We start from the raw sequence: 88,850 nt of genomic DNA on the forward strand, positions 1-88,850 counted from the left end.
AGCACGGCGGCAACACGCCTGCCTTCTTTGCTCGCCGCTTATCATCAGAAGTTTCCGCAAGTGGCGCTGTCGCTGGTGACGGCGACTTCCGGAGAAATCATCGACAGCGTGCGTGCCGGACGTCTCGCCGCAGCACTGGTTGATGGCCCGATCGATTTTGACGATATCAATGGCTGTATTTCTTTTCGCGAGCGCATGGTAGTGATTACCCCGCCGGGCGAGTCGCCGCTGGAAGTGCCTGCGGGTCGCAGCGGCCACACCGTTTTTGCATTCCGCCCCAGTTGTTCCTACCGCCAGCGTTTACAGGGCTGGATCAAACACATGAATGTGCCGGTCGCTAACACCCTGGAGATTCAGTCCTATCATTCCATGATGGCCTGTGTCGCCAGCGGTGCGGGTATCGCCATGATCCCGCGCTCTGTGCTGGAACAATTGCCCGGCCACGAGCGGGTAGAAATTCACGAAATGCCGGATGAATTCGCCGATACCGCCACCTGGCTTATCTGGCGCCGGGATGCGTTCAGTCCGAATGTCCGGGCGCTGAAAGAACTGATCATCGAACAGAATGACGGGGTGATCCCGTTACTGAAACATCCGCTCGCCGCAGAACACGATCCGGCGTTGCATCCGACTTATTAACTTAAAATCCGAATAAGTAAAAACACCTGACTGGAGCTAAAAAATGCAAATGATCAAAACACGTGCGGCCGTCGCCTGGGGCCCGAATCAACCTCTGTCCATCGAAGAAGTGGATTTGATGCCGCCGCAAAAAGGCGAAGTGCTGGTGCGTATTGTCGCCACCGGTGTTTGTCATACTGATGCTTACACGCTGTCCGGCAAAGATCCGGAAGGTGTTTTCCCGGCGATCCTCGGCCATGAAGGCGGCGGTGTCGTCGAAGCCGTCGGCGAAGGTGTCACCAGCGTGGCCGTGGGCGACCATGTGATCCCGCTGTACACACCGGAATGTGGCGAGTGTAAGTTCTGTAAATCCGGCAAGACCAACCTGTGTCAGGCGATCCGCACCACACAAGGTAAAGGCCTGATGCCGGACGGCACCACCCGTTTCTTTAAAGACGGCAAGCCGATTTTCCATTACATGGGCACTTCGACCTTCTCCGAATACACTGTGGTGCCTGAAATCTCCCTGGCGAAAATCAATAAAGAAGCGCCGCTGGAAGAAGTGTGTCTGCTCGGTTGTGGCGTGACCACCGGGATGGGCGCGGTCATCAACACCGCTAAAGTGAAAAAAGGCGACACCGTGGCGATCTTCGGTCTCGGCGGGATTGGTCTTTCTGCGATTATCGGCGCGGTGATGGCTGGCGCAGGCCGCATCATCGGTATCGATCTGAACACCAGCAAATTCGATCTGGCGCGTAAACTCGGCGCAACTGATCTGATCAACCCGAAAGATTTCGACAAGCCGATTCAGGACGTGATCGTCGAAATGACCGACGGCGGCGTGGACTTCTCCTTCGAATGTATCGGTAACGTCAATGTGATGCGTTCCGCACTGGAATGCTGCCACAAAGGCTGGGGCGAATCTGTCATCATCGGCGTGGCCGGTGCAGGCGAAGAAATCTCCACCCGCCCCTTCCAGTTGGTGACAGGCCGCGTATGGCGTGGTTCTGCTTTCGGCGGTGTGAAAGGTCGCAGCCAGTTGCCGGGCCTTGTGCAACGTTATCTGGACGGCGAATTCGCCCTGAACGATTTCATTACCCACACCCTGCCGCTGGAAGAAATCAACCAAGCCTTTGACCTGATGCACGAAGGGAAATCTATCCGTACGGTTATTCATTTTAATAAGTAAGGAATGTGTCAATGAGCAGCTCGATTGAACTACTCGAAGAACACCGGATGTTTGGCGGCTGGCAGCAGCGCTACCGCCATACCTCTGAGAGCCTGAATTGCAGCATGACGTTCAGCATTTATCTGCCTCCGGCGCAACACGACGCGCCGCCGCCGGTGCTGTACTGGCTGTCGGGCCTGACCTGTAATGATGAAAACTTCACGATCAAAGCCGGGGCGCAGCGCGTCGCGGCAGAACTCGGTGTGATTCTGGTGATGCCGGATACCAGCCCGCGCGGTGAAGGTGTCGCCAACGACGACGGTTACGATCTCGGTCAGGGCGCCGGTTTTTACCTGAATGCCACGCAGGCGCCATGGGCAGCGCATTACCGGATGTACGATTACCTGCTTGATGAACTGCCTGCGCTGATCAGCGACCATTTCAAGGTCAGCGAACGTCAGTCGATTTTCGGCCACTCAATGGGCGGCCACGGTGCGCTGATGCTGGCGCTGCGTAATCCGCAGCGTTTCTGTTCGGTGTCAGCGTTTGCGCCCATCGTGAATCCGGCTCAGGTGCCGTGGGGACGTAAAGCGTTCAGCGCGTATCTGGGGGATGACGAAAGTCAGTGGCTACAATACGACAGTTGCCACCTGCTGAGTTCATTGCCAGCGGATCAAAAACCGTTCCCGATTTTAGTCGATCAGGGCGATAGCGATCAGTTCCTGGCGGATCAGCTACAACCGGCAAAACTGGCGGAGATCGCCCGACAACGCGGCTGGCCGTTACAACTGCGGGTTCAGCCGGGGTACGATCACAGTTACTTTACGATTGCGTCATTTGTGGAAGATCACCTGAAATTCCATGCGGAGTTTTTGCACTCCCCTTCATGAGTGCAGGTTCCTAAAAATAGAAGCCATCTGCTTCTCCCCTGCGAAGGGGGAGAAGCAAAAATCTCAATTCTTCAATTTCGGATCCAACGCATCCCGTAATCCATCCCCCAGCAAATTAAACGCCAGTACGGTCAGAAAGATTGCCAGGCTCGGGAATATGGCGACGTGCGGTGCCATCACCATGTCGGCGCGGGCTTCGTTGAGCATCGCTCCCCACTCCGGCGTTGGCGGCTGTGCGCCCATGCCCAGGAACGACAGACTGGCGGCGGTGATGATCGAGGTACCAATACGCATGGTGAAATACACCACTATCGATGACAACGTGCCCGGCAGGATGTGGCGGAATAAAATCGTGGCGTCAGAGGCGCCAATGCTGCGCGCCGATTCAATATAGGTTTGCTGTTTGAGTACCAGCGTGTTGCCGCGCACCAGTCGCGCAAAGGCAGGAATGCTGAAAATCGCCACGGCAATAATCACGTTCGACATGCCATTGCCCATCACCGCCACGACGGCAATCGCCAGCAAAATACCGGGGAAAGCAAACAGGACGTCACAGACGCGCATGGTGATGCGATCCCACCAGCCTTCGTAATATCCCGCCAGCAAGCCGAATACCGTGCCGATTGCCGCGCCGAGCACCACAGAAAGGACACCAGCCGTCAGTGAAATCCGTGTACCCATCAGAATACGGCTGAAAATATCACGCCCCAGCGAATCCACACCCAGCCAGTGGATCAGCGACGGGCCTTCGTTCAGACGGTCGTAATCAAAATAATTTTCCGGGTCAAAGGGCACCAGCCACGGCGCAAGAATGGCCGCGGCAATCAGCAGCAGGATAAAAACTCCCGCAATCATCGCAATGTGCTGCCGTCGAAAACGACGCCAGAACGCTTTCCACGGTGTCCTTCCCGCCTGTGGTTGCACAGTTCCCGGCGTGATTACCGGTAAACCCGCGAGTACGGCATTTCGCCGCCAGTTTTTCATGCGCTTACTCACTTGTATCGGATGGAAGGGTTGATGACGGCGTACAGCATGTCCACCAGCAGATTGATGAGGATAAATTCCAGCGAGAACAACAGTACTTCTGCCTGAATCACCGGATAATCGCGCATCTCAACCGAATCGACCAGCAACCGCCCTAACCCCGGCCAGTTGAACACTTTCTCCACGACAATCGAACCGCCGAGCAGGAAGCCAAATTGCAGTCCCATCATAGTCACGACGGGGATCATCGCGTTACGCAGGCCATGTTTGACCACGACCACCGCTTCGTGCACGCCTTTGGCACGCGCAGTACGCATATAATCTTCCTGCATCACTTCGACAAAAGAGGCGCGGGTAAAGCGGGCCATGATCGCCGCCACCGCTGCACCGAGTGTGACAGAAGGGAGAATATAGTGCTGCCAGCTGTCAGCGCCCACCGTCGGCAACCAGCCCAGTTCAACAGAAAAGATTTGCATCAGCAGCATGCCCAGCGCGAAGGCCGGGAAGGAAATACCGGAAACGGCGAGCGCCATGCCCAGTCTGTCCGGCCAGCGGTTACGCCACACGGCGGATACCACGCCAATCACCAGCCCGAAAATCACCGACCACACCATGCTGGTCAGCGTCAGCCAAAAGGTCGGCATAAAGCGCGAACTGATTTCATCAATGACCGGGCGTTTTGAGACCATTGAGTGGCCGAAATCACCGGTCAGCGCATTGCCAAAGAAAGTGAAGAATTGCTGATAAAGCGGTTTATCCAGCCCCAAATCCTGACGCACCAGCGCCACTACGCTGGCATCGGCATCCTGCCCGGCCATCAGCCGCGCCGGATCGCCCGGCAGCAGATGCACAAATAAAAACACCAGCACGGCCACAATCAGCAGTGTCGGGATCAGTCCGAGTAATCGTTTTAAAAAATAATTAAGCATGATTCGCTGTCTGTGATTTCACGGTAGACATCCATGTTCCGGACCCGGAACACACGAGTTCAGGGCACGCACGCTGTGCGCCACGCGCCCTGAAAGCCTCACCGCCTGTTATTTCACATCTGCATCATCAAAACTGAACGCCGTATCGGGCATCACATAGAAGCCGGTCAGACGTTTGTTTTTGGCTGAAACCAGACGTTCAGTGACCAGGAACGCCCACGGCGCATCGCTCCAGATTTGCTTCTGGGCATCAGCGTACAGTTTAGCTTTCTCAGCTTTGTCAGTCGTTTTCAGCGCATCGGTCAAATCTTTATCCACCTGCGCATTGCTGTAGAACGCGGTATTGAACTGCTTCGGTGGCGCGGCCTGTGTGGAGAACAGCGGAGACAACGCCCAGTCTGCTTCACCGGTAGACGCCGACCAGCCGGTGTAGAACATGCGGATGCCCGCCTCTTTCTGCCCCACATTCTCAACCTGCGCAGCACGCTGTGCGGCGTCCATGGCGGTAACCGTCACCTTGATACCGACCTGTGCCAGTTGTTGCTGGGTGAACTGCAACACTTTTTGCGCGGTACTGTTGTTGTGTGAGGACCACAGCGTAGTGGTGAAACCATCCGGGTAACCGGCTTCTTTCAGCAATGCTTTGGCTTTTGCCGGATCATACGGCCACGGTTTAAATTTCGCGGCGTATTCGATGCCCTGCGGCAATGGCCCTTCAGACGGCACAGCATAACCGGCAAACGCCACTTTGATCAGCGCCTGCTTGTTAATCGCGTAGTTAATCGCCTCACGCACTTTCACATTATCGAACGGTTTTTGCGTGACATTGAAACTGATGTAGCGATGCAGAATCGACGGCGCCGTCACCAGATCCAGTTTGGCATTTTTCTCCAATAAGGCTGCCTGTTCGTAAGGCACCGGGAACGCCAGATCCGCTTCGCCGGTTTGCAACATGGCTGCCCGGGTGTTGTTATCAGCCACCGGACGCCAGGTAATGGTGTCGAGTTTCGGCTCGCCTTTTTTCCAGTAACTGTCGAACTTCTTCACTTTCACAAAGTCAGTCTGGTTCCATTGTTCAAGCGTATACGGGCCGGTACCGACCGGATGGAAACCGATGTCTTTGCCGTATTTGGTCAGCGCCGCCGGGGAAATGATCACCGCAGACGGGTGCGCCAGAATGTTGATAAAGGCGGAGAACGGCGCTTTCAGCGTGATTTTCACCGTGGTGTCATCAACGGCTTCAGTGCTGGCGATATTTTTAAACAGGTTATAACGCTTGAGGTGACTGTCCGGGTTACTGGCACGATCAAAGTTGACCTTCACCGCCGCCGCATTGAAATCGGTGCCGTCCTGGAATTTGATGCCCGGATGCAGTTTGATGGTGTAAACCAGACCGTCTTTACTGACGGTATAGCTGTCCGCCAGAACGTTTTCCAGTTTCATATCTTTATCAAAGCCAAACAGCCCCTGATAGAAAGATTTGGCGACCGCCTGCGATAAGGTGTCGTTAGCGTCATACGGATCAAGCGAGGTGAAGTTAGAACCTACGGCGATAACCACGTCTTTTGCCGCCCATGCAGAAGCCGACGCCAGCGAACCGAAAACAGCGGCAGCGAGCACGGCCTGACGGACAACGTTCTTACCTTTAGATTTCTGCTGATTCATGTCAGTTCCTTTTCCTGTCTTACCCGTTTGTCTTACTAAGAATTGACGACTCAAAATAAGCCGCCACAAAAATCAGTAAATACCCGCAATCGTATGTCTGGCGACGAAATGGCCTTCGCCCACCTTCACCAATGGCATCACCACCGGGTCATCGTGCAGCCCGCGGATCGGACTGGGGATTTCATCCACCAGCAGCGCCTGGTCTTTTCGCTTGTGCGCAGGATCGGCGACCGGTACAGCCGCCATCAGTTTGCGGGTGTACGCATGTTGGGGTGTTTCAAATACCGCACGGCGCGAGCCGATTTCCACTATCTGCCCGAGATACATCACCGCCACGCGGTGGCTGATGCGTTCAACAACGGCCATATCGTGAGAAATAAACAAAAATGCCAGACCAAACTCTTTCTGCAAATCCATCAGCAGATTGATGATTTGCGCGCGGATAGACACATCCAGCGCCGAAACCGATTCATCGGCAATCACCACTTTTGGATTAAGGGCCAGCGCACGCGCAATGCAAATTCGCTGCCGCTGGCCGCCGGAAAACTCATGAGGATAGCGCTGCGCGTGTTCCGGCAGCAGTCCGACTTTTTCCAGCAACCACGCCACACGGGCTTCGGCTTCTGCGCCTTTTGCCAGATTGTGAACCAGCAGCGGTTCCATAATGGAATATCCTACCGTCAGGCGCGGATCGAGCGAGGCGTAGGGATCCTGAAAAATAAACTGGATATCACGGCGCAGATGTTGCAGTTCACTGCCGCCGATATCAGTCAGCGTCTGGCCGTTAAAGGTGATGGTGCCCCCCTGACTCTTCACTAGTTTTAGCAGCGAACGGCCGGTGGTGGATTTACCACAGCCTGACTCCCCCACCAGCGCCAGCGTTTCACCGGGATGCAAATCAAAACTGACTTTTTCCACGGCATGAACCCGGCGGGTCACGCGATTGAAAATGCCGCTGCGCAGGTCGAACCGCGTAACCAGATCACGCACCTGTAATATCGGGGGCACGCCTGGCGTCAGGGTGTTTTGAATCAGTTCCGGATCGCTTTCCTGTTGTGTGGGTGCCGGGAAGCGTGCGGGCAGCGGTTTACCCGCCATCGAACCGAGTTTTGGCACCGCCGCCAGCAACGTCTGGGTATAAGGCGCCTGCGGAGAACGGAATATCGCGTTCACTTCCCCCGTTTCCACACTGTTGCCCTGATGCATCACCAGCACACGATCAGCAATTTCGGCCACCACCCCCATGTCATGCGTGATAAAAATCACCCCCATCTGCATCTCTTTTTGCAGCACCCGGATCAGTTGCAGAATTTGCGCCTGAATGGTGACATCCAGCGCCGTGGTCGGTTCGTCGGCAATCAGCAACGCAGGTTTACAGGAGAGTGCCATCGCAATCATCACCCGCTGGCGCATACCGCCGGAAAGCTGATGCGGGTAACTGTCGAGAATATTTCTGGCTTCGGGAATCCGCACCAGATCCAGCATCCGTAATGCTTCCGCACGGGCTGCCCGGTGATCTTTATTTTGGTGCAAGCGGATCGATTCGGCGATTTGCTCCCCCACCGGGAAGACCGGATTGAGCGACGTCATCGGCTCCTGAAAAATCATCGCCATATCCGCGCCGCGCAGGTTACGCATGGCGGGCTGCGTGGCGTTCATCAGATCGACTATCTCACCGTTACGGCGGCGCAACTGCATTTCACCTTGTGAAATCCTCCCGCCGCCCTGTTCCACCAGCCGCATCAGCGCCAGTGAGGTCACTGATTTTCCGGAACCCGATTCGCCAACAATCGCCAGCGTTTCACCGCGTTTTACCTGAAAACTGAGATGACTGACCGCCTGAATGACCTGCCTTTCATGGGCAAACTGCACGCTAAGCTGGCTGACGGCAAGCACGTGTTCGGGCGGCAGAATAAGAGGACCGTTCATCGGGCTGTTCATGAACGGTAAATGCTGACGACGGGCGCATCGCCCACACGGGCGAATCCACGGTACATGCCTTCGCTGTTGAAAGGCAGCACCACATTGCCAAATTTATCCACCGCAATCATCCCGCCGCTTCCCCCCAGGGGCAGCAGTTTTTCCTGCACAACTTTATGTGTGGCCTCTTCCAGTGAAAGGCCGGCGTATTCGATAAGCGCGGCCACATCATAGGCCGCCACCGTACGCATAAACACTTCGCCGGTACCGGTGCTGGAAATCGCCACCGTATTATTGCTGGCGTAACAACCTGCGCCAATAATCGGCGAATCGCCGACGCGTCCGGCCTGTTTGTTGGTCATACCGCCAGTGGATGTGGCTGCCGCCAGATTGCCCAGCGCATCCATCGCCACCGCACCGACGGTACCGAATTTATGTTCAGGATCCAGCGGGTCAGCGTCGTTAAGCGAAGCGCCGTCGTGATCGAGCATGACACCCTGATCAGCGGCGATGGCCCGCTGCAACTGATCGTAACGTTCCTGGGTGAAAAAATAGTCCGCCCCGACCATTTCCTGGCCGTGCTCGCAGGCAAAGGCTTCCGCCCCCGCCCCGGTGAACATCACATGCGGACTGACTTCCAAAATTTTGCGGGCGGTCAGGATCGGATTACGGATATGATTCACGCCACTGATGGCTCCGGCATCGAGCGTCCGGCCATCCATAATGCAGGCGTCTAACTCATGCGTGCCCTGATGGGTAAAAACAGCCCCTTTTCCCGCATTAAATAACGGACACTCTTCGAGCAGACGCACCGCCTCGGTGACCGCATCCAGTGCACTGCCGCCGGAGGCCAGAATAGCCTGTCCGCAGGTGACTATTCTCTCCAGTTCGGCTAAATAAAGTCGTTCTTTTTCAGCGCTCATTGCCGCGCGGGTAATCGCCCCTGCACCACCGTGGATCGCAATAACCGGCCGCTTCTTGTCCGAAACGGAAGCCGCTGAATTATCAGTAGAAAAACTCATTAGCGCTGCACCTTTCGATGTTGTATTTATGTATAGGAAAATGTTGAGCTGTTTTTGACTATATTTAGCCCGCAACAGTATGTAAAGCGGAAATGTCGCACCATCAAAAAGTCGCTAATTGCTTAGATTGTTTAGGAAAAACAAATGCTGCAATTGAATATACCTGCGGGACAAATGACCAAAGAACAGCAATAATAAACGTCTTAACTACGGATAAAAGCATCTCTGGATAAGCTTTCCGCCGCTTTTTTATTTTCTCTTTTTAGGAAATCAGTTTATGGAAACTGTTTATAACCGCCGTCGGATTAATGTGATCTCATGGCTCAGCTATTTCTTTACCGGTGGACTGGTTTCCACTCTGGGCATTGTTATCGGGCCGGTGGCTACTGCATTTAACAAAGATCCGGGCTTTATCGGTCAAATGTTTTCCTTAATGAACATTGGCCTGTTCCTGCCCATTATGATCAGCGGCATTCTGATGCGTAAGTTTGATCTGGGCAAACAACTGATGACCGGCTCTTTCATTTCCGTGCTGGTGTGTATCGCGCTGTTTATCATGCCGTCTATTACACTGTTCGGCGTGGGTGTGTTCCTGATCGGCGCCACGGCGGGCCTGATGATGTCTATCGGCAGCTATCTGGTCGTACGTATTAATGACGATCCGAAAAAACGTTCCGCGAACCTGATCTTTACCGACTTCTTCTTCGCGCTTTCCGGTATGACGCTGTCGCTGGTGCTGGGTTTCCTGTTCAAACATGGCGCAAGCTGGCTGGCGATGTACGGCATCATGGGTGTCCTGAGCCTGCTGATGATTTTACTGTGCGCGGGTCAGAAATTCCCGAATGTTCCGCAACCGGTTAAAAACGAATCGACGCACAACGTGGTGAAAGAGCCATGGGGCATCGCGGTATTCTTCCTGTGTATTGCGCTGTTTGCTTTTGTCTTCACCGAGCTGGTCTTCACGCTGTGGATGCCAAGCTGGCTGCATGAGCACTTCAATATGGAAACGGACCGTGCCGCGATTTACATCACCACCTACTGGATGGTGAAAGCGATTGGCCTGTTCCTGAACCAGTTCACCGTGCGTTTCGTGAAACTGCGTACTTTCCTGCTGATTTCCGTGATTGTCGGCATGGCAAGCCTGGCGGTGCTGACCACCAGCAATTCGCCGACGCTGGTGCTCGTCGCCGTGGGTCTGTTCGGTTTCTGTAACTCAGGAATGTTCTCCGGTCTGATGAGCTACGGCAGCCTGCAGGTGAAAAACTCCCCGCCAACGCTGACCTCTGCGCTGCTGACCACCAGTTCCGTCGGCACGCTGATTTTCGCGTCCTTCTCGTCTTTCATCTACAACGAATACGGTTTGTTCTGGGCGCTGAATATCGCGACCATTTCCTATGCGTTGCTGGTGCTGATGGTGGTACTTGCCGGCCTGAAGAGCAAAGCAGAGAGAATTAACCACGAAGTCAGTGCACACTGAAAACGTTGTTTGAGTAATAAAAATCCGACCGCATTTTTGCGGTCGGATTTTTTGTGTCTATCCGTTCGATAATATATACACACCTCGAAACAATATTATCACCCCCTATTATTTAATCCCCATTATTCATTACGTTAACGCCCACATATTACACATTCATAAACATCTTAAATTAAGCATACCTTAATATACAATTAATAACTTAAAAAATAAATATGCGTAGAATGTCCGCCAGACTCTTTAAAAAATTCTGACGGGACGAAATATAAAATGGGAAATAATCCGGAAAAATGGAAAACTGTAGCACTTAGATTAATAAAGCTGACCCCTCTGGCGATATCTATCTCTCTGGCTAATTACGCGCTTGCAACAGATATTAGTGATAAAGATGAATTTGGCAATGTGACAAATTTACCCGTGTTAGATATCAGCGGAATGGTCCCCTTTGACCTTTCCACCGAAGGGTATCTGGATGGCGTAAATGCAACCACCTGGTCGGAAGGCATCACTTCCAGTATTCCTGCCTTTTATATTCATGATGGTGGCGCACTGACACAGTCAGTTGCGGCACCGGTGACGATCACCACTCAGGGCTCTTTAACTGATGCGATGCTCATTAACCGTGGCGGAAGCGTTGATTTACTCGGACCGCTTATTATCAACACTTACGGCCAAAGTAAAGGCATTATGATGGAAGGAATAGGAACCTCTTTCCTTTCTAAAAATGATGTTACCATAAATACCTATAATAACAGCACCCCCGGATTCACGGTGAATAATAATGCCACCGCGACGATTGCCGGCACTCTGTATATTAATTCAATGCAGAACGGCTCTGATGGTCTGGTTATCCAGAATGGGGCAAAGGGCACAATCAATAAAGTCAATATCACTACTGCGGGTGATTATTCAGAAGGTATTATTTTAAACAACATCAATTCCAGTCTGCACAAGAGGAACGACGTTCTTATCACGGGAAGTGGTAGCACAGTGACCACCCACGGTAAGCATACCAATGCCTTATATGCAGAAGATAACGGATTTATTCTGTTTTCTAATGACGCGATAATTACCACCACGGGCGAGGACTCGCGGGCGATTTATTCCACCCGTAATGCCGGTGTATTAATGAATGGAGGTTCTGCTAATACAGAATATGCAGGCAGTACGGCGATCGAAAGTAATCAAAACAGCTATGTCACCTTAGTGAACACTGACATCCATTCCGCAGGCACGGCGATAAGCTCAAACGACAACTCTGTTATCTCGGTATTCAATGGCAATATCAGCAGCGGCAATACCACCAGCGGCATAGAAATCAGTCATCAGGGCAACGTTAACCTTAACCAGGTCGTGATGGAAAATGCACTGTCGGACCAACCGCTGGTTGACCTGATCACTTCCTACGCCACACCTGATTATGCCTACGGTGGCACACTGGACGTCAAAAACTCCCGGCTTGCGGGTAAAACCCAGGGCGTACACGCCACCGAAGGCGAATGGGCCGTCACACTGGATAACAGTTCCCTGAATGCCGCCGATGCCTTTGTCGTTGCCGGAAGCAACAGCAACCAGATTGCCGACCTTTCGGTCAACGCCAGCAACGGCAGCATCATTAACGGTAACCTTATTGCGCTAAGCGCAGATGAAGACCCGATCGCCAGCCAGCTGACGCTCAATTTGCTTAACTCAACCTGGCAAGGCAGCGCGATGAATGGCACGGAATTTTCTTCTGCTTCTGCCGGTACGATTAATATTGATGCTCAGGACAGTCAGTGGCTGATGACCGATTCCTCGCGCATCGACTCACTCAACATGAATAACGCCAGCGTTCAGTTTTCCGGACAAGGTGATTATAAAACGCTGGAAACGCACAATCTGTCAGGCAAGGGTACGTTCTTTATGAATACGTCGCTGGAGCAGGATGCGCAGGGAAACAGCACTGGCGATCTCATTCATGTTACGGGCAACGCGTCCGGGCAGTTCGGATTACATATCTCTGCGTCGGGTAAGGCAGCACAGACAATTAACGACGGAATACGTGTCGCTCAGATTGATGATGCCAGCCGTCATAATGGCCTGTTCAGTCTGGAAAACAGCGTCAGTATCGGCGCTTACGACTATTATCTTTTTGAAGGAAGCAAGGATGCCACCGGCGATATGAATGACTGGTATCTGCGCGCTGAAATCCCAACACCTGACGCGCCGGTTCCTGATGTCCCAACGCCAGATAATCCGACACCGGATGTTCCTGCGCCTGCCCCGGCTACACCAGACACTTACCGTGGCGAAATCCCCAGTTATATCGCAGCACCTTATCTGAACTTGTATTATGGCATGCGTATTGCTGGCACGCTGCACGAGCGTATGGGCGATACAGAAACCTATGGCAAAGGCTACAACAATCGCGCATGGGCGAGAACCGGCGGAGAACACACTTCCTTCGATGCGGGACGTTTTGGGTACGACAGTGATTACTGGTTCGCGCAATTCGGAACCGACTTATATCAGGATGAACTGAAAAACGGCACACGCGTCCACGCTGGCATCATGGCGACATTGGGCAACCAGAGTACCGACACGCAGGATCAGGTGCGCACGTTGGCGGGGAAAAGTGCGGATGCTGGCTCAGTGCGCAGTGATGCCTACAGCGTTGGCAGCTATTACACCCGATATGCACAAGATGGCGCTTACGTTGACCTTGTCGGCCAGTTCACCTGGTATCGTAACCAGTATGAGAGCCTGCATGATACGAAACAGGACAGCTACGGCGTATTGCTTTCTGCTGAAGCAGGTCAACCCTATGCCGTCAGCACCAACTGGAAAATCGAACCTCAGGGGCAGATCATTTATCAGTATCTGAATTCAGAAGATTTCAGCGATGAAATTTCTGATATCTCTGGCGTTTCTGTCAATCAGGGCACAGCGCGTGCCGGGTTGCGTTTGTTACGCGACCAGGCAGAAGATAAAGCCAGTGAAAAATTCAAACCTTACCTGACCGCCGACGTACTGAGTAATTTCTCGGATTCACCGGATATCAATGTCGGCGGAATCGATGTCAGTACAACGGATTTTTCCGATCAATACTGGCAGACCGGCGCGGGCATGACGGCGCAACTCGCACCGAATACCTCGGTGTATGCTGATGTGAAATACGTCAAAGGGTTTGACGGCGATATGGAAGGCTACGTCGGCCATATTGGGATCCAGGGGCGTTTTTAATTCAGGTCTCTGAATCACACGCATAAAAAAGGGAAGGCATCAAAGCCTTCCCTTTTCTTATTTCGTTGCTGCGTTTAAAGCTGCGGGCAACGCTGCAAACTGTTTAGCCAGGATGTTTCAGGCTGAGCGGCCAGACGACGCGCACGTCCGTGGCGGCGTAAAATCAATCCTTTGTCCTGCATTTCACTCAGATCGCGTCTGATCGTTTCGAGACTTACATCCAGCGATTGTGCCAGTTCGCTTACCTGTAGCACTTCATGTTGTTCAACCAACTGAAGGATGGCCTGATGGCGATTTTTTTTAAGCACCGGTTATTCCTGTTTATATGACAGTTATGTGACGAAGGTCACAAATAACGGTAACTATAATACCTGCGTTACATTGTTAATTTTGGGATCGATCTCAATTTTTCAGGAATCCGCGCAGAATTTTTACGCCTTCGGCGCTTTTTGGTTCGCTGCGTTTCTCTGTCATACTATGCGCATGCTCCATTTCCCTGCCCGGCACCGCTGAAAATACCTGCTACGCCGGGACGAATGACTAAGGATTTTTTATGGAATTCAATACTGCCGGTCTGATCTCACTTGACGAAGCGCTGGATAAAATGCACGACTGTGTACCGCCTAAAACAAGTCAGGAGGCCGAATCCCTGCCACTTGCTGGCGCCGCAGGCCGCATAACCGCCGCACCGGTGCTTTCACCGGTTTTTGTGCCACCTTTTGATAACTCCGCAATGGATGGCTATGCCGTACGTTGCACAGACTTGCACGACGGCGCGGTGTTCCCGGTCGCGGGCAAAGCCTTTGCCGGTGCGCCTTTTCATGGCGAATGGCCTGCCGGAACCTGTATCCGCATCATGACCGGTGCGCCAGTTCCCGCCGGTGCCGATGCAGTAATCATGCAGGAACAGGCTGAAGTTTCAGATGCAGGAGTACGTTTCACTGCAACAGCGCAAAAAGGCCAGAATATCCGCCTGACCGGAGACGACATTAAACAGGGCGACAGCGTGCTGCCTGCCGGTGTACGGCTCGGTGCGGCAGAATTACCGCTGCTGGCCTCACTGGGCGTCACCCACGTCAAGGTCTGGAAACCGCTGAAAGTCGCCGTATTCTCCACCGGCGATGAACTGCAACCGGTGGGAACGCCTTTGCAGGAGGGGCAGATTTACGATACCAACCGTTTCGCTGTGCGCCTGATGCTGGAACAACTGGGCTGTACCGTCCTGGATTTAGGCATTATTCGCGATAATCCCCTGGCGCTGCGTAAAGCCTTCGAAGAAGCCAATGCGTTTGCCGATCTGGTGATTTCCAGCGGTGGCGTATCGGTGGGTGAAGCCGATTACACGAAGCAGATCCTGGATGAACTGGGTGAAATTGGTTTCTGGAAACTTGCCATGAAACCGGGCAAACCTTTTGCTTTCGGTAAACTGGAAAGCAGCTGGTTCTGCGGTTTGCCGGGGAATCCGGTGTCGGCAGCACTGACGTTTTATCAGCTGGTTCAGCCATTTATTGCACAGTTGTCCGGCCATACGGCCTGGCAATTCCCGCCCCGCCTGAAGGCAAAAGCGGTGACACCATTGAAAAAATCCCCCGGACGTCTCGATTTCCAGCGCGGTATTTTCGGCACCAGCGCCGAAGGACAACTGGAAGTGCGCACCACCGGCCATCAGGGTTCGCACGTATTCAGCTCATTCAGCCAGGCCAACTGTTTTATCGTGCTTGAACGCGGGCGCGGTAACGTGGCCGCAGGCGAAATCGTTGAAATCGAACCGTTTAACGCCCTGCTGCGGAGCTGAATATGCCTCAACTGCCGGAACTGACGGACGCTGAAACCCTGCGTTATAACCGCCAGATCGTTCTGAAAGGGTTTGATTTTGACGGCCAGGAACAACTGAAAGCCCGTCATGCGCTGATTGTCGGACTGGGCGGTTTAGGCTGTGCCGCTGCGCAATATCTGGCGGCGGCAGGCACCGGTACGTTAACGCTACTGGATTTCGACACGGTCTCGCTGTCAAACCTGCAACGCCAGACGCTGCATACTGACGCCCGGATCGGCATGTCGAAAGTGGAATCCGCCGCAATGGCGCTGGCGGCAATCAATCCGCACATCGTCATTCATCAGATTAATACACAGGCCAGCGACGACATGCTGCGTGACCTGATCGCCGCCTGCGACGTGGTGGTCGATTGCACCGACAACGTCACCACGCGCAATCAGCTGAACGGTGAATGTTACGCGCAGAAAAAACCGCTGGTTTCCGGGGCCGCCATCCGCATGGAAGGCCAGCTCAGCGTGTTCACTTATCAGCCGCAGGAACCCTGCTACCGCTGCCTGAGCCGGTTATTCGGTGAAAACGCCCTGACCTGTGTGGAAGCCGGTGTGATGGCACCTTTAGTCGGCACCATCGGCAGTTTGCAGGCGATGGAAACCATCAAACTGCTGACAAAATTTGGTGAAACCCCGCGCGGAAAACTGCTGATGTTCGACGCCATGACGTTGCAGTTCCGCGAAATGAAACTGATGAAAGACCCGCATTGTGAAGTGTGTGGGGATTGTTGAATCAGTAAATTCAGACACAAAAAAACCGCCTTTATCGGCGGTTTTCTATTTTTTATGACACCCAAAACAATTCGCAAAATCATTCGCGTTGTATCAAGGCGGCAACTGCACGAATCCCCGGGAGCTTACATCGGTAAGTGACCGGGGTGAGTAAAGGCAGCCAACGCCGAGACAACGTGAAGGATGCAGCGAATTAACTATTGATGCCCTGGCTACGCAGATAATCTTCGTAATTACCCGAGAAATCAATCACGCGGGTCGGCGTCATTTCCAGAATACGGGTTGCCAGCGAGCTGACGAACTCACGGTCGTGGGAAACGAAGATCAGCGTACCTTCATACATTTCCAGCGCCATGTTCAGCGATTCGATGGATTCCATATCAAGGTGGTTGGTTGGTTCATCCATAATCAGGATGTTCGGACGTTGCATCATCAGTTTCCCGAATAACATACGACCTTTTTCACCACCGGAAAGTACTTTCACTTTCTTCTTGATATCGTCCTGACCGAACAGCAGACGGCCTAACACACCGCGTACGGCCTGCTCGTCGTCTTTCTCGGATTTCCACTGGCTCATCCAGTCAAACACGTTCAGGGTGTCATCGAATTCATATTCGTGATCCTGCGCGTAATAACCGATCTTGGCGTTTTCAGACCATTTTACTGAACCGCTTTCCGGTTCATGCTCACCGACCAGCGTTTTCAGCAGCGTTGATTTACCGATACCGTTGGCACCCAGAATCGCGACTTTCTCGCCCACTTCAAGCATCAGGCCGAGATTTTTAAACAGCGGACCGTTGTCGAAACCTTTGGTGATTTTTTCCACTTCCAGCGCATTACGGAACAATTTCTTGTCCTGCTCGAAGCGCATGTAAGGGTTCTGACGGCTGGATGCTTTGATTTCATCAAGCTGAATTTTATCAATCTGACGGGCACGGGAAGTCGCCTGTTTAGATTTGGAGGCGTTCGCGCTGAAGCGGCTGACGAACGATTGCAGTTCAGCAATCTGTGCTTTCTTCTTGGCGTTATTGGCGCTGAGAAGTTCACGAGCCTGCGTCGCCGCCGTCATGTATTCATCGTAGTTGCCCGGATAAACACGCAGTTCGCCATAGTCGAGATCCGCCATGTGCGTACACACCATGTTCAGGAAGTGACGGTCATGGGAAATGATGATCATGGTGCTGTTACGTTCGTTCAGCACCTGCTCCAGCCAGCGAATAGTATCGATGTCCAGGTTGTTCGTCGGTTCGTCGAGCAGCAGGATTTCCGGGTCGGAGAACAGCGCCTGCGCCAGCAAAACACGCAGTTTAAAGCCCGGGGCGATTTCGCTCATCGGGCCATAATGTTGCTCGACAGGGATCCCCACGCCCAGCAGCAATTCACCCGCACGGGATTCTGCGCTGTAGCCGTCCATTTCGCCGTAAGCGACTTCCAGATCAGCCACTTTGTAGCCGTCTTCTTCGCTCATTTCCGCCATCGCGTAAATACGGTCGCGCTCTTCCTTCACTTCCCACAATTCGGTGTGGCCCATGATAACGGTGTCCAGCACGCTGAACTGTTCGAAGGCGAACTGATCCTGGCGTAATTTACCCAGACGCTCATTCGGATCCAGCACAACGTTACCGCCAGAAGGCACTAAGTCGCCACCGAGGATCTTCATGAAAGTGGACTTGCCACAACCGTTCGCGCCAATCAGGCCGTAACGGTTACCGCCGCCAAATTTCACGTTAATATTTTCAAATAACGGCTTGCTGCCGAATTGCATGGTGATGTTGTAAGTACTTAGCACAACGCTCGCTCTTAATTGGGAAATGTGATTTGGCGCGCATTATGCCACAACAGCGCGTCAGGATCGCCTGTAGTTGTGGTCATTTTTCACTCAACAGCTAAAAAAAATGCCTGATGTGCGACTTTTCAGAAAGCAACAAAAACAAAAAACCCGGCCGGAGCCGGGTTTGTCGTACAACCGCTGAAATCAGAAGTTGTAGCCAATCACGCCGTAGTAACCCCAGCCGGTGGACTTCACATCGAAGTTACCGTTACCGAAGTTCAGTTCAGCGCCGTCAGCCCACTGGCCGCCGTTGTGGAAGTAACGCGCCACGAACGAGTAATGCCAGTGTGTGTAGTTCAGCGACAGGATATGGCTGGAGGCGATAGAGTTGTTAGAACGCGCTTTGTTGCCGTTCAGATCACGGAAATCGTCATCACCCAGTGAGGAGCCCCAGTCGAAGTTGGTGAACCCGATATAGCTCAGGTTGCCACCCCACAGTTGCGTCAGAGGAACGAAATATTTCACTTTGAAACGGTAACCGTCCCAGCTGTTTTCATTCGCTGCGCCGTAGTTTTCCCACTGGTATTTCGCATACACGTTCAGAGACAGGCTCATCGGCAAACCGGTGTCGATGTCGGTGCCCAGCCCCATGTACCAGGTATTTTGACGGTTATCGCTGTCCGGGCCCATGTCGTAGATATAGTTGTTCGCGAAGTACCATTCTTTGAACGGACCGAAGCTCAGATCAGTACCGGTCAGCTTATCAATAGAGAAACGCGGTTCGATTTCCATAAACAGCGGAGAACCGTTTTTATCCCAGATACCGGTGTCATTACCGTTACCGGCGCCGAAGGTTTTAGGAATATCGATATAACCGTAGAAATCAAACCAGTCTTTGTGCGCAAACGCTTCATATTCAAGGTAAACATCGTTACGCAGCGTAGGCCCGAAACGGGTATCGGCGCTACCTACAACGTTGACACTTTGGTGCCACCAGTCAGAAACAAATTCGCCCTTGCTATCATCAGCGAGCACGGTCGCGCTGTAGGACAAAGCCATCAAAGCGCCTGCTGCAATAATTTTATTTTTCATATTTTTACCAGAAGCGGGGGGTGGAACAACGCCTTGCCACTTTCAGACGTTGCATAAAACAAACCCTAAAACTGTGATCCGCAACCGATTGCTGCACATAGTGCAAAAAACCTGCAATTACCAGTTACTTCCTACAAGAGTCGACTTTTCTTAGCTAATAAATAGATTTGGTCAAGGTTTGTCAATTTCTGTTTCATTCCGATACATCCCCAATGTGACATTCATCACATTTATCTTTCCGTGCGCTTTTATTCAGTACGGACTGAGGCAAAAAGTTATCGTTGATAAAATGACCATTCGTTATTTGTCATGCTATAATCATGACAAATAACGGTGCGGAGGCACACATCATGAATTCAAAAATTACCGGGCTGTCTTCCAGCTCTGTGCAAGATTCTGCAACGCCGCTTTGGCAATCTGCGGGCCTTCCCGCAAGCAGCGGAATCAGTTTGATAAATGCCATACAAAAGGGATTTCCGGTTGATAGTATCAGCCGTCTTAATACTGAGCTGGGATGGCCAAAAATGGTGTTACTGGAAATCATGGGCATTAACGAACGCAACTATGCCCGGCGTAAAGCCGGGAACGGATTGCTAAAAAGTGAAGAGAGTGAACGTGTGGCGCGACTGGTTCGCATCGTGGATGCCGCAACTGATTTGTTCGAAGGGGATCGTGTCTCGGCGCTCGAATGGTTCACCCGCCCTGCTCCGGCACTGGATGGTTCACGTCCGCTGGAACTGCTGTCTTCTGAAGCGGGTGCTGTGGAAGTCAGCCGCCTGATTGGTCGTCTCCAGCACGGTGTTTTCAGTTGAAGCTGTTTCGTATCGTGCAGACCCGTCATCTGGCGACAGCCTGGTCGGGAGCCGGCGCGCAACTTTATGGCGGTCGCTGGAATCCGCCAGGCAGGCCGGTCGTCTATGTCACCACCAGCATCTCACTGGCTATCCTGGAAATTCTGGTGCATTTGCAAAACAGCATGTTGATGCGTTCCTATACCTTGCTGAGTATTGAGGTGCCAGAGGAACTGCTGGATACGCTGGAAGTTTCAGAGCTTGCCGCCGACTGGCGAAGCGCATCAGTGCCTGACAGCACTCAACGTCAGGGTGACGTCTGGCTTGCAGAAGGTGAATATGTCGGGCTGAAAGTGCCGTCAGTGATTGTGCCGTCGGAATACAACGTATTACTTAATCCGCTACACCCGGCTTTTGCCGATTTACTGAGTTCAGTAGAACGCGAGCCCATGATGTTTGACCCGCGCCTGCAATAAAGCGCGGGTCTGCTCTCTGTCAGGAAATCACTCTGCTTTCCGGTTGCTGCGATAAATGAGTGCCAGTGCGATGATCAGGCAGGGAATAGCCGCAATCCGGTGCCATGACAGCGCGATCTGCGGATTATCCAGCCAGCCGAAATTATCAATCAGCATACCCATTGCCAGTTGTCCGAGGATTACCGCGACCGTTGCCACCGCCGTTCCGACACGGGGTACCGCTGTCACCATCACAATGATGTAAGGCACGCCAAATAATGCGCCCGCGAGTTGCCACTTCGGTACGGTGAGCAAAGTTTGCGGCTGTGGTGTTTGCAAAAACAGCACCAGCACTGCGGTAATGGCAGCCCCGACGCTGAACGTCAGGAATGCGCTTTTCAGTACGCCCACTTTCCCGCCTAACTGCCCGTTCACCGCCGCCTGCATACTCAGCGCGGCACCGGCTACAATGGCCAGTATTATCATCATCAGTTCAGTCATGGTTCAGTCCCAGGCAATCAAAACAAGAGCAGCAACGATAAACAGCAGCGCCAGCAGGCGTTCGCCGCCGACTTTTTTGTGCGGTGTACCAAACCACCCGTAATGGTCGATCAGCACGCTTTTCGCCACCTGCCCTGACAAAATCGCAATCATGGTCATGCCGATACCAATGACCGGCGTCGCGAGCGTCAGCACCACGACATAGACCGGGCCGAGCACGCCACCCAGCAATGTCCAGCCCGGTTGTTCATTGAATGACGGCGCATTACGCGGGCTGAAAAACAGCACCAGCAGGCCGGTGAGCACCGCGCCCACACCAAAAATACTCAGCGTGGCCCACAGATGGCCAACCTCCGTTCCCAGCGGACCAATCAGCCCGGCCTCCAGTGAAAGCCCCATCCCCGCCAGGACGACCAGCGGAATTAACATCAGATTCATCATTGCCCTGCTTTCTGTTTTTTTCGAAGCGGCGACTATAACGTGACAGAACTATGCGAAAAACAGCACAATCAGGAAAATACCTTTGCGGGAAACGCACAGATGAAAGGTTTTAATCAGATCAATATTCAGGCATTACGGCTGTATGTCGCGGTACTGGATCAGGGCAGTTTCTCTGAGGTGGCGCGGCGGGAGGCGATGTCGCCGTCAACCGTATCGCGGGTGATTTCCCAGCTTGAACAGGCATTACAGACGCAACTGCTGTATCGCAACACACGCGCCGTCAGCCCGACAGAATCCGGCAAACTGCTCGCCGGACATGCGCGACAGGTGCTGACACAGCTGGATCTCGCCACGCTGGATTTGCAGGAGCAGGACAGCGAACCCGGCGGACTGGTGCGCATCAATGCGCCGGTAGTTTTTGGTCAGCGCCATCTTGCGCCGTGGTTGCATGAGCTGAGTACACGTTATCCGCGCCTGAATATCGAGCTGATGCAGACCGACGATTTTATCGACCCGTTGCAGGACAGCGTTGACTTGCTCATCCGTATTGGCGTGATGGCGGACTCCACCCTGCAGGCGCGCACGCTCGGCCACCAGAATTTTCGCCTTGCCGCCAGCCCTGCTTATCTGGCCCGCGCAGGAAAGCCGGAAACACCGGAGGATTTAGCCAGTCACAGTTGCCTGGTGTTCAAAGGATTTGCCGGTCCGCAACGCTGGTACTTTCGTCAGCCGGAACAGGAATGGCATTCGATGACCCTGCGGGGATTACTGACCAGCAATAATGCGGAAACCCTGACGCAGGCCGGGATCGACGGCATGGGGCTGGTGGTGTTCCCCACCTGGCTGATTGGCGATGCCCTGCGCGACGGTCGGCTGGTCAGCGTACTGGAAAATTATCAGGTATCGACGTCACCGGAGCCGCAGACCATCAGCGCGCTGTATCCGAACAGCCGCCGCCCGTCGATCAAAGTCAGGGCTGTGATTGATTTTCTGCTGGAGAAATTTGGCAGTCCGCCGTACTGGGAAAGGTAAACATATCCGTCTTCTGAGTTGCCATTAATACCCCCTCCCCGCCTCCCCCTTCGCAGGGGGAGGAGTAAAACCCGATCGGCGATATCCCATGCAAAGGGCTCGATCGGCTCCCTCCCCTGCGAAGGGGAGGGTTGGGGGTGGGGTATTAATGACAAAAACAATGCTGAAGCTTGCGCTTCGCCCAATATCAGGAATTCAACTCCATCCCCACATGCGGGATCCCATCTTCGTCATAAATTTCGGTATACGCCACAAACCCCAGCCTGCCGTAGAATCCCTGCAAATGCGCCTGTGCGGAAATCGCGACGCGCGCACCCGGCCAGTGTTTCTGGCAGGCAGCCAGTGCCTGTTCCATCAGCTGATAACCCAGTTTCAGGCCGCGTGCAGAGGGCGCGACAATCACCCGTCCGATTGCCACGTCATCTTCAAAACGCAGAATACGCGCGTAGGCAGCAATCTTGCCATCCAGCCAGGCGACGATATGACGGTTTTCGCCGGTCAGATCCTGTCCGTCGATATCCTGATAAACACAGGTTTGTTCCACCACAAATACTTCACTTCGCAGTGCAAGAATGGCGTAAAGCTGCGCCGCGTTCAGTTCACTGTGATGATAATCCTGCCAGTGAAGCGATGATGATTCCGTCATGAGTGAATGCCCTGCCTGTTTTCTGAAAGCCAAAAAAAAGAGATATTCCTGAGAATATCTCTTTTTAACACAGATTTTACAGCCAATTTATCAGGCAGATTTCTTCAGCGGCTGCGTGCGAACCGGTGCGTCGCCCGCGGTGTAATACGCCGCCGTACTGCGCGGTAATGGCTGGCGGCCACGGATTTTATCGGCAATTTTTTCGGCGATCATAATAGTTGTCGCATTCAGGTTACCGGTAATGATCTGCGGCATGATGGAGGCATCAACCACGCGCAGCCCTTCCATACCGTGAACCCGCCCTTCTCCGTCTACCACCGCCATCTCATCCGTGCCCATTTTACAGGTGCATGACGGATGGAAAGCCGTTTCCGCATGTTCACGGATAAACGCATCCAGCTCTTCGTCAGTCTGTACGTTTTCACCCGGGCTGATTTCACGACCACGGTAAGGATCCAGCGCTGGCTGATTCATGATTTCACGCGTGATGCGGATGGCGTCACGGAACTCCTGCCAGTCCTGCTCCGTCGCCATGTAATTAAACAGAATGCTCGGATGCTGGCGCGGATCTTTCGATTTCACCTGAACGCGGCCACGGCTGGGTGAACGCATTGAACCGACATGCGCCTGGAAACCGTGCTCTTTCACCGCATTACTGCCGTTGTAATTAATCGCCACCGGCAGGAAGTGATACTGAATATTCGGCCAGGCAAATTCTTCACGGCTGCGGATAAAACCGCCCGCTTCAAACTGATTGCTGGCACCCACGCCGGTGCCTTTAAGCAGCCACTCGGCACCAATCGCTGGCTGGTTGTGCATCTGCAATGCCGGATACAACGAGACCGGCTGCGTACAACTGTATTGCAGGTACATTTCCAGATGATCCTGCAGGTTCTCCCCGACGCCCGGCAAGTCATGCACCAGCGGGATATCCAGACGGTTCAGCAGTTCAGCCGCACCGACACCGGAACGTTGCAGAATTTGCGGAGAGGCAATCGCGCCGCTGCACAGCAACACTTCGCGTTTCGCCTTCGCCGTTTTGGCGTTGTATTCATCACCGTGGAAATAGCTGACACCCACCGCGCGCTTGCCATCGAACAGGATCCTGTCGGTCAGGGCATGCGTCACAATGGTCAGATTGGCGCGCGGTTTGGCCTGATCCAGATACCCGCGGGCAGTGCTCGCACGACGCCCCTTCGGCGTCACGGTTCTGTCCATCGGGCCAAAACCTTCCTGTTTAAACCCATTCAGGTCATCCGTGCGCGAATACCCCGCCTGCACACCGGCTTCAATCATCGCGCCGAACAGCGGATTATTACCGTTTTTAGGCGTCGCCACGCTCACCGGCCCTTCGCCGCCGTGGAAGTCATTCGGGCCGATGTCGCGGGTTTCTGCTTTACGGAAATAAGGCAGGCAGTCCAGATAACTCCAGTCTTCCAGACCCGGTGCTTTCGCCCAGTTATCGAAATCCATCGCGTTACCGCGGATGTAACACATGCCGTTAATCAGCGACGAGCCTCCCAGCCCTTTACCGCGCCCGCACTCCATGCGGCGGTTATTCATATGCGGCTCCGGGTCGGTTTCGTACGCCCAGTTGTAACGACGACCCTGTAACGGAAATGCCAGCGCCGCAGGCATCTGCGTGCGAAAATCCAGACGATAATCCGGGCCACCGGCTTCGAGCAGTAACACACTGACACTGCTGTCTTCAGTCAGACGGGTGGCGAGTACGTTGCCGGCAGAACCGGCCCCGATAATGATGTAATCGTAATCCATTGAATCTCCTCTGTTGCAGCGGATCAAAATACTGAGCTGAATTCGCCCAGTTCGACCTGCACGGATTTGATTTGGGTGTAATGCTCAAGTGTGGTGATGCCGTTTTCGCGCCCGACACCGGAATGTTTGTAACCGCCGACCGGCATTTCTGCGGCAGATTCGCCCCAGGTGTTAATCCAGCAAATCCCGGCTTCGAGTTTGTGGATCACGCGGTGGGCGCGGTTGAGATCCTGCGTCACCAGTCCGGCGGCCAGACCATATTCAGTATCATTGGCGCGGCGGATCACTTCTTCTTCGCTTTCATAAGTCAGAATGCTCATCACCGGTCCGAAGATTTCTTCACGGACGATCAGCATGTCATCACGGCAGTCGGTAAATACCGTCGGGGCGACGTAAGCGCCTTTGGCGAATTCACCGGAAGTCATACGTTCGCCACCGGTCAGCAAGGTCGCGCCTTCACGTTTGCCGCTTTCGATGTAACGCAGCACGGATTCCATGTGCGCGAAGCTGACCAGCGGGCCGAAGTTGACATTTTCATCTGTCGGATCGCCTGAGCGAATGCGTTTCACCCGTTCCAGCACTTTGGCTTCGAACGCTTTATGCAATGCTTTGGGGATAAACACCCGGGTGCCGTTGGTGCACACCTGTCCGGCGCTGTAGAAATTCGCCATCATCGCGATGTCGGCGGCTTTATCAAGATCGGCATCATCAAAAATAATCAATGGCGATTTACCGCCCAGTTCCATGGTGACTTCTTTCAGCGTGGAGGCCGAGGCGCTGGCCATGACTTTCTTGCCGGTTTTGATACCGCCAGTGAAGGAGACTTTGGCGATATCCGGATGATCGGTTAACGCCTGACCGACGCTGGCCGCGCCCGTCACCACGCTGAAAACGCCGTCCGGCACACCGGCTTGGGTGTAGATTTCTGCCAGTTTCAGGGCAGTCAGCGACGTGTTTTCACTCGGTTTGAACACCATCGCATTACCGGCCGCCAGCGCAGGAGCAGATTTCCACAAGGCAATCTGAATCGGATAGTTCCACGCGCCGATACCGGCGACCACACCCAGCGGCTCGCGGCGGGTATAAACGAAAGAAGAATCACGCAGCGGAATTTGCTGGCCTTCAATCGCCGGGATTAACCCGGCGTAGTACTCCAGCACATCCGCGCCGGTGACGATATCCACGGCCAGCGTTTCAGACAGCGGTTTACCGGTGTCTGCCGTTTCAATGGCGGCCAGTTCGTCGTTGCGCTCACGCAGAATATCCACCGCGCGGCGCAGAATACGGGCGCGGCTCATGGCGGTCATCGCGGCCCAGACTTTCTGGCCTTTCTGCGCGGATTTCACCGCCAGATCGACATCTGCATGTGTGGCGGATTGCACCGTGGCAATCACTTCGCCGTTGGCCGGATTAACGGCGTCGAAGGTTTCATCACCGGTGCTGTCCTGAAAACGCCCGTTGATATAAAGTTTTTGCTTGCCGTAGCGGGACATACATCTCTCCTCGGTCTGTGCGGTCTGAAAATTTTCTGCGCCGTTTACTGCCCGACAACGCGCGGTGCGAACTGCGATTCAATATGGCGATGTGTTATCTGCATCGCCTCGTCGCGGTTAAACGCTTTACCGCTGAGTGCGCCGCGCAGCCACAGGCCATCAATCAATGCCGCCGTGCTTTGCGCTGCGAGACGCGCCTCGTTTTTAGGCAGAAAACGTCTGAATTCAGAACATAAATTGGAATAGAGCCGGCGGCTGTTAACCTGTTGCAGCCGGTACAACTGCGGGTGATGCATGCTGCTCGCCCAGAAGGCCAGCCAGGTTTTCATCGCCGCGCTGTTAGTCTGACTGTCGTCAAAATTGGCTTCTGCAATCGCATGCAGCCGCGCCGTCGGTGCGGTATCCGTCATCTGTGATAAGCGCAACTGCACACCTTCTCCCAGATGACTGAGCAAATAACGCATAGTGGCTTCCAGCAGCCCGTTCTTGTCACGAAAGTAGTGACTGATGATGCCGTTGGAGACGCCAGCGCGGCGGGCAATTTGCGAAATCGAAGCATCGTGCATACCGACTTCGTTCACCGCAGCCAGCGTTGCCTCAATTAATTGCTGCCGTCTGATGGGCTGCATTCCTACTTTGGGCATGGTTCCGGCTCCTGAAAATGAGCGGGTTGCAATGCGCTTAAAAAACCCTTTTTACGCTCCCGCTCAGCCTTGTTAAAACGCTCTCACTCCCCCTATTTAACTTTTTTTTGATTGAACGTTCAATTAAAAATGCATATATTTTATTACCAATACGTTAGTAATTTGTATGAATTTTGAGATTTAAATGAATCCAATTTATTGAAAAATAGCGATTAATTGACATAACAGGGGAAAAGATGGCGATTGCCGATACGACAGAGAGAAAAAGCGAAAAACCTCGCGACCAGCTGAACAAGGTTGTGTTCTTCACCTCCGCCGGGCTGATTTTAGCCTTCACATTAATGACCATTTTCTTCACCGATTTATCAGGAAAATGGATCAGCCTGACCCTTAACTGGGTGTCCGCCACCTTCGGCTGGTATTACATGCTGGCGGCTACGCTGTACATCGTGTTTGTAGTGTTCATAGCCTGTTCACGTTTTGGTTCGATCAAACTGGGCCCTGAACAATCCAAACCCGAATTCAGCATGATGAGCTGGGCTGCAATGCTGTTTGCTGCCGGGATCGGCATCGACCTGATGTTCTTCTCGGTCGCCGAACCGGTGACACAATACATGTTGCCACCGGAAGGCAACGGGCAAACGCTGGAAGCCGCGCGGCAGGCCATGACCTGGACGCTGTTCCACTACGGCCTGACCGGCTGGGCGATGTACGCGCTGATGGGCATTGCACTGGGCTATTTCAGCTACCGCTATAACCTGCCGCTGACCATCCGTTCGGCGCTGTACCCGATTTTTGGTAAGCGCATTAACGGCCCGATCGGTCATAGCGTGGATATCGCTGCCGTGGTCGGGACTATTTTTGGTATCGCCACCACGCTCGGCATTGGTGTGGTGCAGCTTAACTACGGCCTGAAAGTGCTGTTCCATATTCCGGAAAACCTGACCGTTCAGGCCGCGCTGATCCTGCTTTCTGTGATTATGGCGACGGTGTCGGTGACCTCCGGCGTTAACAAAGGTATCCGTATTCTGTCGGAACTCAACGTGCTGCTGGCGCTGGGGCTGATTCTGTTCCTGCTGTTCTTCGGCAATACCGAATTCCTGCTCAATGCGCTGGTGCTCAATATTGGCGATTACATCAATCGCTTTATGGGCATGACGCTTAATACCTTTGCTTTTGACCGCCCGACCGAATGGATGAACAGCTGGACCCTGTTCTTCTGGGCGTGGTGGGTAGCGTGGTCGCCGTTTGTCGGCCTGTTCCTGGCGCGTATTTCACGCGGTCGTACCATCCGTCAGTTCGTGTTCGGCACCCTGATTATTCCGTTCGTCTTCACCCTGCTGTGGCTGTCAATTTTCGGTAACAGTGCGCTGTACCAGATCCTGCATGGCAATCTGGATTTCGCTAACGAGGTGATCTCACACCCTGAACGCGGCGTTTACAGCCTGCTGGCACAGTATCCCGGCTTTACGCTGAGCGCGTCCGTCGCGACGATTACCGGCCTGCTGTTTTATGTCACCTCGGCGGACTCCGGCTCGCTGGTGTTGGGTAACTTCACCTCAAAACTGGCAGACATCAATAACGATGCGCCAAACTGGCTGCGGATTTTCTGGTCGGTCACCATCGGCGTACTGACACTGGGTATGCTGATGACCGACGGCGTTTCTGCACTGCAAAACACCACGGTAATTATGGGTCTGCCGTTCAGCTTTGTGATTTTCTTCATCATGGCCGGATTGTATAAATCACTGCGTCTGGAAGATTACCGCCGCGCCAGCACCCAGCAGACTCTGGCTCCGCTGCCTGCCACCAGCGACGCGGCGCTGAACTGGAAACAGCGTCTGTCGCGGGTCATGAATTATCCGGGCACACGCCACACCCAGAAAATGATGGACACTGTTTGCCGCCCTGCGATGCAGGAAGTGGCCCAGGAACTGGAACTACGCGGGGCAAAAGTGACCTTTAACGAGCACGCGCCACAGGAAGACGAGAAAATCGGGCCGCTGGAATTGCAGGTCGCGTTGGGCGAAGAGCAAAACTTTGTCTATCAGATCTGGCCGGTACGTTATGCGGTTCCTGCCTTTACCTATCGCGCACGCGCCGGTAAATCGCATTATTACCGTCTGGAAACCTTCCTTCTTGAAGGGACTCAGGGTAATGACCTGATGGACTTCACCAAACATCAGGTGATCAATGACATTCTGGATCAATACGAACGTCATCTGAACTTCCTGCATATCAACCGTGAAGCGCCGGGCAACACCCTCACCTTCCCCGAACAGCCGGTCTGATACGTGCCCACAAAAAACCCGCGCCATGCGGGTTTTTTTATAGGCTTCCCCCTCTCAGCGAAGAAACGGCAGCACTTTCTCCAGCAATAATTCCGGTTGTTCTTCAGCAAGATAATGCCCGCACGGCAACGCCTCGCCCTGAACGTCTTCTGCCACCTTTGCCCATTCCTCCAGCGGCGTAAAACAGGTGCCGACAATGCCCTTTTCGCCCCACAGGATCAACAGCGGACACCGCACTTTGCGAGATGCATTCACGTCAGTCTGATCGTGTTGCAGGTCAACAGCAGCGGAAGCCCGGTAATCCTCGCAAATCCCGCGCGCCGTTCCATCAAGTTGCAGACAACGCAAATAATCTGCGTAAGCTTCGTCGGTGAAAGGTTGCATACCGGCGCTGCGGCTGCCCATTACGCTGCGCAGGTAAAGATCAGGATCAGCCTTGATCAGTGTTTCCGGTAGCGGTGCCGGGCGGATGAGGAAAAACCAGTGCCAGTAAGCGCGCGCAAAAGCTTCACTGGTTTGCTGATACATGGAAAGCGTCGGCGCAATGTCCATCAGCACCATCCGTTTCACTGCCTGCGGGTGATCAAGCGCCAGCCGGTGCGCCACGCGGGCACCCCGGTCATGCGCGATCACACTGAACTGGCTGAAACCGAGCGCAGCCATCAGTTCGAGCTGATCCTGCGCCATTTCGCGCTTGCTGTACCGCAGGTGATCCGCGTCCGGCTCGGGTTTACCGCTGTCACCGTAACCGCGTAAATCGGCAAGCACCACGGTGAACTGAGAAGTGAGGTAGGGTGCGACTTTATGCCAGATCGCCTGCGTCTGCGGGTGTCCGTGCAGCAATAACAGCGGTTCGCCCTGTCCGGCAATCCGGTAAGCAATGTCCGTTCCGCTGACCACCATCCGGCCTTGGGTAAAATGTTCAAACATGGGTTTTCTCCTTTTTTACCCATCTTAGTCGCTCGCCGGTTGGCAACAAGGCCACAAGTGAAGATCGCTGATTCACGATCTGTGTTTTGACTCATCACACTCAGGCCGTTGCCCGATAAGCGTGAAGTTGCGACGCTGGCATTATCCGTTACGTTTATCAGGGCAATGAAATGAAGCCAAAAACGCTGTATGAAAAACATATCGACAGCCACAGCGTTCGTACGCTGGATGACAAGGGCCACGTGTTGCTTTACATCGACCGGCAGGTGATTAACGAGTACACCAGCCCGCAGGCGTTTAGCGGTTTGCGTGAAGCCAGCCGTCGCGTATGGCGGCCGGAAACCTCACTGGCGGTAGTCGATCACGTCAACCCGACGGCACCGCTACGCACCCGTCAGATGCCGGATGCCGGTGGCGCGCGTCAGGTGTCATATCTGGCTGAGAACTGCGCCGAATTTGGCATTGAGTTGTTCGATATTCTCGATAAACGTCAGGGGATCGAACATGTTGTTGCACCGGAACAGGGCTTTATCCTGCCCGGTATGGTCATTGCCGCCGGAGACAGCCACACCACCACATACGGCGCATTAGGGGCGTTTGGTTTTGGTATCGGCACCTCGGAAATTGAACATCTTCTGGCGACGCAAACACTGGTGTATAAGCGCCTGAAAACCATGCGGGTTACCGTCACTGGCACACTGGCGACAGGTATCACGGCCAAAGACCTGGTGATGGCGCTGGTGGCAAAAATCGGGGCGGCGGGCGCGACCGGTTATGCCATCGAATTCTGCGGACCGGGTATCGACATGCTGAGCGTTGAAGGTCGTATGACCATTTGTAATATGGCCGTGGAAGCCGGTGCGCGTGGCGCGTTCATGGCACCCGACGATAAAGTGTTTGCCTATCTGCAAGACAAACCACGCGCGCCAAAAGGCCAGCAGTGGCGGGATGCCGTGGAGGTCTGGCGCGAATTACGCAGTGATCCGGATGCCGTTTTTGATCGTGAAGTGACACTGTGTGCGGAAGAGATCGCGCCGATGGTCAGCTGGGGGACCAGCCCCGATCAGGCACTGGCGATAAACGGTCAGGTGCCTGATCCGCAAGCCGAACCGGATGCCTCACGCCGCCAGGATCTGCAACGTGCACTCCGCTATATGGGATTGCGTGCCGGTCAGTCGCTTAACAGCATTCCTGTCAGCCACGCGTTTATCGGCTCGTGCACCAACGCGCGTATTGAAGATTTACGGGCAGCGGCAGACGTCGTGCGCGGTAAAAGCGTCGCCGCCACAGTGCGGGCGATAATTGTTCCAGGCTCCAGTCAGGTTCGGGCACAGGCTGAGCAGGAAGGTCTGGCGGAGATATTTATCCAGGCCGGTTTCGAATGGCGACAATCGGGTTGCTCAATGTGTCTGGCAATGAACGACGACGTGCTGTCGCCCGGCGACCGCTGTGCATCCAGCACCAACCGTAATTTTGAAGGCCGTCAGGGTGCGGGCGCACGCACCCATCTGATGAGCCCGGCGATGGTTGCGGCAGCGGCTATTTGTGGCCATCTGACCGATGTCCGTGACCTGTAAGGAGTCATCATGGAAGCATTTACTACACTGACCGGTATTGCCGCGCCGTTGCCTGCGGCGAATGTGGACACCGATGTGATCATGCCAAAACAGTTTCTCAAAGGCATCGACCGCAACGGTTTAGATCGCGGGGTGTTTTTCGATCTGCGTTTTCTGGCGGACGGCTCGCCCGATCCGGCGTTTATCCTCAATCAGCCCCAATGGCAGGGGACGAAATTCCTGCTGGTCGGTCCGAATTTTGGCTGCGGTTCCAGCCGTGAACATGCGGTATGGGGGCTGAAACAGCTCGGTATCCGGGCGCTGATCGGCACCACGTTCGCGGGAATTTTCTTCGATAACTGTCAGCGCAACGGCGTGCTTACAGTGCAACTGGATCCCGCGCAGTGGTTGCAAATGGCGCAGGCGGTGATCCATGGCGATAAAAATGAAATGACTGTCGATTTATCCGCGCAAAAAATCATCCTGCAAAATGGTGAACGGATTGATTTTGCTATCGATGAACTGAGTAAGATTGCGCTACTTAACGGGCTGGATGCCATCGGTACAACACTGCAATTTCGCGATGAAATCAGTCAGTTTCAGCAGGCGCATTTGCAGCGCAATCCGTGGCTGGCGTAATAAGCGTCAGCCCGGTAACTGGCTGAATCGCTGTTGCAGAAACTCAACACAGACCCGCAATTTTGCCGAATCCGCCAGCCGCGTGGGATAAACTGCCCAGACGCTGGCGGGTTGGGAATATTGCGGCAGCACCCGCACCAGTTCACCACGGGAAAGATAAGGCTGAACATCCCACTGTGAACGCAAAATGATGCCATGGTGTTTCAGCGCCCACTGTAATACCACTTCGCCACTGTTCGACGAGAGCGCCCCTTTCACCCTGAGGCGGTGTTCCTTGCCTTCTCCCGTAAGCGACCAGATGCCAAAAGGATTGTCGCGCTCTTTGATCACCAGACACTGATGCTGCGCCAGCGCTTGCGGTGAGTCAGGCGTGCCGTGAGCAGCCAGATATTCCTTTGATGCGCAGAGGATCCGCTGGTGCTGCGCCAGTTTTTTGCCGATGTACTGCTCAGGTACGTCATCGCCGACCAGAATTTCCAGATCAATACCTTCCGCGACCAAATCCACCACGCGGTCGAAAAGATCAAGGCGCAGATTGAGTTGCGGATAACGTGCCGCCAGTTCCGCTATCGCCGGAGCCACATGGCAACGTCCGAAACCAAACGAGCTGCAAATATGCACGTTGCCACGCGCTTCACTGCGCGAATCTGACAGGTCACCGATGAACTGATCAAAGGTATCGAGAATTTGTAACGCCCATCGCTGCGTGCGCTCGCCGTCTTCTGTCAGCCGCACACCCTTTGTTGACCTGTGCAGCAAACGACAGTTGAGCGACTCTTCGAGGATCTGAATATGCTTGCTGACATACGCCGGTGACTGCCCCAGTTCGATAGCGGCAGCGGCAAAACTTTGCTTATTCACTACCGCCAGGAAGACCTGTAAGTCTTCAGCCAGCGGCAAACGCTCACGTTCACTGCTCATGATTAACGTCCGTAAACCGGCTGGTTAAGCTTGTCAGCCTTGTGCACATCACTGCTTTTCACCCCGGCACCGGACAGTTTTTCTTCCGCTTCCTCAATGTCTTCATTGTCGATTTCCAATGATTCCTGATCGATACCCTGAGAAGGCGTCAGCGCCAGTTCCACCAGGATCGGGAAGTGATCTGAACCCATAAAATCAAGACGTTTCAGATCAATCAGGGTGAAATCTTTGCTGTGGAAAACGTGATCCAGCGGCCAGCGCAGGAACGGATAACTGGCATGGAAGGTGTTGTACATGCCACGACCGCGGCGCGGATCCAGCAGGCCACTGATTTTCATGAACAGCCGCGTGGTGCGCGACCAGGCCACGTCATTCAGGTCGCCGGTGACAATGGTCGGGTAACGCGCTTTCGCGGCCGTGTGTCCGACAGCAACCAGTTCCCCGTCACGACTGGTGGATTCATCCGCTTCTGTCGGGCTGGGCGGCATCGGGTGCAGACAGTGCAAAATCACCTGCTCGCCGGACGGCAGTTCAGCGCGAAAATGCATAGAAGGAATATCATCAGCCACCAGATACTGAATCTTCGCCGCCTGCATCGGCAGGCGCGAATACACATGCATACCGTACAGATTTTCCAGCGGACAGCGCAGGCTGTACGGATAATCGGCATCCAGTTCTGCCATCTGATCTTCCCACCACTGATCGGTTTCCAGCAGCACCAGAATATCCGGTTGATAATGCCTGACCTGCGCGAGTAATTTTTCCGGCTCACGGTTAGTGGTCAGCACATTGCTGTTCATGATTTTGATGCGCGAATGACCGTTGGGCACCGTTTTCTTCACCTGTACCGGATACAGGCGGGTATAAGGCAAAATCCACCAACTCTGATACGCCATGCAGGCAACGGTCAGGATGATCACCGTGGTGGTGATCGCATCACCGAACGGCATGATCGCCAGTTCAGTCAGCAGAAAAAACAGGCACAGCGAGGCCATCTGTAAACGCGGAAAATCCCAGACACGCACCCACCAGCGCTGATTGCGCGACACAGGAAGAAGCGTCAGCAGGGTCATAATGACCGTCAGTACGCAAATGGTTATTCGTAATGCTTGCATCGGTTATCGGCCCTGATAAAAAAGCAAAAATAATACCCTCAATATGACGGGTATTTTGTTGTTAACCGATTGTGACTGAAAAAGAGGGATATGTCGCCGCCTTCTCCCATCATCAGAAAAAGGCGGCAGATTCAGCAAAGATTATTTTGTGGCGGCGGCCTGATCAGGCACATGGCACCAGTTGTGCTGCTCGACAATCCCGCCATTTGGCGAGGTATAACCGATACAGCCCAGAATGGTGTCATACAGTTTTTCATGGAACGCCGGTTTCTTCTCGGCAGCCATTTTTTGCAGTTGTTGGAAACTGGCCTTGTTCTGATCGTTCGACAGGAATTTGTCCGACGCCCAGACCATGATCGGCACCGTACGTTGCTCGGCTGGCGCATGATCACGCGGTGTACCGTGGAAATGCATGCTTTTCGAAATCGACTCACCGTGATCGGAGGCGTAGAACACGATCGCATTCTTATCGCGTAACTGGTCAAAGACCTGCGACAGGAAGTAATCGGTATACAGCAGTGAATTATCGTAAGCGTTAATCATTTCCCCGGTGGAACAGGAATCATCGATGCCCATACATTCCGGCTTATATTTAGCGAAAGAACGCGGATAACGGTCTGAATACAGATAATGAGAACCCTTGGTATGCAGGATAATCAGATGCTTACCTTTAGGATGGTTATTCATCGAGTCTTTCATTTCATCGATGAGCAGCATGTCATCCACCGGCTTACCGGCGTTGCGCTTTTCAGACGCGATGTTTTCACGCAGTGAATAATCATCCGCACGGGTTTTGTTATAGAACCAGGCTTCACTCTGCATGGAATATAACTCTGAACTCCAGCCATTACTTTTCAGCACGGAAAAGACGTTCATTTCTTTCAGCGTACGCTGTGGCTCTTCAGATGCCCCGCCTTCGCGGACAAACATACAGCGCAAGGAAAGCTTGGTGGCGGTATCACAGGAATAGCCCTGCAAGGCGACCAAATTTTTCTCTTTGTCGAGATTTGGCGTGTTGTCACGGTCGTAGCCGTACAGCCCCATATGGTCGCGGCGGGCGCTCTCGCCGATCACAAACACCACGTACATATCTTTGGCATCTGCCGGTGCGGTATACGTGAAATGTTTAGCCGGATCGTACAGATTTTTGGTGTCTTCCGCCTGGCTGTAACTGCTGTAAGTATACAAACCCAGCGCCGAAAGCCAGTTTGACGGCGAATACGTGCCCGCAACCACACCGCCATAACTCGCCATCATGCGGTTGTTTACGATGTCATGGCGATCCTGCACTTTGCCCATCAGTTGCAGCGGCATGTAACAAAGCAGGCCGGAGACCGCAAGCAGCAGGGTTCTGACCGCCAGTTTTTTAAACGTCGTTTGTTTGAGAGCCGCACCCGGCATTTTGCTCAGCCACAGCAACAGTACCGGCAACAAACTCACCAGCACGGTCCAGGCGATGAAATGTGTTCCGATAGATTCTTTCGATAAATCAATGGAATCAGATGCCAGCGCTGCCGCTAAAATTCCGTAACCGATATCAACGTTAAACAGAATCATGTAGTAACTGGCGGCGGCGGAGGAAATCACGATAGCGGTCATCAGGACACGGAAAACGGTTTTTCCGGTATACGACAGCAACATACAAAGGAAATAGACCAGGGCAAAACAGGCAACCATTTCAACAGCAATCGACAAGGCATTGTCATAATGCAGTTGCTGATAACGACGGATGAAAATCGGAAGGTTTAGCAGAAGCCCCAGGTAAAGTGCAACGAACAAAGAAATGCTCTGTTGCGAAAGTGTACGAATTTTATGCATTGGCAATAACTGGCTCTTTTGTGAGTCTGGCTGCGTTGTAATAACCGCTCATACCGGAGGTTGGAACCCACTCCTTAGGACATATAGACTCCGGGCTGAGCATTTTCGTTCAAACTGAATGGTGACTTCCAATGTGATAATGTAACAAAATTAACGAATCCTTTTTATTTCAATTACATGAAAAAGAAATATTCCGGCTTTTTTTACGCAATTTTTCCCTTTCATTGAGAAACTATTGAGAAAGCTTGCGGTCGGATGCGGGAAAATAAAGGGTAAAACACGTTTCTCCCTGCGCGGAACTGGTTACGCTGACACTTCCCTGATGCAGGGCCATAATGGCCTGAACAATCGACAACCCAAGGCCGCTGGAACTGCCACCTTCACTACGTGAAGCATCCGCGCGATAGAAGCGGTCGAAAAGTTTTCCGAGTTTTTCCGGCGGAACAGGCTCACCCTGACTGATCACCCGGATATTCATGCCTTTTGCATGGGGTTCGGCGCGCAGCACGATGGCACTTCCCTCGCGGCCATAACGCACCGCATTAGCGACCAGATTACTCAGCGCACGTTGGAAAAGGATCGCATCCGCATGCAAGGTTCCCTCACCTTGCCCTTGAAGCGTCATTTCACGCTCTTCGGCCAGCCCTTCGAAATATTCCTGGATACGGGTAATTTCAGATGAAACATCAATACCGGTGATGGTCAGAACCGAGCGCGCATCGGAAGCGCGCGCCAGGAACAGAATGTTTTCCACCATACGTGAAATGCGTTCCAGCTCTTCTATATTGTTCGCCAGCAGCGTTTCGTATTCTTCCACTGTCCGGGGCTGATATAACGCCACCTGACAATGCCCCATCAGCGCCCCCACCGGGGTGCGGATTTCATGCGCCAGATCGGCGGAAAATTGTGTCAGCCGCTGATACCCCTCGGCGAGCCGGTCCAGCATGTCATTGAAAGAATAAATTAATTGCTGCAATTCCTGCGGCGCATTTTCCGAAGACAAACGCGTAGACAGACTGCCCGGATGGATCTGCGCCGCTTCATGCGCCATATTGCGCAGCGGCCGCAATCCGCGGCGGATCACCAGATAACCCAGTGCGGCAATCAGCAAATAAGCGAATAACACCGCGCCAATAATTTCCCAGCGGAAAGTCTGCAACAGACGCGACTCCTCGGTCATGAAATGCGCGCCGGTGATTTCAACTGTCCGCCCGTCCTGAATCTGTACCGCCGCACGGGCAAAGCGTACCGGCGTACCATCGGGTGCGGTGAGATGATGCACCGTATTCAGCGTCAGCGGCTGGCCGTCAGGCACCGCCGCTACCGGCGGCAATGCCAGCCGCGACGGATTGACGTTGATCAATAGCTTCTCACCGGACAGGCGAAACGTCAGGATATCGCGCTCGTTGCCAAGCATATTTTCAAACAGGCCGGGATTACGGCTGAGTTGCGACAGCGGGAATTCGTTGGCAAGCAGATGACGGAAATACTGCACACGCCCGCTGACCTGGTAATCCGCGCGGCGTACCAGTTCTTTATCCATCGAGTAATAGAGGTAGAAACCGACGGCACTGACCACCATCGAGGCGATCAGCGCGAAAAGTAAGGTGGCGCGAAGCGTCAGCGACATGGCGCGTTTCGGGAGGTGAGTCAATTGACGATCACTCATGTCGCACTTCGCACACGTAACCAATGCCACGCACGGTATGGATCAGTTTCACCTCAAAGCTGCGGTCAACCTTGGCACGCAGACGCTTAATGGCGACATCCACTACATTGGTATCACTGTCGAAATTCATGTCCCAGACCTGCGAGGCGATCATGGTGCGCGACAGAACCTCACCCTCGCGGCGCATCAGCAACTGCAGCAACATGAATTCCTTATTGGTCAGTGCGATGGTCTGATCCTGACGGGTCACGCGGCGGCGCAGCACATCAAGATTCAGATCCGCCACCGAATACGCATCCGGCTCACGGGCGGCCGGGCGGCGCAGCAAGGTGCGGATACGCAACACCAGTTCGGTGAAGGAGAACGGTTTGATGAGATAATCGTCAGCCCCCAGCTCCAGCCCGTGAATGCGATCCTGTACTTCATCGCGGGCGGTGAGAAACAGCACCGGCACGTCGCTCTTTTTGCGCAGGACTTCCATCACCTGCCAGCCGTTCAGCCCCGGCAGCATGACGTCGAGGATCACCGCGTCGTAACCCTCTTCCAGCGCCAGAAACAGGCCGTCGGCACCGTTGCGCGCCAGATCTACGCTGTAACCTGCTTCTGTCAGCCCTTTTTTCAGGTAATCGCCTGTACTGACATCGTCTTCAATCACCAGTATTCGCATTCAGGCCCTCAGCGCCGCATGACCATTCACCTAGAGAATGATTCACCCGAAAGTTTATCAGTTTCGTCAGACACCTTTGATGACAATTTTGTCATCAATTTGTCATCAGCCAATACCGGTTTATCGTCCACTCTTAAGAAAGTTATTCATCACTGGCAGGTTCAGTGATTCATCTAACAGAATGAAAAAACGCTGGAAAATGGAGAATTAATCATGAATGCACCAACACGTCTCGCTGGTCTGTTACTGGGTTCCCTGCTGATGTGCAGCGGGATGACATCGGCATTTGCCGCCGATAATGTGATTAAACCTACACGCGGAACCATTGACTCAGTTAATGACTCATCGGTACAAATCACCACACGTCAGGGCGAAAAACTCGACGTTAAGCTGACCGACCAGACCAAGATCAATGCCGTCACCAAAGGGCAAATCAGCGATATCAAAGCGGACAGCTTCATCGGGACGGCCGCCGTTCCGCAGGCTAATGGCACGCTGAAAGCACTGGAAGTGCACGTATTCGCCCCCAGCCTGCGCGGCAGCGGTGAAGGCTTCAATCCGTTTGAATCCGCCGATGGCAAAATCAATACCATGACCAACGGCACCGTCGGCAAGCTGGTGAACAGCAATGGCCGCACCCTGACCGTGAAATATCACGATGCCGAGAAAACGGTCATTGTGCCTGACGACGTACCGGTTGTACTGCTGGCGCCGGGCGACCGCAGCCTGCTGAAACCGGGCACTAAAATCGTATTGTTTGCCATAAAAGATGACAAAGGTGCACTGGTTGCCCGTGGTATTGCTGCCGGTAAAGACGGCATCGCGCCGCCGATGTAATCCGGCCGAACAACAGGAGATTAAGCGTGAAACCTCAGCTCTCATCGCCCCGGAAGCGCCGGATTCATTCCTGGCCGGTTCGCATTTGTCATTGGATCAATCTGCTGGCAATGATCGGCATGGTGATGAGCGGCTGGGGGATTTATAACGCCGACCCGCTTTTCGCTTTCACTTTCCCGCAGAACACCACCCTCGGCGGCTGGCTGGGTGGCAATATTGCCTGGCATCTGGCGGTAATGTGGCTGCTGGCGGCCAATGCCCTGTTCTATCTGCTGTGGGGCATTTTTAGCGGTCATTTCAGACGCGACTTTTTCCCCTTTTCGCCCCATACGGTCTGGCGCGATACCGTTCGCGCACTGACATTCAAACTCCCGCACAAACTGGGTCAGTACAACGCGGTGCAAAAACTGATGTACAGCGGTGTTCTGTTGCTGGGCGCGCTGCTGGTGCTGTCGGGTTTGTCGATCTGGAAACCCGCGCAGTTCAGCGGTCTGGTCTGGTTGTTTGGCGGTTTTGATATCGCCCGTTATGTGCATTTCTTTGCGATGAGCGGCGTACTGCTGTTCGTCATTATTCACGTACTGATGGTTCTGCTGGTGCCGAAAACCTTCGTGGCGATGCTGACCGGCGGCAAAAAAATTAGCACGGAGGACCGAGCCGATGAGTGATAAAACACAGCGGCCAAAAATTATTCTTGAACCCGATCAGCGCAAACAACTGGTTAATATTCAACGCCGTATGTTATTGCGCTCCGGCCTTACGCTGGGCGCGGTTTCGATGCTTACCGGCTGTAATCTGCAGGACGGCGATCAGGTCGATAAAGTGCTGTGGGCGATGTCCCGCTGGAACGACCGGGTACAAAGCTGGCTGTTCAGCGGCCAGAAACTGGCGCAAACCTATCGCGCCGATCAAATCACCACGCCGTTTCGTTTCAATGCGTATTACCCCGAATACAACGTGCCGGAAATCGACATCCCCAATTACCGGCTGGAAGTCTCCGGTTTGGTGCAAAAGAAAGCGCCGTGGACACTGGAACAATTGCAGCGCCTGCCGCAGGAAAGCCAGATCACCCGGCTGATTTGCATTGAGGGCTGGAGCGCCATCGGCCAGTGGAAAGGCGTACCGCTGAAAACGTTTCTGCAACACGTCGGCGCGGACCTGACAGCCAAATATGTCGGATTCAAATGTGACGACCGCTATTATTCCAGTATTGATATGGCGACGGCACTGCATCCGCAAACCATTCTGGCTCTGGATTTTGGCGGCAAACCCTTACCCCCCGATTTCGGCTACCCGTTACGCCTGCGGATGCCAACCAAACTCGGCTTTAAAAACGCCAAACATATTGGCGCGATTTTCGTCACCAATGAATATCCCGGCGGCTACTGGGAAGATCAGGGCTATAACTGGTTCAGCGGGATCTGACAGGCATAAAAAAACCGCTCAGCTGAGCGGTTTTTGTTTTCGCGGGAGGGTAACGGCAAAGCGTTACGCTGCGGCGAAGAATTAGAAGCTGTAACCCACGCCTGCGATCCAGGTACCAACATCAACACTGCGGATGCGGGACTGTTCGTAAGACACGTCCAGAGCAACGTTCTGGATTGGGTTGAACTGCAGACCAGCACCGTAAGAGAAACCGTAATCGCTGGTGTCATTTTTTTCACGGTTAGCAGTAGATGCTGCCGCTTCGTTGTACTGGAATTTGCCGTAGCCAACACCCACAACACCGTAGATGGAAACCCAGTCAGCCAGACGGTAAGCAGGACCCGCAGTCAGACCGTAGTACTGTGCTTTACGGTAGTCGCCAGATGCAGGAGAGCTGTCATCTTCGATGTAAGTGAAAGAACCGATAGCGCCCAGTGGGTTGCTATCTTGTTCCCAGCGGTATTTTAAGTTGAAGCCGTTTGCTTTGTTAGCAACGCCTTGTGCGTCACCCTGAGCGTAGCCAGCAGTTACGGTGCTGGTGTCAGCGAAAGCGCTTGAAGAAACGCCCAGTGCAACTACGCAAGCTAATGCGGAAAGACATGCAATTTTTTTCATAAACCACCTCAAAAAGAGAAACCAAAGTAACCTTCACGTTTGAAAATATAACAAAAACTAGTGTGAAACTCTGCCTCAATTAAGATGTCCAAAGCATCATATGGTGTAACAGGAAGTTTCCAGAACACGCTATCCATTTAATTTTATTGAGATTTTGGTCACACAAACTATAAGGTAAACTTATTGAACTTTTTGAGATTAGCAGATAATTCCTAAAAATTTGCTCAAAAAACAAACTATTTTAGGAAGTTTTTTAACAAACACGTTCCGAAAAAAACTTTTTCGTGAGGATTTTTTCTCGCCACTTTTCCCTCTACACTGACAGCGCTTTACCTTTCTTTTCAAAACTATAAATCTGAAGTTTCCGGATTCATGGGATCACCTCAAAAGGCGCAATGGATGACACAGTCAGGACAAAATCAGCCGCAGGATCCGCAGATCGCTCTGCAGGCAGCGACGCATAACAACAGCCCGCCCGTCCCTGCGTTACCGAAAAAAACCTCACCGCTGGTGGCGATTCTGTTGCTACTGATCGCCATGTTGTCATTACAAGGCGGCGCGTCGCTGGCAAAAACGCTTTTCCCGGTGGTCGGCCCGCAGGGTGTCACGGCTCTGCGTCTTGGTATCGGCTCTATTCTGTTGCTGCTCTATTTTCGTCCGTGGCGCCTGAAAATGCGCGGCGGTAATTTGCGTGCACTGATGATGTATGGCCTGGCGCTGGGCTGCATGAACTATTCGTTTTATCTGGCCCTGCGTACCGTGCCGCTGGGCATTGCCGTTGCACTGGAATTTACCGGCCCGCTGGCGGTCGCGATGTTCTCCTCACGCCGTCCGGTGGATTTCATCTGGGTCGTGCTGGCCGTAATCGGGTTACTGTTCCTGTTACCCCTGGGACAAAGTGCCGGCGGTGTTGACCTCAAAGGTGCGTGCTTTGCGCTGATCGCCGGTGGCTGCTGGGCGGTTTATATCCTCGCCGGACAACGTGCTGGCAGCAGTTACGGACCGGGCACCGCCGCGATGGGGTCACTGATTGCGGCGTTAATCTTCTTCCCGATTGGCGCAATCCAGGCACACACCTCTATTTTCAGCTGGGATATTTTACCGCTCGGCTTGCTGATCGCCCTGCTCACTTCCGCCATTCCTTATTCACTGGAAATGATGGCCCTGACCAAACTGCCAGCCAAAACCTTCGGTACGCTGATGAGCATGGAACCGGCGATGGCCGCGCTTTCCGGCATTATCTTCCTCGGTGAATTCCTGACCGCGACGCAGTGGATCGGGCTGGCGGCGATTATCGCGGCTTCCGCCGGTTCAACACTTACCCTGCAGCGCAAAACCAAAATCGAGACGGTCGATATTGCCGGAAATACCCCTTCCGGGAAGTAATTGCACCGCATCGTATAAAAAAGCCACGTCATCCCGATGTGGCTTTTTCTTTTCTATCAGCAGGTTGAAAATTATTTTCATTTATTTCATTTTTCCTGCATCCAAAAGCAGGGGGTCATTCGTATGTATAGAGGTGAGGCAAGACCTCACCTCCTTAACTGACGAAGGACACCATCATGAAAACATTACTCCGTACCGCAATCTGTGCTTCTCTGCTGCTCAGCACCGCGTCAATGGCTGCAATGATGTCCCAAAGCATCACCATGGTCGGTGGCGCTGAAATGTATCCGTCCAAAAATATCGTAGAAAATGCCCTGAATTCGAAAGACCACACCACGCTGGTGGCGGCGGTAAAAGCAGCAGGACTGGTGGATACGCTGCAGGGCAAAGGCCCGTTCACCGTCTTTGCGCCAACCAACGCCGCGTTTGCCAAACTACCGGCGGGCACCGTGGATAATCTGGTGAAACCAGAAAACAAAGCCACCCTGACCAGCATCCTCACGTATCACGTGGTGGCCGGTAAATATGAAATGAAAGATTTGGAAAAACTGCTGAAAAAAGGCAACGGCGCGGCAGAACTAAAAACCGTTAACGGCCAGCCACTGTGGATCCTGAACAACGGACCTCACAATATTCAGCTCAAAGATGGCAAGGGGAATATCGCCAACATCAGTACTTATGACGTCCAGCAGAAGAACGGTGTGATCGACGTCATTGATACCGTCCTGATGCCAAAATAATACCGGCTATACTGAGGGCATGATTTCTCTTATGAAACAGCACCTCAGTAAGTCAGGACGCGCGAATGCATGACAATTTTTTCGTTAAGCCAACACCAGAGAATGCGCCGGAAGTACAGCGCGAACTGATGAGCGCCATGGCCGTTGGCGATCGTCAGGCATTTGAGCAGTTATATCGTCTGACGTCCCCCCGGCTATTCGCCGTCGCATTACGCATGTTGCGGCGACATGCCTGGGCAGAAGAAGTGTTGCACGACAGCTATATCACCGCGTGGAACCGGGCTGCCTCATATAATCCGGCGCTCAGTTCCCCGATGACCTGGCTCACCCATATTGTCCGCAACCGCGCTATCGACTGGATGCGCGGGAGCGATAACCAGTTAGATGAACTGGACGAGACAATGAATGACGGAGATGCCAGCGACTATGATGACCCCTTGCAACGGCTGCAACAGGACAGTGACGCCAAAATTCTGGCCACCTGCCTCGCACATCTGCCCGCCGAACAAAGACAAAGCCTGATCCTTGCCTATTATCAGGGCCTGTCGCACGGTGAGGTCTCATCGCATCTTCAACAACCTCTGGGGACGATCAAAAGCTGGATACGTCGCGCCCTGGATCACTTAAAGAGCTGCGTAGGACTATGAAAAGCAGAAGCCATTATCATGCCGCTCTGGCGGCTGAATATGCGCTCGGCACCTTGCGCGGCGCGGCCCGGATTCAGTTTGAGCAAAAAATGCAGGAAGACCCTGAACTGGCGGCCGAAGTGGCACGCTGGCAGGAAGCTTTCACGCAACTGGATAATCAGATAACCCCGGTCATCCCACCTGCATCGGTGTGGAAACGCATTCAGCATAACCTTGCACTGCAACCGGCCAGACTTCCGGCTCCGGCGAAACGACCGGTGCGGGCTTATATGGGCTGGGCGCTGGCCGCCGGGCTTGCCGCGTTGTTGCTGATCCCCCGCCTGCTGGTTCAGCCAGAAGCCCCAATGCCGGTGGCGATACTGGCCAGCAGCGCCGGTACGCAAAGCGGACAGTGGGTGGTCAGCGCGGACAGAAGCACACGCAGCCTGTTGCTGACGCCGATCAATGCGCAGAATATCGCCGCAGATCGCAGCCTTGAACTGTGGGCCATTCCGCCGGGAGGCAAGCCGCATTCCCTCGGCTTGCTGAATACGCAACAACCGACACAACTGGCGCTGGCAGCGAAAATGCCGGATGCAGGTTTTACGCTGGCAATAAGCCTCGAGCCTCACGGCGGTTCGCCGACGGGGCAACCGACGGGTGCCGTTTTGTATAGCGGTGCGATGGCGCTTTAAAAGACAGCAGACAGTGATTAACGGCGGATATTATCCCGCCGTTATATTTCAATATTAAATACGGCAAACTGTTATGCCGACTGGTCATATTCCATACCAGAAAAAAGTCTCAATAAAATATATCCGCACACTGTCACTTACATTTAAAGACATCTTCCTCCACGTAATGAAAATAATTATCAGTCTTAGTTTATTTTAGCAGATTAATAGAAGTGGACGTTCAGGAGGAATCCTATCCACCTTATAAATCAGCATGATAAGCTGGAAGTGAAATCACAGCAGAGCTTATAAGACACACGCTATCAGAACGATAGGAATGTACGCCCTGCAAATTTTCAATTTATTGCTATACTGAATACAGTTACGAAATACATTAGTAGCAATTAATTTTAATGAAACAAGGAGATATGTATATGAGTACCGCTAAACTGGTCAAAACGAAATCTTCTGAGCTTATCTACACACGCAATGATTTAGATGAAAGCGTCAAACTCAATACTATCAAGGTGCTGAACCGTCTGGTGACTGAATACATCGATCTGTCGCTGATCACCAAACAAGCTCACTGGAACATGCGTGGCGCAAACTTTATTGCCGTGCACGAAATGCTTGATGGTTTCCGTACCGCGATTATTGACCATCAGGACACCATCGCAGAACGAGTGGTGCAGTTAGGTGGTGTGGCGCTGGGTACCGTGCAGGTTGTTAACGATAAAACCCCGCTGAAAAGTTACCCGACCAACATCCATACCGTGCAGGAACATCTGAAAGCCCTGGCGGAACGTTATGGTGTTGTCGCGAACGATACCCGTAAGGCTATCGGCGAAGTGGAAGATGAAGACACCGCAGATATTTTCACCGCTGCATCGCGCGACCTGGATAAATTCCTGTGGTTCATCGAATCAAATATTGAGTAACAATGTGCTCTGACCGCGGGATCATGCGACGGTAAAATGAGCGATTAACAAGAAAAGGCCGGTGACGAAAGTCACTGGCCTTTTCATTTTCGATAACAAATACCTGTATCCTCTTCTGGCGAATTGCACTTAAAACCCCTCTTACCCTGTAACTTTACATCTACATTTAATAATCCCGCTGATAAATAGTTACATTTTCAACTACATTCTCAACTTCACCCCCTGGAACCGGTTTCATTATCCCACTGATAAACTTAATGTTTATTTTCATCCTAAGAGAATTCTTAAACCAATAGGCAGTGTGAATGATTTAATACAAATTAATAGCTCAAAGCAATTTTACATAACCTCGATCACACCTGAAACTTGCTGAAATATTTTTTCGCAACCTTTGCATTTTTGTGAAAAACGCCTGCCAACCTAACCTAATAAAATTAAAGATAATTTACAGGGATGTGACACCGCATTAACCCCCTAAATGCAACTTACGGAAAAGTGACTCCCCTGCTGCGGCAGCATCAAAGATGTGCCGCCTCCCACAATCCGACCCGATTCCGAGCGCATTGGCTGCTGTAAGCCAGGGGCGGTAGCGTGGAAAATGTAAAAAACTGGAATAATCTGATGGCACGTAGTGGCTTAGAAGTACAAAAAGCGGCGGTGAAAGCGCTGTTTTTAAGGGAAATCAAAACCCGTTTTGGTAAGTACCGGTTAGGGTATCTGTGGGCGGCGCTGGAGCCGATGGCGCATATGCTGATTATGCTGGCCATTTTTGGCTACGTGATGCACCGCACTATGCCGGATATTTCGTTTCCGGTTTTCCTGATCAACGGCATTATCCCTTTCTTTGTATTTAGCAATATTACCAACCGTTCTATTGGCGCGATTGAAGCCAACCAGGGTTTGTTTAATTACCGCCCGGTTCGCCCTGTGGATACCATCATCGCCAGAGCAATGCTGGAAGCGCTGATATACGCGGTCGTGTACGTGTTACTTATGGCCATTGTCGGCCTGCTGGGCGAAGAGTTTGAAGTCACCAAGCTTATTACTCTGATTCTGGTCTGGGTACTTTTAGTGCTGTTCTCCTGCGGTATGGGCTTAATATTTATGGTGGTCGGGAAGTCATTCCCGGAGACCGAAAAGTTCCTGCCTATTTTGATTAAGCCTCTCTATTTCATTTCCTGCATTATGTTTTCTTTGCATAACATACCGAAGGAATACTGGCCTTACCTGCTGTGGAACCCTATCGTCCACGTGGTTGAGCTTTGCCGCGAATCAGTCGTACCGGGTTATATCAGTGAAGGCGTCAGCCTGAATTATCTGGCTGCCTGTACTCTGGTTGTATTGTTTATCGGCCTGGCCCTCTACCGGAATCGTGAAGAGGCGATGCTGACATCATGATAAAAATCGAAAACCTGACAAAATCCTACCGCACACCGAAAGGCCGCCATTACGTTTTTAAAGATCTCAATGTTGAGCTGCCTTCAGGTAAAAGCGTGGCGTTGATTGGCCGCAACGGCGCGGGTAAATCAACATTATTACGCGTCATCGGCGGCATTGACCGCCCGGATTCCGGCAAAATTCACACGGAGAAAACCATTTCCTGGCCGGTTGGCCTGGCCGGCGGATTTCAGGGAAGCCTGACCGGACGTGAAAATGTAAAATTCGTCGCCCGCCTCTATTCCACACCAGATCAGTTACGTGAAAAAGTCGCCTTTGTCGAAGAGTTTGCCGAACTGGGCAAATACTTTGATATGCCGATTAAAACCTATTCTTCCGGTATGAAATCCCGTCTGGGTTTTGGCCTGAGCATGGCATTTAAATTTGATTACTATCTTGTCGATGAAGTCACCGCAGTCGGCGATGCCAGATTTAAACAAAAATGCGCAGACTTATTCAAAGCGCGACATGAGGAAGCCAGCTTTCTGATGGTTTCACATAGCCTCGGATCACTGAAAGAGTTTTGCGATGTGGCTTTGTTTATTGGAAGGGATAACAAAGTTAAGTATTTTGATTCAGTGGATGCAGCAATTGAAATGTATAAAGTAGATGAAGGGATTTAATTAACTAATAATTGCATGTTGCGGAAATTAAAAACACAGCACACTAACAGAAATTATCAGTAAAAAGGCATTGGTAAAACATTATGAAAAGCATTCTTTACTATTTAGAACCTCGTACCGAATTAAATGATCCATTATTTCGCTATGCAACGCTTCGTTCCCATATTTTACCCGAAATCAAGGGATTAAAAGAGTTCAAACCTGATCTAGAAGTAAAAATTGTTGTTTCTGAGAAGATATTTAACGAAGCAATTAGAAACAACTTAGATTTCAGCCAAGTTACTACTATTATTATATCAGATGATGAACTCAATAAAATTGTAACTACTAATAATGAACTTAGTATTGAGTTCTACCATAACAAAGGAAATGAAAAAGATACTTGTTATATTTTAGACCTATTGAAAGATAAGATTGGCATTGAGTTCATTCCTGAAGTTACGATAAGCTATGAATCACCAACTCCATTTTTAAAAGACTTATACCCTCATTCTTTGCATCTTAATTCAATGTTTGGTCTTTTTTCTAGAGCACCATTCCCTGCCTTGGGCATCTTGGATCCATTTGGTTTATATGAGTATTCATATCAAAATACTTATTCAAGTGAAATCAAAGCTAGTGTAATTACACAAACCCAAAAAGATCTCATTACTTTATTAAGAAAAAATTCTATAAGAGCTTTAGCAAAATATCATCCTTTAAAAAACTACACTTCAATTCTATATGAAAGATTTTCAAGTTTAGTTGTTTTAGCATGTCAAGTAGATAACTATTTTTCCTATAATGGTTGTACTGAGTATAAAACCCAATTTGAAATGGTTTCTGATGTTTTAACTAATACACCATCACAGATTGGTGTAATTGTTACTGAACATGGCTACAAAAATCAGCTTAGTAGCAAGCAAATTTCTGAACTCGAAGAAAAATTCGACAATTTCATCTATTTTAAAAACGATAAAAAAATCCCAACAGTCACGCAATTTCTCCTCCCATATGTTGATGGCGCATTATCCGTATCATCTTCTATAGGCTATCAGGCAGCCTTATGGAATATTCCCTATTATTCATTAGGGAAATCTCAGCTATCATTATTCTCAGTACATGATAATTTTAAAGACTTCAACGATTCCGTTTTAAAATCAGAAAAAATTGACTCTGATAACATCTTATATTTCCTCTTATCTCGCGTACATCTCTCTCATAAGTTCGATATTTTCAATGGGGAGGCTTATTTTAGAAAAATCGAATCGCTATATAATCACTTCATTGAAAATGGGCTTGGTTTTGAATTCTTTTCTGAACAAAAAACCACTGACCAAGTTTTTGAAATGATTAGCCAAGGCAATCGTGAATGGCTCCTTGCGAAAAACTTTAAAGATGAAAATATAACACCTGAAGTTGACCATCTGCGTGTTGCAATGGCATCAAGCCAAGCAACATCATTCGATCTTTTTGATACATTAGTAGAACGTGATTTTGTTGAACCACATGAATTGTTTTTATTTATTGAACCCAAAGTCAGAAAACTAATAAATAATAAGAACTTCCAGTTCCATACTATCAGACGACAAGCCGAACTTGATCTTAGGAGAGAATCTCGAGGGGAATTTGAGATTACACTAGATCAGATATATGAGCGCTTTGAGAAATATTATCCTCTTGACAAAACCACTCTAGAAAACATTAAAAACATCGAAATTGATGCCGAAGTCGATCTTGTGCATCCAAAAAAATCGATGGTCAGAGAATTTCATTTTTCTAGATTACTTTGTAATCCAACATCCATTATTACAGATATCTATTTAGATCGTACCTCTATTAAAAGAATTCTAAATAATGTTGGCCTTCAGCAGTATGATAAACTTCTCGTTTCCGCTGAAACTAAAACCAGAAAACACAATGGTACAATTTATCCTGAATATTTAGAATTCCTACAAAAAACATATAATATTCCTGCAGACCAAGCTCTACATATTGGTGACAACTCGCAAGCCGATGGCCTCATGGCAAAAAAACATGGCTTAAAAAGTTATGTTTTCCAGAAAGCTATGGATAATTACAAGCAGTCTAAAATCGCAGAGGTTATGGCCGCTAGTTTGAAGTCTTCAGGTATATCAAGCTCAGTTTTAAACGGCTTATTTGCTAACAAATACAATGCCGGCCATTGGTATAAAATAAATAAATCCTCAATATTTAGAGGTGAAGAATACAATTATGGATATATTGCTATTGGTCCACTCGTAGTCGGGTTTGTTCAATGGTTGCATCGCCGAGCAAAAAGACTCGGCATTGATGAATTGTTTTTCTTATCCAGAGATGGATGGGTGTTAAAACAAGTATATGATGAACTATATGCTGATAATCCTACTTCACCAAAAAGCTCCTATCTTTATAGCTCAAGACGCGCAGCTATGGTGTCATCAATAAGAAACCTTGATGATATAATGGAAGTCGCTTCTCAAAACTTTAATGCCAGGTCCATAACTGAATTCCTGGAATCCCGTTTTGGCATCAATGCTGATGATATTAACGACGAAAAATTCTCAAAGTATGATTTCAAAAAAGACAGCATTGTCTCACCTTATTTTGATCATGGAAAATTACTCCAATTTCTAGAGTCAATTTCAGATTTGATTATCGCTAATGCAGAATTAGAGCGTACCAGCTATCTGGATTATTTAAACGACATTGATTTTATCACTCATTCTAAAAACAATAAAACTGCAGTCGTCGACATTGGTTATAGCGGATCAATGCAATATTACCTTAAAAAAATCCTGCAGATTGACTCTCTTCATGGATTCTATTTCTTAACCCATCATCACAGTCGCGACCATTTCCTGAATGAGCACTTTGAAGGATATTTACAAAACCTAGATGATCATCGTATTCCTTATCATCACGGGCTTAATGACCACGTATTTATATTTGAAGCAGCACTTAGCGCCCCCGAGGGAAGTCTAACAAAATTCATAAATACTGGAACTGAACGAAAAGCAGTCTTTTTAGAAGCTGAAGAAGAAATAATTCGAAAATCTGCTTTGATAAAAACACATAATGGTGTAGTAGATTTCACTAAGGATTTGAAAACAAGATTTTCATCTTATTTAGATAATATTGAGTTCTCACCAATTTTATCTAGCCGAATCATACTCTCGTTTGCCAATAACCCTAATGGTATTGATGCAAAGATGTTTTCCGGTCATGAGGTTGAAAATGTATTCGGCGGAGGTTCAGTATGTTTAGTTGCTTCCCCAGAAAAATATCATTTTAATGCAGATAACAGTATTAAACCTGAAGCATTGCAACAACTTCTGGCTGCATCAAAATGGAAAAAAGGAGCTCAGGCTTATTATTCATCATTTGAGAAAGACTTAAAGTCGGTTGATAGTATTATTTCGGATACTAAAACAAACAATGGTAATGTTGTTAACATCAAGAACAAAAATCCTGCATACATCGGAAAAACCCCAAAACAGCGTAAACGCGAAAAATTAAGAAAGGATCCTTATATTTTCTTCGATGACTCCAAAAAACCAAGCATCAAAAGATTTAAATATTTGTTCAAGAAAAACACCTTGCTAGGACGTTTTTCTACTGGTTTGTTGAGAGTTGTGGTGAGATAACTTCCTACTAATAACGAGTGCCAAACTATTGGCACTCGTTATTACACTCTATCTCCTATATTATTTTAATATTTCTTTTTCGGAGTTTCTAATATATACATTATACTTTGCTTTTGACTTTTTCTTTTGTTTGAATATCTCAATAAAACCTTCAACATTAGAAGTATCTATACCAACAAAGTTTTCTAATTCATAATCCCACCAATTCAGTTCCATTAACTCACTGATGATATCCTTACTAAATCTCAATTTAATGAATTTGGCTGGAACACCACCAACAATAGAATATGACTCGACGTTTTCTCTCACAATAGAACCTGCAGCAATTACTGCCCCATTACCGATCTCTACCCCTCTACATATAACTACATTGGCACCAATCCAAACATCATGCCCTATTTTAGGAATTTGATGTTTTTTCAATGTAAGATCTCTTTGAGTGCCAATTCTGTCTGGTATATTAAAACTGTGTTTCGAACCGAAAAAAATAGGGTGCATTGAAATATGATTAGGCTCATGCTCTCCCAAGCCTATCTTGACACCAGGAGCTATCGAACAATAGCGACCGATAATAGCCCCACCGACTAGGCAATTTTCGCCCAAATAACTGTAGGCGCCGATATTAAATTGCCCCATGATTTTGCATGATGAGTGTATTCTGCATGGGTCTTCGTAAGTGATATTTGTAAAACTTGTCATTTCGCAAGAGAAATTTGAACTCATCATTGGCTCCAACACCGAAAAAATCTGATACTTATAATTTATTGAGTTTATTGCCTTGGCCATCATTCCTTACCATAACCTTTCCCCCAAAGAAATGATTACCTTCTACAACATTATTATCGGCATAATCAGGATAAAACTTAAGGCTTCCTTCCCTCGGTTTATCCCCGCAATCAAATCCTGATAAGTCCCGGTTCTGCCGGGATGCCAGCCAGATGCCTACGGGTTCATTCACAAAGGTATTGTTGCGAATAACGTTGTAGTCGCTGTGCTGCCAGCGGATCACAGATTTTCCTGTGCTGAAATGCTCGCCGCAGTTCTTATACAGAAACACCCCCCCTGCCCCGTTGGATTCAAAACGGTTGCCTTCAATCAGGTTGTAAGCAGACGAATCGACGGCTAATCCTTCACGCTTCCCCTTGCCGAAACGCTCATGGCCGTTGTCGATGATCTGGTTATCCACAACTTTATTATTACGCGAGGAATGCTCCAGGTAGATACCGGACATATACGAGTCGCGGACAATCGAGTGGCTTAACGTTGAATGAGTCACGTAATCGTCAAAGTAAATTCCTACGCGTCCGCTGCCGGTCACTTCAACATTCTCAAGGGTGATCCGCGTGGGTGTCCGGCGGTAGTTCTCTTCGTGGTTCGGGCTGAGTTTATTGGCTGCGATGTCTGAAGTGATACGGATGCCGCTGCGGGTGAAGTGTCGCACTTTGCAGTTACGGACGGTGACATCGGATAATGGCTTACCCTTGCTGTTGATCAGTATGCCAAAAGGGCGTTCATTGTCCCCCTCCAGCACCGCTCCCCGGCAATCTAACGTGGTGTTGCTGCTGGTGATGATGACCGCTTCTTTATAAACGCAGTGAGGGGACAGCGTGGTGTTGCCGCGCACCTCAGGCAATTCGCACTCATGAGAATGCATCGAGGGAACTGCACCGGCACAGGCAGAAAGAAATAAAGGCAGAAGAACAGCTAATGAGAAATATGCACGGGGTGGAACTGATAAACGTTTTTGCATCTGTGCATATTCCTCTGCCTGTTTTTGAAGGTTAATCGTTATGAAGGCTGATGTTTGGTGTAATTCATAATCAGTTTCTGACTGATAAATACCGGGTGATATGGGTTATCAGTCGCTGTGGCGATATCCACTTTATTGCCACCATAAAATACGGCGTTAATCTGCGTATTCTTCAGCAAGTATAACCGGAACTGCTTAAACAGCTTCGCATCGGGTTTAAACCCTGACTGCCAGAACTGGTTCAGGTGCCCCTGATACGTAATGCCTTTAATGTCATACAGCGCGTTGCCCATCACTTTCAGCGGCTTGTTATGAATAAGCGCTGATATCCCGGCGGTGCTGTTAATGGTAACAACCGCTTTGGAATGCGTCAGCAACTCAGGCATCGGCAGGTCATGCACGTAGATTACGCGGTCAGCGATGCCGTATTTTTTACCAAGCTGGCGGATCAGCGGCCCGTATAAGCGGTGCCCTCTGTCCATCGGGTGATGTTTGATCACCAGATACTCAGCGGAAGGGGCCTTTTTGGCAAACGAGTGCATGACTTCATTGATGTAATCACGCACATCCTGATACGGGCTGTGATTGCGGATCTGACTGTCGTTATATACCTGCAAAATGGCCAGATAATACCGCTGATCCAGATCCGTCTGCAGTTGCTGCAAAATGTTGCGCTGGCGGAAGGCGTACAGCTTTTTACGCCAGGCAGCACGGGTCCAGCAGCGCGCCTCATACCACGGCGAGAAGGATTTGTGATGGCGATATTTTGGGAAGTCGTGCCGGTAGCGCCAGCCCGCCAGGTAATACACGGCCGCATGACGCACGCGCTGCCAGCCTGAAGGTTTCAGCTGTTCAACTTCCGGCATGGTCATTTCAGGCAGGCTGCGGTAGAACTCCGCATCGCGTGGCAGGCTGGAATAGGCATTCACGCCATTCTGTTCCAGCGTGATGTAATGCGGGCGCAGATACCCCTCCTCAAACGCGAGGAAGCGTATGCCTTTAGCCTGTGCCCAGCGTTTTGCCGCCTGATGCAACGGACGACAATCCCCGAAACACACGATGGTATCGAAGTCGTAATCCTGCCAGGTGGCTTTCAGCCAGGTCGGAAACTCTTTTGGCGTTTGCTGGTACAAGCGGTATTCACGCTTTCGCGAATACACCCTGTCGCCGCCGTTAAAGACGACATTCACCGCCTCACGCCCCAGAGACTCCAGCCACTGAGCTAAATCGCTGAAGAAAGGCCCCATCGGCCCCTGCAACAGCAAATATTTTTTCCCAGAAAGTAATGTCGTAAGCGCCTTACTGTCCATTTCTGTCCGTTTCCATTAATGCAATAAGCTTGTAGTAAGAAGCCGGTTCAGGTCGTCAACGTCACCCGGACCAGCATGAGCAGTTTTCTGTAATACCGGACTATCCTGCCCGCTTTAACTCTGGTGAATTGCATTTGTGCCCGGGGCGTCGCAGCAAGAAGTTCAACCGCCTGCTCTGCCAAAATGGGCTCCCGACTTTGCGGGTTGATATACGACGGGTAGGCAATCAGCGCCTGGTAAACCACATCGTCTAAGGTGAGGCTGCGCAGCCGGCGTGAACAGGCATGCTCATCCTGCGTCAGTCCCCATCCGGCATAAAATGGCATGCCGTAACACACCACTTTTTTACCGTGTAACAACGCTTCAAAACCTGACAGCGACGTCAGCGTGTGCAGTTCGTCGGCAGCCTGAATACATTGAATAATGTCTGCATCCAGCGCCTGACTGTCCGCCCAGCGGCTGACATCTTCGGCGGGAATGTGTCCCTGCCGGTTCCCCACCAGAACATCCGGATGAGGCTTATAAATAATGTAAGCGCCGGGGTTACGTTCCCGGACAGTGCGTAAAAGCGCGCTGTTGGTACGCAGGGATATCGTGCCGGTCAGGATAGAGGCATCGTCCTCAACCTGCCCCGGCACCAGAATCACCGTTTTATTCGTCGCTTCAGCGGGCAAGGTAAACGCCGCGCCAAGGTTGTATTTACTGACTTTGCTGGCAACCAGTCTCTGGCGTAACGTGGCAGCCCGCTGCTGCTGGCATGGCGCCAGATTGCTGTGACTCAGCAACAGTTCCAGATCGCTCGGGCGCGTCGCATCGTAATAGATACCGGTTTTATCCAGCACCAGCGACAGCGGCGGATGCAGATCAGACCCCAGCCCGGCCGAACGCAGGAAACCATCTTCCATTCGCCATTGCGGGATCTGACGCTGCTGCGCCTGAGCACCCCAGCGGGCCTCGCCTTTGATGCCCCACACGACACAGGCCACTTCACCGGCATAGCGTTTACTGAAATTCACTTTGTTGCTTTTAGTTCGCAGGAAAGGCCCGAGAATGCTGCGCTTCCAGAGGGTCAGTCCCGGCGACCAGAGGCGTCCCGCCCGCTGTTGCTGATGCTTTCGCTGCATCAGCAGCCAACTGAGCACATCAAACAATGTGCCGCTTTTGCCATTAGCCGGATTGATGTACCGGCTGTAACGCAAACAGGCCGCGCTGAACAACTCTTCCACGCTGGCGGTACCCCGGCGTGCCCGGAGCGATGCGGACTGAGGATGACGGTCATCCGTCAGTCCCCAGCCTGCGTACCACGGCTGACCAAACACGCTGACCGGTTTTCCGGCGATCAGCGCTTCAAATCCGTAGTTAGACGTCACCACGTAAACCCGGCTGACAACGCGCAACAGAGATTGCGGGCTGACGTTTTCAGCCAGCAGTTTGATGCGTGGATCCTGCTGCGCCAGTTCGGTAATCTGCGTGAAATAGCCGGCCTTTTTGCCCTGCAAAACATCCGGGTGGATCTTTACCCAAATCTCAGACGTCGGATTTTCTGCCATGGCGGCCTGCAACATCTGTTCGAACTGCTCCGCGCCTGCATTGCCATAAACCACCGCCATATCACCGAAAGTCTGATCGACCACCAGCACCGCGCCACACTCGGGTTTTGCCTTTGTGCAGGCCGGTGCCTGGTTGTATTTCGACAGATCACCTTCCACGATGATCTGCATGGCCTGCCGCGCCGTATCCTGCAGCGGCTGATTCTCTTCACGCTGGCGGATCAGCATTTCAAGCGTGCTGGGTTTCGAGGCGTCGTAATACATTCCCTGCGTCTCTAAAACCATTGAGAACGGCGGACAGCCCGACACGCCCAGCCCCAGGGAGCGGATAAACCCGTCTTCCAGCCGCAGCACCGGCAAGCCTGACTGCTCTGCCCGCGCGACGGCTTTCCCGCCGGTTGGCCGGTAACCCCACACCGCGATGCGGGTGATGCCATCCGGCACCGGTCGCAGCAGCGAAAGCTTGCGACAGGGTTCGCCGAGAAACGCTTCCAGATGCGGGATACGTTGTATGCCCGCTGAAAAGATCCCAATCATTAAATCGTCAGCACCACTTTCGCGGCGACGGCCAGCTGATACAGGATCGTCGAGATGCCGCGGGTGATTTCGATATTTTTCGATTCGTATTTCGGCAGAACCATCAGCTCATCCCCCGGCTGCAACGTTTTCACGTCTTCCGCGTTAATCGCTTCGCCGTTTTGTTTAATCAGGATGACTTTCGAGTTCCCGGCTTTTTGCGTGTAGCCACCGACTTTCTCAATGTAATCATCCGGGCTCAGACCTTTCTGCCAGCTCACCGCATTCGGGAACAGCACTTCGCCGTGGATCATCACGAGTGAGGTTTTCTCCGGAATGTTGATGACATCGCCGTCTTCCAGGATCACTTCATTCAGATTATTTTCGCTCAGGACCACTTCGCCTTTCGGCACCACCTGACGCGCCTTCGCCACGAAACGGCTGACTAACTGGGCTTCCTGCGCACGCAAACGCCCTTCTTCCTGCGTCGAGGACTGGGCGGAAAGTGATGCTTCTTCGAGTTTCTGCAAGGTCAGATCCAGCATCTCTTTCTGGCGAAGCGCGACAGAACGACGGTAAAGCTGGATGGCGTTAATCTGCGACATGCTGTTGGTGCGGATTTTTGGCAACAGCTGGCTCATGGTGGCGCCATACGGCAGCACCACGGCATGTTCACCGGAATGCGCGCCTTCGATGCGAACCTGAATGGTGCCCGCATAACGGTCGGAACTGACAATCAGTTTGTCGCCATCCTGCAATGAGCGCCCCGGTGCGGACCCCAGCGGGTAATACTCGCTGCGTTTCATGCTGCCCTGCTGGCGGATAATGGTCATGTGCGTCGCGCCCGGTTTCGGGCGTGCCCAGCTCAGGGCCTCGCTGACCGGAATGGTGCTGTCGCGGAATTCAAAGTCGTAGCTGTTAAAGACATCGCCTTCCACGCTGAACGTGTGCTGACGCGGCCCGACCACGATGGTATCGCCGTCAGAGAATTGCGACAGGCGCAGATCGCCGTTGAGCAGGAAGTCATACAGGTTAATACGCGAACGCACGCGGTCATTGTGTTTCACCACAATGTCGACATAGCTGCCGCGTTCAGTATCGACGCCGCCGGCTTTACTCAGATAAGAAAGCAGGGAGTCAGACGCCACACCGCCGTATAAACCGGGATTGGTCACATAACCGGTGACAAACACTTTGACCGGCTGTGCCTGAAGCAGGGAGGCATAGACGTTGACGTTGGCCTGATAAACCTGTTTTACCTTGGTGGTGATCACGCTGTTCAGCTGGCTGTTCGAGACGCCTGCAACTTTCAGCGGGCCGACGTTTGGCAGGAAGATATTACCTTTCGGGTCAACGGTCAGCGCGCCGTCAAAATTGAACGCGCCCCACAAACGGATTTGTACCTGATCGCCGAGGCCGACAATGTAATTCGGGTTGAAACCGATACTGGCCGCGTTATCGGCAGCCGCACCGCCGGTAAATAACTGCGCACCGAACATGCGGCTCATCACTGCCGGAACCGGAGGCGGTGGGGAATCATCAAAGCCGGTATCCGGACTCGTCTGTTGCGTCTGGCCGGTTAAAAATGTCGGCAACGGTGCCGCGCCGGTCATATTCGGATCGGCATTGATCCCCACGGCGTTTGCCTGGGTCAGCTGGAAGGCCAGCAAGATAACAACGGACTTCAATAATTTCATAACAAACTCTGTAGGCGATTCTTCAGGCAAAAAGGGAAAGCGATACAGACCACATCAGTCTTTATGGTCATCGATAACGGCCAGCAATAATTTAATCGTTCCGAACAGCAGACAGCACACCAGCAACCAGCTGGCGATCATATAAGGGACATTCGGGAAGGTGGTTTCTTGCGGTAACTGAGGCGAACTGATCACCGACAGCACTTTCAGTTTGCGGGCAGCTTCAACACGCGTCTTTTCAATGGATGTCAGGGTGAGTTTGTAGAGTTCAGTATCAAACTGCACTTTCGACTTAATCTCTTCGAAATCCACGGCCATGGTATTGAGCTGACGGCCATCAGGCGCAGTAATTTTACTTTTTTCCTGATCAATCTGTTTGCCCAGAGACGTAATCGCATTTTGCGCACTGATCACCTGTGGCGCATCGTCACGCAGGTAAGTCAGCAGATTGCGTAACTCCGCTTCCATCTGAATTTTTTGCCCGACGAGCGTGTTCACCAGCGTGGTGGCGGCAATCGCCTGCGCTTCAGGGTCGAGAATATTGTTGTGGTTCTGATACGCCAGCAACTGCGCTTTACTCGCATTGAGACGTGCACGGGCCTCAAGCATTTCGTTTTCAGCAAATGCCTGCTGATCGCGGGCGATCTTATGAGAAATTTCATTGATGAAGCGTTCAGATTCTTTGAGAACGGCTTTGTTAAACTGCTCAGCGAACTGCGGGGTGAAGCCCTGTGTGCCGATAGTCAGCAGGCCAGATTTATCGTCATACGTGACGGCAATACGATCGCGATAATAATTTAAAAACTGCTCGCGGCTGGCATCTTTGGGCAAATGATAAAGGAAATCCAAGCCGCTCCTGCCGAACACGGAATGGAAATCGAGTTGCTTATCCAGCGCGGCCAGCATGTCAGGTGAGTTGATGTATTCTTTTAAATACATCGCATCCTGGGCTGTGCCCGGGTTTCCTGCCCCCAACAGTAAGCCGACATTCAGGCTGGTGCCGCTGATGTCGTTAGAACTTTTGATCGCAACGGTGGATTCACTGAGATAACGCGGACGACTGAAAATCACCAGATAGATGATCAGTAACGCCATCGGCAGGCCAATGACAATTTTACCCAAATTGCGGTTCAGCGTTGCCATACTAAAATACGGAGACCGACGAACCCGGGCGATATGTTCCCCGGGCCATGCTGACTTCATTTTTTCAATAAACATTTATTATCATCATGACAAACTGCACGTTTTTATTATCGTGCTTTATTAAAAGTACCGTGAAACTGCGTTGATATCCCCAGCCAATGGATCACGGTGCGAAATCTTCATCGTGTTTAGGACTACACTTAAGAGTGGGCACTTATCATGGTTAGCCAAGCAAGCACATGTGTCTGACGAAATCCATTTCCTGGTCTGGCCGGTCGTAGCTGCAAGGCAGCGAGGGGAACTGAATGAAAAGTCGCTAAGACCTGCCAGGAACAAGGCTCCGCGGGCAGATCATGAGGTCACGAATATGCGAAAAGCAACAAATTCACACAATCTATTTATGTCTGAAATACATTCATTCAATTCATGGTTTTTTTTAACATAGAGCTCGAAATAACACAAACTCTATCGGATAACTCTTAGGAAAAGAGGTCACTATGGCAAGCGGATGGGCGCAAGATGGCGCAGTGCAGGATCAGATTGATTCAACGGTCAATGATGCCGTTGATCGCGCACGTCAGTCTCTCGGGCATGGCGAAAGTGCGCATTATTGTAAGGAGTGTGGCGAACCCATTCCGGAGGCGCGCCGGAAAGCCCTTCAGGGCGTACAGTATTGCGTCACCTGTCAGGCCGCCCTGGATAAAAAGCAGCAAGATCACGCGGGCTACAATCGTCGTGGCAGTAAAGACAGCCAGTTGCGCTAGAACTTTACCTTATACGTTGACGCACCATTATGGTTCAACACAAGTCATTCCCCCCGTTATTACCCCCGTTTTTCTCTTTACATTTGCTTCAAAACTGAGCACAGGTTTTGCTCATGTACCAATAAAGTTAGAGCAAGTTATCATTTGAGCAGCGCGTTTGTTAATTAATGATTGTTTAAAATACATCATATGGTTAATGATGAAGCCGTGCACCATGAGAGAACATGGCGACGTGCAGCAATGCGCCAAACTGGTGCAATCTGATTTTTAATCACTGCCTGATCGGTTCAGCAAAGCGATAAGCCATTGAATTTTAATATACCTGTCATTTGGCATGAATATTGCATCAAAGCGCCGTAATATAAAGTCGTTCCCATAATATGTACAAAGGAAATTCACTGATGAAGTCACTCTTAAAAGTTTCCCTGGCCGCGTTAACTCTGGCCTTTGCCGTTAGCTCCCACGCAGCAGATAAAAAACTGATCGTAGCTACCGACACTGCGTTTGTACCGTTTGAATTCAAACAAGGCGATAAGTACGTCGGCTTCGACATTGACCTGTGGGACGCGGTCGCTAAAGAGATGAAAGTCTCCTATGAACTGAAACCAATGGACTTCGGCGGCATCATTCCTGCCCTGCAAACACACAACATCGATCTGGCGCTGGCGGGTATCACCATCACGCCTGAACGTAAAAAAGCCATCGACTTCTCTGACGGCTATTACAACAGCGGCCTGATGGTGATGGTTAAGAGCAATAACGACGCCATCAAAAGCGTTGCTGATCTGAAAGGTAAAACCGTTGCAGTGAAAAGCGGTACCAGCTCCGTTGATTACATGAAAGCCAACGTGCAGACCAAAGATCTGCGTCAGTTCCCGAACATCGACAGCGCTTACATGGAACTGGGCACGGGCCGTGCTGATGCGGTCATGCACGACACGCCAAACATTCTGTACTTCATCAAAACGGCCGGTAAAGGTCAGTTCAAAGCGGTCGGCGATTCACTGGCTGGCCAGCAATACGGTATCGCATTCCCGCAAGGCAGTGACCTGCGTGAGAAAGCCAACGCCGCGCTGAAAACCATCAAAGAGAATGGTACTTACGCAGCAATCTACAAAAAATGGTTTGATACCGAACCTAAATAAGTCCTTTTCATTTAAGTCGTTCCTTTTCAGAAAGAGCACTTGATAAGAAGCGCCTGTCAGATGCAAATCTGCACAGGCGCAGTTTGTGGTTTTACCAGGAGATAATCCATGCAGTTTGACTGGAGCGTAATTTGGCCCGCTCTGCCTATCCTGCTCGAAGGCGCCAAAATGACATTGTGGATTTCGGTCCTCGGTCTGGTTGGCGGTCTGATTATTGGTGTGATTGCGGGTTTTGCCCGCGCGTTTGGTGGCTGGTTTAGCAGCAACGTCGCACTGGTCTTTATCGAGCTCATTCGCGGTACGCCTATCGTCGTACAGGTAATGTTCATTTATTTCGCCCTGCCGATGATGGTGCCCGATCTGCGGATCGACCCGTTCAGCGCGGCGGTGGTGACGATCATCATCAACTCCGGTGCTTATATTGCTGAAATTACGCGCGGCGCGGTGTTGTCGATTCACAACGGTTTCCGTGAAGCGGGTCTGGCGCTGGGTCTGTCGCGCCGTGCAACGCTGCGTTACATCATCATGCCGCTGGCATTGCGCCGCATGCTGCCACCGTTGGGTAACCAGTGGATTGTGAGTATCAAAGATACCTCGCTGTTTATCGTTATCGGTGTCGCCGAGCTGACCCGTCAGGGCCAGGAAATCATCGCCGGCAACTTCCGCGCCATGGAAATCTGGAGTGCGGTTGCTGTTATCTATCTGATCATCACGCTGGCTCTGAGCTTTGTTCTGCGCCGCTTAGAACGCAAACTGAAAATTATATGATTGAATTCAAGAACGTCTCAAAACACTTTGGTAAAACCCAGGTGCTCCACGACATCGATCTGAACATTTCTCAGGGTGAAGTCGTGGTTATCATCGGGCCATCCGGCTCCGGTAAATCCACACTGCTGCGCTGCATCAACAAGCTGGAAGAAATCACGTCCGGCGAGCTGATTGTTGATGGCCTGAAAGTGAACGACCCGAAAGTCGATGAACGTCTGATCCGTCAGGAAGCCGGTATGGTGTTCCAGCAGTTCTACCTGTTCCCGCACATGACAGCGCTGGAAAACGTGGCTTTCGGCCCGATCCGCGTTCGTGGTGCGTCGAAGGATGAAGCCAATAAACTGGCGAAAGAACTGCTGGCAAAAGTGGGCCTGTCTGAACGCGCCAACCACTATCCGTCAGAGCTTTCCGGTGGCCAGCAGCAGCGCGTGGCGATTGCCCGTGCACTGGCGGTTAAGCCAAAACTGATGCTGTTTGATGAGCCAACCTCGGCGCTGGATCCTGAACTGCGTCACGAAGTGCTGACCGTCATGAAGCAGCTGGCAGAAGAAGGCATGACAATGGTTATCGTGACCCACGAAGTCGGCTTTGCCGAGAAAGTGGCTTCACGCTTAATCTTTATCGACAAAGGCCGTATTGCTGAAGACGGTAAACCGGCTGATCTGGTGAACAACCCGCCGAGCGAACGTCTGCGCGAGTTCCTGCAACACGTTTCCTGATGCAGAAAGCCGCTGCAAGGGCGGCTTTTAACTCTGACCGAAATTATTTCGGTTTCTCAAGTGCGGTGATCGCTTAACGCGCTGCGCCGAAACCGCCCAAAGGAGGGAAAGCACTTCCCTCCTTTGGGCGGTTTCGGCGCGAGAGGCCGCGTGATAACCGTTATTGAGAAACCGAAATGTTCTCGATCAAAGGGGTTGAAAGCCTCCCCGTTGCAGCGGCCTCCTGCAACTAATGCCTGGTCTGTTCCTTTTCCCTCGCCACGACCGAAAACTCCGCCATCATCCGCACCAGATCCTGCATACCGAGGTTAACCTGATTGATCACATCACCGGCATTGCGGCTCAGCACCACGCCACCGCCTGCGCGGTTGACGCAATTCCCCATACCATCAATCGCGGCCATCACACCATCACGGATGCTTTGCGTAAGCTGGTCAATTTCGACGGCAGCCTTGCGGGACTGATCGGCCAGTGAGCGAACCTCACCCGCCACCACGGCAAATCCTCTGCCCTGCTCGCCCGCATGCGCGGCTTCGATGGTGGCGTTGATGGCTAACAGGTTGGTTTGAGACGAAATACGGCGGATGGTATCAACCATTTCGCCAATACGTTCAGATGTCTGACCGAGCTGCCCGATGATGTCGGAAGTCCGCCGCGCCAGCGCTTCGACTTCCTGCATATCTTCCACTGCCTGCCGGACGATGGTCACGCCCTCTGCCGCGGTTTTGTCAGTAGTCAGCGACAGTTCATGCACGTGCGTCATCATGCTTTCCTGCTGACGCTGCTGATCCATCTGATCCGTAATGTCATGCGCGATTTTGACGATTTTTATCACTTTGCCGTCATCATCTATCACCGGGTTATAGCTCGCCTCCAGCCAGACAGACTGACTGTGGCCAGTGATGCGCTCAAAACGGCCAAGGATAAATTCACCGTTTCTCAGACGCTGCCAGTGATTGCGGTACTCGTGGGAATCACAGTATTGCGGGACACAAAACATCGTGTGGGAATGGCCCTTAATTTGCTGCAAAGAATAACCCATGACTTTCAGGAAGTTATTGTTCGCAGAAATCACATGACCTTCAGGTGTAAAGGTAATCAGCGCCATTGAACGGTCAAGTGCTTGTAAAATTCCCTGATGCTCGTGGGATTCATTAATTCTTTCAGATACATCACTGGCAATTTTAATTATTTCGGTCACTTTGCCTTGTTTATTTTTCACCGGAACATAATTTGCCTCAAGCCAGATTATATTCCCGTTTTTGTGTACACGTTTAATATTTCCGCTGACCGACTTTCCCTGCCGCAAACCTTCCCAGTGAAGACGATACGCATCGCTGGCAACAAACTCCGGGGTGCAGAAAATCCGGTGAGGCTGACCAATCACCTCGTTTCTGCTGTACCCCATGCTGCTGAGAAACAAGTCGTTAACCTCAAGCACCACGCCTTCCGGCGTGAAAGCGATCATCGGAACCGCCTGCTGGATCGCAGCGAATTTATCACGCCATATCGTACTAAACTGATGAGAAAATAATTGCATAGGACAGACACCCTGTGGCTGATAACGTGAATTAATGTGTAATCACAGTTAATTTATAAAAATACACGTGCTAATTCCCACAGATGATGAGTAAAGTTACTCATCAACATGCGAAAGATTAGTCTGACCCCTGGGTGGGTTTAGGCAGGTGCGTGAAAATTTAAATAGCGCAGTGAAAAATAAGCTCACCAGCAAAATCATTACTCTGATAATTAACAAACTTTATTATAGTCAATTAAGCTTAATTTAATTCACCAAAAAAGAAAGGGGCTGGCAGGAGTATTTTTTCCAGCATATTCACCGTCAGATAAACACGCTGGAATACAGGAATTCACAACGTGATCAGACTGACCAGCGTTTGATTGCCCAACTTTTTTGCTGCGAAGGCGTCAGGAAAGTCCAGGCGACAAAACGGCTGATCTTGTTGCCATGCACCATTTCGACAGTGCGGACATCCGTCGCTTCCTCTTCACGAAGTGCGTCATACAGTAACGGCAGCGTTGTTTTTTTGGAAACCAGCACGGTGTACCAGAAACAGTTCTGCGCTTTACCGGCGCTCTCTTCTGCCATGCGGACCACAAAGGCTTCTTCACCGCCTTCACACCACAATTCGTTGTGCTGACCACCGAAGTTAAGCTCTGCGGTGCCCGCACGTCTGTCCAGACCCAGGTTCTGACGTTTACGCTGGCTGCCGGATGCCGCATCTGCCGCTGAAGCGTGGAACGGCGGATTACACAGCACCGCGTCGTATCGCTCATCATGGCGGATAATGGTGTCGAGAATACGCTGCGGTTTCGCCTGTAAACGGAAACGCACCTGATTGGTCAGTTGCGGATTGGTGGCGACGATTTTTTTAGCCGCCGCCATTGATACCGGATCAATCTCACTGGCGGTGAAGCGCCAGCCGTATTCGCGTAAACCAATAATCGGGTAAATACAGTTCGCGCCCACACCGATATCCAGCACGGAAATGTCTTTGCCTTGCGGGATATTGCCGTTGTTGCTGCCCGCCAGAAGATCTGCCAGATGGTGAATATAATCTGCACGCCCGGGAATTGGCGGGCACAGGTAATCAGCCGGAATATCCCAGTTTTCAATCTGATAGCAATCGCGCAGCAAAGCACGGTTCAGGGCTTTTACCGCCTGAGCGTTGGCGAAATCAACGGACAAATCGCCCCATTTATTTTCGACGACGAACGGTGCAAGTTCCGGGCTGCTGGCAATCAGGGCCGGGAAATCATAGCGGCTGCGATGACGATTTCGCGGGTGAAGACCGCCTTTTTCCTGAGGGAAGACTTTCTTTTTTTCCACCTGAGTGACTCTCCGAAAGGTGTGCGCGACGCATGAAATATGCGATGGGGCGTTGGATATTTATGAATGGCGCACAAGATACCACAAAGCGCCGCCGCCTGCCGGATGCATGCTGACTCGGGCGGGCACATAAAAACGGTCAACGTCTGATTAATTCGGGTAATGTACAAATCATAGTCTTTATGAATTATTTGCTGAGGAAAATCATGAACACTGATGAACGTTACTACTACGAGCCCGCTAAAGGCCACGGCCTGCCCCATGATCCGTTAAACGCCATTGTCGGCCCGCGTCCGATTGGCTGGATTTCATCACGCAATGCCGCCGGACAACGCAATCTGGCGCCGTACAGCTTCTTCAATTGTTTCAATTACCGCCCGCCGATCATTGGTTTTGCCAGCAGTGGCTGGAAAGACAGCGTGGCGAATATCGTGGAAACCGGCGAATTCGTCTGGAATCTCACCACCCGACCGCTGGCGGTGAAAATGAATGAAAGTTCGGCCTCGCTGGAACATGGCGCGGATGAGTTTGATTTCGCCGGTCTGACCGCACAACCCGGCACCCTGGTTGCCGCTGACCGCGTGCTGGAAAGCCCGGTGAACTTTGAGTGCAAACTGACGCAGTGTATTCAGCTTAAAACGGCCGCCGGTGGCGATATCGATACCTGGCTGGTGCTGGGCGAAGTGGTTGCCGTGCATATTGCGCCACATCTGCTGATTGACGGCATTTATCAGACTGCGCTTGCCGAACCGGTATTACGCGCCGGTGGCCCTTCTGCCTATTACGGTATTTCAGAAGATTTACGCTTTGACCTGATACGCCCCGACGCCCGTTGACCTGAGGCGTAAGACAAAAAAAAAGCCACCGCACGTTGACCCTGCCGGTGGCTTTTATGTTCATGATCTTTATTTTTTGCTGTAACTATTTTCTACCGTAGTTCTGTTCAACGAAATCCGCAAAATCCTGACACATCGCGTCATCACCGTCGGCACTGTCAGCCAGAATCAACGCACCATCCACCACGCGGATATGCACATTCAGATCGAAATCCGCTTCAGGTTGCTCACGTTTTGATGCCTTTTCAATGGTCTGCTGCGCTTCCTGCCACGCCGCATCCACGGTCTGATTACAGGCCTGCGCCAGATAATCCGGATTGAACCCCTCGCCGGTCAGGCTGCGCAAGGTATCGTCGTGACTGACGCTGTTACCCGGCGTCCAGTAATGCTTCGCCAGATCCGGACCGATAGCCGGATTGTCGGTCAGATAACCATCGCGTTTCAGGAAGAAAGCGCGGGTCTGTTCCACGGCCATCATCGCCAGCAGATAGCCCTGATACGAACAGGCGGATTCCATGGAAAGCAGATGCGGGATAGCGAGCGTCGGACGCGGACTGCCGGTGACGCCCAGAATATGGGTTTCGACATCACGCGCCAGCGCGGTCATCGCTTCCGGCGTGCGTTTCTCATCCGGCCACTGATAAAGCTGCCACTCGAAATACGGCACCAGCAGAATGTGACGTTCATTGAAGGAACGCATCGGCTGACGGGCTTCAATACTGGCGCGGATCAGTTCATCCGGCACCGGTTCACCTGCGGTATTTTTCGCATAACGTTTCAGCCAGTCAGCATCTTCCAGCAGGCTGTCGCAAAACATGGATTGCGTTTCCGCATAGGCCATGGACGTCGGCGGGAATTCCTGCGAGAAGCATGGTGCATTCTGGCGGATATTGGCGAAGTGCGCCGCATGGCCGCCTTCATGGAACAGCGTATTCAGGCCATTCGCGCCACTGCCAATCTGATCAGGTTTCGCCAGGCTGGTGAAGTTAATCACTGCTGGCACCCATTTGCCGTTGTCATAGAACGGCGGCACCGGCCCGTGCATAAAACCATTTTCAAACTTGCCTTCGCGTACCAGCAAATCCAGCTGCATTTCTGCGCCGTTAAAGCCGATATTCAGGCGCTTGAAGCTGTCTATCCAGCGACGCAGGGAATCAGCGAACGGGAAGTAAGGATCGAGCTGACGGGTGACGTCACCGGCGCTGGCGAAGCGGATATTCCATGGCAATAGTGCGGCGTCGCCTTCACGCGCGACCAGTTCATTGAGGCTGCGGGTGTTGCTTTCGCGGGTTTGCTCTTCGAAACGATCGAGGATGGCGAATAACTGTTCCGGCGACATGCGCTCGGTTTTATTCACTTTATAATCGAAGTAGTTGCGGTAACCGAGCTGACGCGCAAAACGGTTACGCAAGCCGATCAGCTCAGGCAATCCGTTATGCAGCAGCCAGTCCTCCAGTTCGCGCAATGCATTTTGCGAACTCCGGCGGTAGACTTCATTTTCGTTATTCGCCTGATTGGTCAGCAGCTCGCCAAGGGAGGCATTAACGCGCTCGCCTTTGCTGTTGATGTGCGTCATGCGGTACTGCTTACGTTTGCCGAACAGCGCCGATTCCGCCTGAATAATTTCATCCAGCAGCGCCTGTGCTTTAGGGTCTTCAATCACGTTACAGTCAAAGAAATTCAGCCAGCCAAGCAGACCGTGCAGTAAGGCATCACGCGCCTCGCTGGCGGATTCTTTTTCGACGCGGGCAATCGCATCACGCAATTCCTGCGGGCGCGAAGGCTGGGCGATAAAACGTTTGTACGCCGTTTCAGCAGCGGAGAAAGCCGCAGAAACAGTGTCATCACCGGTGCCCATATAGTGTTGCCAGAACAAATTTTCTTTGTCCTGATGAACGTTGAGGTAATCGCGATTGAGGGCGTTAAAGTAGTCCTGAGCCTGTTTCATGCATTCTTCTCTGCTGAAAGTTAACGAGATTATGCATTGAGTGTATGTTCGCAAAGCGGTTATGTCGATATGGCAAAACCGCTTTTGAACGTCAGGCAGGAAGGTGCGGAGATCAGTTTTTCTTAACAAACTCAGATTTGAGTTTCATCTGGCCGAAACCATCAATTTTGCAATCGATGTTGTGATCGCCTTCGACTAAACGAATGCCTTTCACTTTGGTGCCGATTTTCAGCATCGAAGAACTGCCTTTCACTTTCAGGTCTTTGATCACGGTGACAGAATCGCCATCCGCCAGCAGATTGCCGTTGGCATCCACCACTTTCAGTACATCATCATCTGCCGCAGCATCACTGTTCATCGACCAGACATGACCGCATTCAGGGCAGTTAAGCATTTCGCCGTCCTGCCAGGTGAATTCGGATTGACACGTCGGGCAAGCTGGTAAAGTTTCCATATTTAAATCCCCATAAAATTTTATAAAAAAACGAATGAAATCATGAAATAAATTTCGTAGTTTCTCTATTTTAGCGGTTAACCACACTTTTGAACAGGGTAACGGAGTTTTTGGGGAGCTGAGACAGGTATATGAAGTGAATTTCTCGATGATAAATATGGTTTTTTAAGCTCCCTCCCCTGCGAAGGGGAGGGTTGGGGTGGGGTATTAAAGAAAAACTAAAAATTTTGAAGTATGCATTGACTATAGTTTTGACCTTAATACCCCCTCCCCGCCTCCCCCTTCGCAGGGGGAGGAGCTAACTGAGCTCATTCCCAGCTTTTAAAAAATCTGATCCACAATCATTCTGGCCTCAACCATATCGGCACAAACCTCTGCGGCCACCAGACAACACGCCAGTTGCGTGATGATCGCCTGCGGAATAGCGCGTTCGCCCTTCAGGCATTCCTGAATGTAGGCAACGGTAGTGGCGACATCTTTGCTTGCCGGCACGTCCGCACCGAAAATCTCTTCTTTTTCGGCCAGTACGCGCTGTTCGCCACCGGCGATAAAGTGCGTCTGCGGAAAGCGTGAAGGGTTCGCGTACACTTCCCCTTCAGTGCCTTGCGTCAGGAGCGCACGGCCATCAATCTGGCGGAAGAACGAGGAAACACGCTGCACGTATTCAGGGTGCGAAACACTCGATAAACGCAGGGAATCCTGACCGGTAAACGGCGTGATAAGTTTCGCCAGGGTATGGCTGCTGTTTCGCACCCCCATCTGCCAGCGCAACGCGAGCTGTTTTTCGACTGGCGGGCAAAGTACGGAGATTGGCACAAATACCGGTGCGTCAGCCGCATCTGAAAGCTGTTGTGCGTCCTGCTGGCTTTGTGCTGCGCGGATGCCGAGCGCACGAAAAATCTCAGCACTGGTGATGCGGGTAGGATCTTCATCCACACCATGCACCAGCACCGGCAAGCCGAGACGGCTGAGCAGGATAGCCAGCAGCGGCGTCAGATTCGCCTGTTTACGTGCACCGTTATAGGTTGGGATCACGACCGGCAGCGGACGATCAGCCGGTGGCTGAAGGCGCATCACGCACTCGTCCATCGCCTGATAAAAACCGAGCATTTCTTCTTCCGCTTCGCCTTTGATACGAAACGCAATCAGCAGCGCACCGAGTTGCAGATCCGGCACCTCGCCCGCCAGCATGTGGCGATACAACGCATGCGACTGCTCACGGTTCAAATCGCGGGCGTGATTTTTGCCCCGTCCCACTTCTTTGATGAGTTTGGTGTAATCCATCGTAGCCTTACCTTGTCTGTGCAATCATGTGTCAGTGGAAAGAAGTTATCGTCTGCGCGCACGGCGACGAACCGGGTCTTTCTTCGCGGTCTTGAGAATATCGGGACGCTTCACTGAACCGGGCGCTGGCATTTCGCGCTGTTCAATCGGGAATACCGGCAATGCCGCCAGCAGGCGTGCACCGTAACTTTTTGTCAGCAGGCGCTTATCGTAAATCACGATTTCGCCCGTACATTCATGGCTGCGGATCAGTCGCCCGACCTGCTGGATCAGATTGAATGACGCGCTGGGCAAACTCTGCACTTCAAACGGATAGCGTTTCAGCGTTTTCAGCCATTCACCTTCCGTCAGAATAACCGGACTGTCGATAGGGGGGAAAGCGATCTTATGGATATGTACCTGCGTCAGCAGTTCCCCTTTCAGGTCCAGCCCTTCGGCGAACGATTGCAGGCCAATCAGTACGCTGGTGGTGCCCGCAGCGACGCGTTTACGGTGCTCCTCGACCAGCCGGTAGCGCGGCTGATCGCCCTGCACCAGTAACATCAGGCGTAAATCCGGTAACAGCGCCACAAACTGCTGTAACGCACGGTTGCTGGCAAACAATACCAGTTGACCGGTATGCCCCCCTTTCGCCAGTTCAGCGCGGAAGAAATCTGCCATTTCCTGAATATGCGCGGCCTCATTGGCCATCACCGGTTCGAGGGTCATTTGCGGAATGACCAGCTTGCCCTGCTCGACGTGATTAAACGGCGAATCCAGGCTGACAAACCGGTCACCGGCTTTTTCCGTCAGCCCGCTCATTTCCTGAAGCCGGGAAAAACTGTTCAGCGAACGCAATGTCGCGGAAGTGATCACCACATGCGGCACTTTGCGCCACAGCATTTTTTCCAGCTGTTCGCTGACGCGGATCCCCGCGCAATGAAACACCAGATGTGTCTGGTTATCGAAATACGAACGCGTCACCCATTTGCCAATCGGGGCATTCGAGGCCTTGTCCAGCGCCGCCAGCCGCCACAGTTTGCTCATGGTTTCGAGATACCCCTGCATGCGGCTCATATGCAGAATCGCGCGGTGTAAACGCATAATATCGTGCTTGCCGGTTTTCTCGCTGAGGTCATTCACCATGTATTCTGCCAGGCTGCGCAGGCCATCGGTGAGTTTAAACAGGCGGCTGCACTGTTCGGTCAGTTCAGGGGGTAAGACGCCCAGCTCGAAACGGTATTCGGCTTCCGGTTCTGCAGGCGGCAGATGCTGGCTGACCGCTTGCTCGATCAGCAGCAGCAGTTCGCGCATTTCGGCACAGTGGTTATGCAGGCGTTCAGCATGGGTCAGCGGCGGCGGATTTTTCGGGGTGAACAGCGCCAGACATTGCTCAATCTGGCGCACAAAGTTGTCCAGTTGCAGGTTATTCCACACCGCTGTGATTTCGGCCTCAACTTCCAGCGCATCACGCGCCACTTCCGGCAAATGATGGCCTTCATCAAGCACCAGCAGCAGATCTTTCGCCGGCGGCAGCACCGATTCCGATTCCAGCGCAGCCATCACCAGCGCGTGGTTAGTCACCACCACATCGGCACTTTCGATCTCTTTGCGCGCCACAAAATACGGGCATTCGCGGAAATAGTGGCAGTTACGGCTGAGGCAGTTGGCTTTGTCGGTGCTGATTTTTATCCACAGCGGATCGTCGATGGTTTTCTGGTAATGATCGCGCAATCCGTCCCACTCGTAGCGGGACAACGCGGTTTCCAGCGTTTTACAGAGTTTCTGTTCTTCGCCGCTGGAAGGCGCCAGTTCATCGCCGAGGAACAACCCGAGGTCGCCCTGCGCATTCTCGTTACTCATCGCCGCCAGATTACGCGGGCAGACATAACGGCCACGCCCGAATGCGCCGGTGAATTTCAGATCCGGAATAATTTTTTTCAGCAGCGGGAGATCTTTACTAAAAATCTGATCCTGCAACGCCACGTTGGCGGTGCTGACAATCAGCGGTTTTTCTTCCTCGCGGCTGACGGCAATGCCGGGGATCAGATAGGACAGCGTTTTCCCGACGCCAGTTGGCGCCTCAATGGCCAGATGCCGTGCAGAATCCCCCGAGAACGCTTTCGCCACCTCTGCAATCATCTGACGTTGCGGAGCGCGGGAAATGAAGTCCGGGATTTGCTGTTGCAGGGCTTTGTACCACTGGCTTATCTGATTTTTTACTGCGGGGGAAAGCGCCATGCATCTCTTTTTTGTTGGAAGTGAGACAGGAATGTGGGAGCTATTGTCACACAGACCCGCTTCCGGCGCAGCCCGAAATCTCAATTCCTCCTCCTTACGGGTGAACGAAAATTGTGCAGAAAAAACGGAGGATGTGTAAAAAAAGAAAAAGTTCATTTCTGACTGTCATAAATTGATCACAAAAATACGGTAAAAAACTCTCGCTGAGAAAAATCCGAGTCCACACGGAATGCACAGCAAAAAATGGTGATTAGCGTCTTTCCATAAGACTTCATATAAAGCTTTCCCAAAAAGCTTTTAATAGAAAATGCAGGGTAAAAATTCATGAAACGTAATATTCTGGCACTTTTAATTCCTGGTTTATTGATTGCATCAGGCGCACACGCAGCGGAAGTTTATAATAAAGACGGCAATAAACTGGACCTGTACGGTAAAGTGAAAGGTCTGCATTACTTCTCTGACGCTGCCAGCAATGACGGCGACCAGAGTTATATTCGTTTCGGTTTTAAAGGCCAGACACAAATTAATGACCTGATCACCGGCTACGGCCAGTGGGAATACAACGTCATGGCTAACCATGCTGAATCTGACAGCAAAACGCCAAGCACCACCGGCACCAAAACCCGTCTGGCCTTCGCTGGCCTGAAATTCGGTCAATACGGTTCCGTCGACTATGGCCGTAACTACGGTGCGCTGTACGACGTTGAAGCCTGGACCGATATGTTCCCTGAATTCGGCGGCGACGGTTATACCAAGGCTGACCGCTTCATGACTGGCCGTACCAACGGCGTAGCCACCTACCGTAACCGTGGCTTCTTCGGCCTGGTTGACGGTCTGAACGTTGCCGTTCAGTACCAGGGCAAAAATGAAAACGACGGTCGCGGCAGCAGCACAGCTAACGGCGACGGTTATGCACTTTCCACCACTTACGCACTGGGTGACAGCGGCGTGAGCCTGGGTGGTGCCTATGCTTCTTCTGACCGCACAACTGCTCAGAGTAATTCCACTTACGGCAAAGGTGATAAAGCAGACGCATGGACTGGCGGCATGAAATATGACGCAAATGGCGTTTATTTAGCCGCAATGTATGCTGAAACCCGTAATATGGTGGCAATCACCGTCCCTGGCGGAATTGCAGGCGCACCGGCTGGCAGCGGTTTTGCGAATAAAACACAAACCTTCGAAGCCGTTGCACAATATCAGTTTGAGAATGGCCTGCGCCCTTCACTGGGTTATGTCCAGACTAAAGCAAAAGATATTGAGAATATCGGTGATGCCGACCTGGTTAAATACGTTGACGTAGCCGCGACCTATTATTTCAACAAAAATATGTCTGCGTATGTTGATTATAAAATCAACCAACTGTCTGACGACAATAAACTGGCTCTGAACAACGACGATATCACTGCCGTTGGCCTGGTTTATCAGTTCTAAATTTAAGCGTTTTACCCCCTCATTGTTATTTCTCTGTCTTTGATTTTTTTGGCCGGACTCACCCTCCGGCCTTTTTCATTTCTGTCATTTTCCGGCACATCTCGCGTAACTCATCATTTATTCTTTCACACCCCGCTGAATCTGCTAAAGTTTTAACGATTTTCATGAATGCGAATCCTTCGTAACAAGCATAGGGACAACCAATGAATAAAATTTCGCTTTGCACCACCAGTGCTTTAATCATGCTGGCCCTCAGTGGCTGTGCGCAGCAAAAAACCGATGCCCAGCAGAAGCTGAACGATCAGTCCGTCATGGCACTGAACTGGTTCCAGCAATCCGGTGAATATCAGGCGCTGGCTTATCAGGCATTTAACACGGCCAAAATGGCTTTCGATCAGGCGCAGCCTCTGGCTGGTCAGAAGAAAGCCGTTGTCGTTGACCTCGATGAAACCATGCTCGATAACAGCGCATACAGTGCGTGGCAGGTCAAAGCGAACAAGCCATTCGACAGCAAGACCTGGTCTCAGTGGACAGCAGCCCGCCAGGCAACAGCCGTTCCCGGTGCGGTTGAATTCGCTAATTATGTCAACACTCACGGCGGCACGATGTTCTACGTGTCCAATCGCAAAACCAGCGAATACGCCGCGACACTGGATAATATGAACCGTCTGGGCTTTACCGGCGCCAATGAAAAAACCATGCTGCTGAGTTCTGATACCTCCAACAAGCAGGCACGTTTTGATTCCATCAAAGCCGCGGGTTATCACGTGGTGATTTACATCGGCGACAACCTGAATGACTTTGGTTCTGCCACCTACCATCAGGGCAACGAGCAGCGTCGGGCGTTTGTGAATCAGAACCATCAGCACTTCGGTACACAATATATCGTGCTGCCAAATCCGCTGTACGGTGACTGGGAAAGTGGTCTGGCGAAGGATTACAACAAGCTGACGCCTGAGCAGAAACTGTCAGCGCGGGAGCAGAATTTGAAGGCGTGGAGCGGGAAATAATCCCGTTGCGGTTTGCTCCTCCCCCTGCGAAGGGGGAGGTTGGGAGGGGGTTTTAGACTGTAAATCAATTGCCTGAGCGGAAACTTCACCCAACGTTTTTGCTTTAATACCCCACCCCAGCCCTCCCCTTCGCAGGGGAGGGAGCGGAACGGTGAAAACCTGAGTAATGTCTGCCTTTTGTCAGGACATCGCGTTAAATCTCCGGATTCCCCACTAACCCATCGATCAATATCTGCGGTGTCCCCTGCGAGCAGCGCTCAATTCTGCCGCGTACACCGTAGACCCGCGCCAGACTGTCGGCAGTGATCACGTCTTCCGGCTCGCCATCGGCAATCAGATTACCGTCTTTAAGCATCAGCACGCGGTCGCCATGACGCAGGGCGATATTGATGTCATGCACCACAACCACTGTCACGATATTGCGTTTCTGCGTTTCCTTGCGCACCAGATCCATGACATGGAACTGGTAGTTGAGATCGAGGGCGCTGAGCGGTTCGTCCAGCAGGAGTAATGACGGCTGGCGGATCAGCGATTGCGCCAGGCCAACCAGTTGCTTCTGACCACCGGAAAGCTGATCGAGATAACTCAGCGCCAGATGTTCGATACCCAACTGACGCAAAAGCGCCATCACTGTATCGGTACCTTCCGCATTCTTGCCTTTACCGCCGCCGGACGCGCGCTGCGCCACGATAATGGATTCCAGCACATGCAGATGTACGCCCGCAGGCAGAGTTTGCGGCAGATACACCACCTGCTCTGCACGTCGTGCAAACGGCATCGGCATTAAATCGTGTCCGTCGAGCATCAGTTGCCCTTCCGCACGGTTAAGCCCGGCGAGAGAACGCAGCAGCGTCGACTTACCGCTGCCATTTGGCCCGAGCAGAACGGTAATTTTCCCGCGTGGCAACATCGGTACATTCAGATTGCGGATCACGCGGCGCTTCGGATATCCGGCGTTGAAATCGCGGATTTGCAGGCCCTGCGTAGCAGCATTCAGTAAATCTTCAGGACGCGTTTCTAACATCGCAGACATCAGATGTTCCCCCGGTGGCGCAGAATAATACTCAGGAAGAACGGCACGCCAACCAGAGACGTCACGATACCGACAGGAATAATGACGCCCGGCACCAGATTTTTAGAGGCTACCGACGCCATCGACAACACCAGCGCGCCAATCAGCGCACTGGCGGGCAGATAGAAACGGTGATCTTCACCAAACATCAGGCGGGCGATATGCGGTGCCACCAGCCCGATAAAACCGATCGGCCCGACGAAAGCCACCGCCAGTGCGGAAAGAATACTGATGCGCAGTAACGTACCGAGACGCAGGCGACGCACGTCGATACCAAAACTGACGGCACGATCTTCACCCAGACGCAGCGCGGTGAGTTTCCACGCGCTCATCATCGACCACGGCAATAAAATCAGGAATGCCAACACCATCACGCCGAGTTTCACCCACGACGCCCTCGCCAGGCTGCCCATCGTCCAGAAAACCAGCCCCTGTAAGGTGTCTTCGGTGGCGATAAACTGCATCAGCGAAACCAGTGCGTTGAAGGTAAAGACCAGCGCGATACCAAACAGCACCACACCGGAGCTGGCAACGCGCGTCCAGCGGGTGATACCGTCGAGCATCAGTGCGGCAAATAAGGCAAAAATGAAGGCGTTGGCGGAGATAAACCATTGATCCGGCACGCCGGGAATCCCAATGCCAAGCACAATCGCCAGCGCCGCACCAAACGCCGCAGCAGAAGACACGCCCAGCGTAAACGGACTGGCCAGCGGGTTATTGAGGATGGTCTGCATTTCAGCACCGGCAAGGCCCAGTGACATACCAACCGCCACCGCCATCAGCGCGTAAGGCAGACGAATATCCCAGACAATCACCCGCGTGCCCGGATCCGCCGCTGCGGCGTCAAACAGCGTTTTCCACAATGTGCCGAGCGATAACCCCGAAGGCCCCATAATGAAATCAATCACCAGTGAAACGACAATCGCCAGTACCAGGATCAGCATAACTAACAGACGGCGGCGCACGATATTCTGGTATCGCCCCATAACGCTGTCTTCGGCGTTGACGTTCACCCTCAGGGTGGGTTCGGTAGTTGCACTCATTTTCGCTTCAATCTCATTAAGTTAAAACTTACGGCGGGAGAACATGTTCTGGGGTTCCCGTAGGAAGGAAATAAATGATAATAATTATCAATGTGTTTTGCAAAACCTATCAGACATTCAAAGTAAACAAGGGCGTAACAAAGCATGACGTAATGGGTCTCCTGGCGTGAATCGCAGGCATGAAAAAGCGGAGCCTGAGCTCCGCTTTTCAATGCCATGGAAATCGGGGTCTGTTACTTATCGACGTGATCCGGGAATTCCATTTCGCTGTATTTCACCACTTTAGTGCCTTTGCTCAGCTTGTAGCCGAACCAGATGATCAGGAACAGTGGCAAGCCAATGTAAGTCGCCGCTACGCCACCCCAGTCAATGGTGTCTTTCAGGAATGCCTGATAGTTCTGGCCCAGCGTAATGATCAGACACAACACAAAGGCGAAAACCGGACCGAACGGGAAGAAACCTGACAGATAAGGCAGTCTCTTCAGATCACGGCCCTGTAAGACATAACCGCGACGGAAGCGGTAATGGCTGACCGCAATCCCCAGCCAGGCGATGAAACCGGTCATGCCCGACGTGTTCAGCAGCCACAGGTAAACGGTCTGATTACCAAACATTGAGCTCAGGAAACACAACGCCGCCACGATAGTGGTGGCATACAGCGCGTTACGCGGCACACCCCCTTTCGACAGCTTAGCGAATATGCGCGGCGCTTTGCCTTCGCTCGCCAGGGTAAACAGCATGCGGGTTGAGGCGTACATTCCGGAGTTACCGGCTGACAGTACCGCCGTCAGGATCACAGCATTCATTACCGCCGCCGCTGATAACAGACCCGCATTACGGAATACCAGCGTGAACGGACTTACCGAGATATCGCCGACTTCATTACGCAGCAGGTTCGGATCGGTATAAGGAATGATCAGGCTGATCACCAGAATCGCCAGAATATAGAACAGCAGAATACGCCAGAAAACCTGACGCACCGCGCGCGGAATATTCTTGCCCGGATTCTCAGATTCGCCCGCCGCCACCCCGATCAGTTCAGTGCCCTGGAAGGAGAAACCGACAATCATCGCCACGCCTATCATCGAGGCAAATCCGCCTGCAAACGGCGCATCCCCGATGGCCCAGTTATGCCAGCCCGCCGTTTCAGCACCGCGCATAATGCCGGTGATCATCAGGACGCCAACGGCGATAAAGATGATGACGGTAACCACTTTGATCAGCGAGAACCAGTATTCCGCCTCGCCAAAACCGCGCACGGAAATGTAGTTGAGCAGGAAAATCAGACCAAGGAACAAGGCGCTCCAGATCCAGCCCGGTGTGTCCGGGAACCAGTAATTCATCACCAGTTGTGAGGCCACCAGGTCAACCGCGATGGTGACTGCCCAGTTGTACCAGTAGTTCCAGCCCAGTGCGAAACCGAAGCCTTCTTCAACATAACGGGAGCCGTAAGTGGAGAATGAACCGGAAACCGGCATGAACGCCGCCAGCTCACCGAGGCTGGTCATCAGGAAGTAAACCATGATGCCGATTAATGCGTAGGAAAGCAGTGCACCACCCGGGCCTGCCTGGGAAACTGTCGCACCTGATGCAACGAATAACCCCGTACCAATTGAACCGCCTATGGCGATCATCGTTAAGTGACGTGCCTTCAGCTCGCGACGCAGTGTGGGAGCCACCTGCGTATTTTTTGTAGGTTGTTGAGCCATTTTTTCCCTATATCCGCTCGTCATGTGCAAATTTAAGCGCGGATTGTAGCAAAACCTGCCGCTCTGAATAGCAGGAACGACCTGTTATAAGACACCTTCATAACTGGCCGCAGATCATTAGTGAAAGACCGTTATTGGGCTTCGCGACAATAGGTTAGAAAACGTGATAATGCGCCGGAGATATGTTTTTGCCGGTGATGAATCAGGTAAAGCTTACGCACCAGCGGCGCGACGGGCAGCCGGATTTCCACCAGCGAACCGCTGCTCAGCTGCTCAGAAATCACCCGCCGCGAGAGGCAACTGATCCCGATGCCATGCCTTACAGCGTGCTTAATGGCCTCGGAATTCCCCAGTTCCATCACCAGGTTAAAATCCGGCAACTGAGGCAACAGCAGATGATCTAACACCTCACGGGTACCGGAACCGCGCTCGCGCAGGATCCAGGGTTCACGCGCCAGCGATTCCAGCGAAACGACCCGCCCTGCCAGCGGATTTTCCGGCGCGACAAACACCACCAGTTCATCATCCAGCCAGGGCTGGGTGATCAGTTCCGGCATCTGACACGGGCCTTCGATCAGACCGAGATCGACACGAAAATCCGCCACCGCGTTAATAACATCATTGGTATTACCGACATTCAGCTCCAGCGGCGTATTGGGGAAATCCAGGCGGTAATCCGCGATCATCGCCGGCAGCATATAGTTGCCGATGGTGCTGCTCGCGCCGATGCGCAGCGAACCGTTATCGTGATTGAACAGTCGCTCGATTTCGCCCGCCTGTTCGAGCAACGCCAGCGCTTTCGGATACAGTAAACGCCCATGCTCATTAATTACCAGCCGCTTCCCGACACGGTCAAATAACTGCACGCCAAGCTGCCCTTCGATATCGGCCAGCGCCGCACTGACCGCCGATTGTGATAATGAAAGCACAACCGACGCCTGCGTGGTCGAACCGCTTTTCAGCACCTCGGCGAAAACTTCAAGTTGTCGCAATGTTATGTGCATAAATGTCCCGCTATTCTCACGCGCCTGACAGCACGCTGTGCTTTAAGTATAGACCCTTGCCTTGCAGGCCTCTTTTGAATGAAGGTTTTATACCAGTTTTACAGCTAGGTTATAAAGTAATAATCTATTTCATTTTTATATAAGCGCGGCGTAGCCTTGTTTCATCACTCCTGAACGAGGAACGGACAATGAGTACACTTGCGCTTAAAAATGAAAATAAAAAGACGGCGGATAAACACCCTTTACCCCATTTGTCGGGCTTTGGCCGCGTGTTACCCGGGCTGGCGCTGACCGGTGTGATCACTGCACTCGCGCTCTGGCTGAGCGATATTCCTGCACTGAGTCATCTCGGCCTGAGCGCGCTGACGCTGGCGATTGTCATCGGCATGGTGGTCGGCAATACGGTATATCCGGCTGCAAAACCCTGGTGCGAAGACGGCGTGACGCTGGCGAAACAACGTCTGTTGCGTCTGGGGATTATCCTTTACGGCTTGCGGCTGACCTTCGCACAAATCGCCGATGTCGGCGCGACCGGTATTGTGATCGACGCGCTGATGTTGTGCTCCACTTTCGCCCTCGCCTGCTGGCTTGGACAGCGGGTGTTTAAACTGGATCGCGATACCGCGATGCTGATTGGCGCAGGCAGCAGCATCTGTGGCGCAGCGGCGGTGATGGCGACGGAACCGGTGCTGAATGCCAAAGCAGAGAAAGTAACGGTTGCAGTCGCCACTGTCGTTATCTTCGGGACAGCCGCCATCTTTCTGTATCCGTGGTTATGGCATCTGAATGCGCAGTATCACTGGCTGAGTTTTACCGCTGCTCAGTTCGGCATTTACACCGGTTCGACGGTGCACGAAGTGGCGCAGGTCGTGGCGGCCGGTCAGGGTGTCAGCCCGGATGCGGAAAACGCGGCAGTGATCGCCAAGATGATCCGCGTCATGATGCTGGCACCATTCCTGCTGCTGCTCTCTGGCTGGAAGTCACGTAAAGAGGTACAACAAGGTGGCCAGAATGCGGGCATGCGCAATATAACTATCCCATGGTTTGCCCTGCTGTTTATTCTGGTGGCAGCATTCAACTCGCTGAATATTTTGCCACACAACTGGATCCCGGCGCTGATTACGCTCGATACCGTGCTGCTGGCGATGGCGATGGCGGCGCTCGGGCTGACCACCCACATGAGCGCACTGCGTCAGGCGGGGCTTAAACCGATGCTGCTGGCGGCGTTGCTGTTTATCTGGCTGATTGTCGGCGGTGCCGGTATCAACCAAGTGGTTCAGCATCTTTTTGGCTGATATTGCTGCTTTTAACACTTCAGTGCTGCGCCTCCTGCCCGGAGGCGCTATCATTTGTCCATAAACGCGATGAATAACTGAGGAGCAAAAATGAAGTTTGTGGGAGCACACGTGAGTGCGGCCGGGGGTGTCGATCAGGCGGTTCTGAGGGCACACGAGCTGGAAGCCACGGCTTTTGCGCTTTTCACCAAGAATCAGCGTCAGTGGAAAGCCGCACCGTTGCCGGAAGACGTCATCGAAAAATTCAAAGTGGCCTGTGAAAAATACGGTTACCAAAGCAATCAGATTTTGCCGCACGACAGCTACCTGATTAACCTCGGGCACCCGGTGACTGAGGCGCTGGAGAAATCCCGCGAGGCGTTTCTCGATGAGCTGCAACGTTGTGAACAGCTGGGCCTGTCGCTGCTGAATTTCCATCCGGGCAGCCACCTGATGCAAATCGAAGAAGATAAATGCCTGGCGCTGATTTCTGAATCCCTGAACATTGCGCTGGATAAAACCAAAGGCGTGACTGCGGTTATCGAAAACACCGCCGGTCAGGGCAGCAATCTTGGCTTCCGCTTCGAGCATCTGGCCAAAATTATTGAAGGCGTGGAAGACAAAAGCCGCGTTGGCGTCTGTATCGATACCTGCCATGCCTTTGCGGCAGGTTACGACCTGCGCACGGCAGAAGAATGCGAGAAAACCTTTAAGCACTTTGAAGAGGTGGTTGGTTTTCAATATCTGCGAGGGATGCACCTCAACGACGCGAAAAGCGAGTTCAACAGCCGCGTTGACCGCCACCACAGCCTTGGTGAAGGCAATATCGGCAATACCGTATTCAGCTGGATCATGAAAGACGCGCGGTTCGACGGCATCCCGATGATCCTCGAAACTGTCAATCCGGATATCTGGAAAGATGAAATCGCCTGGCTGAAAGCGCAGCAGACTGCCGAGAATGACGAAGCCGCGGCGTAGTTTTTACCGTAAATTCCGGTCGGCTCCCTCCCCTGCGAAGGGAAGGCGCAATAAAAAAGGCGCGACATTCACATGTCGCGCCTTTTTGTTTTTTAACGATTTACTGTTATGCAGCAGCTTTCGCGGCTACCGCAGCATCTGAACGTTTCAGAATCGCGTATGCGCCACCCGCCAGAACCGTACCGGCGATAATCGCCACCAGATAACCGAGAACCGGCGTGATTGCACCTGGGATCAGCAGTACGAACAGACCGCCGTGTGGTGCCATCAGTTGTGCGTGGAATGCCATCGACAGCGCACCGGTCAGTGCACCACCTGCGATACAGCATGGCAGAACACGCATCGGGTCACGGGCCGCAAACGGAATCGCACCTTCAGAGATAAAGCACAAGCCCAATACCAGCGCCGCTTTACCGCCTTCACGTTCGCTTTGCTCGAACTTATGACGCGCCAGCAATGTCGCCAGCCCCATCGCCAGAGGTGGCACCATACCGGCAGCCATGATGGCGGCCATTGGTGCGTAGACGGAAGAACTCAGCAGTGCCACACCGAACGCGTAAGCAGCTTTGTTCACCGGGCCACCCATGTCGGTACACATCATCGCACCGAGAATTGCGCCGAGCAGTACCGCATTGGCTGTACCCAAAGATTGCAGCCAGGCAGTCAGACCCGCCATGATTTTAGCAACCGGCGTACCGACCACGTAAATCATCACCAGACCGGTAATCAGACTCGCCACCAGCGGAATAATCAGGATAGGTTTCAGCGCTTCCATACTTTGCGGTAATTTCAGCTTGCCGCTGATGGCTTTCGCCACATAACCCGCCAGGAAACCTGCGATGATACCACCGAGGAAGCCAGCACCGGTGCTGACAGCCAGCATGCCGCCGATAAGACCCGGCGTCAGGCCCGGACGGTCAGCGATAGAGAAGGCAATGAAACCGGCCAGAACCGGCACCATCAGCGCGAAGGCAGAAGCGCCACCGATTTGCATCAATGCCGCCGCCAGCGTGCCTTTCACTTCAAAGGCTTTGATACCGAAGACAAATGACAGTGCGATACACAGACCACCCGCAACCACCATTGGCAGCATGTAAGACACGCCGGTCAGCAGGTGACGGTATGGGCCTGCGCCGCCCGCTTCTTTCTTCCTGGTGCCCGTCGCTGCGCCCTGAGATTTTGGCTCAAACACTTCAGCTTCAACCAGCGCCTTGTCCAGTTCCTGTTTGGTCTTTTTCAGTGCCAGACCGGTAGACGTGCGGTACATCGGCTTACCGGCAAACTTCGCCAGATCCACTTCGATGTCAGCCGCGACAATCACCAGATCGGCCGCGGCAACTTCTTCCGGTGTAATAGCATTGCCTGCACCTACAGAACCGCGGGTTTCAACTTTTACCCACCAGCCACGTTTTTTGGCTTCAGTTTCAATCGCTTCTGCAGCCATAAAGGTGTGTGCAACACCGGTCGGGCAGGCAGTGATGGCGACGATACGTTTCGGGCCGCTGGCTGCCGGAGCGGCAACGGCTGCCGCAACAGGTGCGACATAAGGTTTAGCTTCAGCCACAGCGCGTTGCAGGAAAGCCTCCGGATCACGGACTGCATCAGCCACATTACCGGTATAAATATTTTTGCCAGCCAGCGCAGGTTCGTTTGGCACGGTTTCACAGGCCACAATCACTACATCAGCGTCAGCGGCCTGTTCGGTCAACGAGTGGCCTGCTTTCGCCGCAGCAGCAGCGAGCAAATTTTTTGCCAGTTGGCTGCGAGCCTGTCCCAGCGAACTGTCTATCATCAGCAGCATTTTCATTCTGACTCCTGCGGATTAAAAGGGTTTCAGATCAACACGGGCCATCATCGCCGCGAGTTGCGGACGATCGGTGACACCGACATTACTCTGGCTGACAGCCAGGGCAGCAACAGCAGTGGCCAGTCGTAGCGTATGTTCACTGGATTCACGCATCAGCAAACCGTAGATCAGACCACCGACCATGGAATCACCAGCACCCACGGTGCTGACGACTTCACAGGCTGGCGGTTTAGCGATCCACGCACCGGAGGCGTTAACCCACAATGCACCTTCAGCACCCAGAGAAATCACCACATGGGCGATCCCCTGATCACGCAGGGCATGCGCGGCTTCTACCACGTCGCTCAGTTCCGGCAATTTACGACCAGCCCAGATTTCCAGTTCACGGCGGTTAGGTTTCACCAGCCAGGGCGCGGCTTTCAGACCGGCAACCAGCGCTTCACGGCTGCTGTCGAAGATGATGCACGGGCACTGTGCGCGCAGACGTTTCATCCAGTCGGTGAAAGCGTCAGGATCAACACCCGCTGGCAGACTGCCGCTGACGGCAACCATGTCGAACTGGCCCAGCCATGACAGGGAATCCGTTACGAAACGTTCCCAGTCAGCAGGCGTGACGTTGAAGCCGGAGAAATTGAAATCGCTGACTTCACCATCTTTTTCAGTCAGTTTGACATTGATACGGGTGCGGCCATTAACCACCTGGAAGCGGTTCGCAATACCCAGATCGCTGAATAACAGCTGGAAGCCATCCTGATTTTCTTTACCGAGGAAACCGCCAACGGTGACATCGATGCCGAGATCTTTCAGCACTTTGGCAACGTTAATCCCTTTACCTGCCGCGTGCAGGCCGGTGGTTTGTACCAGGTTGACTTCACCCCGTTCGATTTCGGGGCAGTATCCGACCAGATCATAGGCCGGGTTTAAGGTAATTGTGGCGACCCGACGGCTCATGCGCCCTCCCCAAGACCTTCAGCAATCGCTTCACCGATGGTTTTTAATGCCAGCTCTGCATCCTCACCACTCGCGGTAAAACGCAGGTGGTGACCTTTTTTCACGCCCAGCGCCACGACTTTCATCAGGCTGCGGCCGTTGGCAGGTTTACCACTGCCATCAAGATTCGTTACCGTGATTTCGCTGCTGAACTGCTTAATAACGTTCACCAGTGCGGTACCCGGACGGGCGTGCAAGCCGTGTTCGTTACGGATAACGTATTCAGCGGTCAGCACGTTGGCTTGTTCTTCGACTTCGCTGGTCAGCAATGCCAGCACACCGACGGAATCTGCCGTCAGCAAGCGTTCAGCTTTGTTGGCAATCAGCAAATCACTGAGGTAGTTCAGCACATCGAGCGGCTGATCGTCAGCAACAGAAATCGTCAGCAGCATGGAGACTTTTTCGCCATCCAGATCAAATGCCTGCTGTGCACGGCTTACCGTTGCAGCACTTTTCAGGTTGCCTTCGGTGCTGTCGCTCAGCCAGATGCCCTGCCCGAGGTTCAGCGGTTTACGGCTGATCACATCGCTGACAAAAGCGGTATCGACAGCGCCAATCTCTTTCAGGCGGCCAGCGTTCAGCGCCTGTAACGTGATCAGGTTTTCTGCGGCCACATCGACTGCGATCAACTGGCTATCAAACAGGAATTCAGCCGCATTTTTTTCGCCCATCAGCAGGCTGCGTAATTCTTCAGCGGAATCTGTTTTTGCCAGGCGATCAGCCACGCTGTCGTCACTTAAGACGTGCGTCAGCTGACGCAGCAAACCGAGGTGTTCATCAGAACGAGCTGCGATGCCGATCACGACATATGCCGTCTGGCCTTCGCCCCAGGTAATCCCTTGCGGAAACTGGAAAACCTGCACACCGGTATCAAGCACCAGATCACGGGTATCTGTGGTGCCATGCGGGATTGCGATGCCGTTGCCAAGGTAAGTAGAGGTTTGCAACTCACGCGCCAGCATGCCGTCTACATAACCTGCGCTGACGCGACCGGCCTGAGTCAGTGCTGCTGCAACCTGGCGAATAGCGTCCTGCTTATCGCTGGCAGCCGCACCGAGATGAATATCTTGCTGTGACAGTTGGAACATAATTCTCCTCTCCTGCTGAAATTGAATCGTTTCAGCTTTACTGAGAAAAAAGGAGCGCCATCAGATTTCAGAAGAAAAACCGACAACGCTGAAACGTTTCAAGAAGTCTCAATCCGGCCTGTATTTAAATCAAGCTTTCCCTGATTTTGCGTAACGATTTTTTGATGTTACGCACAGTTTCCTTTCTGAGAGCTTTCCGAAACGGATAACTTAACGCAAATGCTGAAGTCAGGCTGACGAAAAATGCTGACGCAAGCTGCCCCCTTCTCTGCGGACAATATTGCGGTGAAGACGCGACGCCTCACCCGGTCATTTTTGACACAAAGTGCGGTTTTATTATTCAGTATGGCAAATTCACTGTGGTTTACATTTTTGATGATCAAAACCTGTTTTTGTTTTTTTTAAACTGTCGTAACATTCGCGCAAATTTCGTCCCCTCCTCTACTTCTGGTTCACTTAGCTAATGCGAATTTCTACAACGTCAGCCCGCCGTTTACCCGACATGACGTCAACTGCTTTTCTGATCATCGCCTTCCTTACCGGCATTGCAGGCGCGTTACAGACCCCGACGCTCAGCCTGTTCCTCACTTCTCAGGTTCACGTCAGCCCGTTTATGGTGGGTATCTTCTTTACCGGCAGTGCCGTGATTGGCATCTTCGTCAGCCAGTTGCTGGCGACCTGGTCTGATCAACGCGGTGACCGCAAAACGCTGATTTTGTATTGCTGCATTCTGGGTGCGCTGGCTTGTGTGCTTTTCGCCTTTAACCGTAATTACTTTATCCTGCTGTTCATCGGCGTTTTGCTGTCGAGCTTTGGTTCCACAGCGAACCCGCAGATGTTCGCGTTAGCACGGGAGCATTCCGAAAAAACTGGTCGCGAAGCCGTAATGTTCAGCTCCATTTTGCGCGCACAGGTTTCGCTGGCATGGGTCGTCGGACCGCCGCTGGCCTTTGCCCTGTCGATGGGCTTTGGTTTTACCTTTATGTACTGCGCTGCCACGCTGGCTTTCTTGCTGTGCGGCGTGATGGTGTGGATGTTCCTGCCTTCGATGCCCAAGGCGCACATCAAGACCACCGCCACGCTGGAAGCACCACGCCGTAACCGCCGTGATACGCTGATGCTGTTCATCGCCTGTTCACTGATGTGGGCAGCAAACAGCATTTATCTGATCAATATGCCGCTGTATGTGGTGCGTGAACTGGGTCTGCCGGAAAAACTGGCAGGGGTACTGATGGGCAGTGCAGCCTGTCTGGAAATTCCGACCATGCTGATCGCCGGATATCTGGCTAAACAGTTGGGGAAACGCTTCCTGATGCGTTTCGCTGTGCTGGCGGGGGTGATTTTCTACGGCGGCATTCTGTTTACTACCGGTGCGGCAATGCTGATTGCTTTACAGTTGCTGAACGCAATTTTCATCGGCATTCTGGCCGGGATCGGCATGCTGTATTTCCAGGATCTGATGCCAGGTCAGGCGGGCGCGGCCACCACGTTATTTACCAATTCAACGCGGGCGGGCTGGATCCTGGCCGGTTCGCTGGCCGGGGTGATCGCCCAGTTCTGGACATACCATGCGGTATTTTATGCCGCACTGGCGATGGTGATTGGTTCGGTGTTATGTATCTGGAATGTGAAAAACGTCGATAAACCGGCGGAAGACGTGCCTGCGGCGGTGATTTAAGGCGCGGTATCTGCCTCAAGCTGAATCAGATAAGTCAGCGCCTGGTCGCGATGTGTAAAGCACATTTCGCGGCTGGCCTGCAGGCTGGCGCAAACTTTCGGACGCAGTGGTGAGGTGAAAATCTTACACAGAAAGTTATCAGCCAGCTGAACACAGCGCGTATTGGCAGGCTTTCCGTCTGGCATTCCCGGGATCGGGCTGGAAATTGAAGGCGCTATGCAACAGGCTCCGCAATCAGTACGACAGTCCATCAACAGCCTCCTCAGGCCTCATTTTGAGCCGCGACAATAGCAGGCAGCGTAATGCGCCACCAGCGAAATATTTACGACTCTTTAACACGATAACCCGAACATTTTTCATACCGGCAGGCGAAGCGCAAAATATGCGTCATAAAGCGGATTTTCGCGACTCTTTTTACGCTATCTGCTTGCCTGAAATCAGCGGCGCGGGTAACGTGTCGCAAATTATTTATCTCTCTCCTGACAGGTTATTTATATGGCACGTGCTAACGAAATTAAACGCGGCTTCGTTGTGAACTACGACGGCAAATTGCTGCTGGTAAAAGATATTGATGTTCAGAGCCCGAGCGCCCGTGGTGCCAGCACCTTGTACAAAATGCGTTTCGCTGACGTTCGTACTGGTGGCAAAGTGGAAGAGCGCTTCAAAGGCGACGATATCCTGGATACCGTTACCCTGACCCGTCGTAAAGTGAACTTCTCTTACGTTGATGGTGACGAATACATCTTTATGGATGACGAAGACTTCACGCCCTACACCTTTAATAAGGCGCAGATTGAAGACGAACTGCTGTTCATCCCTGAAGAAGGTTTGCAGGGCATGCAGGTTCTGACGCTGGACAGCCAGCTGCTGGCGCTTGAAATGCCGCAGACGGTGGATCTGGAAATCGTGGAAACGGCACCGGGCATCAAAGGCGCTTCCGCCAGTTCCCGCACCAAACCTGCGGTCATGAGCACCGGTCTGAACATTCAGGTTCCTGAATACCTGAGTTCTGGCGACAAAATCCGTATTCATATCGCAGAACGTCGTTATATGGGGCGCGCGGATTAATCAGCGCCCCGCTCTCTGCTGAAAGGAACGCTGCGGCGTAATGCCGGTCACTTAAGGTGACCGGCATTGTTTTTTAAGGGATATTTCGACCTTTTTTCTCTCACTTCCCTG

The 88,850-nt window shown here is 52.1% G+C and carries 76 protein-coding genes (1 of these 76 cut by a window edge); 35 read left to right on the forward strand and 41 right to left on the reverse strand.

Annotation, left to right across the window (positions count from 1 at the left end; translation table 11 throughout):
• The 3 genes in view from DXU84_RS06105 to fghA are tightly spaced (at most 43 nt apart) and all read left to right on the forward strand, a layout consistent with a single transcriptional unit that may run on beyond the window.
• Window positions 1-639, forward strand: the 3' portion of a protein-coding gene (locus DXU84_RS06105; RefSeq protein ID WP_013574739.1) for a LysR family transcriptional regulator. 291 nt of this gene lie to the left of the window's left edge; the window shows 639 of its 930 coding nt (coding positions 292-930); the start codon falls outside the window, past its left edge; it ends in the stop codon at window positions 637-639.
• 43 nt (window positions 640-682) lie between these two features.
• A complete protein-coding gene (locus tag DXU84_RS06110) occupies window positions 683-1,807 on the forward strand; it encodes an S-(hydroxymethyl)glutathione dehydrogenase/class III alcohol dehydrogenase (RefSeq protein WP_013574738.1) in 1,125 nt (374 codons plus the stop codon).
• 11 nt (window positions 1,808-1,818) lie between these two features.
• Window positions 1,819-2,676: an S-formylglutathione hydrolase gene (gene fghA / locus DXU84_RS06115; protein ID WP_013574737.1), complete on the forward strand. Its 858-nt coding sequence runs from the start codon at window positions 1,819-1,821 to the stop codon at window positions 2,674-2,676.
• Between the two features lie 63 nt (window positions 2,677-2,739).
• Here the strand turns inward: fghA and gsiD are convergent, their stop codons facing one another.
• The 5 genes from gsiD to DXU84_RS06140 form a co-directional block, all read right to left on the reverse strand.
• Complete coding sequence (gsiD, locus tag DXU84_RS06120; RefSeq protein WP_037036082.1) at window positions 2,740-3,660, reverse strand: glutathione ABC transporter permease GsiD; 921 nt, start codon at window positions 3,658-3,660, stop codon at window positions 2,740-2,742.
• Window positions 3,661-3,668: 8 nt separating this feature from the next.
• Complete coding sequence (gene gsiC / locus DXU84_RS06125) at window positions 3,669-4,589, reverse strand: glutathione ABC transporter permease GsiC (protein WP_015689564.1); 921 nt, start codon at window positions 4,587-4,589, stop codon at window positions 3,669-3,671.
• 108 nt (window positions 4,590-4,697) lie between these two features.
• Window positions 4,698-6,254: a glutathione ABC transporter substrate-binding protein GsiB gene (gene gsiB / locus DXU84_RS06130; RefSeq protein WP_153375097.1), complete on the reverse strand. Its 1,557-nt coding sequence runs from the start codon at window positions 6,252-6,254 to the stop codon at window positions 4,698-4,700.
• 72 nt (window positions 6,255-6,326) lie between these two features.
• On the reverse strand, window positions 6,327-8,195 hold the full coding sequence (locus DXU84_RS06135; RefSeq protein ID WP_153375099.1) for a dipeptide ABC transporter ATP-binding protein: 1,869 nt from the start codon (window positions 8,193-8,195) through the stop codon (window positions 6,327-6,329).
• Window positions 8,192-9,196 (reverse strand): isoaspartyl peptidase/L-asparaginase family protein, encoded by a 1,005-nt coding sequence (locus DXU84_RS06140; RefSeq protein WP_153375101.1) that lies wholly within the window; start codon window positions 9,194-9,196, stop codon window positions 8,192-8,194. The genes DXU84_RS06135 and DXU84_RS06140 overlap by 4 nt, the downstream gene beginning before the upstream one ends.
• A 277-nt stretch (window positions 9,197-9,473) precedes the next feature.
• Between DXU84_RS06140 and tsgA the strand changes: the two genes are divergently transcribed.
• Window positions 9,474-10,673 (forward strand): MFS transporter TsgA, encoded by a 1,200-nt coding sequence (gene tsgA / locus DXU84_RS06145; RefSeq protein ID WP_013574731.1) that lies wholly within the window; start codon window positions 9,474-9,476, stop codon window positions 10,671-10,673.
• Between the two features lie 402 nt (window positions 10,674-11,075).
• On the forward strand, window positions 11,076-13,895 hold the full coding sequence (locus DXU84_RS06150; protein WP_240966955.1) for an autotransporter outer membrane beta-barrel domain-containing protein: 2,820 nt from the start codon (window positions 11,076-11,078) through the stop codon (window positions 13,893-13,895).
• 74 nt (window positions 13,896-13,969) lie between these two features.
• On the opposite strand, the gene DXU84_RS06155 is transcribed toward DXU84_RS06150, so the two are convergent.
• Window positions 13,970-14,203, reverse strand: coding sequence for a DeoR family transcriptional regulator (locus DXU84_RS06155; RefSeq protein WP_013574728.1), 234 nt, complete (start codon window positions 14,201-14,203; stop codon window positions 13,970-13,972).
• 245 nt (window positions 14,204-14,448) lie between these two features.
• Between DXU84_RS06155 and moeA the strand changes: the two genes are divergently transcribed.
• Both moeA and moeB read left to right on the forward strand, forming a co-directional pair.
• A complete protein-coding gene (moeA, locus tag DXU84_RS06160) occupies window positions 14,449-15,690 on the forward strand; it encodes a molybdopterin molybdotransferase MoeA (RefSeq protein WP_153375103.1) in 1,242 nt (413 codons plus the stop codon).
• Window positions 15,691-15,692: 2 nt separating this feature from the next.
• Window positions 15,693-16,454 carry a molybdopterin-synthase adenylyltransferase MoeB gene (gene moeB / locus DXU84_RS06165; protein ID WP_015689557.1) on the forward strand — a complete coding sequence of 254 codons (762 nt, stop codon included), beginning with the start codon at window positions 15,693-15,695 and terminating at the stop codon, window positions 16,452-16,454.
• 193 nt (window positions 16,455-16,647) lie between these two features.
• On the opposite strand, the gene DXU84_RS06170 is transcribed toward moeB, so the two are convergent.
• Together DXU84_RS06170 and DXU84_RS06175 are read right to left on the reverse strand one after the other, a co-directional pair.
• Entirely contained in the window at window positions 16,648-18,243 is a 1,596-nt protein-coding gene (locus tag DXU84_RS06170) for an ABC-F family ATPase (RefSeq protein ID WP_013574725.1), read from the reverse strand.
• Between the two features lie 186 nt (window positions 18,244-18,429).
• Window positions 18,430-19,317, reverse strand: coding sequence for a nucleoside-specific channel-forming protein Tsx (locus DXU84_RS06175; RefSeq protein WP_013574724.1), 888 nt, complete (start codon window positions 19,315-19,317; stop codon window positions 18,430-18,432).
• Between the two features lie 350 nt (window positions 19,318-19,667).
• Here DXU84_RS06175 and DXU84_RS06180 point away from each other — a divergent pair, with 350 nt between their 5' ends.
• Entirely contained in the window at window positions 19,668-20,129 is a 462-nt protein-coding gene (locus DXU84_RS06180) for an antitoxin Xre/MbcA/ParS toxin-binding domain-containing protein (protein WP_013574723.1), read from the forward strand.
• The gene (locus DXU84_RS06185) at window positions 20,126-20,584 is read left to right on the forward strand and encodes an RES family NAD+ phosphorylase (RefSeq protein ID WP_013574722.1); all 459 of its coding nucleotides are present in this window, start codon (window positions 20,126-20,128) and stop codon (window positions 20,582-20,584) included. The genes DXU84_RS06180 and DXU84_RS06185 overlap by 4 nt, the downstream gene beginning before the upstream one ends.
• 27 nt (window positions 20,585-20,611) lie before the next feature.
• On the opposite strand, the gene DXU84_RS06190 is transcribed toward DXU84_RS06185, so the two are convergent.
• Together DXU84_RS06190 and DXU84_RS06195 are read right to left on the reverse strand one after the other, a co-directional pair.
• Window positions 20,612-21,064, reverse strand: coding sequence for a DMT family transporter (locus DXU84_RS06190; RefSeq protein WP_013574721.1), 453 nt, complete (start codon window positions 21,062-21,064; stop codon window positions 20,612-20,614).
• Between the two features lie 3 nt (window positions 21,065-21,067).
• Entirely contained in the window at window positions 21,068-21,502 is a 435-nt protein-coding gene (locus DXU84_RS06195; RefSeq protein ID WP_013574720.1) for a DMT family transporter, read from the reverse strand.
• 102 nt (window positions 21,503-21,604) lie between these two features.
• Here DXU84_RS06195 and DXU84_RS06200 point away from each other — a divergent pair, with 102 nt between their 5' ends.
• Window positions 21,605-22,537, forward strand: a complete 933-nt coding sequence (locus tag DXU84_RS06200) for a LysR family transcriptional regulator (RefSeq protein WP_119261419.1) — start codon at window positions 21,605-21,607, stop codon at window positions 22,535-22,537.
• Window positions 22,538-22,724: 187 nt separating this feature from the next.
• Here DXU84_RS06200 and DXU84_RS06205 read toward each other — a convergent pair whose 3' ends face one another.
• From DXU84_RS06205 to betI, 4 genes are all read right to left on the reverse strand, one after another.
• The gene (locus DXU84_RS06205) at window positions 22,725-23,183 is read right to left on the reverse strand and encodes a GNAT family N-acetyltransferase (RefSeq protein WP_013574718.1); all 459 of its coding nucleotides are present in this window, start codon (window positions 23,181-23,183) and stop codon (window positions 22,725-22,727) included.
• 90 nt (window positions 23,184-23,273) lie between these two features.
• The gene (gene betA / locus DXU84_RS06210; protein WP_153375105.1) at window positions 23,274-24,959 is read right to left on the reverse strand and encodes a choline dehydrogenase; all 1,686 of its coding nucleotides are present in this window, start codon (window positions 24,957-24,959) and stop codon (window positions 23,274-23,276) included.
• Between the two features lie 23 nt (window positions 24,960-24,982).
• Window positions 24,983-26,452 (reverse strand): betaine-aldehyde dehydrogenase, encoded by a 1,470-nt coding sequence (gene betB, locus DXU84_RS06215; RefSeq protein ID WP_013574716.1) that lies wholly within the window; start codon window positions 26,450-26,452, stop codon window positions 24,983-24,985.
• Between the two features lie 44 nt (window positions 26,453-26,496).
• Entirely contained in the window at window positions 26,497-27,096 is a 600-nt protein-coding gene (betI, locus tag DXU84_RS06220; protein WP_013574715.1) for a transcriptional regulator BetI, read from the reverse strand.
• Window positions 27,097-27,332: 236 nt separating this feature from the next.
• On the opposite strand from betI, the gene DXU84_RS06225 reads away from it, so the two are divergent.
• Window positions 27,333-29,387, forward strand: coding sequence for a choline transporter (locus tag DXU84_RS06225; protein WP_013574714.1), 2,055 nt, complete (start codon window positions 27,333-27,335; stop codon window positions 29,385-29,387).
• 54 nt (window positions 29,388-29,441) lie between these two features.
• Here DXU84_RS06225 and DXU84_RS06230 read toward each other — a convergent pair whose 3' ends face one another.
• Complete coding sequence (locus DXU84_RS06230; protein ID WP_013574713.1) at window positions 29,442-30,317, reverse strand: alpha/beta fold hydrolase; 876 nt, start codon at window positions 30,315-30,317, stop codon at window positions 29,442-29,444.
• A 170-nt stretch (window positions 30,318-30,487) separates the two neighbouring features.
• On the opposite strand from DXU84_RS06230, the gene leuC reads away from it, so the two are divergent.
• Both leuC and leuD read left to right on the forward strand, forming a co-directional pair.
• Window positions 30,488-31,894: a 3-isopropylmalate dehydratase large subunit gene (gene leuC, locus DXU84_RS06235; RefSeq protein ID WP_037036103.1), complete on the forward strand. Its 1,407-nt coding sequence runs from the start codon at window positions 30,488-30,490 to the stop codon at window positions 31,892-31,894.
• A 9-nt stretch (window positions 31,895-31,903) separates the two neighbouring features.
• On the forward strand, window positions 31,904-32,512 hold the full coding sequence (leuD, locus tag DXU84_RS06240) for a 3-isopropylmalate dehydratase small subunit (protein ID WP_013574711.1): 609 nt from the start codon (window positions 31,904-31,906) through the stop codon (window positions 32,510-32,512).
• A gap of 6 nt (window positions 32,513-32,518) precedes the next feature.
• Here leuD and DXU84_RS06245 read toward each other — a convergent pair whose 3' ends face one another.
• From DXU84_RS06245 to DXU84_RS06265, 5 genes are all read right to left on the reverse strand, one after another.
• Window positions 32,519-33,433, reverse strand: a complete 915-nt coding sequence (locus DXU84_RS06245) for a LysR substrate-binding domain-containing protein (RefSeq protein ID WP_153375108.1) — start codon at window positions 33,431-33,433, stop codon at window positions 32,519-32,521.
• A 2-nt stretch (window positions 33,434-33,435) separates the two neighbouring features.
• Entirely contained in the window at window positions 33,436-34,548 is a 1,113-nt protein-coding gene (locus DXU84_RS06250; RefSeq protein ID WP_153375110.1) for an endonuclease/exonuclease/phosphatase family protein, read from the reverse strand.
• Between the two features lie 141 nt (window positions 34,549-34,689).
• Window positions 34,690-36,366, reverse strand: a complete 1,677-nt coding sequence (gene eptB / locus DXU84_RS06255) for a kdo(2)-lipid A phosphoethanolamine 7''-transferase (protein WP_153375112.1) — start codon at window positions 36,364-36,366, stop codon at window positions 34,690-34,692.
• Between the two features lie 232 nt (window positions 36,367-36,598).
• On the reverse strand, window positions 36,599-38,035 hold the full coding sequence (locus DXU84_RS06260; RefSeq protein WP_153375114.1) for a heavy metal sensor histidine kinase: 1,437 nt from the start codon (window positions 38,033-38,035) through the stop codon (window positions 36,599-36,601).
• Complete coding sequence (locus DXU84_RS06265) at window positions 38,028-38,702, reverse strand: heavy metal response regulator transcription factor (RefSeq protein ID WP_013574706.1); 675 nt, start codon at window positions 38,700-38,702, stop codon at window positions 38,028-38,030. The genes DXU84_RS06260 and DXU84_RS06265 overlap by 8 nt, the downstream gene beginning before the upstream one ends.
• A 213-nt stretch (window positions 38,703-38,915) precedes the next feature.
• On the opposite strand from DXU84_RS06265, the gene DXU84_RS06270 reads away from it, so the two are divergent.
• The 3 genes from DXU84_RS06270 to DXU84_RS06280 are packed head-to-tail and all read left to right on the forward strand — an operon-like array spanning window position 38,916 to window position 40,964.
• A complete protein-coding gene (locus tag DXU84_RS06270) occupies window positions 38,916-39,539 on the forward strand; it encodes a hypothetical protein (protein WP_013574705.1) in 624 nt (207 codons plus the stop codon).
• Between the two features lie 26 nt (window positions 39,540-39,565).
• Window positions 39,566-40,207, forward strand: a complete 642-nt coding sequence (locus DXU84_RS06275; RefSeq protein WP_200224970.1) for a cytochrome b/b6 domain-containing protein — start codon at window positions 39,566-39,568, stop codon at window positions 40,205-40,207.
• Window positions 40,200-40,964, forward strand: coding sequence for a molybdopterin-dependent oxidoreductase (locus DXU84_RS06280; protein ID WP_013574703.1), 765 nt, complete (start codon window positions 40,200-40,202; stop codon window positions 40,962-40,964). The genes DXU84_RS06275 and DXU84_RS06280 overlap by 8 nt, the downstream gene beginning before the upstream one ends.
• An 81-nt stretch (window positions 40,965-41,045) precedes the next feature.
• On the opposite strand, the gene ompX is transcribed toward DXU84_RS06280, so the two are convergent.
• Window positions 41,046-41,579 carry an outer membrane protein OmpX gene (gene ompX / locus DXU84_RS06285; protein WP_013574702.1) on the reverse strand — a complete coding sequence of 178 codons (534 nt, stop codon included), beginning with the start codon at window positions 41,577-41,579 and terminating at the stop codon, window positions 41,046-41,048.
• A gap of 399 nt (window positions 41,580-41,978) precedes the next feature.
• On the opposite strand from ompX, the gene rhtA reads away from it, so the two are divergent.
• From rhtA to DXU84_RS06325, 8 genes are all read left to right on the forward strand, one after another.
• A complete protein-coding gene (gene rhtA, locus DXU84_RS06290; RefSeq protein ID WP_013574701.1) occupies window positions 41,979-42,965 on the forward strand; it encodes a threonine/homoserine exporter RhtA in 987 nt (328 codons plus the stop codon).
• Window positions 42,966-43,141: 176 nt separating this feature from the next.
• Entirely contained in the window at window positions 43,142-43,705 is a 564-nt protein-coding gene (locus tag DXU84_RS06295) for a fasciclin domain-containing protein (protein WP_153375116.1), read from the forward strand.
• 65 nt (window positions 43,706-43,770) lie between these two features.
• Window positions 43,771-44,352: a sigma-70 family RNA polymerase sigma factor gene (locus DXU84_RS06300; RefSeq protein ID WP_112197087.1), complete on the forward strand. Its 582-nt coding sequence runs from the start codon at window positions 43,771-43,773 to the stop codon at window positions 44,350-44,352.
• Window positions 44,349-45,026: an anti-sigma factor domain-containing protein gene (locus DXU84_RS06305; protein ID WP_126124709.1), complete on the forward strand. Its 678-nt coding sequence runs from the start codon at window positions 44,349-44,351 to the stop codon at window positions 45,024-45,026. The genes DXU84_RS06300 and DXU84_RS06305 overlap by 4 nt, the downstream gene beginning before the upstream one ends.
• A 413-nt stretch (window positions 45,027-45,439) precedes the next feature.
• Window positions 45,440-45,943, forward strand: coding sequence for a DNA starvation/stationary phase protection protein Dps (gene dps, locus DXU84_RS06310; RefSeq protein ID WP_015689551.1), 504 nt, complete (start codon window positions 45,440-45,442; stop codon window positions 45,941-45,943).
• A gap of 621 nt (window positions 45,944-46,564) precedes the next feature.
• Entirely contained in the window at window positions 46,565-47,341 is a 777-nt protein-coding gene (locus DXU84_RS06315; protein ID WP_013574695.1) for an ABC transporter permease, read from the forward strand.
• Complete coding sequence (locus tag DXU84_RS06320; protein WP_119261410.1) at window positions 47,338-48,003, forward strand: ABC transporter ATP-binding protein; 666 nt, start codon at window positions 47,338-47,340, stop codon at window positions 48,001-48,003. The genes DXU84_RS06315 and DXU84_RS06320 overlap by 4 nt, the downstream gene beginning before the upstream one ends.
• Window positions 48,004-48,086: 83 nt before the next feature.
• The gene (locus DXU84_RS06325; RefSeq protein WP_187514355.1) at window positions 48,087-51,629 is read left to right on the forward strand and encodes a hypothetical protein; all 3,543 of its coding nucleotides are present in this window, start codon (window positions 48,087-48,089) and stop codon (window positions 51,627-51,629) included.
• A 60-nt stretch (window positions 51,630-51,689) separates the two neighbouring features.
• On the opposite strand, the gene DXU84_RS06330 is transcribed toward DXU84_RS06325, so the two are convergent.
• Genes DXU84_RS06330 through DXU84_RS06355 form a run of 6 tightly spaced genes read right to left on the reverse strand, consistent with a single transcriptional unit; the run spans window position 51,690 to window position 59,595 of the window.
• A complete protein-coding gene (locus DXU84_RS06330; RefSeq protein ID WP_228388949.1) occupies window positions 51,690-52,418 on the reverse strand; it encodes a CatB-related O-acetyltransferase in 729 nt (242 codons plus the stop codon).
• Window positions 52,384-53,379 carry a right-handed parallel beta-helix repeat-containing protein gene (locus tag DXU84_RS06335; protein WP_153375118.1) on the reverse strand — a complete coding sequence of 332 codons (996 nt, stop codon included), beginning with the start codon at window positions 53,377-53,379 and terminating at the stop codon, window positions 52,384-52,386. The genes DXU84_RS06330 and DXU84_RS06335 overlap by 35 nt, the downstream gene beginning before the upstream one ends.
• Window positions 53,380-53,417: 38 nt before the next feature.
• Window positions 53,418-54,689, reverse strand: a complete 1,272-nt coding sequence (locus tag DXU84_RS06340) for a capsule biosynthesis protein (protein ID WP_112197080.1) — start codon at window positions 54,687-54,689, stop codon at window positions 53,418-53,420.
• Between the two features lie 47 nt (window positions 54,690-54,736).
• Window positions 54,737-56,776, reverse strand: coding sequence for a capsular polysaccharide biosynthesis protein (locus DXU84_RS06345; protein ID WP_013574687.1), 2,040 nt, complete (start codon window positions 56,774-56,776; stop codon window positions 54,737-54,739).
• Entirely contained in the window at window positions 56,776-58,452 is a 1,677-nt protein-coding gene (locus tag DXU84_RS06350) for a polysaccharide biosynthesis/export family protein (RefSeq protein ID WP_013574686.1), read from the reverse strand. Before DXU84_RS06350 ends, DXU84_RS06345 begins: the two co-directional genes overlap by 1 nt.
• Before the next feature lie 54 nt (window positions 58,453-58,506).
• The gene (locus DXU84_RS06355; RefSeq protein ID WP_369794815.1) at window positions 58,507-59,595 is read right to left on the reverse strand and encodes a capsule biosynthesis protein; all 1,089 of its coding nucleotides are present in this window, start codon (window positions 59,593-59,595) and stop codon (window positions 58,507-58,509) included.
• Window positions 59,596-60,092: 497 nt separating this feature from the next.
• On the opposite strand from DXU84_RS06355, the gene DXU84_RS06360 reads away from it, so the two are divergent.
• The 4 genes from DXU84_RS06360 (at window position 60,093) to glnQ (ending at window position 62,991) form a co-directional block, all read left to right on the forward strand.
• Complete coding sequence (locus DXU84_RS06360) at window positions 60,093-60,359, forward strand: DksA/TraR family C4-type zinc finger protein (RefSeq protein WP_013574684.1); 267 nt, start codon at window positions 60,093-60,095, stop codon at window positions 60,357-60,359.
• 401 nt (window positions 60,360-60,760) lie between these two features.
• A complete protein-coding gene (gene glnH / locus DXU84_RS06365) occupies window positions 60,761-61,504 on the forward strand; it encodes a glutamine ABC transporter substrate-binding protein GlnH (RefSeq protein ID WP_013574683.1) in 744 nt (247 codons plus the stop codon).
• A gap of 108 nt (window positions 61,505-61,612) precedes the next feature.
• A complete protein-coding gene (glnP, locus tag DXU84_RS06370) occupies window positions 61,613-62,272 on the forward strand; it encodes a glutamine ABC transporter permease GlnP (RefSeq protein ID WP_013574682.1) in 660 nt (219 codons plus the stop codon).
• On the forward strand, window positions 62,269-62,991 hold the full coding sequence (glnQ, locus tag DXU84_RS06375) for a glutamine ABC transporter ATP-binding protein GlnQ (RefSeq protein WP_013574681.1): 723 nt from the start codon (window positions 62,269-62,271) through the stop codon (window positions 62,989-62,991). The genes glnP and glnQ overlap by 4 nt, the downstream gene beginning before the upstream one ends.
• A gap of 229 nt (window positions 62,992-63,220) precedes the next feature.
• On the opposite strand, the gene DXU84_RS06380 is transcribed toward glnQ, so the two are convergent.
• Both DXU84_RS06380 and rlmF read right to left on the reverse strand, forming a co-directional pair.
• Window positions 63,221-64,531, reverse strand: coding sequence for a PAS domain-containing methyl-accepting chemotaxis protein (locus tag DXU84_RS06380; protein WP_013574679.1), 1,311 nt, complete (start codon window positions 64,529-64,531; stop codon window positions 63,221-63,223).
• Window positions 64,532-64,873: 342 nt separating this feature from the next.
• The gene (gene rlmF, locus DXU84_RS06385; protein WP_370461736.1) at window positions 64,874-65,842 is read right to left on the reverse strand and encodes a 23S rRNA (adenine(1618)-N(6))-methyltransferase RlmF; all 969 of its coding nucleotides are present in this window, start codon (window positions 65,840-65,842) and stop codon (window positions 64,874-64,876) included.
• Between the two features lie 206 nt (window positions 65,843-66,048).
• Here rlmF and DXU84_RS06390 point away from each other — a divergent pair, with 206 nt between their 5' ends.
• Window positions 66,049-66,678, forward strand: a complete 630-nt coding sequence (locus tag DXU84_RS06390; protein WP_112151180.1) for a flavin reductase family protein — start codon at window positions 66,049-66,051, stop codon at window positions 66,676-66,678.
• Window positions 66,679-66,763: 85 nt separating this feature from the next.
• Here DXU84_RS06390 and DXU84_RS06395 read toward each other — a convergent pair whose 3' ends face one another.
• The 4 genes from DXU84_RS06395 to dinG all read right to left on the reverse strand — a co-directional run bounded on the left by DXU84_RS06395 (window position 66,764) and on the right by dinG (window position 72,584).
• The gene (locus tag DXU84_RS06395) at window positions 66,764-68,626 is read right to left on the reverse strand and encodes a M3 family metallopeptidase (protein WP_153375120.1); all 1,863 of its coding nucleotides are present in this window, start codon (window positions 68,624-68,626) and stop codon (window positions 66,764-66,766) included.
• A gap of 112 nt (window positions 68,627-68,738) precedes the next feature.
• On the reverse strand, window positions 68,739-69,080 hold the full coding sequence (locus tag DXU84_RS06400) for a zinc ribbon domain-containing protein YjdM (RefSeq protein WP_013574675.1): 342 nt from the start codon (window positions 69,078-69,080) through the stop codon (window positions 68,739-68,741).
• Between the two features lie 321 nt (window positions 69,081-69,401).
• Window positions 69,402-70,364 (reverse strand): DNA-binding protein YbiB, encoded by a 963-nt coding sequence (ybiB, locus tag DXU84_RS06405; protein ID WP_153375122.1) that lies wholly within the window; start codon window positions 70,362-70,364, stop codon window positions 69,402-69,404.
• 45 nt (window positions 70,365-70,409) lie between these two features.
• Window positions 70,410-72,584, reverse strand: a complete 2,175-nt coding sequence (gene dinG / locus DXU84_RS06410) for an ATP-dependent DNA helicase DinG (protein WP_013574673.1) — start codon at window positions 72,582-72,584, stop codon at window positions 70,410-70,412.
• Between the two features lie 324 nt (window positions 72,585-72,908).
• Here dinG and ompC point away from each other — a divergent pair, with 324 nt between their 5' ends.
• Complete coding sequence (ompC, locus tag DXU84_RS06415) at window positions 72,909-74,018, forward strand: porin OmpC (protein WP_013574672.1); 1,110 nt, start codon at window positions 72,909-72,911, stop codon at window positions 74,016-74,018.
• 203 nt (window positions 74,019-74,221) lie between these two features.
• Window positions 74,222-75,028, forward strand: a complete 807-nt coding sequence (locus tag DXU84_RS06420) for a 5'-nucleotidase, lipoprotein e(P4) family (protein ID WP_013574671.1) — start codon at window positions 74,222-74,224, stop codon at window positions 75,026-75,028.
• 193 nt (window positions 75,029-75,221) lie between these two features.
• Here the strand turns inward: DXU84_RS06420 and DXU84_RS06425 are convergent, their stop codons facing one another.
• The 4 genes from DXU84_RS06425 to yieE form a co-directional block, all read right to left on the reverse strand.
• Window positions 75,222-76,061: an ABC transporter ATP-binding protein gene (locus DXU84_RS06425; protein ID WP_013574670.1), complete on the reverse strand. Its 840-nt coding sequence runs from the start codon at window positions 76,059-76,061 to the stop codon at window positions 75,222-75,224.
• Window positions 76,061-77,143 (reverse strand): iron ABC transporter permease, encoded by a 1,083-nt coding sequence (locus DXU84_RS06430; RefSeq protein ID WP_013574669.1) that lies wholly within the window; start codon window positions 77,141-77,143, stop codon window positions 76,061-76,063. The genes DXU84_RS06425 and DXU84_RS06430 overlap by 1 nt, the downstream gene beginning before the upstream one ends.
• A 233-nt stretch (window positions 77,144-77,376) precedes the next feature.
• Complete coding sequence (locus DXU84_RS06435; RefSeq protein ID WP_013574668.1) at window positions 77,377-78,852, reverse strand: amino acid permease; 1,476 nt, start codon at window positions 78,850-78,852, stop codon at window positions 77,377-77,379.
• A 131-nt stretch (window positions 78,853-78,983) separates the two neighbouring features.
• On the reverse strand, window positions 78,984-79,856 hold the full coding sequence (yieE, locus tag DXU84_RS06440; RefSeq protein WP_013574667.1) for a DNA-binding transcriptional regulator YeiE: 873 nt from the start codon (window positions 79,854-79,856) through the stop codon (window positions 78,984-78,986).
• Between the two features lie 188 nt (window positions 79,857-80,044).
• On the opposite strand from yieE, the gene DXU84_RS06445 reads away from it, so the two are divergent.
• Together DXU84_RS06445 and nfo are read left to right on the forward strand one after the other, a co-directional pair.
• Window positions 80,045-81,151, forward strand: a complete 1,107-nt coding sequence (locus DXU84_RS06445; RefSeq protein WP_013574666.1) for a YeiH family protein — start codon at window positions 80,045-80,047, stop codon at window positions 81,149-81,151.
• Window positions 81,152-81,241: 90 nt separating this feature from the next.
• Entirely contained in the window at window positions 81,242-82,108 is an 867-nt protein-coding gene (gene nfo, locus DXU84_RS06450; protein WP_013574665.1) for a deoxyribonuclease IV, read from the forward strand.
• A 106-nt stretch (window positions 82,109-82,214) separates the two neighbouring features.
• On the opposite strand, the gene fruA is transcribed toward nfo, so the two are convergent.
• From fruA to fruB, 3 genes are read right to left on the reverse strand one after another with little or no spacing between them, the layout of a single operon-like run.
• Window positions 82,215-83,915, reverse strand: a complete 1,701-nt coding sequence (fruA, locus tag DXU84_RS06455) for a PTS fructose transporter subunit IIBC (RefSeq protein ID WP_153375124.1) — start codon at window positions 83,913-83,915, stop codon at window positions 82,215-82,217.
• A 15-nt stretch (window positions 83,916-83,930) separates the two neighbouring features.
• Window positions 83,931-84,866, reverse strand: coding sequence for a 1-phosphofructokinase (gene fruK, locus DXU84_RS06460; protein WP_013574663.1), 936 nt, complete (start codon window positions 84,864-84,866; stop codon window positions 83,931-83,933).
• Complete coding sequence (gene fruB / locus DXU84_RS06465; protein WP_037036140.1) at window positions 84,863-85,993, reverse strand: fused PTS fructose transporter subunit IIA/HPr protein; 1,131 nt, start codon at window positions 85,991-85,993, stop codon at window positions 84,863-84,865. The genes fruK and fruB overlap by 4 nt, the downstream gene beginning before the upstream one ends.
• 463 nt (window positions 85,994-86,456) lie before the next feature.
• On the opposite strand from fruB, the gene DXU84_RS06470 reads away from it, so the two are divergent.
• Window positions 86,457-87,671, forward strand: a complete 1,215-nt coding sequence (locus DXU84_RS06470) for a sugar efflux transporter (RefSeq protein ID WP_112151183.1) — start codon at window positions 86,457-86,459, stop codon at window positions 87,669-87,671.
• Here DXU84_RS06470 and DXU84_RS06475 read toward each other — a convergent pair.
• On the reverse strand, window positions 87,668-87,922 hold the full coding sequence (locus DXU84_RS06475) for a YkgJ family cysteine cluster protein (protein ID WP_013574660.1): 255 nt from the start codon (window positions 87,920-87,922) through the stop codon (window positions 87,668-87,670). The genes DXU84_RS06470 and DXU84_RS06475 overlap by 4 nt on opposite strands.
• Before the next feature lie 244 nt (window positions 87,923-88,166).
• Between DXU84_RS06475 and yeiP the strand changes: the two genes are divergently transcribed.
• Window positions 88,167-88,739: an elongation factor P-like protein YeiP gene (gene yeiP, locus DXU84_RS06480; RefSeq protein WP_015696520.1), complete on the forward strand. Its 573-nt coding sequence runs from the start codon at window positions 88,167-88,169 to the stop codon at window positions 88,737-88,739.
• Window positions 88,740-88,850: the final 111 nt, after the last annotated feature.

Origin of the sequence: Rahnella sp. RcJ3 (assembly GCF_009498575.1) — a bacterium.
GTDB classification, from domain to species: domain Bacteria; phylum Pseudomonadota; class Gammaproteobacteria; order Enterobacterales; family Enterobacteriaceae; genus Rahnella; species Rahnella aceris.

Coding starts and splice junctions, on each gene's coding strand:
- DXU84_RS06300 (WP_112197087.1), top strand. CDS start 43,771: ATGCATGACAATTTTTTCGTTAAGCCAACACCAGAGAATGCGCCGGAA.
- DXU84_RS06320 (WP_119261410.1), top strand. CDS start 47,338: ATGATAAAAATCGAAAACCTGACAAAATCCTACCGCACACCGAAAGGC.
- dinG (WP_013574673.1), bottom strand. CDS start 72,584: ATGGCGCTTTCCCCCGCAGTAAAAAATCAGATAAGCCAGTGGTACAAA.
- fruK (WP_013574663.1), bottom strand. CDS start 84,866: ATGAGCCGTCGGGTCGCCACAATTACCTTAAACCCGGCCTATGATCTG.
- DXU84_RS06205 (WP_013574718.1), bottom strand. CDS start 23,183: ATGACGGAATCATCATCGCTTCACTGGCAGGATTATCATCACAGTGAA.
- gsiD (WP_037036082.1), bottom strand. CDS start 3,660: ATGAAAAACTGGCGGCGAAATGCCGTACTCGCGGGTTTACCGGTAATC.
- glnQ (WP_013574681.1), top strand. CDS start 62,269: ATGATTGAATTCAAGAACGTCTCAAAACACTTTGGTAAAACCCAGGTG.
- DXU84_RS06395 (WP_153375120.1), bottom strand. CDS start 68,626: ATGAAACAGGCTCAGGACTACTTTAACGCCCTCAATCGCGATTACCTC.
- ybiB (WP_153375122.1), bottom strand. CDS start 70,364: ATGGATTACACCAAACTCATCAAAGAAGTGGGACGGGGCAAAAATCAC.
- DXU84_RS06360 (WP_013574684.1), top strand. CDS start 60,093: ATGGCAAGCGGATGGGCGCAAGATGGCGCAGTGCAGGATCAGATTGAT.
- DXU84_RS06325 (WP_187514355.1), top strand. CDS start 48,087: ATGAAAAGCATTCTTTACTATTTAGAACCTCGTACCGAATTAAATGAT.
- DXU84_RS06200 (WP_119261419.1), top strand. CDS start 21,605: ATGAAAGGTTTTAATCAGATCAATATTCAGGCATTACGGCTGTATGTC.
- DXU84_RS06295 (WP_153375116.1), top strand. CDS start 43,142: ATGAAAACATTACTCCGTACCGCAATCTGTGCTTCTCTGCTGCTCAGC.
- eptB (WP_153375112.1), bottom strand. CDS start 36,366: ATGCATAAAATTCGTACACTTTCGCAACAGAGCATTTCTTTGTTCGTT.
- DXU84_RS06135 (WP_153375099.1), bottom strand. CDS start 8,195: ATGAACAGCCCGATGAACGGTCCTCTTATTCTGCCGCCCGAACACGTG.
- DXU84_RS06470 (WP_112151183.1), top strand. CDS start 86,457: ATGCGAATTTCTACAACGTCAGCCCGCCGTTTACCCGACATGACGTCA.
- DXU84_RS06420 (WP_013574671.1), top strand. CDS start 74,222: ATGAATAAAATTTCGCTTTGCACCACCAGTGCTTTAATCATGCTGGCC.
- DXU84_RS06335 (WP_153375118.1), bottom strand. CDS start 53,379: ATGCAAAAACGTTTATCAGTTCCACCCCGTGCATATTTCTCATTAGCT.
- DXU84_RS06270 (WP_013574705.1), top strand. CDS start 38,916: ATGAATGCACCAACACGTCTCGCTGGTCTGTTACTGGGTTCCCTGCTG.
- DXU84_RS06445 (WP_013574666.1), top strand. CDS start 80,045: ATGAGTACACTTGCGCTTAAAAATGAAAATAAAAAGACGGCGGATAAA.
- DXU84_RS06190 (WP_013574721.1), bottom strand. CDS start 21,064: ATGACTGAACTGATGATGATAATACTGGCCATTGTAGCCGGTGCCGCG.
- glnP (WP_013574682.1), top strand. CDS start 61,613: ATGCAGTTTGACTGGAGCGTAATTTGGCCCGCTCTGCCTATCCTGCTC.
- DXU84_RS06245 (WP_153375108.1), bottom strand. CDS start 33,433: ATGAGCAGTGAACGTGAGCGTTTGCCGCTGGCTGAAGACTTACAGGTC.
- DXU84_RS06180 (WP_013574723.1), top strand. CDS start 19,668: ATGAATTCAAAAATTACCGGGCTGTCTTCCAGCTCTGTGCAAGATTCT.
- DXU84_RS06140 (WP_153375101.1), bottom strand. CDS start 9,196: ATGAGTTTTTCTACTGATAATTCAGCGGCTTCCGTTTCGGACAAGAAG.
- glnH (WP_013574683.1), top strand. CDS start 60,761: ATGAAGTCACTCTTAAAAGTTTCCCTGGCCGCGTTAACTCTGGCCTTT.
- DXU84_RS06390 (WP_112151180.1), top strand. CDS start 66,049: ATGAACACTGATGAACGTTACTACTACGAGCCCGCTAAAGGCCACGGC.
- dps (WP_015689551.1), top strand. CDS start 45,440: ATGAGTACCGCTAAACTGGTCAAAACGAAATCTTCTGAGCTTATCTAC.
- DXU84_RS06435 (WP_013574668.1), bottom strand. CDS start 78,852: ATGGCTCAACAACCTACAAAAAATACGCAGGTGGCTCCCACACTGCGT.
- DXU84_RS06430 (WP_013574669.1), bottom strand. CDS start 77,143: ATGAGTGCAACTACCGAACCCACCCTGAGGGTGAACGTCAACGCCGAA.
- moeA (WP_153375103.1), top strand. CDS start 14,449: ATGGAATTCAATACTGCCGGTCTGATCTCACTTGACGAAGCGCTGGAT.
- fruA (WP_153375124.1), bottom strand. CDS start 83,915: ATGAAAATGCTGCTGATGATAGACAGTTCGCTGGGACAGGCTCGCAGC.
- DXU84_RS06315 (WP_013574695.1), top strand. CDS start 46,565: ATGGCACGTAGTGGCTTAGAAGTACAAAAAGCGGCGGTGAAAGCGCTG.
- DXU84_RS06475 (WP_013574660.1), bottom strand. CDS start 87,922: ATGGACTGTCGTACTGATTGCGGAGCCTGTTGCATAGCGCCTTCAATT.
- DXU84_RS06425 (WP_013574670.1), bottom strand. CDS start 76,061: ATGTCTGCGATGTTAGAAACGCGTCCTGAAGATTTACTGAATGCTGCT.
- leuD (WP_013574711.1), top strand. CDS start 31,904: ATGGAAGCATTTACTACACTGACCGGTATTGCCGCGCCGTTGCCTGCG.
- DXU84_RS06250 (WP_153375110.1), bottom strand. CDS start 34,548: ATGCAAGCATTACGAATAACCATTTGCGTACTGACGGTCATTATGACC.
- betB (WP_013574716.1), bottom strand. CDS start 26,452: ATGTCCCGCTACGGCAAGCAAAAACTTTATATCAACGGGCGTTTTCAG.
- moeB (WP_015689557.1), top strand. CDS start 15,693: ATGCCTCAACTGCCGGAACTGACGGACGCTGAAACCCTGCGTTATAAC.
- gsiB (WP_153375097.1), bottom strand. CDS start 6,254: ATGAATCAGCAGAAATCTAAAGGTAAGAACGTTGTCCGTCAGGCCGTG.
- DXU84_RS06260 (WP_153375114.1), bottom strand. CDS start 38,035: ATGAGTGATCGTCAATTGACTCACCTCCCGAAACGCGCCATGTCGCTG.
- DXU84_RS06400 (WP_013574675.1), bottom strand. CDS start 69,080: ATGGAAACTTTACCAGCTTGCCCGACGTGTCAATCCGAATTCACCTGG.
- DXU84_RS06225 (WP_013574714.1), top strand. CDS start 27,333: ATGGCGATTGCCGATACGACAGAGAGAAAAAGCGAAAAACCTCGCGAC.
- fruB (WP_037036140.1), bottom strand. CDS start 85,993: ATGTTCCAACTGTCACAGCAAGATATTCATCTCGGTGCGGCTGCCAGC.
- DXU84_RS06345 (WP_013574687.1), bottom strand. CDS start 56,776: ATGATTGGGATCTTTTCAGCGGGCATACAACGTATCCCGCATCTGGAA.
- DXU84_RS06380 (WP_013574679.1), bottom strand. CDS start 64,531: ATGCAATTATTTTCTCATCAGTTTAGTACGATATGGCGTGATAAATTC.
- DXU84_RS06305 (WP_126124709.1), top strand. CDS start 44,349: ATGAAAAGCAGAAGCCATTATCATGCCGCTCTGGCGGCTGAATATGCG.
- DXU84_RS06350 (WP_013574686.1), bottom strand. CDS start 58,452: ATGAAATTATTGAAGTCCGTTGTTATCTTGCTGGCCTTCCAGCTGACC.
- fghA (WP_013574737.1), top strand. CDS start 1,819: ATGAGCAGCTCGATTGAACTACTCGAAGAACACCGGATGTTTGGCGGC.
- DXU84_RS06195 (WP_013574720.1), bottom strand. CDS start 21,502: ATGAATCTGATGTTAATTCCGCTGGTCGTCCTGGCGGGGATGGGGCTT.
- DXU84_RS06340 (WP_112197080.1), bottom strand. CDS start 54,689: ATGGACAGTAAGGCGCTTACGACATTACTTTCTGGGAAAAAATATTTG.
- leuC (WP_037036103.1), top strand. CDS start 30,488: ATGAAGCCAAAAACGCTGTATGAAAAACATATCGACAGCCACAGCGTT.
- DXU84_RS06280 (WP_013574703.1), top strand. CDS start 40,200: ATGAGTGATAAAACACAGCGGCCAAAAATTATTCTTGAACCCGATCAG.
- ompX (WP_013574702.1), bottom strand. CDS start 41,579: ATGAAAAAAATTGCATGTCTTTCCGCATTAGCTTGCGTAGTTGCACTG.
- DXU84_RS06110 (WP_013574738.1), top strand. CDS start 683: ATGCAAATGATCAAAACACGTGCGGCCGTCGCCTGGGGCCCGAATCAA.
- DXU84_RS06230 (WP_013574713.1), bottom strand. CDS start 30,317: ATGTTTGAACATTTTACCCAAGGCCGGATGGTGGTCAGCGGAACGGAC.
- tsgA (WP_013574731.1), top strand. CDS start 9,474: ATGGAAACTGTTTATAACCGCCGTCGGATTAATGTGATCTCATGGCTC.
- DXU84_RS06265 (WP_013574706.1), bottom strand. CDS start 38,702: ATGCGAATACTGGTGATTGAAGACGATGTCAGTACAGGCGATTACCTG.
- DXU84_RS06330 (WP_228388949.1), bottom strand. CDS start 52,418: ATGATGGCCAAGGCAATAAACTCAATAAATTATAAGTATCAGATTTTT.
- yieE (WP_013574667.1), bottom strand. CDS start 79,856: ATGCACATAACATTGCGACAACTTGAAGTTTTCGCCGAGGTGCTGAAA.
- DXU84_RS06175 (WP_013574724.1), bottom strand. CDS start 19,317: ATGAAAAATAAAATTATTGCAGCAGGCGCTTTGATGGCTTTGTCCTAC.
- DXU84_RS06355 (WP_369794815.1), bottom strand. CDS start 59,595: ATGGCAACGCTGAACCGCAATTTGGGTAAAATTGTCATTGGCCTGCCG.
- rhtA (WP_013574701.1), top strand. CDS start 41,979: ATGACACAGTCAGGACAAAATCAGCCGCAGGATCCGCAGATCGCTCTG.
- gsiC (WP_015689564.1), bottom strand. CDS start 4,589: ATGCTTAATTATTTTTTAAAACGATTACTCGGACTGATCCCGACACTG.
- ompC (WP_013574672.1), top strand. CDS start 72,909: ATGAAACGTAATATTCTGGCACTTTTAATTCCTGGTTTATTGATTGCA.
- yeiP (WP_015696520.1), top strand. CDS start 88,167: ATGGCACGTGCTAACGAAATTAAACGCGGCTTCGTTGTGAACTACGAC.
- nfo (WP_013574665.1), top strand. CDS start 81,242: ATGAAGTTTGTGGGAGCACACGTGAGTGCGGCCGGGGGTGTCGATCAG.
- betI (WP_013574715.1), bottom strand. CDS start 27,096: ATGCCCAAAGTAGGAATGCAGCCCATCAGACGGCAGCAATTAATTGAG.
- betA (WP_153375105.1), bottom strand. CDS start 24,959: ATGGATTACGATTACATCATTATCGGGGCCGGTTCTGCCGGCAACGTA.